Origin of the sequence: Nocardia suismassiliense (genome assembly GCF_900269665.1) — a bacterium.
GTDB lineage: Bacteria > Actinomycetota > Actinomycetes > Mycobacteriales > Mycobacteriaceae > Nocardia > Nocardia suismassiliense.
The window spans coordinates 687,872-783,349 of sequence record NZ_LT985361.1; the positions used below are offsets into that span (position 1 = coordinate 687,872).

The 95,478-nt window shown below is 67.9% G+C and carries 79 protein-coding genes, 1 tRNA gene, 1 other RNA gene and 1 pseudogene; 38 read left to right on the plus strand and 44 right to left on the minus strand.

Annotation, left to right across the window (positions count from 1 at the left end):
* The first annotated feature begins 260 nt into the window (after positions 1 to 260).
* Complete coding sequence (locus DBO33_RS03095; RefSeq protein WP_234390672.1) at positions 261 to 1,529, plus strand: cytochrome P450; 1,269 nt, start codon at positions 261 to 263, stop codon at positions 1,527 to 1,529.
* Positions 1,530 to 1,542: 13 nt separating this feature from the next.
* Positions 1,543 to 2,763, plus strand: coding sequence for a cytochrome P450 family protein (locus tag DBO33_RS03100; protein ID WP_107653686.1), 1,221 nt, complete (start codon positions 1,543 to 1,545; stop codon positions 2,761 to 2,763).
* 53 nt (positions 2,764 to 2,816) lie between these two features.
* Here the strand turns inward: DBO33_RS03100 and DBO33_RS03105 are convergent, their stop codons facing one another.
* The gene (locus DBO33_RS03105) at positions 2,817 to 3,659 is read right to left on the minus strand and encodes an ADP-ribosylglycohydrolase family protein (protein ID WP_107659929.1); all 843 of its coding nucleotides are present in this window, start codon (positions 3,657 to 3,659) and stop codon (positions 2,817 to 2,819) included.
* Between the two features lie 363 nt (positions 3,660 to 4,022).
* Between DBO33_RS03105 and DBO33_RS44540 the strand changes: the two genes are divergently transcribed.
* The 5 genes from DBO33_RS44540 to DBO33_RS03135 all read left to right on the plus strand — a co-directional run bounded on the left by DBO33_RS44540 (position 4,023) and on the right by DBO33_RS03135 (position 9,826).
* Positions 4,023 to 6,179 (plus strand): bifunctional serine/threonine-protein kinase/ABC transporter substrate-binding protein, encoded by a 2,157-nt coding sequence (locus DBO33_RS44540; protein ID WP_325050689.1) that lies wholly within the window; start codon positions 4,023 to 4,025, stop codon positions 6,177 to 6,179.
* 37 nt (positions 6,180 to 6,216) lie between these two features.
* The gene (locus DBO33_RS03120; RefSeq protein ID WP_107653687.1) at positions 6,217 to 6,834 is read left to right on the plus strand and encodes a hypothetical protein; all 618 of its coding nucleotides are present in this window, start codon (positions 6,217 to 6,219) and stop codon (positions 6,832 to 6,834) included.
* Between the two features lie 37 nt (positions 6,835 to 6,871).
* Positions 6,872 to 7,855: an adenosine deaminase gene (locus DBO33_RS03125; RefSeq protein ID WP_107653688.1), complete on the plus strand. Its 984-nt coding sequence runs from the start codon at positions 6,872 to 6,874 to the stop codon at positions 7,853 to 7,855.
* Between the two features lie 410 nt (positions 7,856 to 8,265).
* Positions 8,266 to 8,778, plus strand: a complete 513-nt coding sequence (locus DBO33_RS03130) for a hypothetical protein (protein WP_107653689.1) — start codon at positions 8,266 to 8,268, stop codon at positions 8,776 to 8,778.
* Between the two features lie 301 nt (positions 8,779 to 9,079).
* The gene (locus DBO33_RS03135; protein WP_107653690.1) at positions 9,080 to 9,826 is read left to right on the plus strand and encodes a hypothetical protein; all 747 of its coding nucleotides are present in this window, start codon (positions 9,080 to 9,082) and stop codon (positions 9,824 to 9,826) included.
* Positions 9,827 to 9,914: 88 nt separating this feature from the next.
* Here DBO33_RS03135 and DBO33_RS03140 read toward each other — a convergent pair.
* Positions 9,915 to 10,002, minus strand: a tRNA-Ser gene (locus DBO33_RS03140).
* Between the two features lie 139 nt (positions 10,003 to 10,141).
* Here DBO33_RS03140 and ffs point away from each other — a divergent pair.
* Positions 10,142 to 10,236, plus strand: an RNA gene (ffs, locus tag DBO33_RS03145) — signal recognition particle sRNA small type.
* A gap of 183 nt (positions 10,237 to 10,419) precedes the next feature.
* On the plus strand, positions 10,420 to 11,709 hold the full coding sequence (locus DBO33_RS03150; RefSeq protein ID WP_107653691.1) for an aminotransferase class I/II-fold pyridoxal phosphate-dependent enzyme: 1,290 nt from the start codon (positions 10,420 to 10,422) through the stop codon (positions 11,707 to 11,709).
* Positions 11,710 to 11,764: 55 nt separating this feature from the next.
* Here the strand turns inward: DBO33_RS03150 and DBO33_RS03155 are convergent, their stop codons facing one another.
* The 4 genes from DBO33_RS03155 to DBO33_RS03170 all read right to left on the minus strand — a co-directional run bounded on the left by DBO33_RS03155 (position 11,765) and on the right by DBO33_RS03170 (position 14,927).
* A complete protein-coding gene (locus tag DBO33_RS03155; RefSeq protein WP_107653692.1) occupies positions 11,765 to 12,571 on the minus strand; it encodes a methyltransferase domain-containing protein in 807 nt (268 codons plus the stop codon).
* Between the two features lie 144 nt (positions 12,572 to 12,715).
* Positions 12,716 to 13,303 carry a phosphatase PAP2 family protein gene (locus DBO33_RS03160; RefSeq protein ID WP_234390673.1) on the minus strand — a complete coding sequence of 196 codons (588 nt, stop codon included), beginning with the start codon at positions 13,301 to 13,303 and terminating at the stop codon, positions 12,716 to 12,718.
* Entirely contained in the window at positions 13,300 to 14,379 is a 1,080-nt protein-coding gene (locus DBO33_RS03165; RefSeq protein ID WP_107653693.1) for a hypothetical protein, read from the minus strand. Before DBO33_RS03165 ends, DBO33_RS03160 begins: the two co-directional genes overlap by 4 nt.
* Positions 14,376 to 14,927: an ImmA/IrrE family metallo-endopeptidase gene (locus DBO33_RS03170; RefSeq protein ID WP_234390674.1), complete on the minus strand. Its 552-nt coding sequence runs from the start codon at positions 14,925 to 14,927 to the stop codon at positions 14,376 to 14,378. The genes DBO33_RS03165 and DBO33_RS03170 overlap by 4 nt, the downstream gene beginning before the upstream one ends.
* Before the next feature lie 115 nt (positions 14,928 to 15,042).
* Here DBO33_RS03170 and DBO33_RS03175 point away from each other — a divergent pair, with 115 nt between their 5' ends.
* Together DBO33_RS03175 and DBO33_RS03180 are read left to right on the plus strand one after the other, a co-directional pair.
* Positions 15,043 to 15,618, plus strand: a complete 576-nt coding sequence (locus DBO33_RS03175) for an HhH-GPD-type base excision DNA repair protein (RefSeq protein ID WP_107659933.1) — start codon at positions 15,043 to 15,045, stop codon at positions 15,616 to 15,618.
* 94 nt (positions 15,619 to 15,712) lie between these two features.
* Entirely contained in the window at positions 15,713 to 16,045 is a 333-nt protein-coding gene (locus DBO33_RS03180; RefSeq protein ID WP_107653694.1) for a hypothetical protein, read from the plus strand.
* Between the two features lie 148 nt (positions 16,046 to 16,193).
* Here the strand turns inward: DBO33_RS03180 and DBO33_RS03185 are convergent, their stop codons facing one another.
* Positions 16,194 to 17,555 carry a neutral zinc metallopeptidase gene (locus tag DBO33_RS03185; RefSeq protein ID WP_234390675.1) on the minus strand — a complete coding sequence of 454 codons (1,362 nt, stop codon included), beginning with the start codon at positions 17,553 to 17,555 and terminating at the stop codon, positions 16,194 to 16,196.
* 280 nt (positions 17,556 to 17,835) lie between these two features.
* On the opposite strand from DBO33_RS03185, the gene DBO33_RS03190 reads away from it, so the two are divergent.
* Positions 17,836 to 19,467 carry a DUF2207 family protein gene (locus DBO33_RS03190; protein WP_107653696.1) on the plus strand — a complete coding sequence of 544 codons (1,632 nt, stop codon included), beginning with the start codon at positions 17,836 to 17,838 and terminating at the stop codon, positions 19,465 to 19,467.
* A 97-nt stretch (positions 19,468 to 19,564) separates the two neighbouring features.
* On the opposite strand, the gene DBO33_RS03195 is transcribed toward DBO33_RS03190, so the two are convergent.
* The 6 genes from DBO33_RS03195 to DBO33_RS03220 form a co-directional block, all read right to left on the minus strand.
* Positions 19,565 to 20,854 carry an ROK family transcriptional regulator gene (locus DBO33_RS03195; RefSeq protein WP_107653697.1) on the minus strand — a complete coding sequence of 430 codons (1,290 nt, stop codon included), beginning with the start codon at positions 20,852 to 20,854 and terminating at the stop codon, positions 19,565 to 19,567.
* 461 nt (positions 20,855 to 21,315) lie between these two features.
* The gene (locus tag DBO33_RS03200; protein ID WP_107653698.1) at positions 21,316 to 22,020 is read right to left on the minus strand and encodes a hypothetical protein; all 705 of its coding nucleotides are present in this window, start codon (positions 22,018 to 22,020) and stop codon (positions 21,316 to 21,318) included.
* Positions 22,021 to 22,129: 109 nt separating this feature from the next.
* Entirely contained in the window at positions 22,130 to 22,807 is a 678-nt protein-coding gene (locus DBO33_RS03205) for a TetR/AcrR family transcriptional regulator (protein WP_107653699.1), read from the minus strand.
* On the minus strand, positions 22,804 to 25,086 hold the full coding sequence (locus tag DBO33_RS03210; protein ID WP_107653700.1) for an MMPL family transporter: 2,283 nt from the start codon (positions 25,084 to 25,086) through the stop codon (positions 22,804 to 22,806). Before DBO33_RS03210 ends, DBO33_RS03205 begins: the two co-directional genes overlap by 4 nt.
* Positions 25,087 to 25,172: 86 nt before the next feature.
* Positions 25,173 to 26,474: an ammonium transporter gene (locus tag DBO33_RS03215; protein ID WP_107659934.1), complete on the minus strand. Its 1,302-nt coding sequence runs from the start codon at positions 26,472 to 26,474 to the stop codon at positions 25,173 to 25,175.
* 134 nt (positions 26,475 to 26,608) lie between these two features.
* Entirely contained in the window at positions 26,609 to 27,433 is an 825-nt protein-coding gene (locus DBO33_RS03220; protein ID WP_107653701.1) for a hypothetical protein, read from the minus strand.
* Positions 27,434 to 27,902: 469 nt separating this feature from the next.
* Between DBO33_RS03220 and DBO33_RS03225 the strand changes: the two genes are divergently transcribed.
* From DBO33_RS03225 to DBO33_RS03245, 5 genes are all read left to right on the plus strand, one after another.
* Positions 27,903 to 30,809 carry a DNA polymerase III subunit gamma and tau gene (locus DBO33_RS03225; protein WP_107653702.1) on the plus strand — a complete coding sequence of 969 codons (2,907 nt, stop codon included), beginning with the start codon at positions 27,903 to 27,905 and terminating at the stop codon, positions 30,807 to 30,809.
* 291 nt (positions 30,810 to 31,100) lie between these two features.
* Positions 31,101 to 32,315, plus strand: coding sequence for an acetyl-CoA C-acetyltransferase (locus DBO33_RS03230; protein WP_107653703.1), 1,215 nt, complete (start codon positions 31,101 to 31,103; stop codon positions 32,313 to 32,315).
* A gap of 39 nt (positions 32,316 to 32,354) precedes the next feature.
* Complete coding sequence (locus tag DBO33_RS03235) at positions 32,355 to 34,505, plus strand: 3-hydroxyacyl-CoA dehydrogenase NAD-binding domain-containing protein (protein WP_107653704.1); 2,151 nt, start codon at positions 32,355 to 32,357, stop codon at positions 34,503 to 34,505.
* Between the two features lie 117 nt (positions 34,506 to 34,622).
* Positions 34,623 to 35,729 (plus strand): esterase-like activity of phytase family protein, encoded by a 1,107-nt coding sequence (locus DBO33_RS03240; RefSeq protein WP_234390676.1) that lies wholly within the window; start codon positions 34,623 to 34,625, stop codon positions 35,727 to 35,729.
* A 458-nt stretch (positions 35,730 to 36,187) separates the two neighbouring features.
* A complete protein-coding gene (locus DBO33_RS03245) occupies positions 36,188 to 39,766 on the plus strand; it encodes a serine/threonine-protein kinase (RefSeq protein WP_107653705.1) in 3,579 nt (1,192 codons plus the stop codon).
* 7 nt (positions 39,767 to 39,773) lie between these two features.
* Here the strand turns inward: DBO33_RS03245 and DBO33_RS03250 are convergent, their stop codons facing one another.
* A complete protein-coding gene (locus DBO33_RS03250; RefSeq protein WP_107653706.1) occupies positions 39,774 to 41,090 on the minus strand; it encodes a class I SAM-dependent methyltransferase in 1,317 nt (438 codons plus the stop codon).
* A complete protein-coding gene (locus DBO33_RS03255) occupies positions 41,087 to 42,526 on the minus strand; it encodes an FAD-binding oxidoreductase (protein WP_107653707.1) in 1,440 nt (479 codons plus the stop codon). The genes DBO33_RS03250 and DBO33_RS03255 overlap by 4 nt, the downstream gene beginning before the upstream one ends.
* Before the next feature lie 207 nt (positions 42,527 to 42,733).
* Between DBO33_RS03255 and DBO33_RS03260 the strand changes: the two genes are divergently transcribed.
* On the plus strand, positions 42,734 to 43,168 hold the full coding sequence (locus DBO33_RS03260; protein WP_107653708.1) for an SRPBCC family protein: 435 nt from the start codon (positions 42,734 to 42,736) through the stop codon (positions 43,166 to 43,168).
* Between the two features lie 57 nt (positions 43,169 to 43,225).
* Here DBO33_RS03260 and DBO33_RS03265 read toward each other — a convergent pair whose 3' ends face one another.
* The 3 genes from DBO33_RS03265 to DBO33_RS03275 are packed head-to-tail and all read right to left on the minus strand — an operon-like array spanning position 43,226 to position 45,044.
* Positions 43,226 to 43,576 (minus strand): VOC family protein, encoded by a 351-nt coding sequence (locus DBO33_RS03265; protein WP_107653709.1) that lies wholly within the window; start codon positions 43,574 to 43,576, stop codon positions 43,226 to 43,228.
* A 16-nt stretch (positions 43,577 to 43,592) separates the two neighbouring features.
* Positions 43,593 to 44,408: a MerR family transcriptional regulator gene (locus DBO33_RS03270; protein WP_107653710.1), complete on the minus strand. Its 816-nt coding sequence runs from the start codon at positions 44,406 to 44,408 to the stop codon at positions 43,593 to 43,595.
* Between the two features lie 54 nt (positions 44,409 to 44,462).
* Complete coding sequence (locus DBO33_RS03275; RefSeq protein WP_107659936.1) at positions 44,463 to 45,044, minus strand: hypothetical protein; 582 nt, start codon at positions 45,042 to 45,044, stop codon at positions 44,463 to 44,465.
* A gap of 166 nt (positions 45,045 to 45,210) precedes the next feature.
* On the opposite strand from DBO33_RS03275, the gene DBO33_RS03280 reads away from it, so the two are divergent.
* Genes DBO33_RS03280 through DBO33_RS03290 form a run of 3 tightly spaced genes read left to right on the plus strand, consistent with a single transcriptional unit; the run spans position 45,211 to position 46,857 of the window.
* A complete protein-coding gene (locus DBO33_RS03280; protein WP_107653711.1) occupies positions 45,211 to 45,552 on the plus strand; it encodes a YbaB/EbfC family nucleoid-associated protein in 342 nt (113 codons plus the stop codon).
* Between the two features lie 20 nt (positions 45,553 to 45,572).
* Positions 45,573 to 46,181 (plus strand): recombination mediator RecR, encoded by a 609-nt coding sequence (recR, locus tag DBO33_RS03285; protein WP_107653712.1) that lies wholly within the window; start codon positions 45,573 to 45,575, stop codon positions 46,179 to 46,181.
* Positions 46,182 to 46,239: 58 nt separating this feature from the next.
* On the plus strand, positions 46,240 to 46,857 hold the full coding sequence (locus DBO33_RS03290) for a LysE family translocator (protein WP_107653713.1): 618 nt from the start codon (positions 46,240 to 46,242) through the stop codon (positions 46,855 to 46,857).
* 13 nt (positions 46,858 to 46,870) lie between these two features.
* Here DBO33_RS03290 and DBO33_RS03295 read toward each other — a convergent pair whose 3' ends face one another.
* Both DBO33_RS03295 and DBO33_RS03300 read right to left on the minus strand, forming a co-directional pair.
* Entirely contained in the window at positions 46,871 to 47,515 is a 645-nt protein-coding gene (locus DBO33_RS03295; RefSeq protein ID WP_107659937.1) for a hypothetical protein, read from the minus strand.
* A 25-nt stretch (positions 47,516 to 47,540) separates the two neighbouring features.
* Positions 47,541 to 47,747 (minus strand): hypothetical protein, encoded by a 207-nt coding sequence (locus DBO33_RS03300; protein WP_107653714.1) that lies wholly within the window; start codon positions 47,745 to 47,747, stop codon positions 47,541 to 47,543.
* A gap of 409 nt (positions 47,748 to 48,156) precedes the next feature.
* Between DBO33_RS03300 and DBO33_RS03310 the strand changes: the two genes are divergently transcribed.
* Positions 48,157 to 51,135: a circularly permuted type 2 ATP-grasp protein gene (locus tag DBO33_RS03310; RefSeq protein WP_107659938.1), complete on the plus strand. Its 2,979-nt coding sequence runs from the start codon at positions 48,157 to 48,159 to the stop codon at positions 51,133 to 51,135.
* The gene (locus DBO33_RS03315; protein ID WP_107653716.1) at positions 51,132 to 52,046 is read left to right on the plus strand and encodes a transglutaminase family protein; all 915 of its coding nucleotides are present in this window, start codon (positions 51,132 to 51,134) and stop codon (positions 52,044 to 52,046) included. The genes DBO33_RS03310 and DBO33_RS03315 overlap by 4 nt, the downstream gene beginning before the upstream one ends.
* Before the next feature lie 16 nt (positions 52,047 to 52,062).
* On the opposite strand, the gene DBO33_RS03320 is transcribed toward DBO33_RS03315, so the two are convergent.
* The 10 genes and pseudogenes from DBO33_RS03320 to DBO33_RS03365 form a co-directional block, all read right to left on the minus strand.
* Positions 52,063 to 52,821 carry an ABC transporter ATP-binding protein gene (locus DBO33_RS03320; protein ID WP_107653717.1) on the minus strand — a complete coding sequence of 253 codons (759 nt, stop codon included), beginning with the start codon at positions 52,819 to 52,821 and terminating at the stop codon, positions 52,063 to 52,065.
* Positions 52,818 to 53,864, minus strand: a complete 1,047-nt coding sequence (locus tag DBO33_RS03325; protein WP_234390677.1) for a taurine ABC transporter substrate-binding protein — start codon at positions 53,862 to 53,864, stop codon at positions 52,818 to 52,820. Before DBO33_RS03325 ends, DBO33_RS03320 begins: the two co-directional genes overlap by 4 nt.
* 17 nt (positions 53,865 to 53,881) lie before the next feature.
* A complete protein-coding gene (locus DBO33_RS03330) occupies positions 53,882 to 54,769 on the minus strand; it encodes an ABC transporter permease (RefSeq protein WP_107653719.1) in 888 nt (295 codons plus the stop codon).
* Between the two features lie 160 nt (positions 54,770 to 54,929).
* Positions 54,930 to 55,382: a hypothetical protein gene (locus DBO33_RS03335; protein WP_107653720.1), complete on the minus strand. Its 453-nt coding sequence runs from the start codon at positions 55,380 to 55,382 to the stop codon at positions 54,930 to 54,932.
* A 61-nt stretch (positions 55,383 to 55,443) separates the two neighbouring features.
* The gene (locus tag DBO33_RS03340; protein ID WP_159080104.1) at positions 55,444 to 56,082 is read right to left on the minus strand and encodes a DUF2637 domain-containing protein; all 639 of its coding nucleotides are present in this window, start codon (positions 56,080 to 56,082) and stop codon (positions 55,444 to 55,446) included.
* A 221-nt stretch (positions 56,083 to 56,303) separates the two neighbouring features.
* Positions 56,304 to 57,014: a type 1 glutamine amidotransferase gene (locus DBO33_RS03345; protein WP_107653722.1), complete on the minus strand. Its 711-nt coding sequence runs from the start codon at positions 57,012 to 57,014 to the stop codon at positions 56,304 to 56,306.
* On the minus strand, positions 57,011 to 58,246 hold the full coding sequence (locus tag DBO33_RS03350) for a Mur ligase family protein (protein ID WP_107653723.1): 1,236 nt from the start codon (positions 58,244 to 58,246) through the stop codon (positions 57,011 to 57,013). The genes DBO33_RS03345 and DBO33_RS03350 overlap by 4 nt, the downstream gene beginning before the upstream one ends.
* Before the next feature lie 69 nt (positions 58,247 to 58,315).
* Entirely contained in the window at positions 58,316 to 58,939 is a 624-nt protein-coding gene (locus DBO33_RS03355; protein WP_107659939.1) for a pyridoxamine 5'-phosphate oxidase family protein, read from the minus strand.
* 57 nt (positions 58,940 to 58,996) lie between these two features.
* Positions 58,997 to 60,772, minus strand: a complete 1,776-nt coding sequence (locus tag DBO33_RS03360) for a hydroxysqualene dehydroxylase (RefSeq protein ID WP_107653724.1) — start codon at positions 60,770 to 60,772, stop codon at positions 58,997 to 58,999.
* A 264-nt stretch (positions 60,773 to 61,036) separates the two neighbouring features.
* Positions 61,037 to 62,045: pseudogene (locus DBO33_RS03365) on the minus strand (EamA family transporter).
* A gap of 115 nt (positions 62,046 to 62,160) precedes the next feature.
* Here DBO33_RS03365 and DBO33_RS03370 point away from each other — a divergent pair.
* A complete protein-coding gene (locus DBO33_RS03370; protein WP_107659940.1) occupies positions 62,161 to 63,075 on the plus strand; it encodes a LysR family transcriptional regulator in 915 nt (304 codons plus the stop codon).
* Positions 63,076 to 63,317: 242 nt separating this feature from the next.
* Positions 63,318 to 64,577, plus strand: a complete 1,260-nt coding sequence (locus DBO33_RS03375) for a KasA/KasB family beta-ketoacyl-ACP synthase (protein WP_107653725.1) — start codon at positions 63,318 to 63,320, stop codon at positions 64,575 to 64,577.
* A 53-nt stretch (positions 64,578 to 64,630) separates the two neighbouring features.
* Here the strand turns inward: DBO33_RS03375 and DBO33_RS03380 are convergent, their stop codons facing one another.
* Both DBO33_RS03380 and leuA read right to left on the minus strand, forming a co-directional pair.
* Positions 64,631 to 66,259, minus strand: a complete 1,629-nt coding sequence (locus DBO33_RS03380; protein WP_107653726.1) for a MinD/ParA family ATP-binding protein — start codon at positions 66,257 to 66,259, stop codon at positions 64,631 to 64,633.
* Between the two features lie 354 nt (positions 66,260 to 66,613).
* Positions 66,614 to 68,410, minus strand: coding sequence for a 2-isopropylmalate synthase (leuA, locus tag DBO33_RS03385; protein WP_107653727.1), 1,797 nt, complete (start codon positions 68,408 to 68,410; stop codon positions 66,614 to 66,616).
* Between the two features lie 269 nt (positions 68,411 to 68,679).
* On the opposite strand from leuA, the gene DBO33_RS03390 reads away from it, so the two are divergent.
* The 4 genes from DBO33_RS03390 (at position 68,680) to DBO33_RS03405 (ending at position 73,950) form a co-directional block, all read left to right on the plus strand.
* Positions 68,680 to 69,447: a sulfite exporter TauE/SafE family protein gene (locus DBO33_RS03390; RefSeq protein ID WP_107653728.1), complete on the plus strand. Its 768-nt coding sequence runs from the start codon at positions 68,680 to 68,682 to the stop codon at positions 69,445 to 69,447.
* A 147-nt stretch (positions 69,448 to 69,594) separates the two neighbouring features.
* Positions 69,595 to 71,214: an alpha/beta hydrolase gene (locus DBO33_RS03395; RefSeq protein ID WP_107653729.1), complete on the plus strand. Its 1,620-nt coding sequence runs from the start codon at positions 69,595 to 69,597 to the stop codon at positions 71,212 to 71,214.
* Positions 71,215 to 71,392: 178 nt separating this feature from the next.
* Positions 71,393 to 73,039, plus strand: a complete 1,647-nt coding sequence (locus tag DBO33_RS03400; RefSeq protein WP_234390678.1) for a GMC oxidoreductase — start codon at positions 71,393 to 71,395, stop codon at positions 73,037 to 73,039.
* 71 nt (positions 73,040 to 73,110) lie between these two features.
* Complete coding sequence (locus DBO33_RS03405) at positions 73,111 to 73,950, plus strand: hypothetical protein (RefSeq protein WP_107653730.1); 840 nt, start codon at positions 73,111 to 73,113, stop codon at positions 73,948 to 73,950.
* On the opposite strand, the gene DBO33_RS03410 is transcribed toward DBO33_RS03405, so the two are convergent.
* The 4 genes from DBO33_RS03410 to DBO33_RS03430 all read right to left on the minus strand — a co-directional run bounded on the left by DBO33_RS03410 (position 73,928) and on the right by DBO33_RS03430 (position 76,855).
* The gene (locus tag DBO33_RS03410; protein ID WP_107659942.1) at positions 73,928 to 75,139 is read right to left on the minus strand and encodes a low temperature requirement protein A; all 1,212 of its coding nucleotides are present in this window, start codon (positions 75,137 to 75,139) and stop codon (positions 73,928 to 73,930) included. The genes DBO33_RS03405 and DBO33_RS03410 overlap by 23 nt on opposite strands.
* Before the next feature lie 90 nt (positions 75,140 to 75,229).
* Positions 75,230 to 75,700 carry an SRPBCC family protein gene (locus DBO33_RS03415; RefSeq protein ID WP_107653731.1) on the minus strand — a complete coding sequence of 157 codons (471 nt, stop codon included), beginning with the start codon at positions 75,698 to 75,700 and terminating at the stop codon, positions 75,230 to 75,232.
* 333 nt (positions 75,701 to 76,033) lie between these two features.
* Complete coding sequence (locus DBO33_RS03425) at positions 76,034 to 76,219, minus strand: DUF1918 domain-containing protein (protein ID WP_107653733.1); 186 nt, start codon at positions 76,217 to 76,219, stop codon at positions 76,034 to 76,036.
* 30 nt (positions 76,220 to 76,249) lie between these two features.
* Positions 76,250 to 76,855, minus strand: a complete 606-nt coding sequence (locus DBO33_RS03430; RefSeq protein WP_407670460.1) for a TetR/AcrR family transcriptional regulator — start codon at positions 76,853 to 76,855, stop codon at positions 76,250 to 76,252.
* 73 nt (positions 76,856 to 76,928) lie between these two features.
* Between DBO33_RS03430 and DBO33_RS03435 the strand changes: the two genes are divergently transcribed.
* On the plus strand, positions 76,929 to 77,492 hold the full coding sequence (locus DBO33_RS03435) for a dihydrofolate reductase family protein (RefSeq protein ID WP_107653735.1): 564 nt from the start codon (positions 76,929 to 76,931) through the stop codon (positions 77,490 to 77,492).
* Positions 77,493 to 77,520: 28 nt separating this feature from the next.
* On the plus strand, positions 77,521 to 78,096 hold the full coding sequence (locus DBO33_RS03440; RefSeq protein ID WP_107653736.1) for a dihydrofolate reductase family protein: 576 nt from the start codon (positions 77,521 to 77,523) through the stop codon (positions 78,094 to 78,096).
* Positions 78,097 to 78,146: 50 nt separating this feature from the next.
* Here DBO33_RS03440 and DBO33_RS03445 read toward each other — a convergent pair whose 3' ends face one another.
* Positions 78,147 to 78,755 (minus strand): dihydrofolate reductase family protein, encoded by a 609-nt coding sequence (locus tag DBO33_RS03445; RefSeq protein ID WP_107659943.1) that lies wholly within the window; start codon positions 78,753 to 78,755, stop codon positions 78,147 to 78,149.
* Between the two features lie 163 nt (positions 78,756 to 78,918).
* On the opposite strand from DBO33_RS03445, the gene DBO33_RS44545 reads away from it, so the two are divergent.
* Entirely contained in the window at positions 78,919 to 81,582 is a 2,664-nt protein-coding gene (locus tag DBO33_RS44545; protein ID WP_159080105.1) for a helix-turn-helix transcriptional regulator, read from the plus strand.
* A gap of 1 nt (position 81,583) precedes the next feature.
* Here the strand turns inward: DBO33_RS44545 and DBO33_RS03455 are convergent, their stop codons facing one another.
* Together DBO33_RS03455 and DBO33_RS03460 are read right to left on the minus strand one after the other, a co-directional pair.
* Complete coding sequence (locus tag DBO33_RS03455) at positions 81,584 to 82,000, minus strand: secondary thiamine-phosphate synthase enzyme YjbQ (protein ID WP_107659944.1); 417 nt, start codon at positions 81,998 to 82,000, stop codon at positions 81,584 to 81,586.
* A gap of 18 nt (positions 82,001 to 82,018) precedes the next feature.
* Positions 82,019 to 82,501 carry a MarR family winged helix-turn-helix transcriptional regulator gene (locus DBO33_RS03460; RefSeq protein WP_199856521.1) on the minus strand — a complete coding sequence of 161 codons (483 nt, stop codon included), beginning with the start codon at positions 82,499 to 82,501 and terminating at the stop codon, positions 82,019 to 82,021.
* A gap of 96 nt (positions 82,502 to 82,597) precedes the next feature.
* Between DBO33_RS03460 and DBO33_RS03465 the strand changes: the two genes are divergently transcribed.
* The 3 genes from DBO33_RS03465 to DBO33_RS03475 all read left to right on the plus strand — a co-directional run bounded on the left by DBO33_RS03465 (position 82,598) and on the right by DBO33_RS03475 (position 85,446).
* Positions 82,598 to 83,020, plus strand: coding sequence for an SgcJ/EcaC family oxidoreductase (locus DBO33_RS03465; protein WP_107653738.1), 423 nt, complete (start codon positions 82,598 to 82,600; stop codon positions 83,018 to 83,020).
* Positions 83,021 to 83,142: 122 nt separating this feature from the next.
* Positions 83,143 to 84,408, plus strand: a complete 1,266-nt coding sequence (locus tag DBO33_RS03470; protein ID WP_107653739.1) for an aspartate kinase — start codon at positions 83,143 to 83,145, stop codon at positions 84,406 to 84,408.
* Positions 84,409 to 84,411: 3 nt separating this feature from the next.
* Positions 84,412 to 85,446, plus strand: coding sequence for an aspartate-semialdehyde dehydrogenase (locus DBO33_RS03475; RefSeq protein WP_107653740.1), 1,035 nt, complete (start codon positions 84,412 to 84,414; stop codon positions 85,444 to 85,446).
* A gap of 51 nt (positions 85,447 to 85,497) precedes the next feature.
* Here DBO33_RS03475 and DBO33_RS03480 read toward each other — a convergent pair whose 3' ends face one another.
* The 3 genes from DBO33_RS03480 to DBO33_RS42545 all read right to left on the minus strand — a co-directional run bounded on the left by DBO33_RS03480 (position 85,498) and on the right by DBO33_RS42545 (position 89,356).
* Entirely contained in the window at positions 85,498 to 87,936 is a 2,439-nt protein-coding gene (locus tag DBO33_RS03480) for a glycoside hydrolase family 3 protein (protein ID WP_107653741.1), read from the minus strand.
* Positions 87,937 to 88,060: 124 nt separating this feature from the next.
* Positions 88,061 to 88,663 carry a TetR/AcrR family transcriptional regulator gene (locus tag DBO33_RS03485; RefSeq protein WP_107653742.1) on the minus strand — a complete coding sequence of 201 codons (603 nt, stop codon included), beginning with the start codon at positions 88,661 to 88,663 and terminating at the stop codon, positions 88,061 to 88,063.
* Positions 88,664 to 88,726: 63 nt separating this feature from the next.
* Positions 88,727 to 89,356: a TetR/AcrR family transcriptional regulator gene (locus DBO33_RS42545; RefSeq protein WP_159080106.1), complete on the minus strand. Its 630-nt coding sequence runs from the start codon at positions 89,354 to 89,356 to the stop codon at positions 88,727 to 88,729.
* Between the two features lie 76 nt (positions 89,357 to 89,432).
* On the opposite strand from DBO33_RS42545, the gene DBO33_RS03495 reads away from it, so the two are divergent.
* Positions 89,433 to 89,933 carry a PaaI family thioesterase gene (locus DBO33_RS03495; RefSeq protein ID WP_107653743.1) on the plus strand — a complete coding sequence of 167 codons (501 nt, stop codon included), beginning with the start codon at positions 89,433 to 89,435 and terminating at the stop codon, positions 89,931 to 89,933.
* A gap of 1 nt (position 89,934) precedes the next feature.
* On the opposite strand, the gene DBO33_RS03500 is transcribed toward DBO33_RS03495, so the two are convergent.
* Positions 89,935 to 91,275: a serine hydrolase domain-containing protein gene (locus DBO33_RS03500; protein WP_107653744.1), complete on the minus strand. Its 1,341-nt coding sequence runs from the start codon at positions 91,273 to 91,275 to the stop codon at positions 89,935 to 89,937.
* Between the two features lie 65 nt (positions 91,276 to 91,340).
* Positions 91,341 to 92,693 carry a serine hydrolase domain-containing protein gene (locus tag DBO33_RS03505; RefSeq protein WP_107653745.1) on the minus strand — a complete coding sequence of 451 codons (1,353 nt, stop codon included), beginning with the start codon at positions 92,691 to 92,693 and terminating at the stop codon, positions 91,341 to 91,343.
* A gap of 335 nt (positions 92,694 to 93,028) precedes the next feature.
* Here DBO33_RS03505 and DBO33_RS03510 point away from each other — a divergent pair, with 335 nt between their 5' ends.
* Together DBO33_RS03510 and DBO33_RS03515 are read left to right on the plus strand one after the other, a co-directional pair.
* The gene (locus DBO33_RS03510; protein ID WP_107653746.1) at positions 93,029 to 93,454 is read left to right on the plus strand and encodes a Fur family transcriptional regulator; all 426 of its coding nucleotides are present in this window, start codon (positions 93,029 to 93,031) and stop codon (positions 93,452 to 93,454) included.
* A gap of 71 nt (positions 93,455 to 93,525) precedes the next feature.
* Positions 93,526 to 95,013, plus strand: a complete 1,488-nt coding sequence (locus DBO33_RS03515) for a catalase (protein WP_107653747.1) — start codon at positions 93,526 to 93,528, stop codon at positions 95,011 to 95,013.
* Positions 95,014 to 95,478 lie beyond the last annotated feature (465 nt).

The following is a 95,478-nucleotide window of genomic DNA, read 5'->3' on the forward strand; positions in this document are numbered from 1 at the left end:
CAATGCTGCTACCGTGAGTGCGCCGTCATTTTCCGGACGGCTGCCAGGACAGCCCGGATCAGCTCGCCGAAATCCCGCGTCCTGCAGGGACTGTGAGGGGGCACGGTGAATCCACGGTTGCCGCACAGCGTTCCGATCCTCGACGTGCATCCCGTCACCGTGGTCACCTATGGTCGGTTGGCACCCGATACACCTCCGACCATTCCTGATGCACGTGACCGAGGCACGTGCCCGCGCTCACACCGTCTGGAGTCCCGTCTTTGACCACGCCACCCTTCACCGTGTCCGATACCGCCACACCGGGGGTCTGCCCGGTCCAGCACGGCGCGCCGATTGATACCGATGGCCCGCGCGTACGGCTGCACACCGCGGAGTTCGCCGCCGACCCGCACCGCGCCTACGCCGACATGCGCAGAAAGTACGGCTCGCTGGTGCCGATCGAGTTGGCCCCCGGCGTGCCCGCCACCCTGGTGGTCGGCTACCAGACGGCACTGCGAATCCTCAACGATCCCGAGCACTTTCCGGCCGATCCGCGGACCTGGCAGCAGCACATCCCCGACGACTCACCCGTCAAGCCGATGATGGAGTGGTACCCGAACGCGTTGCGCAACAGCGGTTCCGCACACGCGCGTTATCGACAGGCCTACACCGCCGCCATCGACGGAATCGACCTGCACGCCCTGCATTCCACCGTCGAGAAGATCGCCGTCCCGCTGATCAACAGTTTCTGCGAAGAAGGCTCCGCCGACCTGGTGACCCAGTACGCGTTCCCGCTGGTGTTCGAGGTGCTGAACCAAATGGTCGGCTGCTCGGCCGAACTGGGTCAGCGGGTCGCCACCGGCATGGCCGCGCTGTTCGACACGGTCAACGCCGCCCAGGGCATGCAGATGCTCAGCGAGGCCCTGCTGGAGCTGATCGGCCTGCGGCGCGCGGACCCCGGCGACGACGTCACCTCCCGACTAGCGCACCACCCGGCCGGCCTGGACGACACCGAGATGCTGTGCCAGCTGATCAGCTTCTACGGCGCGGGCATCGAACCGCAGCAGAACCTGATCATCAACACCCTGCTGCTGATGGTCACCGACGACCGCTTCGGCGGCGACGTGCTCGGCGGCAGCATGTCCACCCGCGACGCGCTCGACGAGGTCCTGTTCAACGACCCGCCGATGGCGAACTTCTGCACGTCTTACCCGCGCCAGCCGATCCTGATCGACAACAACTGGCTGCCCGCGCACCAGCCGGTGCTCATCAGCCTCGCGGGCTGCAACAACGATCCCGAGATCCGCGGCGGGGATCGCACCGGAAACCGATCGCACCTGGCGTGGGCCGCCGGGCCGCATGCCTGCCCGGCCAAGTCCGTCGCCTACATGGTCGTGCAGGACGCGATCGATCAGCTGCTCGACGCACTCCCCGAAATGGAGCTGGCCGTCGAGGTGGACGAATTGGTCTGGCGGCCAGGGCCGTTCCACCGCGCGGTCGCGGCATTGCCGGTTGTCTTCCCCAAGTCCCCTCCGTTGAACATGGTGTAAGAAGGAGCGTCCGATGGAGCATGAACCGATAGTGCTGGACACGACCGGTGCCGACATCCAAGGTGAGTCCGCGCGCATCCGGGCGCGCGGGCCCGTCGCCTTGGTGGAGTTACCGGGCGGCGTGCCGGCATGGTCGGCCACCGATGCCACCGTGCTCAAGAGCCTCCTTGCCGACCCGCGCGTGTCCAAAGACCCACGCCAGCACTGGTCTGCGTTCATCAACGGTGAGATCACCGAAGCCTGGCCGTTGCTGCCCTGGGTCGCGGTGGACAACATGTTCACCGCCTACGGTGCCGACCATCGACGCCTCCGCAAGCTGGTCTCGCCCGCGTTCACGCACCGCCGCACCACGGCGCTGCGGCCGCGGATCGAGGCGATCACCGAGAATCTGCTGAACGCGCTGGCGGCTACCCTGCCCGGCGAAACCGTGGACCTGCGTGCGGGTTTCGCGTACCCGGTACCGATCCAGGTGATCACCGAGATGATGGGTGTGCCGGAACATCTGGGCGCCGCCATCCACAAATGTGTCGACGGATTCTTCGACACCTCGTTCACGCCCGAGCAGGCGCAAGCCAACTATCTCGAGATGTACCGGCTGATCAGCGAACTCGTCGCCTTCCGCACCGCAACGCCCGGTGACGACGTCGCGAGCGTGCTGATCGCGACCCGGGACGAGGACGGCGCACAGCTGGCCGAGAAGGAACTCGTCGACACCTTGATGCTGGTCATCAACGCGGGCCACGAGACCACCGTCAACCTGCTCGACCAGGCGATCTTCGCGCTGTTGACCCACCCGGAGCAGCGCGCCGATGTGGTCGAGGGCCGGGTGCCCTGGTCGGACGTGGTGGAGGAGACGCTGCGCTACGAGGCGCCGGTCGCGCACCTGCCGTTGCGCTACGCCGTCGACGACATCGAGATCGGCGATATTCGAATTCCCAAGGGGGAGGCCATTCTTGCCTCCTATGCCGGTGCCGGGCGGGATCCGAACCTGCACGGTCCGACCGCCGACCAGTTCGACGTGCACCGCACCAACAAGGACCATCTCTCCTTCGGCCACGGCGCGCACCACTGCATCGGCGCCCCGCTGGCCCGCCTCGAAGCGGCGATCGCGCTGCCCGCCTTGTTCGAGCGTTTCCCGGACCTCAGGTTGGCAGTGGATCCGGCAGAGTTGCAGCCGGTCGGCAGCTTCGTCTCCAACGGGCACCGCAGGCTGCCGGTGTATTTGACGAAGTAGGTCGCTGTGGGTGGGGTGTCGTCCGCCGGCACCCCACGTTCGCGCAGGTTGGTTCAGGAGAAGGTAGCGAGCAACTGCGCGTCCAGCGTGCGCAGATAGTCGCGGCCGAAGGGGCCGTTCTCCAGGCCGATCACCAGTTCGTCCGGTAGATCCTGCTCGATCTGCGGCGAACGGGATCCGGCGGCCAGGGCGATGGTCGCGACGGTGTCCACGTCGCCGGTGAAAGCCACTGCGGTGCGCAGGATTTGGCTGAGGCTGCGACTCGAGGTGAGTGCGGTGAGCGCGGCGCGCACACTCATCCAGCCCTTGGATCCGACTTTGCCGTGCCACGGTTGCGTCCAGCTCGGATCGAGCCGTTCGCCGATCCAGCGGGGGAGATCGGCCACCGGCCCGAGTTGCCGGTGGCAGTAGTGCACGGCGAGCGCGGCCGCCTGGGCCGCCGCTATTCCGGCGGGAGTGTCGTGGGTGACGCGCGCCTGCACGTCCGCGTACTGCATCACCTCGCGCACGGTCGGCAGCAGTCCGATCGGCCCGGCCCGCATCGCGGAACCGTTCTTGTCGCTGGCCGGGTCGATGCGGCGCAGCAGGTCGGCGCCGGTGTGCACGGTGTCGAGGAACTGCTGGAACCGGGTGGCGTACCCGTCGCGCGGATCGCGGTGATACGCCTGCACGAAATGTTCGGCCAGCCGGGCCGGTTCCCACGGCTCGTCCGACACCAGCAGTTCCGCTACCGCCAAGGTCTTTTGGGGGTCATCGGTGTAAGCGCCGGGGCGGACGCCGAGATGCGTCGGATGCTGGATGTACCCGGCCAACGGGTTGTATTCGGTGACGAGCCCCGGATCCGCGTACTCGAACCCGGCGCCGTACGCGTCCCCCACGGCCAACTCGACCAGCATGCGATCCCCTCCCGTGGATCCGCCAGCCCTGCGGTCAGGGCTGCCCGGAAGTCCCGGATCACCTGCGATGATCGAGGCCTTGTCGATGGTGGAAGACCCCGACCCGAACATGTGGCCGAACGCCGCTGTCGGCGAGTTCGCTTGCACTTCAGGCTGTTTCGGAACTTTGTCGGGTGCATACCTTACACCAGAGCCACAGTCGATTCCCCAGTCCGGCAGATGATCTCGCAGCTAGTATTGGTGCGACGGGCGACGACGCATTCGTACCGATACGGCGGTCGGCTGCCCGCCCGTCGGTGCGACCCGCGGTCGGCATCGAACTCGGTCGGGCGGTACGGCGGACTCGAGGCCTGAGGGGGCTGGATGCTGCGCGCTGGTGAGGTCTTCGCCGGGTATGTGATCAAGCGTCGGCTGGGTCGCGGCGGTATGGGCGCGGTATACCTGGCGCAGCACCCGCGATTGCCGCGACTGACCGCGTTGAAACTGCTCGACCCGGAGTTGTATGCCGACAACGAGATTCGGGCCCGATTCGAGCGCGAGGCTGCGCTGGTGGCGCGGTTGGACCACCCGAACATCGTGCAGGTCTACGACCGCGGCTTCGACGAGGGCCTGCTGTGGATCTCCATGCAATACGTCGACGGCGTCGACGCCGCAGGCATCGACCCGCGCACGGTGCCGCCGGAGCGAGCGGCGGAGATCATCGTCGAGACGGCGAAGGCGCTCGACTACGCCCACGCCATCGGAGTGCTGCACCGCGACGTGAAACCTGCCAACATCCTGCTGGCACGTACCACCGCCGGACAGGGTGCGCGGGTACTGCTGACCGACTTCGGTATTGCCCGGCTGCGTGACGAGTCCCGGCAGCTGACCGAATCCGGAGCGCTCGCCGCGACGCTGGCGTACGCGTCGCCGGAGCAACTGTCGTTCACCCCGGTCGATCACCGCTCCGATCAATATTCGTTGGCGTGCAGCCTGTTCTGGCTGTTGACGGGCTCGTCGCCGTTCGCGGCGGGCAGCCCCGCCGCGATCATCGCCGGTCATCTGCAGCACGCGCCGCCGTCGGTGCGCAGCCTGCGGGAGACGTTGCCGTCCGAGGTGGACGCCGTGCTGGCGAAGGCGCTCGCGAAGCAGCCCGACGAAAGATTCGCGTCCTGTACGGAATTCGCGGTCGCGGCGCAGCAAGCTTTGACGGCGTCGCAGATATCGGCTCTGCCACAGGTGGTTTCGCAGGAGCAGGACGCGCGGGCTGCCACGAAGCGGTCACTTCGTATCGGTGGGTTGGTGCTCGGGGTGGTGATCGCGCTGGTGGCCGGGTTCCTGTGGGTGAAGGCCGATCGTGCCACGACGAAGACCGCCGTCCGCACCGGACCTATTGCGCAGCAGCCGATCGACTGGTCCGGTGCCGTCGCGCCAGGGACGACCACCGGACCCGCACCTTTCCGGGCGCTGACGCAGATCGATGCCGAAGGCAAGGAGGTGGTTCGGGCGAGTACCGCGGCCAGCCCGGCCGGCGACGGCAAGGCCACTTGCGAACCGGTGACCATCGCGTCCACCGCGCCGCTCACCGGTAACAACGCCGGAACCGCACGCGGTCTGATCGGTGGGGTGAAGCTGGCTGTCGACCAGTTCACCAGGGCGAACCCCGACTGCCGGGTCAGCGTGCGTGAGTTCGACACCGGAGGGTTCCCGCAGACCGCGGCCGATGTCGCGCGGCAGATCGTGGGCGATCCGTCGATCGTCGCCTTGGTCGGTCCGCTGTCGTCCGAAATCCGTGCCACCGGAGGCTTTTTCAGCGATGCTGGATTGCCGTTCCTCTTTCCGGGAACCACGCCCGTTGATCCGACCAGCACCGCCTGGCGCAGCTTCTTCCGCGGCGTTGCCACCGACGACGTCTATCGCCGTGCCGTGGCGAAGTACCTGCTCGACACCGCCCGCTTCCGCAAGATCTGCGTTGTCCGCGATGACAGCGGGTTCGGCAAGGGCATGGCGCACGACGTCATCGCCATCCTCGGTGCCGCGGCCGACCCCGGTTGCCGGGTCGAGGTCAAGCAGGGTGAGCGGGACTTCGCCGCGGTGGTGGGCAAAGTCGCCGCCGCCGCACCGGACGCGGTGCTCTACTCCGGGTACAGCGCCGAAGCGGCCGCCTTCGCTCAACAATTGAAACAAGGCGGCGTCACCGCAGCTTTCGTCGCTACCGAAGGCGCGCTCAGCGTGGATTTCGTTGCCCAGGCGCGAGATTCGGCACAAGGCGCGATGCTGACCTGCTCGTGCGGCCCGGTCGCCGGAAAGTTCTACTTCGACTTCCGCGCCTTGAACGGCCAAGGGGCGGGCTGGAACGCGGTCGAAGCCTACGATCTGACCACCATCGCGTTGAACGGCATCGCCGCAGGTCACCGCACCCGGGCCGACCTGCTGACCTACTTGCGCGGCTACCAGGGCACCGGCTTGGCCCGCACCTACGACTGGTCGGACAACGGCCAACTGACGACTCCCGGAATCTGGATCTACACCATCAGCTGACCTCACCGAAATATCAACTCCTGGATCGGATTTAGCCATGAACCGAGTTATCACCACCGGGTGCATGCTGATCACCGTCGCCGCGCTGGCTGCCACCGGATGCGCGGGCGACGACGGCTCGGCGGCCCATACCGGCGACCATCATGATCATCACCACGACGCCGCAGGCGGATACCAGCCGCCCGCCGCCTTCGAAGGTCTCGACCCCTGTTCGATCACTACCCCCGCCGAAGCCGCCGCCCTGTCCGGCAAACCCGACCCGCGCCCCACCCGCAACGGAGGAATGCACCCGGACATGTCGGCCGCCGCGACCATCGACACCTGCAGCTGGCTGGTCGACGGCTTCGATCCGCTGGCCGTGTCGTTCCAGCTCCGGGACCAACTGGGCGGCGTCGAGCAGGGGCAGGACGCCACCTCGAAGTGGATGTCCGAACAACTCGGTCACCCAGCCCACCTGAGCTTCGGCAAGAATCCCGCCGAAGCGGGCGTGGAAGACTGCGCCGCCTTCGTCGGCTACAGCGGCAACCGGGCCGTCACCGTGCTGCTGCGGCTGCGCGCCACCGCGGCCACCCCTGCCCCCACCGACACCGACAACCTCTGCACCCGCAACCAGACCACGCTGCGGGACATCTTCGCCCGCACCCTCTGGCAGTGACGCAGGCCTCGAGCGCCCCGCGGCTAGGATCCGCGGAATGCCCGTACCGAAAGCCGAACTGCATCTGCATATCGAAGGCACGCTGGAACCCGAGCTCGCGTTCGCGCTGGCCGAACGCAACGGCGCCCAACTGCCGTTCGCCTCGGTGGACGAGCTGCACCACGCCTACCGATTCGAGGACCTGCAGTCGTTCCTCGACCTGTACTACCGGCTGACGGACGTGCTGCGGGTCGAGCAGGACTTCACCGACCTGGCCGAGGCCTACCTGGCCCGCGCCGCCGCGGCCGGCGTCCGGCACGCGGAGATCTTCTTCGACCCCCAAGCCCACACCGCCCGCGGCGTGCCCTTCGCCACCGTCATCGACGGCCTGTGGAAGGCGCTGCACGACAGCGAGCGGCGCTACGGCATCACCACCAAGCTCATCCTGTGCTTCCTGCGCGACCTCTCGGTCGAATCCGCCCTCGAAACCCTCACCGCCGCCGAGCCGTACCTGGACCGGATCGTCGCGGTCGGCCTCGATTCGGCAGAGGTCGGTCATCCGCCCGCCAAGTTCGCCGCCGTCTACCAGCGCGCTCGCGAGCTCGGGCTGCGCGCCGTGGCGCACGCCGGTGAAGAAGGACCCGCCGCGTATGTGGCCGAGGCCCTCGACGTGCTGCACGTCGAACGCATCGACCACGGCATCCGCGTGCTCGACGATCCAGCGCTGGTGCAACGCCTCGTACGAGAGCGAATCCCCCTGACCGTCTGCCCGTTCTCCAACGTGCGCCTGCGCGTAATCGACAAACTGACCGACCACCCCCTGCGCCAAATGCTCGAACTCGGCCTGGTCGCCACCGTGAACTCCGACGACCCAGCCTATTTCGGTGGCTACGTCCAAGAGAACTTCGACGGCATCCGAGAAGCCCTCAACCTCACCCCCGACCACCTCCGCACCCTGGCCCGCAACTCCTTCGAAGCCTCATTCATCGACGAGCACACCCGTACTCGCTACCTGAGTGAGGTCGACGCTTACACCTTCTGAACCCGGTTCTGCGACTCAGATCTTCGGAAGTCGAGTCACGCGTGCTCTGCGTTCCGGGTTGGACAACCAGACGATCCTGCGGGACATCCTCGTCCGCGTCCCGTGGAAGTGACCCACCCGTCGCTGCCCGGCGACCAACAATCGCCGAGTTCCGTAGATCACGTTCACACTGCTGATTAGATGATCGATGCAAGCGGATACGTTGCGCCGCAGTGTATCTCGTCGTATCGGGCATCGTCGGCTGCTCCTGTCCATTGTTGCGCGCCGAGCCACCACCCGGACAATCGGAAGTGATCGAAGAAGGTTGGGCAACGGCTGCCGGGGTACGGCCGTTGAATGCGGGCCGTCCGATTCGCCGGCGCCCGAACCCGATCGAGCAGTGGATTCCTCAGGGGAAAGGATCGAACGCGATGACAGATACCCTCGTCGACCTAACGGTCGACAGCAGGCAGGTTGCGCGCCCAGATGTCCGCCCGCAGAGGTGGAGTGGTGGACGCTCGGACAACGCGAAGGTCTGGCGGGACGCCAAAACGGTGCTGGTGACCAGGGTTACCGGTCCGCGCCAGTTGATGACGGTGCCGCGACTGGTGATCCCGATCGGCGAGACTCAGCTCGCCTTCCGCGTGTCGTCCCAGTCGGAGGAGGCCGAGCAGCTCGCGCGCGACGGGCGGGTGCTCGTTCAGCCGGGCGACCGGCGGGGCACCCCCGCGCTCGGCTCTCACCAGCGGCAAGGCCAAGCCCAGCTGGTGACTGCGGGCACGCTGCTGCCTTATGTGGAGTCGGAGATCGCCGCCAAGTACAGGTGGCGAATCCCGGTGGCGCGGTTCGCTCATCGCCTGGGCCACGGCGACGCACCCTACGCCGATGTCGTTGTTCTGGTCACTGTGGCCGAGCCGAGCCCGATCCCCATTCTGCCGCGGTGATACCGAACCCCCGCTGCCCAGGCGGGGGTCGCGACGTCGAGTCCTGATCCGAGTTTGCGCAGACCTCCACACGGTGGAGCGTCATTGCGAGCAGAACCGCCGAGTCGTCTCACCGGCAACTGCGGTTCGTTCAGCGGAACGAGCAGGTGCCAGGCCTGGCGTCGATCTGCCACGCTGATCGGCAACAGGGGATGAGATCGCGGTTCGCATCGGAAATGCAGGCGGCAAGGGTAATTCGCTGCCCCTGCGGTGCGGCCGGACAACAGATCGGCTCCGTTGTGCGACTTGGAGTGAGGTAATCGTGGCCGTTTACAGCGTCACCTTGGAGCAATTCCATATCGACACCACCCGCTCCCGCAACGACGACACCAACACGGTGGCCTTCGGACTCAGGGCTGGAAAACGGTCCTTCCCTACGCAGTCGCACTACGCGGGCGACGTCGACGACGGCGACCACGGAGTCAACCTGACCTTCCCCTCCGTGGTCGTCGCCGACGGCGCGACACCGCTCGTGTTCAACTACACGATCTACAACGGGAACACCGGAAAGCTGGCGGGCGGGCTGGCCAGAGCCAACGAGATCCTCGGCGAGAAGGCGCTGGACTTCGTCCAGCAGGCCGGACGGCCGAGCAGCGAAGTCAGCTACCCCGATTCCGGCGGCGTTGCCCTGAACGGTGCAGGCATCGAATGGAAAGACGGATCGTGGTTGCAGTACATCCCGCTGGTCATCCTCGGGTCGTTCCTGTTCCCCGACTGCGACGGGTTCGTCGCGATCGGCAGCATCGGTAAGACGAAGGCCGGCTGGGACAAGGCCATCGATACGGCAGGCGGAACCACCTATCGCCAGACGATCCGCTACCCGGGCTCCGACTCACCCGCAGGATGCGGCAGCAACTCCGACTACACCGTGACCTGGTCGGTCACCCGGCATCGCGCCGCAGGCCGCAGCCTCCGCCAATTCCTGCGCGCCCACAACCTCGCACTAGCACCGGGGCTTCGTTCATTGACCCCCGGCGAACGACTCAGCGTCCGGGAATTGCTGAACTAGTTGGCAGACTCGATGCCGAGGCGCACCGCTGCCGGCATCGAACGCATGACACAGAAAAGGCCCTGATCAAGAGATCAGGGCCTTTTCGTGGCGGAGGATAGGGGATTTGAACCCCTGAGGGCGTTAACCCAACCCGCGTTCCAGGCGAGCGCCATAGGCCACTAGGCGAATCCTCCGTGGAGCAGCATACCGGGTGGGGGAGGGTGGACGCCAAACGGGTCCGTTCGGGGCAGGAAAGTCCCTGTTGGGCCCAGTTTTGGGCCGGGTTGGGGTACCCGGAGGAGGGGGATCGGCGGGGGAGCGGCTACACTGGCCGACGGATCCCGCGCGGCGCGCATCCTGTGAACTCCCCCAGGGCCGGAAGGCAGCAAGGGTCAATGGGCTCTGCCGGGTGCGCGGGGTCCCCTTAATTTCGAGGGGCCCGCACGGACCGCAGTCCGGCTGTCGAATAACGCCTCCAAATCCGAGCAACACACGGGTAACGTGAACTATGGTCCGTCGACGCCCGATGCGCTCGGTGGGCTGAACGTCCGGCCGCCGCACATCGGTCTGGCCACAACCCACGTCCCCGCTGCTTCGAAAGGCTGCCCAGGATGCCCCGGCAAACGCAGATCGGTTTGATGAGCCACGAGGAACTCGTGTCCGAACACGAGACTCAGCACGCGAACTATGCGACGCTCAAGACCGAGAAGCTCACGCTGGACCTGACGCGGGGGAAACCCTCGCCGGAACAACTCGACCTGTCCCTGGGCCTGCTGTCGCTGCCCGGTGACGGCGACTACCGCGACGGCACCGGCACCGACTGCCGCAATTACGGTGGCCAGCACGGACTTCCGGAGCTGCGCGCGATCTTCGGCGAGCTGCTCGGCATCCCGGTGGACAACCTGATCGCGGGTAACAACGCCAGCCTCGAGCTGATGCACGACGTGCTCGCATTCGCGATGCTGTACGGCACCAACGACTCTCCGCGCCGATGGGCCGCCGAGGAGAAGTTGAAGTTCCTGTGTCCGAGCCCCGGCTACGACCGGCACTTCTCGATCACCGAGGTGCTCGGCTTCGAGATGATCCCGGTGCCGATGCACCACGACGGTCCGGACACCCACGCGATCGCCGAGCTGGTCGCGAACGACCCGCAGATCAAGGGCATGTGGGTGGTGCCGAACTACTCCAACCCGTCCGGTGTCACCTTCTCCGAAGAGGTTGTGCGCGAACTGGTTTCGATGCCGGCGGCCGCACCGGACTTCCGCCTCATCTGGGACAACGCCTACGCCGTGCACCCGCTGACCGACACCGCCGCTCCGGTGTACGACGTGCTGGGCATGGCGGCCGCGGCCGGAAACCCGAACCGCCCCTTGGTGTTCGCCTCCACCTCGAAGATCACCTTCGCCGGTTCGGGTGTCAGCTTCCTCGGCGGTTCCACCGAAAACCTGAACTGGTACCTGGGCCACGCGGGCAAGAAGAGCATCGGCCCGGACAAGATCAACCAGTTGCGCCATCTGCGCTTCTTCAAGGACGCCGACGGGGTGCGCGCACACATGCAGAAGCACCGCGCCATCCTGGAGCCGAAATTCGCGCTGGTGCTGCGGATCCTGGAGGACCGGCTGGGTGCGTCCAAGGTCGCGTCCTGGACGGAGCCGAAGGGCGGCTACTTCATCAGCCTGGACGTCCTGGAGGGCACCGCAGGCCGGGTGATCGCCCTGGCCAAGGACGCGGGCATCGCGCTCACCGCGGCCGGCTCGGCCTTCCCGTACCGGAATGATCCGGAGGACAAGAACATTCGGATCGCGCCGAGCTTCCCGAAGCTGCCCGAGCTGGAGAAGGCGATGGACGGCCTGGCCACTTGCGTGCTGCTGGCGGCCACCGAGAAGCTGCTCGGCTCCTGATAACGCGACAGCGGGCGCGTACCCGAAGGTACGCGCCCGCTGTGCCGCGCAAGGATCAGTCCGGCTTGTGCGCCAGCACGGCGAACATCGTCACCGAGAGGTGAATGTCGCCGCTGGCCGCGCCCGCCTCGAGGTCGTCGACCAGCTGCGCGCTCTCCTGCTCGGTGATCACCCCGCGCGCCACCGCCATCGCGGAGATGCGGGTGACCAGCGAGCCGACGCCGACGGTGCGGTCCTGCACCAGCGCGTGCGAGCCGATGTCGTCGATCACCAAGCCCGCCTTGGTCAGTTGGCCGGGCAGCTTGCGGCCGGAGAACGGGTTGGTGGTCGCGGAGATCAACGTGTCGACGACCTCGCGGACCACCCGCCGCTCGCCAGGATGCACGATCGCGGTGCCCCAGTCGCTGTCCACCACCACGACCCGGCCGCCGGGTCGCAGCACGCGCGCGATCTCGTTGGCGGCGCGGGCGGGCGCGGTCAGATGCTGAAAGACCCGCTCGCACAGCGCGGCATCGAAACTGCCCGCACCGAACGGCAGGCCGTAGGCGTCGCCGGAGTGGAACTTGGCCGTCGAACCGGACTGTGCGGCCCGGCGTTCCGCGGAGGCGAGCAGGTTCGGGTCGGGTTCGACCCCGACCGCCACTCCGTCGGGTCCGACCACGTCGGCGAAGGCCATGACCTCCGTGCCGGTGCCGGAGCCGATGTCGACCGCGCGTTCGCCGGGGCGCAGCGCGAGCGCGTCGTGCGCCCAGTCCCGCAACCTGCGGATACCGGGCAGCGCGGCCTGTAAGTCGCGCACGTCGACGAGTTGATCCTGACCTGCTCGATCGAACCGATCGGGGCGCAAAGTGTAGGTGTCCATGGGCCCGTGTCCATCCCTAGCCGTGGCCACCTCGTGGGGTGCCGATGTAGGTACTGCCGTCTGCTGAGGCATGCGCAGGAGCCTACGCGCGGCGTCATAGCCACGCACGTCAGGTCTGTGAGGCGGGTCACCGGGTGCGGCAGGTCAGGAGGCGAGCGAGTAAGCGGCGGCGGCCAGTGCCGCGCCGAGCAGCGCGCCGACGACCACCTGACCGCGGGTGTGATCGCCGAGCCAAACCCGCGACCAGCCGATCACCCCGGTCAGCGGCAGTGCGAGCAGAAACCACGGGGAACCGATGATCGCGAGCAGCACCGTGGTGCCCGCGCCGACGGCCGTGTGCACGCTGACCTTCCATCCGCCGAGCATGGTCACGATGCCGATCCCGATCAGCACGACCAGCGCGGCGACCGTCCAGGCGATCAGCTCGCGCGGCGCGCCCTGCACGATCTCGACGATCAGTCCGACGCACACGATCGCCAGAATCGCCGGAATCACCCAGTGCCGGTCACCGATCTCGGTCACGTGATGATCGCTGGCGATTCCGCGCCGCACCCCCAGCAGGATGACCATCATCGGAATCACTCCGGAGATCGTCGCGACGAACAGTCCCCACCCGGGCGCGTCCACCAGGAATCCGGCGAGCACCGACGTGACGATATTGATCATCCACGGTGCCCCGAGCTCGGTGATCACCCGCGCGGCCCGCGCCTGCACCACAGCTGTCTCCGTCACGCCACAACCTCTCGTTGCCTTCTCCGATATGCCTGCGCCAACGTGACGGCCCAGCGACGGTCCAGGCCCGCCGCCAGCGCCGCCGATCGCACGCTCTCCCCATTCAGTGCCGCCGAGCGCTGGCCACTGATCAACCAATCCGCCACCGCCGCAGCCACTTCCCGCTGTTCGGTGACCGTGTCGTCCGATCCGACGGCCTGCTCGATCTCCAGGCTCAGCGCGTCGAGCACCTCGGTCACCCGGTCGCTGGCCTTCTCGTCGGCGCTGCTGCCCCGGCGAGACGGGCGCCGCACACCCGGCCAGCGGCCGACCAACTCGTCGTATATCGGCCCGATCGCGCGCAGGACGCGCCGGGCCCGGACCCAGGACACCATGGGCGACAGCATCATTCCGACGAAGATGACCAGCACCCCGGCTGCGGAGACCGCACGGGTCACCTCGAACACCGCGGGCATCGGCGCGGCCCCGCCGTATCGAACGGCCACGAAGTACACCAGCCGGATCCACGCCCAGACGGTCGCCGCCGCCAGACCCGCCGACAGCAGCGCGAGACTCCAGCCCGTCACCGTCCGCAGATCCGCGGGGCGCGCGGCCATCACCATCAACGCCGGGCACAGCAGGGCTGGGAACAACGCGCCCGCGATCCCCGCCTCGGCATAGCCGGGCAGGTGACTGTAGGCCTGATCGAACTCGAATCCACCGACCGCCTGCGGCACCGGCGGTGTGCCGACGAAGATCGCCAACGCGACCACCGACCCGGCCACCGCGATCGCCGCGAGAATGCGCACGCCGCGGGCCAGTCGCGCCGGGGCGATCGTCACGGCCAGGGTGAGTGCGCCGGTCGAGGCCGCGATCAGGTTGAACAGCACCATGCGCAGCCCGGTCGAGAAGTTCGGCATCGGCGCGACGGCCTGCAGAAGACGTTCTGCCGCAGGGATATTCAAACTAAGATGCACCGCGACCACACCCAGCGCGACGGTGATACACCCCAGCACCCAGCCGCGCGACCACCACCAGCGCCACGCCCGGGTCAGCACCGCTACCCACATCAGCGGCGCCAGCACCATCGCGATCATCCGAGCGCCTCACCCCAGCGCGACCGCAGTCGCGGCTCCCGGCCGCCGATGCTGCGTAGCCGATTCAGCAGCAGGCTGGCGAATTGCTCCGCGGCCAGCTCCTCCGCGGCGGCGGCCGCGTCCGCGCAGTCCCGGCGCAGGATCAGCGCCGCCAAGTCGTGCATGTCGGTCGGCAGTACCGCCTGCGCCACCTCCAGCACGGGTCGGCCCTGATGGCCGAGCACGATATGGCCGAGCTCGTGCGCGATGGTCCGGTCCCTGGTCTGCGTCCAGGACGCGTAGGACACCTCGTCTCGGTCGGCGAAGCGAATCCAATGCCCGAACACCCCGGCCGGCATGTGCGGATCCTCGGTCACCGTCAACGGGCGGCCCCGATCTCGTGCCACCGCTTGCAGCAGTCCGTCGAGGGACAGCGACTCCTCGGCGGTCGCCATGGCGAAGACGCGATCGACCGCGGGACCGACCGCATACCCCCCTTGCATGCCGTCATCCAACCACGCGGCGTCGCGCCACGCCCAGCCGCCGCAGCGCCTGCTGGGACTGCTCACAGCGCGGGCACGATGCGGGGCGAACATGCGATGACCAGGACGCCATCATGGTGTGTTGACAAGTGAGATGATCGAATCCGTCCAAGCATGTTTGTCACGGTGGGAAGGAATGGCGATGAGTCGCAAGCTTTGCCTGGCGCAAGACGTCGAGGCGGACGAGCTATTGACCGAGGACCACTTCGCCACCCTGCTCGGCATGCTGCTCGACCAGCAGTATCCGATGGAGCACGCTTTTCGCGGCCCGAAAAAGATCGCCGACCGCATGGGCGGCTTCGATATCCACCGCATCGCCGAGGCGGACCCGCAAGAATTCGAAGACCTCTGCGCCACCCCACCGGCCATCCACCGTTACGGCCGCTCGATGGCCCGGCGCGCGCAGGAACTCGCCCGCTACATCATCGAGAATTACGACGGGAAAACCGAAAACCTGTGGAAGCGGGACAAACCCGATGGAAAAGAAGTCCTGCGCCGATTGAAAGCCCTGCCCGGTTTCGGCGAACAGAAGGCCAAGATCTTCCTGTCGCTGCTCGGTAAGCAGCGCGGCGTGCAGCCGGCGGGCTGGCGCGAGGTCGCGGGCGCCTACGGCGACGAAGGCTCGCGCCGCTCGGTCGCCGACGTGACCGACGCCGAATCGCTCGCGCAGGTACGGGAATTCAAGAAGCAGGCGAAGGCGGCGGCGAAACAGAGCTGACGGACGCCGCCGAAGTGGCGGGGGACTGGCAGCGGGTGGGCATTGTTGCGGACGGCTCGGTACCGGGATCGTTGTCTCGGAAGGGAGTGGTCTGATGAGGCGACGTCCAGCGGCGGTCGGGTATTTGCGTCGAGATGTTTCCGGGGCTCGGCAGCAGTGGGATGAGGTGCTGATCCGGAGTTTGGCCCAGCGGTTCGGGTACGACCTAGCCAAGACGGTGGTGTTCGGGGCGGAGACCGAGGACGTCATCGGCCGGCTGACCACGGTGGCCCGGCGGCTGGAGACGGACGCCGTGATCGTGCCCAGCACAGCGCATTTCGGCGGGGATGTGCCGGACGAGCTGGTGCAGGTGTGCGATGTGATCACCGTGTCGCCGGAGAACACCTACGCGCGCCGAGCGAGCTCCCCTTTTGCCGACGGGGCGTGAAGCCGCCCGCCCCGTTGAACCTCGCGGAATTGACTGGTGCGGCACACATTCGACGACTTGTGCGCCGATGTGTGCAGCGGACGCGCAGGCACCTGGGACCGTTCGCGAAGTCCTATCCGGCGCCTCCGGGCGGGCTGTGCGACAGGCCCTAACTCACGGCGCCGGATGAGGCCGTGAAGGTGTTGCATTGGGCGGCACGGTTTTTGTCCAACCCAACCTCGAACCACTGGCCGCCGTTCTCGGAGGTGCCGTGGTCGCGCATGTCCCCTGCTTGGTCGCCGCGGCCGTAGGCGTCTTTGCGCGCGAGGTTGAGCTGGGAGTCGGACAGCGAGCCGCCGCCGGAGGCGGAGTTGAGGTACATGCCGTCGAAACAGTTGGCCTGCAACTCGACTCGGCGGGACAGCTCGAGGCCGCGGGAGCTGCGCGGGCCCGCGTCGGCACGGTCGCTGTTGGCTTTACGCAGGATGCCGGACATGGCTTGGATGTGGTGGCCGTACTCGTGGGCGAAGACGGACAGGTAGACGACCCAGTTGTCTTTGAAGAAGTCGGTTTGCAACTGACTGATCGGCATGTAGATGGTTTTGTTGGCCGGGCAGTAGAAGGCGGCGAAGTTGCTGGTGGAGCCGGTGCACGGGGTGGTGATGCCGGTGGTGGTCGCGCTGATGTTGAGCGCGGGCTTCTGGAACGGCAGATTCGCCTTCTGCATCACCGGTTTCCAGGCCGCCTCGAGGCAGTCCGCGGCGCTCTCGAAGAACTTGCGGGCGGCGTCCACCTGGGTGCCCCACGGCGAGTACGCGCAGCGCGCGGGGATCAGCGTCGCGTTCGGGTCGGCGAGTAGCGGGTTGGCGCCGGTCTCGGCGGGACCCGTCTTACCGTCGGGGGCGAAGGTGAGGCTGGGCGCGGGGCCGGATGCGTCGGCGTCGCCCTTGCCGGTTGTTATCGCGTTGCGGACCAGGCCGCCGGCGACCAGGAATACGACGACGACCAGGAGGACGATCCAGCCGCCGCCACCGGACCTGCGGCGTGGCTGGTGTGGGGGGCGTCCGGGTGGGCCGTAGGGCATCGGCGGGGGTGCGCGATGACCGGGCGGGGGGCCGTAGCCGGGCGAATAGCCAGGTGGGGGACCGTATCCCGGCTGCTGGCCGTAGTTCGGCTGCTGGCCGTAGGCGGGGGGTTGGCCGTAAGCCGGTTGTTGACCGTAGCCGGGAGGCTGGCCATAACCTGGTTGTTGACCGTAGCCGGGGGGTTGGCCGTAACCCGGTTGCTGACCATAGCCAGGAGGCTGGCCATAACCCGGCTGTTGGCCGTAACCCGGCTGCTGACTCGGTTGTTGGCCGTAACCGGGTTGCTGATTCGGCGGCTGGCCGTAACTCGGCTGGCCTTGTCCTGGCTGATGGCCGTAACCGGGTTGCTGACCGTAACCAGGCTGCTGATTATGACTCTGCGCGCCGTGCGCCAGCGGTTGGCCTTGCGCCGGCTGCTGACCGTGGCCCTGCTCGCCGTGCGCCATCGGTTGGCCTTGCCCCGGCTGCTGACCGTGACTTTGCTCGCCGTGTGCCGGCGGTTGGCCTTGCCCCGGCTGCTGACCGTGACCCTGCTGGCCTTGACCCGGGAGTCCATACCCCGAGCCGACCGGCTGACCGTATCCGGGCGAAGGCGGAACAGCTCGCCCACCAGGCGGAACCGGTCCGTGTCCGTACGGTGGTTGTGTCACGCCCCCGTACCCCCTCGTCTCAATGATCACCGACAGCCGATGACGCAGAATAGCAAGCTGTCTAAAGTAGGCAGCCATGCTGACTTTTCGGTGGGGCGCCCTGGGCGCGCTGCTGCTCGCCACCGCGGGATTGCTCGCGACCGCCCCGATTGCCCACACCCAGCCCGCACCGACCGGTGTATCCATCATTGCCGATCTGAAGCTCAGCCGCGAGGGTGTGCTCGAGGTGGTCGAGCAGGTGACGGTGCCGCAGGACAGCACGTTCCGGATGTCGCTGCCGTTGCGGCTGAAGGTGAGCGACGACGTCGAGCGCCATTTCAAGGTCACCGATGTGGACACCAAGGGCGCGGGCACCGCGACGGTGGCGAACGATCAATTCACCATCGAGGCGAAACCGGGTGAGACGACCTTCACCTACTCGGTGCACAACCTCGTCAACGATGCGCCCGGCAGCCAGGTGTTCAACTGGCTCGGCGTGATGGGCACCGATATCGCCTCGATCAGCGCCACCTTGATCAGCCCGAGTTTCGAAATGGGCATCGTGGACTGCAAACTCGGCCAGCCCGGCAACACCAGGCCGTGCGCCGATGTGATGACCGAGGTCGACGGCGTACTCCATCTGGAGCAGACCGATCTGAAGAAGGGCGAGGCGATCGACCTCACCCTGCAACTGCCGCCCGGCAGTGTGCCGAGCAACGCCGATGTACGCGACACCAGCGACTCCGGCCCGTTCGCGATCACCACACCGGTGCTCATCGCGTTCGGCGTGCTGTTGCTGGCACTGGCCGGGATGGCCGCCTTCGTCCTCCGTGCGCGGCGCGAGAATGCCGCTGCCGGAACGGGATCGGAGACGCTGGACCCGCTGGTGCGCGACGGCGAACGGGTGCAGTTCACCTCGCCGGACGGGGTACTGCCCGGCGAGGCGGGGCTACTGCTCGACGAGCATGTCGACCCGGTCGATATCGCCGCCACCGTGGTAGATCTCGCTGTGCGCCGGTACATCTGGATCACGCCGCTCGGTGAGACGGATTGGCGGATCACCCGGGTCAACGCGCCCGACGACCAATTGCGTGCGTACGAGAAGGCTGTCTACGCGGCGCTGCTGCCCGATGGCACCGACGCCGTCACCATCACCGAACTGCGCGCACCCGGCCGGGTGCAGTCCGGACCAGTGCGCGCTGCGCTGGTCGCCGACGCGGTCACCCGCGGCACGTTCAGTAATCGCCGCGGCTTCGGTCCGGCGACCTGGCTGGGCGGTGCGTTGCTCGTCGGCGGTGTCGGCGCGACGATCGCGCTTGCGTTGACCTCGGGTCACGCGCTGGTCGGCGTCGCGATCGCGCTCGCCGGTGTCGCCACCCTGCTGCTGCCGAAGTACCTGCCGGTGCGCACCGCGCACGGACTCACCTTGACCAGACAGATCCGCGCACTCCAGCGCGGCCTGGAATCGACCCGGCGCGAACAGGTTCCGCCGCTCGACCAGGAGACGGTGTTCTCCCGTGCCCTGCCCTTCATGGTGATCGGCGGCCGCGCCGACAACTGGATCCGCGCCTTCCGCGACCTGAACCCCTCGGCCGACTCCCAGCCCGGCCTCTACTGGTTCGGCAGCTTCGACCGCGACCGCAACCTCCAGCGCTTCGCCGGCCACTTCCCGTTCTTCATCACGGCATTGGAAGGACTGTTCGCCACCGCAGGCGACCCGCACCGGTAGTGCGGCGGCCTACCCGCCCACTATCGGGGCCCGAGAACCGAATCCGGCCTGACGGACACGAAAAGTGTCCGCTCAGGCCGACTCCGGGGTCTATTGCTCAGTCGCCGAGGGTCGTCCGGCGGATGGCGGCGAGCGGGTCCGCGTAGAGCACGCTCAGTGAGGTCACCACTGCGGCGAATTCCTGGACCTTGCCGCCGAATCCGCTGATCCGGATGTCGGTGGGCGGGAGGGTGGAGCCCTGGTTGAAGGCGCGGGCCACGTGCGCGACGGCGGGGCGGTAGCCGGTGAAGGCTTGACCACCGAGGATCACCCGGTCGGGGTTGAGCATGTCCCGGACCATGGCCACGGTGTGGCCGAGGATGGTGGCGCGTTCGGCGAGCAGTTCCCTGGCCGGTTCCGAACCGGATTCGGCCGCCCGGTACAGGTCGACAATGGTCGAGCCCGCGCTGCCGTTGTACGCCGGGATGATGCCCCGGCCGACGGCCCGCGAGTGCAGCGAACGGTCGCCGACGGTCACCTCGAGGCAACCCCGTCTGCCGCAGGTGCATTCGACATCCGAGCCCGTCGGCAAGTGCGCGATCGAGCCGGGCCCGTTGCTCGGCGTATGCACGCGACCATCCAAAGTCACTGCGACACCGGCAGTTTCGCGGACGTAGAAGTACAGGCTGCTACCGCGTTCCGGACCGGCGACCCGGCCGTTGGCGGTGTCGCGCGCTTCGATGGTCGGCAGCAACAACTCCGAGGCCGCCATCGCCTCGACATGCGGGGCCACCGAGACAGGCAGCTCCAGCACCTCGCCGAGCACGGCGCCGATCTGCGCGCCCTGCCAGTCCAGCTTGGGATGGTCGACCACGCCGGTGAGCGGATCGACCCGCCCGCCGATGGCGACGCCCGCCCACAGTGGCTTGCGCCGATGCCAGCGCTGCAGGAACGCCTTGGCGCTGCGTGCGACGGTGGTGGTGGCGAATTCCTGGCCGGTTTGCGGGGTGGCGATGGCCAGGCCGCCGAGGATGCGGCCGCGCAGGTCGGCCGCCACGATCTTGGTGACCGCCGCGCCGATGTGGATACCGAGGGTCAGGTACGCCTCGTGGTCGATCTCGAAGGGCACCCGAGGTCGTCCGACCGCACCGGAGGCCGTCAGGTCGGGCCGTTCGCGCAGCAGGCCGGCGGCGAGCAGCGCGGATACCTGGCGGTTGACCGTCGCGATGCTCAAACCCGTTGCGCGCGCGGCATTGTCGCGCGAGACGGGGCCGCCGGTGGCGGAGCGGAGCACCGCGGCCGCCGGGTTGTCGGCGATGCGTAGTTCCGGGGCGACCACGGGACGCTGGACGCGAACGCGGCCGCCGCCAACCCTGGCGACGGATCGTTCGAGGGTAGGGAGGGACATAGTGCAGATTCCTTGCCGAGGTCCCGCGACTGGCGGGACGTGCCTACATGGGCGACTAGGCAGCAAACGAGCCGGAAAAGCAGCTCAGCTGCAGCAAGGGCGACAACACAGTTCGCGGGTCAATGGCAGCCGCAGACCCAGCGCGGCGGTCACATAGGTGACGCGCAGGGCGCTCGATCGGTTGGCAGACATGTAGATGAAATTAACACCGCTGCCCACGACTCACCAAGCCTCAATCCGCCGCTGTGTTGTCGCACACACCGTTTCCGCAGGTCGCCGCCGAGCCTCGGCAGCCGTGCCGACGGCTTCAGGTGCCGGTCGAGCGAGGAAAGCAGTCGAAAACGAAAGGTCCCGCCCAGCGAGCGGATGCTGGGCGGGACCCTAGGGTCTGTCGCAAAGTCCCATCCGGCGCCCCTGGGGACTTCGCGACAGGCCCTAGTCGCGGCAGTGGCGACCGCGAGCTACTTCGGCGGGTTGAACGGCTGGTTGATCGTGGTGAAGTACTGGATCGCCGCACCGATCGCGACCGGAGCGGTGATGAAGATCTGGCCTGCGACAGTGCCGAGGGCACCCACGGCGATGATGCCGCCGAGGCAACCGATGGCCGCGGCCGGCAGGAACGGTCCGAACAAGCCGATGATGGTGGCCGAAGCGGCGGTGGCGCCGAGAATGCCGCCGAGCACGCAACCGACGGCCGCGCCGCCGAGCCCACCGACGAGCGTGCCGATGGTCGCGCCCGCACTGATCGTGCTGGTCAGCCGACTCCACGCGGCCTGTTCACGGTCGTACTCGGACTTCCACGGCGCCTTGTCCTCGAAAGGCAGCGCGACCGGCTTGTAGGTGGCGTGCTGCTCGTCGATCTGCGGGGTGAGCGTGGCGGTGCGCTGGGAAATCTGGGCGGCGATCGGGAATTCGAAGTCGTCGATGCGCAGCCGCAACGGCGTCCCGGCGAGCACGGTGCCGTCGGCGGCCTTGATCTTCAAGGCGTCGTCCTCGACGACCAGCGACCCGGAATCGGTCGTGATGATCGATGACTTGTCGGTGGCGCGCGCGGTGAAGTTCACCGGGCCCTCGGTGGTCTGTGGTGCGGCGACAGAAGTGCCGGCGGCGACTCCGGTCGCCATGGTCACCAGTGCCGCGACCACGGCAAGCTTCCTCATCCTCATGTACTGCGATCCCTCGTTAGACGGTGCTGTCGAGGCAAAGCATCGAGGAGAAAGCCCAGGAGAACGAGGTAAAAACGCAAGGAGATTCCAATGCGCGACCGCGAAAAGTTCAGAGCTTGCGGCGCAGCTCGCCGAGCCAGTCCGCGGCCTCGTCCGGCGCCGCATCGGTACCGATCATGTCGACCACCACGTGGCCGACACACGCCGCGCGTAGCACCCGGCCCGCCGCCACCTCGGTATCGCCCCACGGGATGAACGGTTTGGCGATCAGCAGCGACGCGATGCCGTGCGCGGCCGCCCACAGGTCGAGCACGATCGGCATCGGGTCACCCGGGGTGAACACGCCCGCGTCCATACATTCCTGCACCGATTGCGAAAAGCGTTGGAACGCACCGCTACCGAGCACCTGATCCACCGCGCCACCGGCCGCGGCCGGCGTGGTCGCCAGCCGATATTGCTCGGGATGCGCCCTGGCGAACCGGACATAGGCCAGCCCCTGCTGATACAGCCGGGTGATCGGGGACACCGTCAGGTCGGTCTCGGCTGCTATCGCGGCGTCCAGATCCTCGAAGACCTGCACGACCACCGCCTCGATGAGCTCGTCCTTGTCGGCGAAGTGCCGATAGATCGAGGGCGCGCTCACGCCGACCCGTTTGCCGATCTCCCGGATCGACACGGCGTCGGCATGGCCGGTACGGGCCAGCAATTCCCTTGCCACATCAAGGATTTCGGTGCGCAGCTGGGCGCCACTGCCGCGCGCCGAGCGGGATCGACTGGTACGGATCATTCGCGACCGGCCGGCACGCGCTCGGCGGGAACGGCATCGCCGTGCTCGCGCAACCCGATCCGGGCATGCAGGCGGGCCAGCGGCGCGGGCGCCCACCAGTTCGCGGTGCCCATCAGCTTCATCAGGGCGGGCGCGAGCATGGTGCGGACGAGGGTGGCGTCGGCGAGCACGGTCAGCGTGAGGCCGAGGCCCATCAGCTGAATGAACGACACCTTGGAGGTCACCATCGCGCCGATCACGATAGCCATGAGAACAGCTGCGGCGGTGAAGATTCGGCCGGTTCTGGCGACGCCGACCGCTAGCGCGTGCTCGTTGTCCTTCGCGGTGCGCACCACGACGCCGTCCACCACCCGGCCGGAGGCGAGCCATTCTTCGCGCACCCGGGAGAGCAGGAACACCTCGTAGTCCATCGACATCCCGAACGCGAGGCAGAACATCAGGATCGGCATCGTCGGCGTCATATAACCCACCGCGGTGAAGCCGAGCAGTCCGGACAGGTGGCCGTCCTGGAATATCCACACCATCGCGCCGAACGCTGCTGTCAGCGAAAGGGTATTGAGCACAATGGCTTTGAGCGGCAACAGCAGACTACCGGTGAACAGGAACAGCACCACGAAGGTGGCGAGCGCGATCAGCGCGATGGCCAGCGGCATGCGCTTGCCGAGCGAGTCGAGGGCATCGGCATTGACCGCCGCGGCCCCGCCGAACAGCGCGGGCGAGGGTGCGGCCACCGACCGCAGCTCGTTCAGCTGCGCCTCGCCCGCAGGTGAGAACGGGTCGACGCGGGTGGCGACAGTGAGGTATTCGCCGGTGCCGTTGGCCATTCCGGGCGGACCGCCGGCCACTCGCGCACCCTTGACGAAGACACCGGCGCTGGACAGCACCGCCGACACCCCGTCGGTGCGGGACAGGCCCTTGGCATACTCGCCGACCGGCCCGGGTCCGCCTTGATAGCCGTCCAGGACGACGGTGGTGTTGTTGCCCGAGTTGGCTGCCGGGAACTCGGCCCGCAGCACGTCACCCACCTGGCGGCTGGCGGCACTCGTCGGCAGCACCCGGTCGTCGGGGTAGCCGAATTGCACCGAGAGGAACGGTGATCCGAGCGCGAGGAACACCGCGACGAGGATCAGCGCGACCGGTACGGAGTGCCCCATCACCCAGGTCACTATGCGATACCAGCGGCTCTGTTCCGGCACCAGCGGTGCCATCGGATCGGGAGCCGACCGGCCGAACATGCGGCGCAACGGAACTCGGATGTCGAGCGCGTTCACCCGGTGCCCGAGCAGCGCCAGCGCAGCGGGCAGGATCACGATCGCCGCCGCCGCGGCCGTGGCGACCACCGCGACGCCGGCGTAGGCGAACGAGCGCAGGAAGTAGATGTCGAAGATGCTCAGCACGGCCAGCGAAAGCGCCACGGTCAGTGCGGAATACAGCACCGTGCGCCCGGCGGTCTGCACCGCGCGAATGGTGGCGGGCACCGGATCGAGGCCGTTGGCGAGCTCCTCGCGGTACCGGCTGACGATGAACAGGCTGTAGTCGATCGCCAGCGCGAGACCCAGTGCGGTGGTCATGTTCAGCGCGTAGATGGATACGTCGGTGACCAGCGTGAACATCCGCAGAATGGCGAGCGTGACCAGGATGGCGAAGATGCCGACGGTCAGCGGCAGCGCGGCCGCGATCAGACTGCCGAACACCAGCACCAGCACGACCAGTGACACCGGGATCGCCACGCCCTCCGCGACGGCGAGGTCGTGGGTGATCTGTTCATTCACATCGTGATAGACGGCGGCGACGCCGCTCTGCCGCACGGTGACGCCGTCGGTGGTGCCGGTGAGCTGCTCGGTGAGCTCGCCCGCGGTCCGCTGTGCGTCGGTCTCGTCGCCGGTCAGGTACGCCAGCACCAGCGCGTCCTTGCCGCTGGTGCTGCGCAGGGCGGAGGCCACCGCGGGCGGGGCGGTCCAATACGACTGCACGCCCTTGACGTCGGCGCGGGCGCGCAGCGTGTCCACCAGATGGGTGCCCGCCGCGCGGGTGGCCGGCGCGTCGGCGCCCGACTCCGAGCTGACCAGCAGCACGTAGTTGGGCGCGGCCCCTTCGAAATTGTCCGTGAGGAGCCGCTCGACCTCGGACGACTCCGCATCGGGCGAGGTGAAGCCCGCCGACTTCAGATGCGACGCCGCCGTCGCGCCGAACACCCCGCACAGGATCGCCAGGGCGGCCGCGGCGAGCAGGATCGCCCGGGGGTATCGGGTGGCGATCTGAGCAATGCGAATCAGCACGCGCGGCTCCCTTGCTCGGCGCAGTAGGTTAACGGCGTTAGCGTAACGCCGTTAATCCGCTGCCGATAGAGCGAACTATCGCTCGTTCAGTGATCCCGCTCACCCGCGTTTCCCTGGCCGAAATGGCCTTCACCGAACCGGCGCGGCGAGTGGCCGTGCACACCCTCCGCGTAGGCGGTCTCGGCGTGCAGTGCGAAGTCGATGCCCGCCGTCTCGTCCTCCGGGCTCACCCGGAAGCCGATGGTGCGATCGATCAGCTTGCCCAGCGCGAAGCTCACCGCGAACGCGTACGCCGCGACGACGAGCACGCCGACCACCTGCTTGCCGAGCTGCGCCAGCCCGCCGCCGAAGAACAGCCCGTCGACGCCGCCGGTCATCACCTGGGTGGCGAGCAGGCCGATCAAGACCGTGCCGACGATGCCGCCGACGAAGTGCACGCCGACCACGTCGAGCGAATCGTCATAACCCGCTTTGAATTTCCAGCCCACCGCGAACGAGCACACCACGCCGGCGGCGAGCCCGACGATCAGCGCGCCGAGGGTATTCACCGACCCGCAGGACGGCGTGATCGCGACCAGACCGGCCACCACGCCGGACGCCGCACCGAAGGTGGTGGGCCTGCCGTCGCGGATCTGCTCGACCGCGAGCCAGCCGAGCATGCCGAGGCAGCCCGCCACCAGGGTGTTCAAAAAGACTGCCGCCGCAACACCATTCGCGGACAGTGCGGATCCGGCATTGAAGCCGAACCAGCCGAACCACAGCAGGCCGGCACCGAGCAGTACGAAGGGCAGATTGTGCGGGCGCATCGCGTCGATCTTGAATCCGATGCGGGGGCCGAGCACCAGGGCGAGCGCGAGGGCCGAAGCGCCGGAAGCGATCTCGACGACTAGACCGCCCGCGTAGTCCAGCGCGCCGAACGAGGCGAGCCAGCCGTCCGGCCCCCACACCCAGTGCGCGATCGGCGCGTAGACCGCCAGCGCCCACAGCGGCACGAAGATCATCCAGGCGGCGAATTTCGCGCGGTCCGCGATCGCACCGCTGACCAGGGCCGCGGTCAGGATCGCGAAGGTCAGCTGGAAGGTGGCGAACAGTAGCTCCGGTACCGCGCCGCGCAGCGTGGTGGGGTCGATGCCCGCCATGCCGACGTGGTCGAGGTTGCCGATCAGGCCGCCGCCCGCGTCGTCGCTGAACGCCAGGCTGTAGCCGAACAGCAGCCAGGCGACGGTCACCAGCGGGATCGCGATGAAGTTCATCATCAGCATGTTGAGCACGCCGGTCGAGCGCACCATCCCGCCGTAGAACAGCGCGAGCGCCGGGGTCATCAGCAGCACCAGGGCTGTGCTGATGAGCAGCCAGGCGGTGGCCGCGGGATCCAGGGGTGTGGACAAGGTAACTCCTTCCACGCGGGGTGCGTTGCAAGGAAATTACCGAATGCGCATTCCCGGATTTGCGCTGGTCTAGGAGTTGCGCGCCACTTCGGACATGGGATGTTTGCCCGCGGGCGCCGTGAAATCGGGTGCGATCAGACGCGGGATTTGCGGGCTATCGCGCGCTGACCGCGCTTGCCGGGCACCGGGAGTTCGTCCTGGATGGCGACCCATTCGGCGGTGGTCAGCCACCGTTCCTGGACGCGGGCGTCGGCGGTGTTGTGGAAGACCCGGCGGCCGCGATCGTCGCGCAGTTCCTGGGCAACGGTGGACCAGCGCGGGGCGCGGCCGTGCTCGGCCTGGTAGTCGGCGAGGTAGGCGGCCACCGCGGTGCCGATCGTGTTGACCGGACGCAGCGAGACGCGGTTGCCGTACTGGTCCGAGTAGAACCGCCGTCCGGCGCACAGCGATCCGGCGTTGGCGTTGGAGGCGATCCAGCCCGCGCGCTGGGCGCGTTCGATCAGCCAGAGGTGTTTCACCGCGGACGGGGCGATGTCGCCGATGCGGGTCCGGATCAGGGACATGACCTCGTCGGAGGACAGCACGTCGCGCCGGGTCGGGCCGATGGCGTGCGCGGTCCAGTGCGCGTCGGCCAGGGTGGCGAGCGCGCGGCCGAAGTCGTCGATGCTGCGCTGGGCGCGGCGGCCGAGGCGCTCGATGCGTTCGGCCTCGCGGCGCATCTCGTTCTGCGCGGTGAGGGTGCGGATCGCGGCCATGGTCGGCACCTGGCCGCGTTCGAGCAGCTCGAGGATGGCGGCGGAGGTGGCGGGGTCGGCCGCGGCGGCCACCGGGAGCGAGTCACGTTTGATCGCGAAGTCCTGGGGGCTGATCGCGCGGCTCAGCAGATCGACCGCGGAGCGGTCGCCGGCGAAGTCGGTGCTGGAAAGCAACGCGGCGGCGATGTCATCAGGCGACGGCACGGTGAGAAGTTCCTCCGATGGAAGTGGCACTCGGCTGCGCTGGAACTTTGGTTGTGCGGGAACTTTGGTTGTGCCCCGGTCGGGATGAGGGACCGGCCGGGGCAACCAACCTGATGAAGGTTTGGCTACCGAAGTTGCCGTTTGCCACGGTAGCCAGCGGATTGCGTCGGTGTCACGTGCGTTGACGCTTTCGTTATATCCATAAAACTTGGGTAAATCGGGGCCTGAGTACACATTTTTCGGTCTACAAGGGGGAATTGGGCGGTATTTTCCCGCGTTCGACCGGTGCTTCGTCAGCGATAGCTCGCGCGTTGCCGCTGTTGTTATCGGTCAGCGGGCGTTAAGAAGGCCCGCAGAATCCTGTGATTTGGATCACACAGTGGTGGCCGACTGAGGTGGGGTTTCGCCGCGCCTGGCCCGGCGGTCAGCGCGAGTGTTCTTTGTCGGTGCGCGCCGGTAACCTCTGGCCGTGGCTCTGTACCGGAAGTACCGACCGGCAACGTTCGCTGAGGTAGTGGGGCAGGAGCACGTCACCGACCCACTGAGCATCGCCCTCGACACCGGCCGGATCAGTCATGCCTACCTGTTCTCCGGTCCGCGTGGCTGCGGCAAGACCTCCTCGGCGCGCATCCTCGCGCGGTCGTTGAACTGCGTGCAGGGGCCTACCTCGACGCCGTGTGGGGTGTGCCCCTCGTGTATCGCGCTCGGCCCGGGTGGGCCGGGCAATCTCGACGTGATCGAGCTCGACGCCGCGAGTCACGGCGGCGTCGACGACACTCGCGAACTGCGCGACCGCGCCTTCTACGCCCCCGCCGAATCCCGCTACCGGGTGTTCATCGTCGACGAGGCGCACATGGTCACCACGGCGGGCTTCAACGCGCTGCTGAAGATCGTCGAAGAGCCGCCCGCGCACCTGATCTTCATCTTCGCCACCACCGAGCCGGACAAGGTGCTGCCGACCATCCGTTCGCGCACCCACCACTACCCGTTCCGGCTGCTGCCGCCCGCCACCATGCGCGGACTGCTCGGCAAGATCTGCGACCAGGAGCAGGTGACCGTCGAAGAGGCGGTGTACCCCTTGGTGATTCGCGCGGGCGGTGGTTCGCCGCGCGACAGCCTCAGCGTGCTCGACCAGCTGCTGGCCGGTGCCGGTCCGGAGGGCGTCACCTACTCCCGAGCTGTCTCGCTGCTCGGTGTCACCGATGTCGCGTTGATCGACGACGCGGTCCTCGCGCTGGCCGACAACGACGGTGCCGCTCTGTTCGGCACCGTCGACCGGGTGATGGAGGCGGGTCACGATCCGCGCCGCTTCGCCGTCGACCTGCTCGAGCGTTTGCGCGACCTCATCCTGATGCGCGCGGTCCCCGACGCCATCGACCGCGGTCTGGTCTCCGGCCCCGGCGACGTCCTCGACCGCATGCGCGAACAAGCCGAGCGCATCGGCCCGGCCACGCTGGCTCGCTACGCCGAACTGCTGCACGCGGCACTCGGCGAGATGCGCGGCGCCACGTCGCCACGCCTGCTGCTGGAAGTCGTCTGCGCGCGCATGCTGCTGCCGTCGGTCTCCGATGCGGAGTCCGCCACGCTGCAGCGATTGGAACGCCTCGAACGCGGATTCGCCGGTGGCGCGGTTCCCGCCGCGCCTGCCGCAGCACCGAGTTCGGCGACCGCTGCCCCCGCTGCGCGGCCCGCACCCGTCAGCGCTCCCCCCGCCGAATCGAACCGCCGACGCGGTGCCGAGGCGCTCGCCGCCATTCGTCGCGAAACCGCGGGTGCGTCGGCCGCGGACAGCGCGAGTGTCGCGCCGGGAACGCACACAAACGTGCCCGCTGGCTCGGGTGCAGATGCCGCGAGCGTCGCGTCGGACTCCGTCGGGGTGGCGGCAAGTCCCGCCGCTCATGGCCAGCAGGTCGGTGGGAACAGGCCTGCGGGCAATGCGGCTGCCGCAGGCGGTGCGGTTGCCCACGGCGGTGGTGCGCCGGTGCACGCTGCGACCGGCATGGACTCGGACAGCTCTATCGGTCGGTCGGCTCAGGTAGCTGCCGAGGCCGGGCCGGTGGCCGAGTCGGCCCCGGCTGCCGACCGAGCTCCGGTGGATTCGGACGGACAGCTCTCGCCCGCAGCGCAACACCAAGGCGCACAGGCGGTCTCGCCGACGGACGCCGGTGGCGGACAGGGTGCCGAGCAGGTGCCCGCCGCAGGGCAACCCGTGCCGTCGCAGTCTGCACCGATGACCGCCGAAGCCGCACCAACTGCCGCGACCGCGTCAATCGCTGACACAGCAGCGAACGCCGCGCCGAACGCCGCGACCGCGCCGGATGCTGGCGCAGCGCCGAACGCCGCGACCGCGCCAGATGCTGGCGCAGCGCCGAACGCAGCAACCGCGCCAGCCGCAGAGGCAGCGCCGACTGCCGCGAACGCGCCGACTGCCGCGACGGCGTCAGCTGCGGACACCGCGCCGAACGCCGCGACCGCGCCAGCCGCGGACACCGCGCCGAGTGCTGCGACCGCGCCGGTTCTCGCGACTGCGCCGGACGCCGGGACCACGCCAGCTGCGGAGTCCACGCCGCCTGCCGCGACCGCGCCGAACGCCGCGTCCGCCGAATCAGCGCAACCAGAACCTGCTCAGACCGGGTCGAACGCGGACTTGCTGCGTGAGGTCGAGGGCGCCTGGGCGGATATCCGCGCCAAGGTGCGGGAGTTCGGTGCCGCCGTGCAGGCGATGCTGGCCGGTGCCTCGGTCTCGCGTATCGACGGCGACACGATCGTGTTCGCCCATCAGCACGCGCCGTTGGCGCAGCGGCTCTCCGACCCGCGCAACCTGGACGCGGTGCGTTCGGCGGTTCGTGCCGTGCTCGGGCGCGAGCATGACGTGCGCTGGGAGGCGGGCGGTGCGGCGCAGCGACCTGCGGCGGCGCGGGCCGGTGCGCAGGCGAAGCCGCAGCGCGGTGCCGGGCAGCCTGCGGGGCGTGAATCCGGCAACGCGCCCGGGGGTGGCACGGATGCACCCGCGCCGCCGCGTTTCTCGCGACCGAGCCAAGCCAAGAACGCCGCGGCGGATAAGCCCGCCGCGAACAAAGCTCGCGCGTGGGGCGACGATGACATTCCGCCGCCCGATTTCCCGGATCTACCGGATGATCCCGGCCCTTTTGATTCAGCGCCGCCCGAGTCGGCGCAGCCCCAGGTCGGTAGCGAGGTCAATGGCAGCGGTGGCCTGCCCGCCGACGGGGTGGTGCCCGCCTCCACCGCGGAGGACGAGGAGGAGATGATCCGCGCCGCGGCCGTCCCGGTGGCGCCGGAGGATCGGCGCGACCCCGACGAGGTCGCCCTCGAATTGCTGAAGAGTGAGCTGGGGGCCACACGGCTGAGTGGTTGACAACCACCGCCGTCACGACGTTAAGTTAACCGGAGTTCGCACACCACGGTAGTATGAACGGGTGGCCGTGAGCTCCGGTACGACGAGGTTCTATGGTATGCCCAGGCGTACGGGCGATCGGAACCTGCGTCCGCCGTCGCATGCCGCGTTTTGTACAGCGTCAGGACGGTCGGTCGCAGGACCGGTCGGCGAGGTTACCCGCAGCTGTTCCGCATCGCGTGGAGTAGCCGCACAGAGCGCTCGGGCGGACGACGTCCGGCCGCCGCACCTTTAAGGAAGGAACACTCCGATATGACCACAGAGGCCTACATTTACGAGGCCATCCGCACTCCGCGCGGCCGCGGCAAGAAGAACGGCTCGCTGCATTCGGTCAAGCCGATCGACTTGACTGTTGGTCTGATCCAGGAGCTGCGCGGCCGCTTCCCGAACCTCGACGAAGACCGGATCTCGGATCTGATCCTCGGTGTGGTCAGCCCCGTCGGTGACCAGGGCATGGACATCGCCCGCACCGCGGTGACCGTGGCGGGCCTGCCCGACACCGTCGGCGGCTTCCAGCTCAACCGGTTCTGTGCCTCCGGCCTCGAGGCCGTCAACCTGGCCGCGCAGAAGGTGCGCTCGGGCTTCGACGACCTGGTCATCGCGGGTGGCGTCGAGTCCATGTCGCGCGTGGCGATGGGCTCCGACGGCGGCGCCTGGGCGCTCGACCCGGCGACCAACTACGACACCTACTTTGTGCCGCAGGGTGTTTCGGCCGACCTGATCGCCACCATCGAGGGCTTCAGCCGCGATGACGTCGACGCCTACGCGGTGCGCTCGCAGGAGCTGGCCGCCAAGGCCACCACCGGCGGCTACTTCGCCAAGTCGGTCGTCCCGGTCAAGGACCAGAACGGCATCGTCGTGCTGGACAAGGACGAGCACATGCGTCCCGGCACCACCGCCGAGGACCTGGCCAAGCTCAACCCGTCCTTCGCCGTGATCGGTGAGATGGGCGGCTTCGACGCCGTGGCGCTGCAGAAGTACTACTTCGTCGAGAAGATCAACCACGTGCACCACGGTGGCAACAGCTCGGGCATCGTCGACGGCGCCGCGCTGGTGCTCGTCGGCACCGAAGAGGCGGGCAAGGCGTCCGGCCTGACCCCGCGTGCGCGCGTCGTCGCGACCGCCACCAGCGGCGCCGACTCGACCATCATGCTGACCGGTCCCACCCCGGCCGCCAAGAAGGCGCTGGCCAAGGCGGGCCTGTCCATCGAGGACATGGACCTCGTCGAGATCAACGAGGCGTTCGCCTCGGTGGTGCTCAAGTTCCAGAAGGACCTGAACATCCCGGACGAGAAGCTGAACGTCAACGGTGGCGCGATCGCCATGGGCCACCCGCTGGGTGCCACCGGCGCGATGATCACCGGCACCATGGTCGACGAGCTGGAGCGCCGCAACGGCCGCTACGCGCTGATCACCCTGTGCATCGGCGGCGGCATGGGCGTGGCGACCATCATCGAGCGCGTCTAACCCCAACCGGCAGCTGAGAATTCAAGGAGACACAGAGCTGTGAGCGAAACCAACATGATCGGTTGGGAGCAGGATTCGGACGGCATCGTCACGCTGACGATGGACGACCCGAACCAGGGCGCCAACACGATGAACGAGCTGTACAAGTCGTCGATGACCGCGACGGTCGAGCGGCTCGAGGCCGAGAAGGACAGCATCACCGGCGTGGTGCTGACCTCCGCGAAGAAGACCTTCTTCGCCGGTGGCGACCTGAAGAACATGATGAAGGTCGGCCCGGAAGACGGCCAGGGCCTGATGGATGAGCTCTTCGCCATCAAGGACGCGCTGCGTCGCCTGGAGACCCTGGGCAAGCCGGTCGTCTCCGCCATCAACGGCGCCGCGCTCGGCGGTGGCCTGGAGATCACCCTGGCGACCCACTACCGGATCGCCGCCGACGTACCGGGCGTGCAGCTCGGTCTGCCCGAGGTGAGCCTGGGCCTGCTGCCCGCCGGTGGCGGTGTCACCCGCACCGTGCGCATGCTCGGTCTGCAGAACGCGCTCATGCAGGTGCTGCTGCAGGGCAACAAGTACCGCCCGGCCAAGGCCAAGGAGATCGGCCTGATCAACGAGGTCGTCGGCTCGGTCGAGGAACTGGTGCCCGCCGCCAAGGCGTGGATCAAGGCCAACCCCGAGGGTGGCGTGCAGCCGTGGGACAAGAAGGGCTACAAGATCCCCGGTGGCACCCCGTCCACCCCGGCCTTCGCGGCGAACCTGCCCGCGTTCCCGGCCAACCTGCGTAAGCAGCTCAAGGGCACCAACATGCCTGCCCCGCGGGCCATCATGGCCGCCGCGGTCGAGGGCTCGCAGGTCGACATCGACAACGCGTCGCTGATCGAGTCGCGCTACTTCGTGCACCTGCTCACCGGGCCGGTCGCGAAGAACATGATCCAGGCGTTCTTCTTCGACCTGCAGGCCATCAACAACGGTGGCTCGCGGCCGAAGGACGTGCCGAAGAAGGACATCAAGAAGATCGGCGTGCTGGGCGCGGGCATGATGGGCGCGGGTATCGCGTACGTCTCCGCCAAGGCGGGCTACCAGGTCGTGCTCAAGGACGTCACCATCGAGGCGGCCGAGCGCGGCAAGAACTACTCCGAGAAGATCGAGGCCAAGGCCCTGTCCCGGGGCAAGACCACCGAGGAGAAGTCCAAGGCGCTGCTGGACCGGATCACTCCGTCCGCCGACGCCAAGGATTTCGACGGCGTGGACTTCGTGATCGAGGCGGTCTTCGAGAACACCGAGCTCAAGCACAAGGTGTTCCAGGAGATCGAGGACATCGTCACCCCGGACGCGCTGCTGGGCTCCAACACCTCCACCCTGCCGATCACCGGCCTCGCCGCCGGCGTGAAGCGCCAGGAAGACTTCATCGGCATCCACTTCTTCTCGCCGGTCGACAAGATGCCGCTGGTGGAGATCATCAAGGGTGAGAAGACCTCGCCCGAGGCGCTGGCCCGGGTGTTCGACTACACCCTCGCGATCAAGAAGACCCCGATCGTCGTCAACGACAGCCGTGGTTTCTTCACCTCGCGCGTGATCGGCACCTTCGTCAACGAGGCGATCGCCATGCTCACCGAGGGCATCGAGCCCGCGACCATCGAGCAGGCCGGTCTGCAGGCGGGCTACCCGGCCGCGCCGCTGCAGCTGTCGGATGAGCTGAACTTGAAGCTCATGCAGAAGATCGCCAAGGAGACCATCGAGGCCGCGCAGGCGGGCGACACCACGATGGGCAAGAAGCGCCACCCGGCACAGGACGTCATCGACTACATGGTCGGTGAGGGTCGTCCGGGTCGCCTCGAGAAGGCGGGCTTCTACGAGTACGACGAGAACGGCAAGCGCACCGGTCTGTGGCCGGGCCTGCGTGAGCACTTCAAGACCACGGCGGATTTCACTGTGCCGCTGCAGGATCTGATCGACCGCATGCTGTTCGCGGAGGCGATCGAGACCCAGAAGTGTTTCGACGAGGGTGTGCTGGAGACCACCGCCGACGCCAACATCGGCTCGATCTTCGGCATCGGCTTCCCGGCCTGGACCGGTGGTGTGCACCAGTTCATCGTCGGTTACCCGGGTGGGCAGGCGGCGTTCGTCGAGCGCGCCGACTACCTCGCCAAGACCTACGGCGATCGTTTCGAGGTTCCCGCCTCGCTGCGTAAGTAGTCACCAACGGTAAAGCCCGCCACCGCGATTCGCGGTGGCGGGCTTTCGCCGTTTCCAGCGCGTGTGATTCGGGTGATGTTCACCCGCCGGTACCGCATTGTGGATAACGTGGTTCCGGTGAGACGTGGATACCCGCGCGGTGGACAAGCTCTGTTGGTCGCGACCATCGCGGTGGCGCTGGGTGTCGCGCCCGCCGCCGCGGCGCCGGAGTCCGGTCCTGCGGTCCGGCTGGTCGGCGAACAGGTCGTGCCGCACGCGCAGGAGTTCCAGGGCACCACGGTCGGCGGTCTGTCCGGGATCGACTTCGATTCCCGCACCGGCGATTACGTGCTCATCAGCGACGACCGGTCGGAACGCAACCCGGCGCGGTTCTACACCGCGCGCTTCCCGGTCGGCGAAAGTGGCGCAGGCCCGGTGACTTTCACCGGAACCCGGCCATTGCTGACCGCCGCGGGCGCTGCCTACGGCCCGAAGTCGGTGGACCCGGAGGAGATTCGGGTCGACCCGTGGTCCGGCAACTACTTCTGGACGCAGGAGGGTGAGCGCACCGAGACCGTGCTCGCCGACCCCTCGGTCCGCGTCGCCCGCCCGGACGGCACGTTCGTGAGCGAGCTGCCGATTCCGAACAACGAACGGATGCGGCCGGATTCGGGTCCGCGGCAGAACGCGGCCCTGGAGGGCGCGACGTTCGCCGCCGGTGGCTCGTTGTTCATGACGTCGGTGGAAGATCCACTGCTGCAGGATGGCCCGGTCGCGACGACAACGGCCGGTGCGACCGCGCGCATCACCGTGCAGGCCCGGTTCGGCCCGGTGTTCGCCCAGTACGCGTACCCGTTGGAGCCGGTGTTCGCCGAGTCGCGCCCGCAGCCCGGTCTCGGCGGGAACGGTATCGCCTCGATCCTGGCCGCCGACCCGGTCGACCCGACGAAAGTTCTTGTCCTGGAACGCTCTTTCGTCGTCGGCGTCGGTAACAAGATCAGGATCTACCAGGCGGACCTGAGCGGCGCCACCAACGTGCTGGACGCGCCCCTCGGCAACGCGCGCCCCGCCACCAAGCGCCTGCTGGTCGATCTGGATGACCTCGGCCTCGCGAAGATCGACAATGTCGAAGGCATGACCTGGGGCCCACGCCTGCCTTCCGGCGAACGCACGCTGATCTTGGTGAGCGACAACAACTTCGCCGCCAACCAGATCACCCAGTTCATCGCCCTCGCCGTGCGCTAGCCACTACCGGCCTGACCGCGCCGCTAGACCCGGCCCGCATCCCCGGCGGTCTACCCATCGCCGGAGAACACCGGCGGCTGTCACACAACATCCGCATCCCCGAATGTGGACTGCCGCCTGTTCGACCCGCCGCCCGCTGGACAAGATCTGAAACTTCCGGTCGCTGGGAAATTGCGTCCTTCCGCCCCGGCACGCGTCAGAATGGAATAGAGCGAATCTCGTTCCTGGTCACACCGGCGACCAGGCCGGCGGCGAGGCGCTGAGCAGGGACAATAAGGGGAAGATCGACGTGGAAAACATCCTGTTTCGAAACTTCTCCCACCAGGTGCCGTGCCCGCGCTACGTTGGAGTATGCGCAGACATATCGGACATCGCGCGGGGATTTCGATGATGTCCGCGTGTCAGCGTGCTTGTTGGTTGCCGGTGACGCCGATTCGATGTGAGTTCGAGGTGGTCACGTGAATCCACGGACGCGTTCGGGCAAGGTCGGTCCCGACTCGACCCCGGCCGATTCGGACACCCAGCGCCACCCGCTCATCGGGATCGCCGATGAGCTGGACGCGATGGGGCTGTCCGAGGCGAAGGAGATCGGCCGGGGTGGCTTCGGCGTGGTCTATCGCTGCATCCAGCGCACGCTGGACCGGGTGGTGGCGGTGAAGGTGCTCTCCTCGGAGATCGAGGTGGAGAGCCGGGAACGTTTCCTGCGCGAGGAACAGGCCATGGGCAGGCTGTCCGGCCATCCGAACATCGTGGACATCCTGCAGGTCGACGTGACGATGAGCGGTCTGCCGTTCATCGTGATGCCCTACTGCACCCGCGGTTCGCTGGAACAGGTGATCCGTGATCAGGGCCCGCTCACCTGGAGCGACTCGTTGCGCGCCGGGGTGAAGCTGGCGGGTGCGATCGAGAGCGCGCACCGCGCCCAGATTCTGCACCGCGACGTGAAACCGGCGAACGTCTTGCTCAGCGGCTACGGCGAGCCGCAGCTGACCGACTTCGGCATCGCCAGAATCCCCGGCGGCTTTCAGACCTCGAGCAGCATGATCACCGGGTCACCCGCCTTCACCGCGCCCGAGGTGCTCAAGGGCGACGACCCGACCGTCCTTTCCGATGTGTACGGCCTCGGCGCGACGCTGTTCGCGCTGCTCACCGGGCACGCCGCGTTCGAGCGGCAGGCGGGGGAGAAGGTGGTCGCGCAGTTCCTGCGGATCACCACCCAGCCGGTGCCGGATCTGCGCGAGCACGATATTCCGCCGGATGTGGCCGACGTGATCCAGCAGGCCATGGCCACCGACCCCGACGACCGCCCGCAGTCGGCCTACGACTTCGGTCAGCTGCTGCGCGGCGTGCAACGCGACCATGACCAGATGCCGGACGAGATGGCGCTGCTGGAGACCATCGCCGCGCCCGAGCCGATGGAACATTCCAGCGACTCCACGACGCCGACCCAGTCCCGGCCCGCGGTGACGGCCCGGCGCAGCTGGCCGCTGACGCTGCGCCCCGCGGTCTCTCAGCACACCGGTGCAGGCGGCTCCGCGACGACGCTGCCGCCGACCGCGGCCACCAAGTTCCGGCCGCCGACCCCGGCCAGGGACCCGGTCCCGCGCCCCCGCCTGCTGGATATTCTGCGGTCGGGCGGGCGGCGCAGGCTCGCCGTCATCCACGGCCCCGCCGGTTTCGGCAAGAGCACCCTGGCCGCCCAGTGGCGGACCGACCTGACAGAGCGCGGCATCCCTGTCGCCTGGATCGGCGTCGACCACGACGACGACAACGAGATCTGGTTCCTCGCCCATCTGATCCAGGCGATCCGCCGGGTCCGCCCGGATGTGGGCACCGGGTTGGATCAGGCGCTCGAGGAACGCCCCGCCGACGCGGCGGCCTTCGTGATCTCCACGCTCATCGATGAGATCCACGCGAGCGGCTCCACGATCGTGGTGGTCGTGGACGACTGGCATCGGGTCACCGACCCCGGCGCGCACCACGCGATGGAATCGTTGCTGGACAACGGATGTCATCACTTGCGTTTCGTGGTGACGAGCCGGGAGCAATCCGGTTTGCCGACCAGCCGGATGCGGGTGCACGACGAACTGGTCGAGATCGGCTCGTCGGCGCTGCGCCTGACCACCGAGGAGACCACAGAGATCCTGGTGCGCCACCACGGATTTCCGCTCACCGACATGCAAGTGGAGCAGATCCATACGGCGACCGACGGCTGGCCTGCCGCCATCCAGCTGGTCAGCCTGTCGTTGCGCGGCAATGCCGACCCCGCCCAGCTGATCGCGAATCTGTCCGAGGGTAACCACGGCATCCGCGAGTATCTCGCCGAAAACGTCTTGGACACACTGGAACCCAGGATGCTCGATTTCCTGATGTCGATCTCGGTGACCGAGCGGGTGTGCGGTTCGCTGGCCGCGGCGCTGTCCGAGGACGCGGACGCCGAGCGACTGCTGGAGCAGGCCGAGCAGCGCGAGCTGTTCGTGCGCAGGATCGTGCACGACCCGGAGTGGTTCCGGATGCAGCCGCTGTTCGCCGAGCACCTGCGGGCCCGGCTCGAACGTGCCCAGCCGGGCCGGTTGAAGTCGCTGCACCGCAAGGCTGCCCGCTGGTACGCCGAACATCAGCTGCTGCGCAAATCGGTCGACCACGCGCTGGCGGCCACCGACTTCAAGATGGCGCTGGATCTGCTCGAGACCGGCGGCATGGACCTGATCGACCGGTCTCGGCTGGCGACGCTGCTCGGCACGGTGTCGAAACTGCCGATGCAGCAGGTGGCTTCGCGGTCCAAGCTGCTGATGGCGGTGGCCAGGGCCAACGTGAACCTGCAGCAGTCCGGCGCGGCGCGCACGGCGCTCGGCAGGCTCTCCAACATCCTGGCCCGCGGCTCGTCCACCGACGAGGACGTCGACCAGCAACGCTGCCAGGCCGCCGTGCTCGGCGCCGCCGACCAGATCGCCCGCGATCACACCGAGGGTGTGCTGGATCGGATTGCGGACTGCCTGCAGAAGCCGGATGAGCTGCCCGCCTGGACCGTGTCCACCGCGGCGAACCTGACCTCGTTCGTGCGGCTGTGCGAGTTCGACTTCGACGGCGCCCGCGAGATCCAGGACTGGGCGACGGAATACCACGCCAGGTCCAAGGATCCGCTCGGCGAGGTCTTCGGGCTGTGCGGGCGCGGTGCCGCCGCCTACGAGCAGCTCGACATCCCTACCGCGACAGCGTGTTTCCAGCAGGCATGGGAGGTCGCCAAGTCCCGATCGGGTCCGCGCTCGCATGCCGTCCGGGTGGCCTCGGCGATGCTCGGCGAATTGAACTATCGCCGCGGCGATCTCGACACCGCCGACCGGCTGCTCGACGAGAGCCATCAGCTGGCCGCCCGGGTCGGCCCGGTGGACTTCCTGATCTCGACGTTCGTCATCGGCGCGCGGGTCAAAGCGGTGCGCGGCGACTTGTTCACGGCCGCAACCAGACTCGACGAGGGCGCGCGCATCGCGAACGACAACCGGCTGTTCCGGCTGGCCGCGCACATCCGCGCCGAACGGCTGCGGCTCGGCTTGCCGTTGGACGAGTCGGACGATCAGTTCTCGGGCCCCGAATCGCCGTCCGCGCCGCTGCACGCGGGGCATCGCATGACCGGCGCCGCCGTGCTGGCCGCGGAGGCCGAGGAGGTCGCCGCGATCCGGGAACTGCTGGCCCATGGCAGGCTCGGCTCCGACGACCGAGCGGTCCGCCGGTCCCGCGCCCTGCACGGCCGAATGCTCGAAAAGCGCCGCCCCCGAGCCCAATTGGACGCCTCGCTGCTGCTCGCCGAATGCCTGGCCGCCTCGGGCTGGGTCGGCGAGGCCACCGGCCTGCTGCTGCCGTCGGCCGCGACCTGCGCCCGGCTGGGCTGGACCAGACCACTGCTCGACGCGGGCCCCGGCGTCGTCTCCATCCTGCGCGTGCTGCGCGCCGAAATGCCCTCGGCCGCAGCGCATACCGGAGACATAGAACTGCCCGCCCGGTTCCTGGAGGAGCTCCTGGATCAGGACGGGCAGTAAACGAAAGCTACGGCTGCCACCACGGGCGCAGCGGCACCGTCCAGTCCCCGTCCGCCGGGAGCTTCACGCCGAGCACCTGGTGCAGCTGAACCACGTTGCGCTGGAAGCCGAGCCGGCAACCCGCCATGTACAGGCCCCACACCTTCGCGGTGCCCTCGCCGACCTCGGCGACGCACTCGTCCCAGTTCTGCACCAGGTTCTTGCACCATTCGTGCAGCGTCAGCGCGTAGTGCTCGCGCAGGTTCTCCTCGTGCAGCACCTCGAGTCCGACGTTCTGGATCTCGGAGATGATCCGGCCGGACCCGATCAGCTCGCCGTCGGGGAACACGTAGCGGTCGATGAAGTCACCGGCCTTGGTGGTCCTGGTGTTGTCCGGGCGGGTGATGGAGTGGTTCAGGAACAGGCCGCCGTCGCGCAGCTTGTCCTTCATGAACTCGAAGTAGTAGGGGTAGTTGTGCACGCCGATGTGCTCGGTCAGCCCGATCGAGGACACCGCGTCGAAGTTGCCCTCGGGGATGTCGCGGTAGTCGGAGTGGCGCACCTCGGCCAGCTCGGACAGGCCCTGCTCGGCGATCTTCTGCTGGGCCCACTCGGCCTGCTCGGCGGACAGCGTCGCGCCGATCACCTTGACGCCGCGTTTGGCCGCGTAGCGGACCATGCCGCCCCAGCCGCAGCCGATGTCGAGCAGCCGGTCGCCTTCCTTCAGCCGCAGCTTCTCGAAGACGAGGCGGTACTTGTTCTCCTGTGCCTGCTCCAGCGTCCAGTTCTCGTCGCCGTAACACGCACAGGTGTAGGTCATCGACGGGCCGAGCACGTACTCGTAGAACTTGTTCGAGACGTCGTAGTGATGATGGATCGCCTCGGCGTCACGAGTCTTGGAGTGCCGCAAGCCTTCCAGCGCGATCCGGCGCCAGCGCGGCAGCGTCTCCTGCGGCGGCGGTGCGACCGGCTTGAGCCGCTCCCAGCCCAGCGAGCGGGCGATGGTGACCAGTGCGAGCGCGGACGGGCGATGGAACTTCAACCCCTCCATCGCCTTCAAGATGTCGTAGGGGTCGCCGGGGTGGACGCCGCTGGCGGTCATGTCGCCCGCGATGTAGGCGCGCGCCATGCCGAGATCGCCGGGGGCGGTCGCCAGGTAGTTGATGCCGCGGGGCGTCTTGATCTCCAGCCCGTACTTCGAGTCCTCGGGACCGGCCGTGCTGCCGTCGTAGGCGGTCAGCCGGATCGGTACCTCGCCGTCGATCAGCGTCTCGAAGATCTCGGCAATGCTGAGTTTGGTTCCGAGGTCAGCTAAGACGTCGGAACGGTCCTTGAATGTCGTCATTTGCGTTGCACCGCCTTCGAATACAAATCCAGCAGCCGCTGGTCTGGGTCGTAGCGTCTCTTCAATTCGGTGTAGGTATTGCCGCCGTACAGCGCCGCGAACTCATCTTTGTCGTAATAGGAATCCGAGTACAGCGACTTATGTCCGTCGAAGTCGGTCACGGTGCGCTCGATCGCCCGGTTGGCCGCTCCTTCCTGCTGTCCTGGCACAGTAGGGACGGCTGACCAGAAGCCGACATTGACGTAGGTCCGGTTGGGCTCGAGGGGGTACAGCGGCCAGGTGCGCTCGGTCGTCGCGGGCGCGCCGGTCTCGCGCAACCGCAGCGGGCACAGCCAGATCGGCTCGATCGGGATCTCGCGCAGGAACCATTCGACGAAGTCGGCGGTGCGTTCCACCGGCACCTCGATGTCCTGCACCACCCGCTCGCGCGGCGGGTTGCCCTGCCTGGCCTCGAGCTTGTCGGCGATGCTGTATTTGTGGTCCAGCGCGATGAGTTTCCAGTAGAAGCTGCTGCGCCGGTACCGCTTCGGCCAGAACCGGCGGATCTTCGGGTTCTGCGTGCCGAACGCGCGCGAGCACCAGAACCAGTCGGTGTCCCAGCGCCAGAGGTAGTCGTGAATGGTGAGCCGGTCGCGTTTGGGTCGGTCGTCGTCGTGCTGGATGGACCGGTAGAAGATGTCCATGTCGGTGTAGTCGCTGACCGGGCCGGGCTCGTCGGTCTGCCTGCCGAGGGTCAGATAGCTCTCGTCGGCGGTGAAGACGACGCCGTCGAGATAGTCCACTCGCTCACCGTCGTAGGTCTTCGCGTCGACGATGGTGGCGAGGGTCCGCTCCAGCTCGCGCAGGTCGTGAAAGCGCAGGTGGCGCATGGCCACGTAGGGCTGCACGGTCTCCAGCTCGATCTTCAGCCGGACCGAATAGCCGAGGGTGCCGTAGGAGTTCGGGAAGCCGCGGAACAGGTCGGCGTGCTCGTTGTCCGGGGTGGCGGTGATGATCTCGCCCGCGCCGGTCAGGATGTCCATCTCCAGCACCGACTCGTGCGGCAGGCCGTTGCGGAACGAGGTCGACTCGATACCGAGGCCGGTCACCGCGCCGCCCAGGGTGATCGTCTTGAGCTGCGGCACCACCAGCGGCGCGAGGCCATAGGGCAGGGTCGCGGCGACCAGGTTCTCGTAGGTGGTCATGCCGGCCACGTCGGCGGTCTTGGCCACCGGATCCACCGCGATCACCCGGGTCAGCCCGGAGACGTCGAGGCCGGGCGCGGGGTTTTTCGCCCTGGCCCGGAACAAGTTCGAGGTCTTCTTCGCCAGCCGCACGTTGGCGTTTCCGGGAATAGCGCGATAACTCGCCAGCAGTCGGTCCACACCGGCCCGATGCGCGGCAAATCCGGATTCCTGTGCGGCCGGTGCGCGTCCGGCCTTCCCCAACAGACTCACTGCCACCCCTCGACGCTAGTACGCACCGCATTCGGAGACCACCACGAGGGCGGGGTCTCGGGAGAAATGTCACGCAGATGTTGCGAACCGGAATATCGGCCGACTCGGAGAAGTTCGCCACACGACTCGGCCGGTATGCGGTAAGGCGCCCGCCGCAGGGCAGGATGGACACCGGTCGACATACCGTACCCGGACAAGGAGCTCATTGTGGGACAGGTCAGCGCCAGCAGTTCGATCGCCGTGGCGGCGGATCCGCAGCGCACCCTCGACGCCATCGCGGACTACCAGACGGTGCGGCCGCGCATTCTCTCCGCGCACTACCGCGACTACAAGGTGGTCGAGGGCGGCAAGGGCGCGGGCACCGTGGCGGAGTGGACGCTGCAGGCCACCGAGAAGCGCACGCGCAACGTGCACGCCGTCGTCGCCGTGTCGGATTCGATTGTCACCGAGCGTGATTCGAACTCCACCATGGTGAACACCTGGACCGTGACGCCGGACGGCGCGGGCTCGCAGGTCACCCTGCGCACCACCTGGCAGGGCGCGGGCGGTGTCGCGGGCATCTTCGAGGGCATCTTCGCGCCGCTCGGCCTGAAGAAGATCCAGGCCGAGGTGCTGGGCAACCTGCAGCGCGAACTCGCCTGACCCGCAGGTCATGACGGAGCGTGGCGCCCTGCCTGCGAGGCCGGGCGCCACGGTCGGCTACTTCGGGCCGATGTCGAAGAGGTTGCCTTCCGGGTCGGCCAGCGTGGTCCACTGCCCGCCGTACTCGCTGAAGTCGCCGATCCGCTTGGCGCCCAAGCTGATCGCGCGCTCGACGTACTGATGCCACTCCTCGGCGTGGAAGTCGAGGTGGATCACGTTCTTCCCCGGATTCTTGTCGGGCACCTGGATGAACATCAGCACCGGCGAGCCCCCGGCCGCGCGGCCGACGGTGGCGAAGTGTTCGGAGGCGCCCTCGTCTACCGCCAGATCCAGGAATTCGGACCAGAATCCGGCGAGGGCGGCGGCGTCGTGGCAGTCGACGGTGACGTGCGCGAGCGACAGTGGCATAGGGGTTTTCCCTTTCTCAGAGCAGGCCGACCGGCCAGCAGACTTCGGTGCGGTAAGTGTTCGGGTCGTCGGTGTCGCCGGGGCTGAGCAGATAGCGCTCGCGGACCGGTTCGGCGAGCGCGCCGCCGTGCTCGGCGACGTGGCTGCCGAGCGCGCCGTAGGTGCGATCGAAATCCTCGAAATCCCCTTCGTGCAGCGCGATGGCGAAGCGGCGTGCGGGCAGCTCGATGACCGAGGTCCTGCCGACGGGTTCGATCCGAGCGGCCGGTGGGATCGGCACGTAGGCGACCACTTCGCCGATGTCGTTCTCGAAGAACTCCATGGCATAGGTGGCGCCGTCGACGCCCGCGGATTCGAGGCCCGCGGCGCCCAGCGTCTGGTGCAGCAGCGGAAACGCCGCCGCGCACCACGGTCCGATCTCGGCCCTGCTGACCACTTCGGTCAGCGCCAGCGCGGGAAAGGCGGGGATCGCGCGGTATTCGACGGCGATCGGCGCGGCGGGGGTGAGCAGCGACCGCAGCGACGCCACCACCGCGCGCGTTCTGGCCAGCTCCGCCTCCATCCGCTCCAGATGGGCGCGCATGGCGGCGTTGCGGATGTCGTCGTCGGGCGCGGCGAGCACGGCCTTGATCTCTGGCAGCGGCATGTCGAGTCGACGCAGGCGCCGAATCAGATGTGCCTGCGCCACTTGATCGGTCGAGTACCGGCGGTAGCCGGAGTTGGTGTCGACCTCAACCGGTTCGAGCAGCTCGATGTCGTGGTAGTACCGGAGCGTTTTCACGGTCAGGTAGGTCAGCCTGGCGAACTCCCCGATGGAGACAGTCGCGGTCATGCCTTCCAGCGAACACCCTCCAGCCAGGGGAGAGTCAACTTTCGGCGAAGTCGATCAGGCGAGCACGAAGGTCAGCAGCATGGTGTGTTGGAACGCGCCGCGCCACCACGAGTAGCCGAACCAGACACCGGGGGTGATCTCCCTGATCTCGTCGTAGACCGGCGGTGTCGGGGACGGGTCGTAGTTCAGGGCCCAGGTCGGCCTGCCGTCCAGCAGCGCGGGCGCGGTGTAGACGTTCGCGGGCCAGGCCTCGTATCCGGCGCCGGTGACCCGGTTCATCAGATAGCCGCCGTCGGGCCCGGTGTAGAAGGTCTTGCCGATCCAGAAGGCGGGCGCGACGCCCTGCATCGTCGGCGGCCTGGTCACCCAGCCGTTCTTCACACCCATCGGGACCGCGCCGCGCTCGGCGTCGCGGAAGATCGCGTCCTGCTGCTCGGGACCGCATCGGAACCGCAGCGAGTCGATCGTGACCGCTCGGTTGTCCGGGTCGAGGACGCAGCCACCGCCGTAATCGGCGGCCGCGTCGGTGACACCGGCATCGGCGGTTGCCGTCGGGGCGGCCACGCCGGGAAAAACGGCCGGAACCCCCAGGGTAAGCACCATGGTGCTCAGGAAACGTGCCCTCATCGTGCTCATATCGGTACTCCAGAACTGCCGCACGGTCTCCCGACCTATCTACTGATGTTAGGTCGATCTTGATGTTCTGAAGCTGGACTTACCCAACCTGTTACCGGCCATGCGTATCGCCCCCGGCTCGAGGACTAGGCTGATCGGTGACACTTTCCCCAGAGAGGAATATGCCGTGCAGCCCGGTGGTCAGTTCGACATGCAGCAGTTACTCGCCCAAGCGCAGCAGATGCAACAGGCGGTGATGGAGGCCCAGGCCGAGATCGCCGCGGCCGAGGTGGAGGGTCAGGCCGGCGGCGGGCTGGTCAAGGTCACCATCAAGGCGTCCGGCGAGGTTGTTTCGCTGACCATCGATCCGAAGGCGGTCGACCCGGAGGACGTGGAGACGCTGCAGGACCTGGTGATCGGCGCGGTCAACGACGCCATGGCCAACGCACAGCAGGTGGCGGCCGAGCGGCTCGGCCCGCTCTCGGGTGGGCTCGGTGGCGGTTCGCTGCCCGGGCTGCCGGGCTTCTGAGAGCCACGGGGACATAGCCGTTGTACGAGGGTCCGGTTCAGGATCTCATCGACGAGCTGGGCAAGCTGCCCGGCGTCGGTCCGAAGAGCGCGCAGCGCATCGCTTTTCATCTGCTCCAGGTGGAGCCGCCGGAGATCGACCGGTTGCAGGCCGCGCTGCAGAAGGTGCGCGACGGCGTGCAGTTCTGCGTGGTCTGCGGCACCGTCTCCGACGGTGAGATGTGCCGCATCTGCGCCGACGCGCGCCGCGACCGCACCATGATCTGTGTGGTCGAGGAGCCCAAGGATGTGCAGGCGATCGAGCGCACCAGGGAGTTCCGTGGTCGCTACCACGTGCTCGGCGGCGCGCTCGACCCGCTCAGCGGCATCGGGCCGGATCAGCTGCGGATCCGGGAATTGCTGGCGCGCATCGGAAATCAATCCGACGGCATCGATGTCACCGAGGTGATCATCGCGACCGACCCGAACACCGAGGGCGAGGCCACGGCCACCTACCTGGTGCGGATGCTGCGCGATTTCCCCGGCCTCAGCGTGACCCGGCTGGCCTCGGGGCTGCCCATGGGCGGCGATCTGGAATTCGCGGACGAATTGACGTTGGGCCGGGCGCTGTCCGGCCGTCGCGCGCTCTGACTCCTGCCCCTGATCTCGGGGGGTTGCGGGGCCTCCCGCGCTGGTTACTGTGTCGGGGATGAGCATCGAATTCATGCTGACCACGCTCGTCATCGTCGCCACCCCCGGCACCGGCGCGCTGTTCACCCTGGCGGCCGGCCTCTCCAGGGGGACGAAGGCCAGCGTGATCGCGGCGTTCGGCTGCACATTGGGCACCGTCCCGCACATGCTCGCGGCGATCACCGGTCTGGCCGCGCTGCTGCACACCAGCGCGGTCGCCTTCCAGACGCTCAAGTACCTCGGTGTCGCCTACCTGATCTACATGGCGTGGAGCACCTTCCGGGACAAGGGCGCGCTGACCGTGCCGGAGGGCAGCGAACAGAGCGCCTACTCGGCCCGCAAGGTGATCACCTCGGCGGTGCTGCTCAATATCCTCAACCCGAAGCTGACCATTTTCTTCTTCGCGTTCCTGCCGCAGTTCGTGCCCACCGGTTCACCGAACGCGTTGGCGCGCATGCTCGAACTGAGCGCGATCTTCATGCTCGCCACCTTCGTGGTGTTCGCGATCTACGGCGTGTGCGCGGCGGCCGTGCGCAGCCACGTCATCTCGCGGCCCACGGTGGTGACCTGGATGCGCCGGGTGTTCGGCGTCTCCTTCATCGCGCTGGCCGGGCGCCTCGCACTGCAAAACCAGTAGGCGGCAATCCGACTCAGAGTTCGACGCGCGACCACGGCAGGGTCTGCATGCGGCTGCGGTCGTCGGTGGCCCAGTCCCAGATCACCGCGGACACCGTCGGCGCGTCCAGCACCGTGGTGCCGAAGTGCTTGTCCGGGGAGCCATCTCGGTACTCGAGGGTGAACGCGCCGGTCTTCTCCCGGTAGGTCTGCATGTAGACCTGATCGTCGCGTTCCACCACCAGATAGGGATTCGGCGGGGCCAGCTCGGCAACCCATTGATCGGCAAGGGGTTTGGTCAGGTAGGGGAACTCGCCCGCGCCGCCGTGGGTGACCGTGGCGGGCACGTGCCCGGCCGGATCGATCAGCCAGGCCAGCTGCGGATCGTAGACCGCGTAGTTCAGCGGCGTCGCGATTGCGAACAGTAGCTGGCGGACGAAGCCGATCGCGTCGTACGGGCACGGCACCTGTAGCGCCGCGCCGGTCGCGACGCCGCCGACCGGGTGCACGCTGAGGAAGCTGTCGTCCTCGGGAACCTCGGCGTTGGCCTTGTTCAGCTCGGCCGCGATCTGCGCGACCATGCCCGCCTCCGGGAGTCCCTGCTGGGTGCTGAGGTAAGCGTCCACCTCGGCGATAGATGACGCGACACCTGATGGCAGCAAGACGTGGTCATAGCTCACCCGCACAGGGTACGTACGGCGCGGTTCAGGCCAGGCGACGGGCCGTGCCGGGCTCGGCACAGGCGCAGCCGCCCGCTACGTCGGCGCAGTCCACCACGAAGGTGTGCCTGACGTAATCCAGGTCGACACAATCGTTTTCAGTGCATTCGGTGAGCCTGGCCGCATGGACGATAAGGGTGCCGTGGCAATGGTCGACGGCGGATTCGCAGGACGAACAATCCGGCGCACGCATGTGACCTCCAGACGTGATCGGTTCGTTATCTTTGTCTACCACTTCCGGGTCGCACGCTGGGGGAAGTCGGCGATGTGTGTCGCGGGCCGGGCGTGGCGCGGCCGGGGCTGCACGCCTGTGTCGAGACCACCGGTCTATGCGGCGATCGCGACTATCGCGTGGCGCAACCGGGTGCGGCCAGCCCGTTCGGTGCGGTTTTCGCGCAATCACCGCGCAACCGGCGCTCCGAGGCGACCGGGCGCATCGCGATACGGCTGGATCGTGGTGAGCTACGTGCGAAAATGGCAACACAATCGTTGGAAGTCGGCGCGCAAGGCATGCTCGAACTGCGCGGGCGCGGACTGTCCAGGGATCGGTCAGCGAACCGTTAGGCACGTCTGGCAGCGGAAGTGAGGTCGGCGCGGTGACGATGCGCGAGGACGCTCTGCGGGAGACAGACGCGGCGACCGGTCTGCGCGAGCAAGTGGCCGAGCAGTTCGCGCGGTACCGCACCGGCGGCGTCGAGACCGCGCCGTACGACGAATGCGGCAGACCTACTGCGGGCTACTACGACGAGCTGGTCGACGCGGACGGCAAAGTGCGCCGGATGTGGTCGGAGCTGTCCGCCGACTTCGTCGAGCTCGGCACCACCGGCCTCGGCAGGCTCGACAACCGGGTGCGCAGGTTGATCGAGGACGACGGCATCACCTACACCGAGGTGCTCGGTCCGGGCGAGCAGGCGGTGGCGACGCCGTGGCGGCTCGATCCGATCCCGCTGCTGATCTCCGCGGATGACTGGACCCGGTTGGAGGCGGGCCTGGTGCAGCGCTCGCGGGTGCTCGACGAGGTGCTCACCGATGTCTACGGACCGCGCCGCACGCTCACCAGCGGACTGCTGCCACCCGAGGTGATCTTCGGTTACCGCGGTTATGTCCGTGCCGCCCATGGCATTACGGTGCCGGGCCGGCACCAGCTGTTCCTGCACGCCTGCGATATCAGCCGCTGGAGCGACGGGCAGTTCCGGGTAAGTGCCGACTGGGCGCAGGCTCCGTCCGGCGCCGGGTACGCGCTGGCCGACCGGCGGGTGGTGTCCACCGCGATCCCGGAGGCGTTCGAGCATTCCAATCCGCGCCCGCTGACGCCGTTCGCCCGGGCGATGCGGTTGATGCTGATCGAATCGGCGCAGGGGGAGGCCGACGATCCGTTCGTGGTGGTGCTCAGTCCCGGCGTGCACTCCGCGACCGCGTTCGATCAGGCCAATCTCGCCTCGATGCTCGGCTTCGCCCTGGTGGAAAGCGCGGACCTGGTGGTGCGCGACGGTGCGCTGTGGATGCGCTCGCTCGGCACGCTGCGCCGGGTCGATGTGGTGCTGCGCCGGGTGGACGCGGAGTTCGCCGATCCGCTTGATTTGCGGCCGGATTCGCGGCTCGGTGTGGTCGGGCTGGTCGAGGTGTTGCGCCGGGGAGCGGTCACCGTGGTGAACACGCTGGGCAGTGGACTGCTGGAGAATCCGGCGCTCACCGGGTTTCTGCCGCGCCTGTCCCGGGCGCTGCTGGGGGAAGACCTGCAATTGGAGAGCGCACCGACCTATTGGGGCGGTGACGATAAAGAACGCGCGCAGCTGATCAAGAATCTGCACCGGCTGATCATTCGGTCTGCGGTCGATGGTGCCACGCTTTTCGGGCCGGAATTGTCGATCCGGCAACGCGCCGATCTGCGGGACCGGATCGAGGAAACCGGTTGGCAGTGGGTCGGGCAGGAACCCGCGCAGTTCTCGGTGGCGCCCGCGGTCGAGGGTTACGGCGGCTTGGCGCCGGCGCCGGTCGGCATGCGGCTGTTCTCGATGGCGCGCCGCAGTGGGTACACCGCGATGGCGGGCGGCTTGGGGCGGCTGCATCAGCGCACGCTGCCCGACCGTGCGGTGATCAGGATTGCCGCCAAGGACATTTGGGTGCGGGCGGCGCCGAGTCCGGTGCCCGCGGTCGGTACCGAGGCGCCGCACGAGGAACGCGAGCGGCGTGCTGCCCCGGTGGTGGCGGCGGTCAGTTCCCCGCGTGTGCTCAACGATCTGTTCTGGATGGGGCGGTACGGGGAGCGGGCCGAGTCCGCTGCCCGGCTGCTCATGGCCACGCACGACCGGTATCAGGACTTCCGTTACCGGCCGTGGCTGGAGGGTGCCGAGGCGATGCCGGTGTTGATGGCGGCGCTGGCTCGCGCCACCTCGACCGTTGCTCCGGCGGCGCTGCTGGGCGACGAGGACGCTGATAGTGCTGCGGCAGAGCAGGGTTCGCCAGATTCCGCGGTCGCGGCGCACTCGGCTACGAATGAACAGGCGGCGAGCGCTACTCAAGTGCAGTCGAGCTCTGCTGGCGGGCAACCGCAAGAGCAGTCCGGCGACGACGAAGCTGCACCGACTTCGGCTGGCCGCGAATCCGATTCGGCGGAGCCAGACACGGCGGACGACGCGGGCGCGGATATCGCCGACGAAACGCAGGTGCCGATCCGGCCGGGAGTGTTGCAGCGGGCGATCGTTGCCGCGGCGAATGCGGCGCAGGAGCAAGGCATTCCGGTGCCAGGGTCGCTGGGTCCGCCGCCGACGGCCGGAGCATCCCGGGACGGTTACGAATACCTGGCGGCGTTGACGATCGACCGCGAGCTGCCCGGTTCGCTGGCCTTCGCCATCGATCGGTACGAGAACGCCGCGCGGGCCGTGCGCGACCAGCTGTCCGCGGACACGTGGATGATTCTGAGTGCCGTGGATCGAGCACTCACGGAGTACCGGAGCACCCAGGGCGATCGCGAAGCCGCGTTGTCGGCGGTGCATTCACTCACCCTGGCCGCGCTGCTGTCGCTGTCCGGCATCGGCGCCGAATCGCTGGTGCGCGACTCCGGTTGGTACGTCATGGATATCGGCAAGCGGATCGAGCGCGGGCTCGCCCTCACCGCGCTGATGTCGGCCGCGCTGACGCAGGAGTTCCCGGACGAGGCTGAACGGGTGGTCACCACTTCGGTGCTGCGGGCCGCCGAATCGCAGGTGAGTTACCGTCGGCGCCACGGTGATTCGGTGCGGATCTCCGCGGTCGCCGGACTGCTGCTCTTCGATACCGGCAATCCACGCTCGCTGGCCTACCAGCTCGATCGGCTCGAGGCCGACCTGCAAACCCTGCCCGGTGCCTCGGGATCGTCTCGGCCGCAACGCCTGCTGGCCGACGCGCAACGCATGCTGCGCCGGGTCGACCCGGACGACCTCGACATCACCGACGACGACGGCATACGCACCGAACTGCTCGAGCTGCTGGAGGGCGTGCACCTGCGGCTGCGCAAGCTGTCCGACTCGTTCGAGACCTCGACCCTGTCGCTGCCCGCGGGCTTCCAGCCGCTGTGGGGTAGCACGCGGGTGGTCGGATGATCGACCGCGACGGTTCGGTCCGGCGCTACCGGGTCGCGCACCGCACCACGTACTGCTACTCCGACGAGGTCGCCAGCTCCTACGGGCGGGCCTACCTGACGCCGCGCGAATTCCCAGGACAGCAGCTGCTTTCGCACGAAATCTCGATCGACCCGGTGCCCTCGGACCAGTCGATCGGCCCGGATGTGTACGGCAACACCACCTCTTACTTCCACGTGACCGCCCCCCATCGCACCCTGGTGGTCACCGGCGACTCGCTGGTCGAGGTCGATCACCGCGACCACGCCGCGCACGGTCCGGCGGACCGCCCGTGGGAACTGGCCCGCCCGACCGGCGCAACCGGCCCGCTCGCCGTGGAGTTCACCCTCGATCTGCATCCACCCGAAATCACCAGCGAGGTAAGGGCTTACGCGGCCGAATCACTGATCCCCGGCCGCCCGCTGCTCGACGCGGTGGCCGAACTCACCAGCCGCATCCACGCCGACTTCACCTATCAATCCGGCTCGACCACCGTCTCCACCAAGGTCGCCGACGTCTTCGCGGCCCGCGCCGGCGTCTGCCAGGACTTCGCCCGAACAGCCCTGGCCTGCTTGCGTTCGCACGGCTTGGCCGGCCGCTACGTCTCCGGCTACCTCGCCACCGACCCACCCCCCGGCCGCGACCGCATGATCGGCGCCGACGCCACCCACGCCTGGGCCGCAGTCTGGGTCCCCGGCACCGACGACCACGACCGAACCGGCCACTGGATCGACTTCGACCCCACCAACAACCAATTCGGCGACGAACGCTACGTCACCGTCGCCTGGGGCCGCGACTACGCCGACGTCCCCCCACTACGCGGCATCATCTACACCGACGCCAAACAAAGCACCATCACCGTCTCGGTAGACGTCTCCCGGGTGCAGAGTTGACCCGCGTAGTGCCCTGCTATGCGTGGGCGGCGTAGATGTGGGCGGAGACTTCGTTGCGCATGTGGGTGAAGGCGGGGTGGGTGCGGGATTGGGTGGGGGTGGGGTTGTCGTAGATGATGCGGCCGGGGCGGGTGCCCATGACGAGGACTCGGGTGCCGAGGAGGAGGGCCTCGTCGATGCTGTGGGTGACGAAGAGGACGGTTTTTCGGCGGTCGCGCCAGAGGGTGCGGAGTTCGTCCTGGAGGTTTTCTCGGGTCAGGGCATCCAGGGCGCCGAAAGGTTCGTCCATCAGGATGATTTGGGGATCGTTGACTAGTACGCGGGCGATTTGGGCGCGTTGCTGCTGGCCGCCGGAGAGTTCGTACGGGCGGCGGTTGCCGAGGTGGTCGAGGCCGACCAGGGTGAGCATGCGTTCGGCTTCGGCGCGGCGCTCATCGCGGGGAACGCCACGGACTTTGGGGCCGAATTCGACGTTCTGGCGGACCGACAGCCAGGGGTAGAGGTTGGGTTGCTGGAAGACGACGCCGCGGTCGGGCGAGGGCCCGGTGACGGGGCGGCCGCCGACTCGGACCGTGCCTTCGGTCGGCTCCAGGAAACCGGCGAGGATGTTCAACAGGGTCGACTTGCCGCAGCCGGAAGGTCCTACAACACAGACGAATTCGCCGCTCTCGATGGTCAGATCGGTCGGTGCGAGCACCTGCGTCGGGCCGCCGTCGCCGCGGTAGCTCTTGCTCACGCCGGAGAGGACGACCCGGTGCTCATCCGGCGCGGTCACGAGGACGCGCCCTTGGCCGCATCGGCGTAAATCCCGCTGCGGTAGGCGTTTTCGTCACCGACCGAGTCGATACCGCCCTGGCTCAACAGGAATTCGGCCGTCTTGCGCAGATCGGCGGCGAATCCGCCGCCCAGGTACTTCGCGTCGGCCTGCTCGGCCGCGCCGAGGTAGGTATATCCGGCCAGCTGCGGCCCGACCAGCGTGGGTGCGATGCCGAGCTGCGCACCGATCGACACGGTCGCATCCGCCGGCTTGCTTCGCAGCTGCGTCACTGCGTAGTCCTGCAGTTTCGCCCACACCACCGCGAATCGCGCGTTCTGGTCGAGGAACTTCGTGCTCGCGACCGCGAGATCGAAGGTCGGCGCCCCCGCGGCCGCGGTGTCAGCGCTGGAGGTGACCAGCTGACCGCCGGCCTCGATGAGCTTCGACAGCGTCGGATCCCACACCCAGGCGGCGTCGATTTGACCGCCGTTCCAGGCACCGGGAATCGCGTCGGGCGCCATGTTGATCACCTGCACGTCAGCGGCCAGTCCGGCCTTGTCGAGCGCGGCCAGCAGACTGTAGTGCGCGGTGCTGCCGAACGGTGTCGCGATGCGCTTGCCGCGCAGCCCGGCCAGCGTGCTGACCGACTTGTCCTTGGCGACCAGCGATTCCGACTTGCCGATCACATCGTGGATCCACAGCACCCGCACCGGCAGCCGCAACGGCGCGGACAGCGCCTTGGTCGCCGGACTCGACCCCATGGTGCCGATATCGAGGCTGCCCGCACCGAACGCCTGGACCACATCGGCCCCGGAGGAGAACTGGCTCCAGGTGACTTTCGCGTTCGGCAGGCAGGCGGCCAGCAGGCCGCGATCCTTGACGAACAGATCGGCGTTGGGGATGGCTTGGAAACCGATCCGCGCCTGCGTGGTGACGCTGGGATCCGCGGCGAACGGACAACTCGCCTGCGCCCCATCGACTCCGGTGTCGCCGCGGCCGGACTCGACGCACCCGGCGGTCGTCGCAACGACGGCGGCCACGGCGAGGCCGGTCGTGACCATGCGACGAACTGCGGCATTCATGCTTTGCCTTTCCACGGAACTGCTTTGGTGCCAACAAATTTGATGACGGAGTCGAGGACGAGTGCCGCGCAGCCGATCACGATGATGCACGCGATGGTCAGCGGCGTATCGAGCTGCGTGCCCGCGATATACGCGAGCCCACCGATGCCGGGAATGCCGTTGTTGAGCTCCGCGGCGACCACGGTGGTCCAAGCGAACGCGGTGGCGATCCGGATGCCGCCGATCACCTCGGGCAGCGTCGCGGGCAGCACCACGCGCGAGATGACCTGGGCGCGACCGGCGCCCAGCGCGCGGGCGGCATTGAGGTAGTCCTGCTTGACGCCCGTGACACCGCTCAGCGTCGCGATGGCGATCGGCGGGAACGCGGCGAGGAACAGCAGCCAGACCTTCGACAGATCACCGATGCCGAACCAGACGATCAACAGCCCGATGTAGCCGAGCGGCGGCAGCGACCGCAGGAAGTTCAGGATCGGCTCGGTGACCAGGCGCACCGGGGTGAGCATCCCCATCACGAAGCCGACCGGCGGCCCGAGCACGATCGCGATACCGACGCCGGCGGCGATGCGCTGCAGGCTGGCGAGCAGATGCTCCCAGAGGTAGTAGTTCTGCTCACCGATCACCGTGCGGTCCACGCCCGGCGCGATCGCATGCCGGGAGTTGGCCCGTACGAACGCCTCCCAGACCGCCTGCGGCGATGGCAGATACAACGGATCGACCAACCCGGCGGCGGTGACCGCTGCCCACAGCCCGAGCACGAGCGCCAGCGCCGCGACCCGCGTCAGCGCCGGAGCCAGCAGACGGCGATAGTCGCGCGGTCGCCGCGCTGCGACGGCAGGCTTGTCCGCCTGGACCGGCTGGGCGTCCGGGGTGCTTATCGCGGTCATGCGGCACTCGGTGACAGTCCACGCCGGCGCAGGCCCACCTCGGACACGGCACTCTCCTCAACACTCGGCAAACCTCGACGCTATCGGTGGCGAGGGTGCCGAGGGGAGAGTTAGAAACGCCGTGAACTTAATCGGCCGCGGCGGGTCCGCGCGGTGCCGATCACCCTATTCCGTTGACACTTCCATTCATGCCGTTCATACCGTTCATACCGACGTGCTCGCCGATGTTGCCCGCCAGCCACTGGTTCTGCGCCAATGTCTCGAAAACACAGATGAGCAACAGTTTTCGACTGCGCCTGCTCACCGAGTACTCGAGATCGGGCGCGGCTTCCGGGCCGCGCAGCGCACTGCTGATGCCTTTGCGCAGGTTCGGTTCCGACAGCAGCCAGAACAATTCCGGCCCGATCAACACCGATTGCCCGCCGGTCTCGTGGAACCAGCGACCGGCGAATTCGATCAACAGGTCGGTGAACGCGTCGCCGCTCTCCACCGACTCGGTGAGCTGGCTCAGCGCACCCGACCGATCGACACTGCTCTGGATCACCGAGGCGAGCCTGCTTGCTACTTCACGGAACTGATCGACGTCCTGGTCCTGCCAGACTGTTAGAGACATTGTTTTTCTCCATCGAAGTAGTCGAGCGTGGGTGAGTAATTACCGGGACGTCGCGGCGGAATTATCGGTGGTTGACCAGCTTTCGGCCGTCGGCGTCGAAGGTGTTGAAACGCATCGGGGTGTTCGGCCCGGTGGCGAAGGGCACCGCGGGACCGGTCTGCGGGTGGTCGTTGCCGTTGTTCTGTGCCTGTCCGTTGCTCTGCGCGTGCCCGTTGGTCACTGACTGCCCGTTGGCCAGGGCATGGCCGTTGAGCTGCGGCGACGTCACCAGCTCCGGCGCTTCCTCGACCGCGAACCGCTCAGCCTCCGCAGCGAGGGCGTCGCGCCGTGACGCGCTGCTGCGCGCCAACAGAATCAAGGTCAGGTGCACCGCGAACAACAGGGTCAGCGGCATTCCGGCATAGATGATCAACGACACCGGACCGCCGCCGATTTCCCGCGCGTATTCGATATTTCCGGCGACCGAAACCAGGGTCGAGACCACGAAAAGCCCCGTCGCATACCACCATCCCGCACTGCGTTTCGGAAATGACGCGGTGGCGACGATGGAACCGACAACGAGCCCGTCGATGGCGATCGGCACATTCGCCGCCAGGTCGGCTTCCACCAGATTGCGCACGGCCAGGTGGTGCAGTGCGGCAAAAGACATCTCGAACGCCTTGAGCGCCACCACCGCGGAAACAATCAGCGACAGGTACAACGGTCGCGGTCGTAGCAGGCTGCGACAGCGGGCCCAAATCGGTGGACGGCGTGGCATTACCGGCTGCGTCATTGATTCGGCAGGTGACCCCGGCGTGATCGTCGTCATAGCGGGGAGCGTAGCGTGCAAATAGCCGCACACCCCGGAGCCTATCGGTCGAGTCGCGTTTATCGATCAATCACGACGCGACCTGGCATTGTGCTGCCCGCAGGCGGAGTAACCTACGCGCGCAAGCGTTCGCGGCGCAATTGCTCGACCTCCGGCATCGGCAGCGGCGCCAATTCCGCGACGCCGAGCGCCCGCGCCAAAAGCAGGTCGGCGAGTTCGGGATTGCGGGCCAATGCGGGACCGTGCATGTAGGTGCCGATCACCGAACCCTGCACCACGCCTTCCAGCCCGTCCCCGACGCCGTTGCCGACCCCACGGGTCACCCGGGCCAGCCCGGTCGCGTCGCCGCCGAGTTTCGTGCCGCCCCGGTGGTTTTCGAAGCCGGTCAGCGCCGCGCTGAGCCCGGTGAGCAGGGGAGCGGTGGTCACCTCGCCGATCGCGCGCTTGACCTGCGGCGCGGTGGTGACGTCGATCATGCCGACGCCGTCGACCCGCTCGCCGGTGGACGTCTCGTACCACTGGCCGAGCACCTGGATGGCGGCGCAGATGGCCAGCACCGGAGTGCCTTTCGCGGCCGCCTGCTGCAGGCCCGGGTAGCGCTGCAGGTGCCGGGTCGCCAGCCGCTGCGCCGAATCCTCCGCACCGCCAAGGGTGTAGATGTCCAGCGAGTCGGGAACCGGGTCGGCCAGCGTGATTTCGACGACCTCGGCGTCGTAGCCGCGCAGCCGCAACCGCTGCCGCAGCACCAGCGCGTTCCCGCCGTCGCCGTAGGTGCCCATCACATCGGGCAGGACGAGGCCGATGCGGACGGTCGATTCACTCATTGCTTCGCCTCGAGGTCGCGGTTGAGATCCCGGAATGCGGTGTAGTTTGCCAGCACCTCGACGTGGCCCGCCGGGCAGGAGGCGATGGCGCGCAACGGGTTCGGCACCGTGGTGTGTTCGACGCCGGCGTAGGTGAGGCGCACCGCGAGATCGGTGGCCCGCTCGCCGGAGGCGACCACCTGCACGCCTTCGAAGTGCTCGAACCGCACGTCCCACAGCCAGGACAGGTCCTCGCCGTCGGGCACCTGCCCGTTCACCGCGATCACCAGTCCGGCCGAGGCGGGCTCGATCATCGACAGCGCTTCCTGCCAGCCCGCCGGGTTCTTCGCCAGCAGCAGCCGCGCGGCGTGGTCGCCGACCTGCACCGTGCGGTAGCGGCCCGCGATCTCGCGCACCGTGCCGGTCGCGGTGACCGCCGCCGCCGGATCGGCGCCGAGGGCGATCGCCGCGGCCACCGCCTGCGCGGCATTGCCTCGGTTGGCCCGGCCGGGCAGCGCCAGCTTCAGCGGGAACCGCAGTCCATCGGGGCCGACCAGGTCGTCCCCGTCCAGCCACCAATCAGGTTCGGGCCGTTCGAAATCCGCGCCGGTGCTGCGCCAGTGGCTGCCCTCCCACAGGATCGGCTCACCACTGCGCGGGCAGCTGGTCGCGTCCATCGACCAGCCGCTGCCCGCGGCCACCCACACCACGTTCGGGTGGTCGTAGGCGATCGAGGTCACCAGCACGTCGTCGCAGTTGGCGATCACCACGGTGTTCGGATGGCGGGCCAGGCCCGCGCGCAGCTTGCGCTCGATCATGTTGATCTCGCCGACCCGGTCCAGCTGGTCGCGGCTGAGGTTCAGCAGCACGACGGCGGCCGGGTCGAGCGCGTCGGTGACGTGCGGCAGGTGCAGCTCGTCCACCTCGATCGCGGCGAGCGGCGCGTCCCGGTGCACGCTGAGCGCGGCTACGATGCCCGCGTCCATGTTGGCGCCGTCGGCCTGGGTGGCGACCGCGCCGAGCGTGCTCAGCGCCGCGGTGGTCATCCTGGTCGTGGTCGACTTGCCGTTGGTGCCGGTGATCAGCACCGTGCGCTTGCCACGGCCGAGCTGGCCCATGATCGTCTTGTCGATCTGCAGGGCGATGAGCCCGCCGATCATCGATCCCTTGCCGCGCCCCGCCTTCTGCGAGGCCCACGACGCTGCCGCCGCCGCCCGCAGTGCAATACGCCCACGCACCGAAATGTCTGCCACGCCGCGAGTCTATGTTCGGTGCCGGTTCCCGGCGCGGCCCGGTCCAGTGGCGTAGCCCACCCGGAGCGCTCAGCCCTGGTAGAGCTTGGTGTTGTAGTTGGCGGGCGCGTAGTGGTGCTCGAGCTCCTCGATGCTCTCGGTGGTGTCGGTCTGGACTTCCTTGACCAGGTGCGCCCACGAGGGCAGGCCGTCCTCGGGCCACTGTTCCGGTTCCCAGAGGTGGCTGCGCAGGAAGGCCTTCGCGCAATGGAAGAAGATCTGCTCGATCTCGACCTGCACGGCGAGAATCGGGCGGTGGCCGCGCACCACCATGTCGTCGAAGTAGGGGGCGTCGCCGACGAGCTCGGCACGACCGTTGATCCGCAGGGTCTGGCTGCGGCCCAAAATGACGAACATCAGGCCGACGTGCGGATTGCTGAGGATGTTGAGGTAACCGTCGGCGCGCCGGTTGCCCGGGCGCTCGGGAATCGCGAGGGTGCGGTCGTCGAGCACCCGCACGAAGCCCGCCGGATCGCCCTTCGGCGACGCGTCGCAGTTGCCTGCGGCGTCGCTGGTGCTCATCACCAGGAACGGGCTGGCGGCGATCCAGTCGCGGTCCCTGGGGTGCAGCGCGACCCGCTCCTTGTTCGCGGCGCGGGGTGGCACCTCGCCGAGCAGTTGTCGCAGTTCGGCCGGGTCGGTGATCGCACGCATACCCGATTCAAGCATCGTCGTGCCGAATCCGGTGCTGCGGTAGGGCGATCGGTCGCCTCAGAGCTGGAGGTCGAACATGTTGGGCTGGCCCGCGGCGTAACGATCGGCGTCGATGCGGCGCAGTGGTTCGAGTTCGGTGGCCCGGTACAGCGTGAACATCCGGCAACGCTCCGCGTTCGAGCCCGCCACGTCCAGCAGCGCGTTCACCGCCGCGCGGGCGGATTCATTGGCACCTTCCATGGTGGCCAGGTCCACATTTGTGCGCACGTAATCACCGGCGAGGAACAGGTTTTCGAGCGCGCCGTGCGGTTCCGGCCGGAATTCCCACGAGCCCGCGGTATTGATCAGCAGCGGGTCCGCGTTGGTATTGCGCCGCTGGTCCGGCTGCCAGGTGATGCCCGGGTCGAGGAACCACGAGTGCAGGTCGGCCTCGCGCAGCAGGTCGCCGCGGTCGTCCAGATGCGCGGTCAGCTGCGCCCAGACCTCGCGGGCGATCTCCTCGTGCGTGCACTCCTTGGCGGGCTTGCCGAAAAGGATGCCCGGGGTGTTCCAGTCGGAGATGTCGACCGACAGGCAGTCCTGCACCGTGCCGTCGCCGAACTCGCTGAATTTGCGGGCCCACACCTGGTTCTGGTTGATCGAGGTGAGCGCCCACGGTGCGTCGATGTAGGCGGTGTGGCCGCGGGAGATGTCGGAGGGGGTGCGCAGATAGAACTGGATGCCGTTCATCCAGTCGCTGAAAAGCCGGTCCATCGCGGCCAATTCGGGCCGCACCGCCAGCACGTCGGGCGACCAGAGGGCGCGGGCCTGCTCGGCGGGTACGGCGACCACGAAATAGTCGGCGTCGATGGTGCGCTGGGTGCCGTTGCGGTCCACGATGCGCGCCGCGGCGATCCGGCGGTCGCGCACCTCGAGCCCGCGCACCTCGGCGCCGAGCTCGAACTGCACGCCGAGCTCGCGCATCCGCTGCAACCACGGGTCGATCCAGACGGCGTTGGTCGGCCCGTTCAGCACGCGGTCGAGACCGCCGTCGTTGCCGATCTCAGCCGGATTGCCCAGGAACTGTTCGCCCATGTTGCCGATGGTGCGGACGCTGGCGACGTCCTCCTTCGCCGCGACCATGATGCTGGTCAGGGTGCGCGAGAGCAGCGCGCGGAATTCGTGGGAGCGCTCGTGGCCGCCGACATAGTCGCGCCAGGAGGTGTGCTCCCACTGGCCGAGGCGGCGGGCATCGCAGCTGCTGTTGAACACCAGCAGGCGATTGGCGAAGTAGACACCTTCGCTGCCAGGCATTTTGAGGGTGGTGGCGAGGGCGGCGCCGAGGGTTTCCCGGAAACTGTCCGGGTTGAACGCCATTCGGGCTCGCGGGCCGAGCGGCAGCCGGAAGTCGTCGCCGTCGCGCCGGGCGAAGCGCGCTTCCGGCACCGCGACCAGGTTGTTCCACACGCCATTGGGGTTGTCCGCGAATGGGATCCGGCGCATGGTGTCCGGCACGTGTTGATAGAAGCCGGGGAAGAACCGGAAACCGTGCTCGCCGGGTAACTCCGGTCTGCCGCCGGAAGCGGTGCCCGGCACCGGCACGCTGCGCGCCTTGCCGCCCCAGGCGCGGCGCTCGAAAATCGTTACCTGGAAGCCGCGTTCGCTCAGTTCGTGCGCCGCGGTCAAGCCCGCTACGCCACCGCCGAGTACCGCGACCCGCTTGCCGCTCGGACTACCGGCGGCAGGCCCCGCTCTCAGCGCACCCGTCAGTAGTGCCCCCGCTGTCGCTACCCCCGCCGCAGCCGTTCCACGGAGCACTGTCCTCCGCGATACGGTCCACCGATCATCTGCCATGCGCCGCACTGTGCCTAGCCTCGGGACCTTTGTTACACGTTGTCACTACTGTAAAGCGGCAGGTCCGCACCGGCGTACCCGCCCCGCGCCTGGCCCGAGGTGAAGGCTGATTCGGACGGCGGATGTGAGCATAGCGATATTCGGGTTCGGATAGGCGAACCTGTGACGACGGTTTCTCGAACCCGTTGGCACACATAAATATCCGCGCTCTTTTGGGATCGGGCACAGGGGCCGTCGCGGCGCGCGACGTTGTCAACGGGAGTCTCAGGTCTGCACGAGTTGTGGTGTGCCAGGGCGTCGCCCAGCCGCGGCATCGAGCTCCACCGCTTGATCGGCGGCCACCGCCGGGCGCTTGCCCGAGGTCGCGGCGAACGCGCCCGCGATGACGATGACGCCACCGACCAGGGCCAGCGGCGTCGGTGTCTCGTCGAGGAACATCCACGCGGCCGCGATGCCGACGACCGGAACCAGCAGCGTCAACGGCGCGACGACGCCCGCGGGGTAGCGGCTCATCAGGTAGGTCCACAGGCTGCTGCCCACCACGGTCGCGAGCACCGCGATGTAGGCCAGCGCCACCAGGGCAGGCCAGCCTGCGGCGGAGAACGAGTCCGCCACGGCGTGCAGCCCGACCATCGGCCCCTCGGCGGCGGCGGACAGCGCGAACAACGGCAGCGGCGGGATGACGGCAATCCACAGCGTCAGGTGTAGAGTGTTCAGCCCCGGCGATTCGAGGGTGGCCCGCCGCGCACCGATATTGCCGAAGGCCCACCCCAGCCCGCCCGNCATGACCTACCCCCCGCCCTCCGCCGGCGGCGTCGGTGGGTAATAGGCGACGAGTCAGCAGCACCGGCAGCAGGCTGGCGTGTTCGAGGCGGTCCCAGCCGATCACCGCCATGCCCGCCATCGCGACCACGATGCCGGCGACCTGCACCGGCCGGATCCGCTCGCGCAGGAACAGCGTGCCGAGCAGCACGGTGAACGGGGCGGACGATTGCAGCACCAGGGAGGCGAGCCCCGTCGGCATGCCGATACGCATGGCGGTGAACAGGAAGGCGAACTGCAGGATGCCGAAGCCGGTGCCGTACAGCAGGATCCAGCGCATCCGCACCTTCGGGCGCGGGATGAAGAGCAGGACGGGCACCGCGATGACCGCGAAGCGCAGCGCGGCGAAGAAGAACGGCGGGAAGTGATCGAGCCCCACTCGGATGGCGAGGAAGTTCAGTCCCCAGAGCAGGACGACGGTCAGCCCGAGCAGGCGGTCACGAGTGTTCACGCGGTCCATCGTTAGCGTCACGAACGTTCAGGACAATCGAATTGAAGTGGAGTATTGCGGTAGTTTTGCTTCATGATCGCCCTGCGTGACGTCCGGCACTGACGTGGAACCGTCGATGTCGGTTGATCGGCTGCGCGTGTTGCGCGAATTCGCCGATCGCGGCACCATCGCCGCGGTGGCCGCCGCGCTGTCGATGACGCCCTCGGCCGTCTCCCAGCAGCTCAAGGTGCTGGCCATGGAGGCGGGCGTGGCACTGCTGGAACGCGACGGCCGCCGGGTCCGCCTGACCGACGCGGGCCGCGCGCTGGTGGTGCGCGCGGACGAGGTGCTCGCCGCGCTGGATCGCGCGGTGGCCGAGATGGCGCACTACCGCGGTTCGCCGCGCGGCCGCGTGCGCGTCGCGGTGTTCCCCTCCGGTGGTGCGCTGCTGCTGCCCGCGGTGCTGTCCGCCATGGCGGACAGCGGTGTCGATCTCGTCGCGAGTGATGTGGACCTACCGCCGAGCGAGGTGTCGCGGCTGCTTGCCGACTACGACGTGGTGCTGACCCATCGTGACGAGCGCGCCGAGCCCATCGCCGACCCCCGGGTCACCGTGCACCTGCTCATGCGTGAACCCATCGATGTGGTTGTCGCGCCTACTCATCGGCTGGCCGGTCGCACCGCGGTGACCCCCGAGGAGCTGGCCGACGAGACCTGGCTGAGCGTTCGTGGTGGCTTCCCGATCGACGACGTGCAGCGCTCGATTGCCACCCTGACCGGTGTGCAACCACGAATAGCGCAGCGACTCAACGACTTCCGCGTCATCGAAAACTTGGTCGCCAGTGGGTACGGCGTCGCGTTGATGCCCCGCTATTCGGTGGCCCACCCCGAACTCTCGGTGCTGCTGCTCACCGGCGTGCGCGCCGCCCGCCTGTTCGAGCTGGCGATCCGCCCCCGTGCCGAGGGCAGCCCCGCCATCGCCGCGGTGATCGCTGCGTTTCGTGCCGCCGCGGCCGGCGTCACTGCCGAATCCGGGACGAACGGGCAATGATCCGCTGGCGAGGTCATTGTCGAGTATCTACAGTCGGACTTGCGACGCCCGTCGGACCGGCTCGCGAAAGCACTGGTACAGCCGTCGGTCGTAGAGCTTAGGGTCTGAATCCCGTTGCGTCGTTGGCGCATTCTCACAACATCCGAGCCTGCTCTGTGAGAGTTCCGCACATGCCCCGACCGCACGGCGGCCAAATAGATTGCAGGACAGTCCAGCCGAACCGATGAAGGATTTTCGACACGATGCGTGATATCTCCGAGTTCTCCACCCGCAACGGCGGTTTCCGAAGCGTGGTGGTGACCGCGGTCGAGGTGTGCTCCGCCCTTGGCGCCGACGCGGAGTCCACTTGGAAAGGGTTGGTGGCGGGCGAGAGTGGGGTCCGGGCGCTCGACGACGCGGAGATCGAGAGCAGGCAGCTGCCGATCAATATCGGTGCGCAGTTCAAGAGCGATCCGACCGCCGAGCTCGATCGAATCAAGAAGCGGCGCATGTCCTATGTGCAGCAGGTCGCGTACGTGATGGGCAAGCGCGTCTGGGAAACCCTCGGCGCGCCCGAGGTGGACCAGGACCGGCTCGGCATCTCGATCGGCACCGGCATCGGCGGGGCCGAAGTCATCGTCGACTCCAACGACCTCCTGCGGGACCAGAGTTATCGCAAGGTCTCGCCGTTCGCCATCCCGATGGCCATGCCGAACGGTCCCGCCGCGGTGGTCGGGCTGGAACTCGGCGCGCGGGCGAGTGTGGTCACGCCGGTGTCGGCCTGCTCGTCGGGGTGCGAGGCGCTGGTGCACGCGTGGCGATCGATCATCCTCGGTGAGGCCGACATCATTGTCGCGGGTGGCGTCGAGGGGCGGATCAATGCCCTTGCGCTGGCGGGCTTTACGAACATGCGCGCCCTGAGCTCGCGGGTGGCGGAGCCGGAACGCGCGTCGCGCCCGTTCGACCGCGACCGGGACGGTTTCGTCTTCGGTGAATCCGCGGCGCTGCTCGTGCTGGAGTCCGAGGAGCACGCCCTGGCGCGCGGTGCCCGGCCGCTGGCCAGGTTGCTCGGGGCGGGCTTGACCGCCGACGGATACCACCTGGTCGCACCGGATCCCGAGGGCCGCGGCAATGCCCGTGCGATGCGCCGCGCGCTGCAGACCGCGGGCGTCGACGGTGCCGAGGTCGACCACGTCAACGCGCACGCCACCGGCACGCCGTTCGGAGATCTGGCCGAGGCCAAGGGAATTGCCGCCGCGATCGGCAAGCATCCCGCCGTCTACGCGCCCAAATCGGCGCTCGGTCACTCGGCGGGCGCGGTCGGCGCGCTGGAGGCGGCGATCTCGGTGCTCACCCTGCGCGACGGGGTGATACCGCCGACCCTGAACCTGGAAAACCAGGACACCGACATCGATCTGGACATCGTGAGCGGCGCAGCGCGCTACGCGGACATCCGGTACGTCATGAACAACTCGTACGGATTCGGCGGGCACAACGCCGCGGTGCTGTTCGGGAAGTACTGAAAAGAGCGCGGCCCCGATGTGAATACATCGGGGCCGCGCCATCTTTCGGTCGTTCAGTGACCCATCGGGCCGGGGTGGTGGTACTGCTGCGCGCCGACGTAACCGAAGTCGTCGGCGACCATCGCGGCCAGTTCCAGCAGGGCGCGGCGGGTCGGCTTGCTCACCAGTTCCAGATCGATCTCCGCGCCTTCGGCGAGGTGGTCGTCGAAGGGCACCACCTGGACCGCGCGGGTGCGGTCGAGGAAGAGCTTGCGGAGCTGGTCCAGGTCGACGGTGGAGGCGCCGCGGCGGGAGGCGTTGACCACGACGACGGTGCGCTCGACGAGCTTGCCGTAGCCGTGGTGGTCCAGCCAGTCCAGCGTGGCCGAGGCACTGCGCGCGCCGTCGATGGCGGGCGAGGTGACCAGCACCAGGGAGCTGGCCATGTCCAGCACGCCTGCCATGGCCGAGTGCATCAGGCCGGTGCCGCAGTCGGTCAGGATGATGTTGTAGAACGACTGCAGGATGCCGATGGCCTTGCGGTAATCGGCCTCGCTGAACGCCTCGGAGACCGCCGGATCCTGTTCGCTGGCAAGCACTTCCAAGCGACTGGGCGCCTGCGAGGTGTGGGCGCGCACGTCCGAGTACCTGCTGATGTGCTGGTCCTCGAGCAGGTTGCGCACGGTGGACCGGGTCTGCCGGGGCACCCGGTGCGCCAGCGTGCCGAGGTCGGGGTTGGCGTCGATCGCGATGACGCGGTCACCGCGCAGCGATGCGAACGTGGAGCCGAGGCCGACGGTGGTGGTGGTCTTGCCGACACCGCCCTTGAGCGACAGGATCGCGATGCGATAGTCGCCGCGCACCGGCTGGTTCACCCGGTCGACGAGGTCGCGGTAGACGACGTCGGCCGCGGACTCACCCGGGTTGAGCACACCACCAGTGGCCTTGTGCACCGCCCGCCGCCAACCGCTGCGCGGCGCCCGGCGGGCCCGCTTGAGCAGGTTCAGGTCGTTGACCGAGTGGCCGGGCTGCCCCGGCGCGGGCACATGCTGCGGCTGGAACGGCTGCGCGGGCTGGTGCGGGTTCGGTCCACCCTGCCAGCTCGGCGGGGGCACCTGCCCCATCGCCGGCGGCTGCTGCTGTCCCATCGGCGCGGGCGGCTGATAGGTGGGTTGCGGCGGCGGCTGGTGGGTCACCGGCGGTGGCGGCGGCGCCCAGCTGTAGATGGGCGCGGCCTGCTGTTGGGCTTGCGGCGCAGCGGCTTCGGAGTGTTCCTGCGGCACCCGCCGGACCAGCCCGTCGGGGCCGATCTCCTGGCGGTACTCGCCGTAGCCCGGGTTCTGCGGTTCGGGTGCGATCTGGTGGCTACCGCTGTGCGCGGTGGCCGGCTGGTACTGGCCGGTCTGGTACGGCTCATATGCGCCGGGTGGCGCGAACGGCCCGGCGTTCGGTGGCGGGTAGCCGCCGTACTGCTGCTCGGCCTGGGCAGGCGGCGCGAATCCCTCGGGCGAGCCGTAGGACTGCTGCGACATCGCGTGCGGGTAGGACACGGTCTGGTCGGTCGAGCCGCTGAACTCGGGCTCGGCCGGCTCCTGTTCCGGCTGCGCCTCGGCCGTCTCGGACTCGGCCACTTCCACGTCGCCGGACTGCTCCGCCGACGGATCGGCGGCGGGCTCCGACTCTTTCGCGTCGGCCGTATCCACCGATTGACTCTGCAGCCAGGGCGGTGAGGTCGGGTTGTGGTCGTTTGTTGTCACAGTTCCCCCATCTGCTCGGGACTACGAGCAGAGAGCTCGGCGCTTGAGTGCGAAACCAACGCTAGCACGGGGTTCGCGGGCTCGCGTCGCGGTATGGACGGCAGGTGCAGGAGCGCTCGCGAGCGCGAATGCGCGAGGCCGCCCCGGATGACACACCGCCGATATCTGGTCTCCGACAGCAAGATCGAGAGCCGGATGCCGGGCCGATCAACGACCTCCGCATCCGGCTCTACCGTACTCGACCTGCGCTATCGGTGTGCGCGGTTGACCGAGGAGGCCCACCGCGCACCGATGCGGTTGCTACCGGTGTGCGCGGTTCACCGCGGAGACCACCGCGCGCAACGACGCCGTGGTGATGGAGGTGGCGATGCCGACGCCCCACACCACCTTGTCGCCGATCGCGCACTCCACGTAGGCGGCCGCTTGCGCATCGTCACCGGCGGACATGGCGTGCTCGGAGTAGTCCAGCACGCGCACGTCGAAGCCGACGGTGGCGATCGCGTCCACGAACGCGGCGAGCGGGCCGTTACCGGTGCCGGTGATCTCCTGCTCGGCGCCGTCGACCTTCACCACCGCCGCGATGGTGTCGGTGCCGCCGTCGGTTTCGGACGCGGTGACCTTCTGCCGGATCCGCTCCAGCGGCCGGATCGGGCTCAGGTACTCGTCGGCGAAGACGTCCCACATCTCCTTCGGGGTGACCTCGCCACCCTCGCCGTCGGTGATCCGCTGCACCGCCTGGGAGAACTCGATCTGCAACCGGCGCGGCAGCGCCAGGCCGTGATCGGTCTTCATGATGTAGGCGACGCCACCCTTGCCGGACTGCGAGTTGACCCGGATGACGGCCTCGTAGGTGCGGCCGACGTCCTTCGGGTCGATCGGCAGGTACGGCACCGCCCAGGTGATGTCGTCCACGTCGGCGTCCGCGTCGTCGGCGGCGACCTTCATCGCGTCCAGGCCCTTGTTGATGGCGTCCTGGTGGCTGCCGGAGAACGCGGTGTAGACCAGGTCGCCGCCGTACGGGTGGCGCTCGGCGACCGGCAGCTGGTTGCAGTACTCGACGGTGCGGCGGATCTCGTCGATGTCGGAGAAGTTGATCTGCGGGTCGACACCGCGGGAGAACAGGTTCATGCCCAGGGTGACCAGGCAGACGTTGCCGGTGCGTTCACCGTTGCCGAACAGGCAGCCCTCGATCCGGTCCGCGCCGGCCTGGTAGCCCAGCTCGGCGGCGGCCACGGCGGTGCCGCGGTCGTTGTGCGGGTGCAGCGACAGCACGATCGAGTCGCGGCGGGCCAGATTGCGGCTCATCCACTCGATCGAGTCGGCGTAGACGTTCGGCGTTGCCATCTCGACGGTCGCGGGCAGGTTGATGATCAGCGGCTTGGCCGGGGTCGGCGCGATGATCTCGGAGACCGCGTCGCAGACCTCCTTGGCGTACGCCAGCTCGGTGCCGGTGTAGGACTCGGGGCTGTATTCATAACGCCAGTTGGTGTCGGGGTAGCGCTGCTCGATCTCCAGGCACAACGTCGCGGCGTCGGTGGCGATCTTCTTGACCGCGGCCCGGTCCGCGCGGAACACCACTTTCCGCTGCAGGATCGAGGTGGAGTTGTAGAAGTGCACGATCACGTTCTGGGCGCCCGCGCAGGCCTCGAAGGTGCGCTCGATCAGCTCGGCGCGACACTGGGTCAGCACCTGGATGGTGACGTCGTCGGGGATCGCGCCGTCCTCGATGATCTCGCGGACGAAGTCGAAGTCGGTCTGGCTGGCCGACGGGAAGCCGACCTCGATCTCCTTGTAGCCCATCCGCACCAGCAGGTCGAACATGCGGCGCTTGCGGGCCGGGCTCATCGGGTCGATCAGGGCCTGGTTGCCGTCGCGCAGGTCGACGGCGCACCAGCCGGGCGCGACGTCGATGATCTTGTCGGGCCAGCTGCGGTCGGGCACCGTGATCGGCTCGACCTCCTCGGCGAAGGGCCGGTACCGGAAGGTCGGCATCGAGGAGTTCTTCTGCGTGTTCCAGGCGGGCTGGTCGCCGGGGGCAGGCTTGGAGGGCGGCGTGATGGTGCGCGCGCCGGATACGAAAGCGTCAGCAGGGGACATGGCGATTTCTCCGAGGGTGTGGTGTTTCCCAAAGGGGGGGTCGACCGGCGCGGCAAAACCCCGCGGCGGGAGCCGGTCCGATCAGACCCCGTCGCGGCGGCTGAGAAGAAGTGCCCGCTGCATGATGTCGGCGAGTTTACCGTGTGGCAATACACCTCCGGAACCCCGGTCCCGTCGTCGGTTCATCCGACGTTGCGGCTAGCGTTCGCGCCAGAAGCAAACGCTTGTACGGATCTGGCGATCCGACGGGACGTCGAACGGACTCGGGCATGACTTGGTTAGAACAGCTGGCCGTCTTCGGTGCGGGCATCGCGGCCGGCGGCATCAATACGATCGTGGGTTCGGGCACCCTGATCACCTTCCCGGTACTGCTCGCCTTCGGGCTGCCGCCGGTGACCGCGAACGTGTCGAACACGATCGGCCTCGTGCCCGGCTCGATCAGCGGCGTGCACGGCTATCGCCGGGAACTCGCCGGGCAGCGGGAGCGGCTGCTCCGCTTCGGCACCGCGTCGCTGCTCGGCGGCATCACCGGCGCGATACTGCTGCTCACCCTGCCCGCCGACGCGTTCAAGGCGATCGTGCCGGTGCTGATCATCGCGGCGCTGGTGCTGGTGGTGGTGCAGCCGCGGCTCTCGCGCTGGGTGAAGTTGCGGCGGGAGAACGGCGACAGCCCGGCGCCCAAGCACGGCGGCCCGATCCTGTTCGTGGCGATCTTCGCCACCGGCATCTACGGCGGTTACTTCGGCGCGGCGCAGGGTGTGTTGCTGATGGGGCTGCTCGGGGTGTTCGTGCACGAGGACATGCAGCGCCTCAACGGCATCAAGAATGTGCTCGCGATGCTGGTCAACGGGGTGGCCGCGGTCATCTTCATCGTGATCGCCGACGTGGACTGGCGGGCGGTGCTGCTGATCGCGCTCGGCTCGATCATCGGTGGACAACTCGGTGCGAAGATGGGCAGGCGCATGCCGCCGACCGCGTTGCGCGCGGTCATCGTCGTGGTCGGCCTCATCGCGGTGGTCCGATTGTTGATGACGTAGGAGGTGGCGCGTGGTGTCGACGAACCGCGGCCCGGGCCTGGTTCCGGCGTAGTGGTGCGCTCAGGGTCTACCGCACCGGAATTCTCAGGGTGCAATTCATCCCTGCGACGGACGACGCCCGCGCCGTTGCGGCACAAGATGATCGGTATGCGTGGGTGGAGGATCGTCGTCGTTGCCGCACTGGCCGCGGCGCTGGCAGTGAGCGGTTGCGGCACGCCCGCCAAACACGAACAGGCGGTGGCCGACCTGGTCGCCCAGGCCGATGCCGCGCCGACCCCGCGGCTGGACTGGGTGCCGTGCCAGGAGAAGAGCCTGAGCAAGCTGCAATGCGCGACGGCGGCGGTGCCGGTCGACTACGCGCAGCCCGCGGGTCCGACGCTCGGGCTCGCGCTGGTCCGCCAGCCCGCCACCGATCAGTCGCGCCGCATCGGCACCCTGTTCACCGCGGCGGGCGGGCCCGGTGCCTCCGGCATCAACTGGGCGAGCAAAGGCGAGATGTTCCCCGGCGAGATCGCGCGCCGGTTCGACGTGGTGACCTTCGATCAGCGTGGTCTCGGGCGCAGCTCGCCGGTCCGCTGCTTCGCCGATACCGAAGCGGCGCAACGTTTCTGGTCCGGTGTGCGGCTGCCGCCGGTGGGCGCCGAGCAGGCGGCCGCGCAGGCACGCGCCAGCCGGGACCTGGCGGCCGGGTGCGCCGCGCACAGTCCCGCCCTGCTGCCGCATCTCACCACCGTGGATGCCGCGCGCGACCTGGATCTGCTGCGCCGTGCCGTCGGTGACAAGCGGCTGACCTACGAAGGTGGCTCGTACGCCAGCTATCTCGGCGAGGTGTACGGCGCCGTGTTCGGTGACCGGGTGCGCGCGCTGAGCCTCAGCTCGATGATCGACCCGGATGCGTACACCTCCGACACCCGCACCGAGATCGCCGACGCGGCGGCGGGCACCGAGGAGGTGCTGTCCGAATTCTTCCGGCTGTGCGCTCAGGCCGGCCAGCCGCGCTGTGCTTTCGCGGCGGGCGGCAAAATGCCCGCCGACCCGATCGAGCAGATTCGCAGCGACCAGAAGCCCAGGGGCGGTGAGGATTTGCGGGCCCGCGATACCGCTCTGTTGGAGCGGTTGCGTCAAGGGCCGGTAGTGGTCGGCGAAGGAGAGCGCGCCTGGCCCGTCAGCTACGCCGAGGTCATGCCCGCGCACGCGCTGCTGCTGTATGACGCGGCGGACGGCTGGCCCGCCTTGGCTCAGCTGCTGGCCGAACTAGAGCGGGGAGCCGCAGGCAACCCCGATGTGGTGCGCGCGATCCTCGCCGAGGGCACGCTGCCGCCCGCATTCCTCGACCCGTTCACCGCGATCTCGTGCGCGGACAACACCGTTCCCCGCGACCCGGAGCAGTGGCCCGCGCTGGCCGCGGAATTGAGCGCGGACGGACCCACTTTCGCCGCGTTCTGGCTGTACTTGCGGCAACCGTGCGCCGCGTGGCCGTCCCCGCAGGGTGGCTACCCGCAGCGCTACGCCGGGCCGTGGATCCTGCGCTCGGACGTACCCGCGCTGCTGTTCAACAACCGGTTCGATCCGGCGACGCCGCTGACCGCCGCGCGCAAGGCCCAGCAGGCCCTGGTCAACGCGCGCCTGGTGGTGGTCGACGGCGGCTACGGGCACGACACCACCTTCGACTGCACCCGGCGGCTGCAGGAGCGTTACCTCATCGACCAGCAACTTCCCGCCCCCGGCGCGACCTGCGAAGCCGATCGGCCGCCGTTCGCGAACTGAGCCGCCGACCCCCGGCGTCCACTTGCCGCGGCGTTTCGTGGCCTGCTCGTCACCCTGCCGTTCCTGCCGCCCGGCCGTCCCGCGGGCTCATCGGGCGGGACAACGGAAGGGGGACAACGGATGACGGGCGGGCGACGACTGTTCAGCCGCCAGGAATACCGGTAATCTGCGCTCGGCCATGCGTGATGAGGGAGGTGGCTGGGTGCGTAGACGCGCCTTCTTCAAAGCTGTTGGTGCAGCCGCGCTGTTCGGTGCTGCCGCGAGCACGTCGCTGCCCGCCCGACCGGCGTCCGCCGACCCGGCCTGGAATGTGCTGTTCCAGTCGTGGGTGCCGGAAATCTTTGCGCCACTACCCGATCCGCCCGAACACTCGCCCGCGATCGTGATCGGCTCCGGCTTCGGCGCCGCGGTCACCGCGTTGCGACTGGCCGAGGCCGGCATCGCCAACACGGTGCTGGAGCGCGGGTCGCGCTGGCCCAACGATCCGTGGCGGGAGATCTTCACCGGCGACGACCTGCCGGACGGCCGCGGCTTCTGGCATCGCACCAGCTTCACCGGTGTCAGCAAGGTGCCGATGCGGTTCGCCAGCTTCGGCGGCGTCCTGGACTGCACCGAATACCCCGGCATCGACGTGTGGCGCGCGGCCGCGGTCGGTGGCGGCTCGGTGATCTTCACCGGCGCGATGGTCGCCCCGGAACGGCGGTTCTTCGACCACCTCTTCGGCGGCACCGTCGAGTACGGCGAGCTGGACCGCGTCTACTACCCGCGGGTGCGGGAGATGCTGCGGCTCAGTTCGATGCCGGGCGACATCTACGCCGCCAAGCCGTTCACGCACTCCCGGGCCTGGGACGATCAGGTCCGCAAGGCCGGCTACCAGCCGATGCCCAACGACTCGATCTTCAACTGGGACATCCTGCGCGGCGAGCTGGCGGGCACCACCCGGGCCTCGGCCACCGCCGCCCGCAGCAACCTCGGCAACTCCAACGGCGCCAAGTTCGACCTGAACCAGAACTATCTGAAGTACGCGGAGGGCACCGGCCGGTCCGGGATCTTCCCCGGCCACCAGGTCGAGTCCATCGCCCAGGAGCCGGGCGGCCGGTACTCGGTCCGGGTGACGAAGCTGGCGCCGACCGGCGAGGTGCTCGGCACCCGCACCCTCACCTGCGATCGGCTCTTCCTCGGCGCGGGCTCGGTGGGCACCTCGGAGCTGCTGGTCCGAGCACAGGCGACCGGCGCGCTGCCGAACCTCAACGAGCACATCGGCGACGGCTGGGGCACCAACGGTGACGTGGTGCTCGGCCGCGGCGCGAGCGCGCTGGCCGGCCTCGGCCAGGGCGTGCCGAGCGCCAGCCGGATCTTCGACGAGTCCGGGCCGCCGCTCAGCCTGGAGAGCTGGTACATCCCCGGCATCCCGTTCGAGACGGGTGCGCTGGCCTCGCTCGGCATGGTGCTCGACTCGACCCGCACCCGGTTCGGCTACGACGCGGCGGCGAACCGGGTCGGGCTGTCCTGGCCGAGCCGGAACCGGGACGAGATGGTGGCCGCGGCCCGCGCGGTCGACCACCGGATCGCCGAACGCGCCGATGCCGTCCTCGAATACGGTGCCCTCGGCTACGACGCGAACGCCTTGTTCACCGCGCACCCGCTGGGCGGCGCGGTGCTCGGCAAGGCGACCGACGGCTACGGGCGGGTGCACGGGCATCCTGGGCTGTATGTGATGGACGGAGCCGCCATCCCGGGTAGCACCGGAACCGTGAACCCGTCGCTGACCATCGCCGCGCTCGCCGAGCGCAATATCGAGGCCATCATCCGCACCGGAAAGTAGACCTACCGCCGCTGGGCGGTGCTGCCGACTACCCTCGGCCTGACCGTTCGGCGTTGAAGGGAACCCAGGTGATGGCTGCGAGCACCACTGCGGTGAGCGAGGAACTCCCGGAGGGCGATTACCCGCGTAAGCCGCCCACCCTGTGGACCGACTTCGTGATGCTGGCGCTGGCCATCGTCTCGGTGGTGCTGGTCGGCTGGATCACCTTCTTCACGGTGTCCGACCAGACCTATCGCACGATCGTGATCGTCGACTGGGCGGTGTGCGGGGTGTTCGCCGTCGAGTTCCTGTGGCGCTGGCGCCGGGCCGGCTGGCCGTGGACGTTCCCGTTCGTCTACTGGTACGAGGTCCTCGGCATGATCCCGGTGACCAGCCCGTTCTTCCGCGGGTTCCGGCTGCTGCGGATCGTGGTGATCGTGGTCCGGCTCGGCCGCGTCGCCGACCGCGTGTTCGGCGATCGGGTGACCGCCGCGCTGGTCAACCGGTTCGTCTCGACGATCGTCGAGACGATCAAGCGGCCGATGACCATCGCGGTGATGGACGAGGTCGCCCAGGTGATGCGCACCGGCCACTACACCCGCAATATCGCGGCGGCGCTGCAGGAGAACCGGTCCGAGCTGGACGAGATGATCCTGGAGCTGATCAAGAAGGACCCGCAGGCGGGCCGGGTGCGCTACATCCCGTTCCACGACGACATCATCCGGCTGATCGCCGACACCACCTTCCGCATCCTGTTCCAGGTGCTGGAGGATCCGCGCACCGATGAACTGGTCTCGGATGTGTTGCGGGAGAACATCGATCAGATCCGGTTGGCGGTGCAGCACGATATCCGGGTGCCGCCGTCCGCGTACGGGCCGACGGCCGACGAACACGGCGTGCGGCATCATCTCAGCCGGATACCCCGTGCCTGATCTCGTCGCGCGGCTGCGCCAGTTTGATTGTCTCCCAGACGATCAGCGCGCCGAGCACGGCACACAGCAGGGCCAGTGAGGCCAGCGCGGGCAGCGCGGCCGCCAAGGGGATCAGGGCGAGCAGCAGCACGATCGTGACCACACGGGGCACGCTGATCATCCCTGTCGCATAGTGTTTCGCACCGACCAACGCGATCAGATACAGCACGACCCCGCCGTACAACGCGAACAACGGAATTCCGTACAGCGCGTCTTTCAATGTGTGGTGCGAAGAGTCGCCGACATAGTAGAGAACCTTTTTCAAACCCAGTGAGAGTCCGATGATTCCGACGATCATCGGGAAATGCCAAAAGGTGTAGGCGCCGCGCGCGATCTTGATCTGCTTCGCGCCGTTTGCGTGCTTGAGCTCGTGCTCGATCGACAGCGCGGCGACATCGAAATAGGTCCACCACAGCAGTCCGGACACCGCGAGCCCGAGCAGTGCGCCGACGGCGATCGGCCACGAAATCGGCAGTCCGGCCACGCCGATACCGATCGAGACGATCGACTCGCCCAGCGCCACAATGATGATCAGCCCGTAGCGTTCGGCGAAATGGGTCGCCGAATTCAGCCGCCAGTTGGTGCCCGCGAGCAGGGTCCACAGGTAGTCGCCTGCGATCGCGGCGATCCACAAGCCGATCTGTAGCGCGCCGGAGGTCATGGCGGCGATCACCAGCAGGGTGGTGCCGATGGTGATCGAGCCGAGGGCCCAGCGCAGCACCTGGTTCCGTAACTGGGCATCCTCCGCGCTGGCGAGCCAGAACATGAAGACGTGGACCAGCCGGACCACCAGATAGGCGATCGCGAAGACCAGCGGCCCGTACCAGCCGCCGGGCAGGTCGTGGAACGCTTCGGGAATGGTGAGCGCGGCCAGGAACGCGCCACCCATCGCGGTGAACATCGCGACCCTGGCGAAGCCCTCGTCGGCGCGAATCACATTGCCGAGCCAGGAGTAGGCGATCCACAGCCACCACATCAGGGCGAGCACGAGGACCGCCCGCAGCATGTTCTTGGCGCTGGTCTCTTCCGCGGCCAGGTCGGTGACCATGGTGAACGCGAAAACGAGGACGAGGTCGAAGAACAGCTCGAGCTGCGTCACCGACGCACCTTCGGCCACCGGCTGGAGCCGAACCCGCTTGGTACCGATCATGGTGCACATAGTCGCACTCCGATCGGGTCGGCGCGTGTCAGCCGCGCCCCGCATCGCCCGATTTCGCTCTGCGCGTAGGCCTACCGGTTGTTATTCGTTATAGCTATACGGCTTGATTGTTTCCGGGTCGGGAAATCCCTCGGCGAACTCGATGAAATTCTGCACCGCGATCTCGTTCTGCTTCCGCACGGTGCGCTTGAGTAGTAGGCCGGGCACCGGGATGGGTAGGTAGATCTCGGTATGGAACCAGACGTCGGTGCCTTCCCGGCCGTCGGAGACCTCGAACCAGCCGCCGCCCTTGACGCCCCTGGTGCTGTCGGTGACCTGCCACGACGATCTAACGTCGGTCCAATCATATTCCAGCACTTGCAGATCCGAGCCGTTCATCAGTTCGGCCTTGACGAAAACTCGAACCGGCCTTCCTCGGGCGTCGCGGGAGGCGACTCGGGCATCGGTATATCCGGGCGACCATTCCGGGAGCATTTCGACAGCTGCCAACGCATCCATCACCTGCGCGGAATCGGCGTCGACGACGAATCGAATATCGGTTCTCGTGCGCATGTAAAACCTTCCGACCCCCGATGGACAACTCAGCCCGATTCTCTCTATCGGTTATCTGATTCGTCAACCTCGACGTCCTGGTCAATGGTCCGTCGAGGGGTCGACATGGACGTATGTGTCCAGAACGTAGCTCGGGAGAACGGCCAACAACTTGCAGGTGGAATGGTTTGGGACAACATCGAGGGCGTGTTCGGGCACGTTGTCGTCGAAAAGCCAGGTGCGCGGCGTCGCCTGCTGAATCGCCGTGCGGACGCCGCCCCGCGGTGCCGCGGGTACTGGCACGTTGCCGTGGGGCGCTGTCATTGCGCGCACCGCAGGCCTGGTCGAACCGGCTCAGCCAGCCGGTTCGACGATCGCGTCCGGACCCGGGTACACCAGCGACTCGTGTCCGTCGGCGTAGCGCACGAGGTAGGGCGGCGATCCTTCCGGTCCGCGGACCTCGATGATCTCTGCTTGGCGATCACCTTGGCCGACAACGTGTCCGTGTACGAGCAGTCGATCTCCGACATTCGCGATCATCGACCCATTATCGGACGGGAGTGACAGGGGTCACAAGGTTTTCGTTGTGGAGACCTCCTGGTCTTCCCTGCCGATCACGCGATCGACCGCCGCCTCGATCAGCTCCTGGCTCTGCTGTTCGGTGAACACGTCCGGCAGCGTGAGCCGGTCGACGATCAGCCAGTTCAACGCCAGATAGAGCAGTAGGACCGATTTTTCGTCGCCGGGCAGGCCCGCGTCGAGATGGTTGCGCACGTTGAAATCGATGTCGGCGCGCACTCGATCGGTCAGCACCGCCCGCAGTTCCGGTCGCCGGGTTGCTTCCAGGCGTAGTTCCAGCAGTGCGAGGTAGCCGGTGCGGAACGCCTCGATGCGGCCGACGGTCTCCTTCATCAGTTCGAGGATGTGCGCTCTGGTCTGCGGCCCCTCGGAAACCTTGGCCATGGTCGCCTCGCTCGGCTGCAACCGTTCGTAGAAACGGCCGCCCGCCTGGGTCAGCAGGTCGTCCCGGTTCGCGAAGTAGTTCGACGCCGTCCCCGCGGGCACACCCGCCTCTTTGTCCACCGCGCGAAAGGTGAGTCCGCGGGCTCCGTCGCTGGCCAGGACCTCGATCGCGGCGTCGAGCAGCGCCTGTCGACGTTCAGGGTTGGTCCGCACTTGACACCACTCCATTCGTAGTACTACATTTCAACCACTTCGATCAGAGTACAACAGGTTGGGCGGTCCCGGAATGCGAAAGCTCGTCTACTACGTCGCCGTGTCACTCGACGGATACATCGCAGGTCCGGCGGGCGAGTTCGACTTCTACCCCTACGACGAAAAGATGCTTACTTGGCTGAACGCGCAGTACCCGGAGTTCGTCCCGACGGACTTCCGGCCGCAGGTGGGGATGGCCCTGGATACGCCGAACGAGCGCTGCGACACGGTGCTCATGGGCCGCGCGACCTACGCCGTCGGCGTGAGCAACCCGTACGCGCATATGCGGCAGTACGTGGTGTCCAGCACGCTCGGCAGCGTCGATGACCCGGCCGTCGAACTGGTGCAGTCCGACCCGGTCGGCCTGGTCCAGCGGCTGAAAAAGGAAGAGGGCCTCGACATCTGGTTGTGCGGCGGCGGCACACTGGCCGCCGCACTGCTCGGCGAGATCGACGAGATGATCATCAAGAGCTATCCGGTCGTCGCGGGCAGCGGCATCTCCGCCTTCGCCGGAGAGTTCCGGCCGACGATGTTCACCCCGGCCCGGCGCAAAGAATTCGACAACGGCGCCCAGGTCACCTGGTTCACCCGCGCCTGATCAATCCCCGTACGAAAGAGGCTCTGCTATGCGAAAACTCGTTTACTTCGTCGGTATGTCACTCGACGGCTACATCGCCGGACCCGACGGCGGGATCGATTTCTATCCGCTGCCCGAGGATTTCACCGGATGGATCGGACAGGATCACCCGGAAACCCTGCCTACTCATGCGCGTTCGTATTTCGGCGTCGCGGCGGACGCACCGAATCAGAAGTTCGACACCTTGGTAATGGGCCGGGGGACTTATGAACCCGGCCTAGCCATCGGGGTGACCAGCCCGTACGCGCATATGCGGCAGTACGTGGTGTCGACCACCCTCGGCCGGATCGATGACCCGGCCGTCGAGCTGGTCGAACAGGACCCGCTCGCCCTGGTGCAACGGCTGAAAAAGGAAGAGGGCCTGGATATCTGGTTGGCAGGCGGCGGCAAGCTGGCCGCCGCCCTGCTGAGCGAGATCGACGAGCTGATCATCAAGAGCTACCCGGTCGTCGCGGGCACCGGCATCCCCGCTTTCGCCGGGGAGTTCCGCCCGACCCTGTTCACCCCGACCGGGCGCCGGGAATTCAGCAACGGCAACCAGGTCACCTGGCTCACCCGCGCCTGAGACGAATCCACGGACGGCCCAGCGGCACTCACCGCTGGGCCGTCGTCGTCTCATTCGCCGCGCACCCGGTCGTAGACCAGGTACAGCGCACCGGTTTCGGTGCTGGCCAGATCGGTGAGCGACCAGCTCGACGCCGGCAGACCGTCCTCGAACAGCCGGGCGCCGCCGCCCGCCACCTCAGGGCACTGGGTGATGGTGATCCGGTCCACCTCGTCGGCCGCGAGCAGCGCCTTGATGATGCTGCTGCTGGCCAGCACGACGATGTCGCCGCCGGGCTGCTCGCGCAGCCGCTTGACGGTCGCGACCGGGTCGGCGTCGGCGATCCGCGAGTGCTGCCACGGCGCGTCGGTCATGGTGGTGGCGAAGACGACCTTGTCGACCGCGTCGAACCACTGCCCGAAGGCCCGGTCGCGCGGGTCGGCGTTCTCGTCCGTGGCGACCGTCGGCCAGTAGCTACCGAAGCCCTCATAGTTCTTGCGCCCGAGCAGTGCGGTGGTGGCGGCCTCGGCCATCTGCACCATGCGATCGCGGGACGTCTCGCTCACGGCGTGCGGCACGATCCAGCTCATGTCGTAGTCGCCGCCGGGGCCGTTGGTGCGGCCGTCCAGCGAGAGGGAGATGTTGGCGACGACCCGGCGGGTTCCTGCGTTGGCGGTCATGATCTTTCCTTCTGGTGAGTGAGGCCCGGTGACCTCGTTGACACCGATACTTCCGTCGCGCGGCCGCCGGAACATCTGCCACCTGGCCGATATAACGGGCGGCAGGTGGCTGAGCTCGAGACCGTCGCCGGAACCGGCCGGGCGTGCCAGAATGCTGTTCGCGATGCTGACCGACTCTCTACCCGCCGAGCTGTCCTCGTTCATCGGCCGGGCCGAGGAACTGGGCGCGATCAATGCCGCGGTCACCGCCGGTCAGGTGCTCACCCTGGTCGGCCCCGGCGGTGGCGGTAAGACGCGGCTGGCGCTGCGAGTGTGCCGCGATCTCCGTGCGGCGTGGCCGGACGGTGTGCGCTGGGTCGGGCTGGAGGACGAACACGACGACGCCGGCGTGGTCCACCGGGTAGCCGCCGCAGTCGAGGTGCTGCTGCCCGCCGGCGCCGATCCGGTGACGGCCTTGACGCATGGCATCGGCGATCGGGAAACCCTGCTGGCGTTGGACAACTGCGAGCAGGTCAGCGCCGGCGCGGCGGCACTGGTCACCGCGCTGTTGACGCACTGCCCCCGGCTCGCTGTCCTAGCCACCAGTCGTGCCCCGCTCGGTGTGCCCGGCGAGCGGATCCGCCGGATACCCGCGCTCGGCTTGGCCGACGCGCTGGCACTGTTCCTGGATCGCGCACAGCTGGGCACGCCGAACACCGAGGCGCGCAACGCGGCCCGGCGCATCTGCGACCGGCTCGACCGCTTACCGCTCGCCCTCGAACTGGCGGCGGGCTGGGCAGGCACGTTGTCGCTGGACCAGCTCGCGAACTCACTGTGCGACCCGTACGCGGTGCTCGACGGCGGTGCCCGCACCGCGCCGTTCCGGCAGCGAACCCTCGCGGAGTCGATGCGCTGGAGCCATGACCTGCTCGACGACGACGAACGGGTGCTGTTCCGCAGGCTCGGCGTGTTCGAGCCCGGGTTCACCGCGGCGGAGGTGACCGAGCTCGGCGGCACGCCCGCTGTGCTGCGTGCCCTGCGCGGGTTGATCGAGAAGTCGCTGCTCTCGGCGGACACCACCGGGGCGGTGGCGCGGTACCGAATGCTCGGTGTGGTCCGGGATTACGCGCTGCGTCAGCTCGCCGAGGCGGGGGAGACCGACCTGTTCCGCAGACGCCACGCGGCGGTGTACGTCGTGCTGGTCGAGCGGGCCGAGGCGCTGCTCGTCTCCGACCAAGATGCCTGGCGGGCGCGAATCACGCTGGAGTTGCCGAACATTCGCGCGGCCATCGACTGGGGACTGAGCCAGGACGATCCGTCCGGTGGCCGCGAACTCGCCGCCGCGATGGCGTGGTTATGGCACCTGGAGCCGCGTGGCCTCGAGGGGGTTCGTGTCCTGCGATCGGCTGTCGACCGCGGCAATGGGGCCCGCGACGCGCTACAGGCGCGGGTGCTGCTCGGGCTGGCGCTGGTGTGCGACACCGCCGTCTACGGCTTCGTCGGATACGAATCAGCGCGTGCGGCAGCGGAACTCGCCGACGAAGTCGGCGCGGCGGCAGTCGGTCGGCGAGCTCGGTCGTTGTGCGCGGTCGAGCAGCTTGGCATCGACCTGAACCAGGCACAGGCCCTCGCGTCGGCGGTGCACCGGGACGCGCTGCGAGCAGGCGATGACTCCGTGGCCGATTCGACGCAGGCGCTGATCGGACTGATCCACCTTTTCCGCGACGAATACCGCACTGCCATCGAACAACTCGACCAGGCGCTCGTCGGTATGCGCCGCCGCAACGACCGCGGTTTCGCCTGTCACGCGCTGACCTGGCTGGCCACCGCGACCGCACGAACTGGTGAACTGTCGCGCGCCGCCGAGCTCGCCGAGACCGCGGTCGACACCGCGACACCACTGCACGACTTCCATCACGTGGGATCGGCTCGCGCGACGCTCGCCGAAATACGGGTGTGGCAGGGGCGTCTCGACGAGGCGGCCAGCGCCCTCGCGCCGATCGATCGGGTGCTCGACGGGGCCGACTCGCCTTTCGTGCCCGGGTGGGAGCGTGTGCACGGCATGCTGTCGCTCGCGGCGGGAAACTCAGCGCAGGCCATCGTGTGGTGCCGTCGCGAGGGTCGGATAGCCGGCGAAGCCGATGGCCCGCTCACGCCGTGGACGCAGGTGGTACTCGCCGCAGCACTGCGCGAACTCGGTGAATTCGCCGAGGCCGCAGCACTTCTCGACGCATTGGTCGCTGGTCCGCTGGTCCGCGGGCTGCCGTCGGTGCACGCGGACGCGCTGGACCAGCAGGCATACCTGGTGCGCCCCAACGACATCGAGCAAGCCTTGCGGCTGCACCACGAAGCGCTCCGTCTCCGCGTCGAGCACGAGCTGGTACTCGGATGCGTGGCGAGCCTGGAGGCACTGGCCGCGGTACTCACCGTGCGCGGCACGGTGGAGACCGCGGGCGTCCTGCTCGGAGCCGCCGAACGCTCGCGAACCGAGATCGGATCGGCACCTGCGCGGTTCCTGGCCGAGGTGCACGCACAGCTGAGTTCCCGTGTGCGCGAACCGGACCTGACGGAATACCTCGACCGCGGCCGATCCATGGGCGTCGCGCAGGCCGTCGACTACGCGACCAAGGCGCGCGGCAAGCGCAACCGCCCGGACACCGGCTGGGCGAGCCTGACCCCCGCCGAGCGCTCCGTCGTCGACCTGGCCGTCTCGGGCATGTCGAATCCGGAGATCGCCACCCGCTTGTTCATCAGCCGTGGCACGGTCAAGACCCACCTCGCCCACGTCTACGCCAAGCTCGGCGTCGCCAACCGCACCGAGCTGGCCCGGCTCGACGGTCGCGGGTAACTCAGCTCTCGCGCAGAAACGACAACCGCACCTGGCGATCGGGGTTGTCGACATTGAGGTCGACGAAGGCGACGGACTGCCAAGTCCCGAGCGCCAGCTCGCCGCCGATCACCGGGATCGTCGCGTACGGCGCGATCATCGCGGGCATCACATGGGAGCGCCCGTGCCCGCGCGACCCGTGCGCGTGCCGCCAGCGATCGTCGGCGGGCAGCAGATCCCGCAGCGCCGCGAGCAGATCGTCGTCGCTGCGCGCGCCCAGCTCCATCACCGCCAGCCCGGCCGTCGCGTGCGGGACGAAGACATTCAGCAGCCCGTCACCGCCACCGGAGGCGTCGCGCACGAAGGACGCGCACTGCCCGGTGATGTCCTGCACGACCTCGGTCCGTCCGGTGGTCACCGTGATTACCGTGCTCTTCATGACCCCATGGTGCGCCATTCACTCGGTTTCGTCCGCGCGCAATGCCCGGGTCACCCGAAGTGAGGTCTCGTGCAGCCGGTTGAACAGTTCCAGGATCAGCTCCAGCTGATCCTCGGTGTAGTCGGCGGCCACCGTGCCGAACTCCTTGGCCAGCAGCTCATAGTGCGGCGCGATCTCGTCGATCCGCTCCTGCACCGGGGAGATGATCACCCGCCGCCGGTCCTGCCCGTCGTGTTCGCGGCGCACATAACCGGCCTTCAGTAGCCGGTCGATCATCCGGGTGATGGCACCGGTGGTCAGCCCGGCCGCCGCGGCCAATTCGCCTGCGGTGGCGGGCCCGCCGAGGCGCAGCATGTTCAAGCAGCGCAGATCCGTCACGTGCAGGTCCAAGCGATCCGCCACGGCCTGGTGCATCATCACCGCGTCGGTGGCGCTGCGCTGCGCGGCCAGCGTCAGCGCAGCACCCAACTCCACCCGCCGGGATTCGCCCTTCTTCGACATGGCTTGACACCTTAGCCTCACTCAGACAATATCTTACTAAATCAACTATTGAGCCATGCAGTTGATGAGCAGATCAGATTTAACCGAGGGGTATCCATGACCGCTGACCAGCACGCCGACGAAGCCGCCATCCGCGCCCTGTTCGAACGCCAAGCCGAGGCGTGGCACGACGGTGACGCCGCCGCCTTCGCCGCGCTGTTCACCGAGGACGCCGACTACGTCACCTGGTTCGGCACCCACACCAAGGGCAGGCGACAAATCCACGAGACCCACATCCCGGTCCTGGAGAAGTACCTGAAGAACACTCGCCTCGACGGCGAGATCACCGGCCTCCGCTTCCTCACCCCTGACGTGGCATTGATCCACGCCAGGGGCGCAGTCCTCAAAGGCAACCGCCGCCGCAACCGCCGCAACACCAAAGTCCAGACCACAGTGGTCGTCCGCACCAACGGCGACTGGCAGATCGCCGCCTTCCAGAACACCAAGTACCACTGGCTCTTCGCGAAGTTCGCCGGCTAGTCCGACCTGCGCGACAGCTCCTCCGCACCGGTCGGCTGAGGAGGCAGGGGGAATCGGCTGGGGCACGGCCGGTACGCTGGGTGGCTGTTAGCAGCTGGTAGTCGATCTTGGAGGACCCTGTCGTGGCTCTCGTTGTTCAGAAGTACGGAGGATCCTCGGTGGCTACCGCCGAGCGCATCCGGCGCGTCGCTGAACGGATCGTCGAGACCAAGAAGGCGGGCCACGACGTGGTGGTCGTCTGCTCGGCCATGGGCGACACCACCGACGAACTGCTCGACCTGGCCCAGCAGGTGGCGCCCGCGCCGCCGGCGCGGGAAATGGACATGCTGCTCACCTCGGGTGAGCGCATCTCCAACGCGCTGGTCGCCATGGCCATCCACTCGCTCGGTGCCGAGGCCCGCTCGTTCACCGGCTCGCAGGCGGGTGTGATCACCACCGGCGCGCACGGCAACGCCAAGATCATCGACGTCACCCCGGGCCGGCTGCGGCAGGCGCTCGACGACGGGCAGATCGTGCTGGTCGCCGGCTTCCAGGGCGTCAGCCAGGACAGCAAGGACGTCACCACGCTCGGTCGCGGCGGCTCCGACACCACGGCGGTCGCGCTGGCCGCGGCGCTGGAGGCCGACGTCTGCGAGATCTACACCGACGTGGACGGCGTCTTCACCGCCGACCCGCGGATCGTGCCGGACGCGCAGCGGCTCGAGCAGGTCTCCTACGAGGAGATGCTGGAACTCGCGGCCTGCGGCGCGAAGGTGCTGATGCTGCGCTGCGTCGAATACGCGCGCCGGTACAACGTGCCTGTGCATGTGCGCTCGTCCTATACCGACAAGCCGGGCACCTACGTTTACGGATCGATGGAGGACATCCCCTTGGAGCAAGCAATCCTCACGGGCGTCGCGCACGACCGCAGCGAGGCCAAGGTGACCGTGGTCGGGCTGCCCGATGTGCCCGGCTACGCCGCCAAGGTGTTCCGCGCGGTCGCCGATGCCGAGATCAATATCGACATGGTGCTGCAGAACATCTCCAAGATCGATACCGGCAAGACCGACATCACCTTCACCCTGCCCAAGACCGACGGCGCGCGCGCCGTCGAGATGCTGACCAAGCAGCAGGACGAGATCGGCTTCTCGCAGGTGCTCTACGACGACCACATCGGCAAGGTGTCGCTGGTGGGCGCGGGCATGAAGAGCCACCCCGGCGTGACCGCCAAGTTCTGTGAGGCGCTGGCCGAGGCGGGCGTCAACATCGATCTCATCTCCACCTCCGAGATCCGGATCTCGGTGCTGGTCAAGGACACCGAACTGGACGAGGCCGTCAAGGTGCTGCACCGGGCCTTCGAGCTGGGCGGCGACGAGGTCGCCGTGGTGCACGCGGGAACGGGGCGTTAAACCATGGGCATTCGAGTAGGCGTCGTCGGCGCGACCGGACAGGTCGGCGCCGTCATGCGGAAACTGCTGGAGGAGCGCAACTTCCCGGCCGACGAGGTGCGTTTCTTCGCCTCGTCGCGCTCGGCGGGCACGAAGCTGCCGTGGCGCGGCGGCGAGATCGTCGTGGAGGACACCGAGCTCGCCGACCCGGCCGGCCTGGACATCGCGCTGTTCTCGGCCGGTGCCACCATGTCCCGGGTGCAGGCCCCGCGCTTCGCCGCGGCGGGCGTCACGGTGATCGACAACTCCTCGGCCTGGCGCAAGGACCCCGATGTCCCGCTCGTGGTCAGCGAGGTCAATCCCGAGCAGACCCGAAACCTGGTCAAGGGCATCATCGCCAACCCGAACTGCACCACCATGGCCGCCATGCCGGTGCTGAAGCCGCTGCACGACCTCGCCGGGCTGCGCCGTCTCATCGTGTCCAGCTACCAGGCGGTGTCCGGTAGCGGCCTGGCCGGTGTGGAAGAGCTTGCGACACAGGCGCGTGCGGTGATCGACGAGGTCGAGCGGCTCACCCACGACGGCAGCGCCGTCGACTTCCCCGCGCCGAACAAGTACGTCACGCCGATCGCGTTCAATGTGCTGCCGCTGGCCGGTTCGCTGGTCGACGACGGTTCCGGCGAGACCGACGAGGATCAGAAGCTGCGCAACGAGAGCCGCAAGATTCTCGGGTTGCCCGAACTGCTGGTCAGCGGCACCTGCGTGCGCGTTCCGGTGTTCACCGGTCACTCGCTGTCGGTGAACGCCGAGTTCGACGAGCCGCTGTCGGTCGAGCAGGCCAAGGAGATCCTGGCCAAGGCGCCCGGCGTCAAGCTGGTCGACGTGCCGACGCCGCTGCAGGCCGCCGGTGCCGACGATTCGCTGGTCGGCCGGATCCGCCAGGATCCGGGCGTGCCGGACGGCCGCGGGCTCGCACTGTTCATCTCCGGCGACAACCTGCGAAAAGGTGCCGCCCTCAACACCATTCAAATCGCCGAGGTGCTGCTCAGCAATCGCTGAGGCGTTGTCGACACGGCCGTGGATCCCCAGGGGATCCACGGCCGTTGTCGTTTACTGCGCTTCGTACCCGATGGCCAATGGCCGGTCGGCGTAGGAAGATCCTGCCTGGATCTCGTAGGGGCCAGGCACCGAACGCCAGGCGTTGTCGTCCCAGATCTCGAAGGCGCGCTGCGGGATTCGGATCTCAGCGGTGACCAGTTCACTCGGATCGGCCGCGACGCGGGCGAAGCCGGCCAGCCAGCGGGCCGGGCGCAGTACCGAATCCCCAACGGGGGCAAGGTAGACCTGCACGACTTCGGCGCCCCGGCGTGAACCGGTGTTGCGTAGGCGAACGGTCACCGTTGTCCCGTTGCGGTCGATCGACTCGTAATCCCATGTGGTGTAACCGAATCCGTGACCGAACGGGAAGGCCGGCGTGGTGCCTGCCCGCTCCCAGGCGCGGTAGCCGAGGAAAAGGTCTTCCCGATAGACGAGTTCGCCGTCGGTCGGGGTCACCTCCGAGACCGGGCAGTCGGCCAGCGCGACCGGCCAGGTGGTCGGCAACCGCCCGCCCGGCTCCGCGTCGCCGAGCAGTACCTCGGCCAGCGCTGCGCCACCCTGCTGGCCGGGGAACCAGCTCAACAGGATCGCGGCGACCTCGTCCCGCCACGGCATCTCCACCGGCGACCCGGCATTCACGACCACGACGGTGTTCGGGTTGGCCGCGGCCACCCGGCTGACCAGTTCGTCCTGGCGGCCGGGCAGTTTCAGGCTCGTGCGATCGAAGCCCTCGGACTCGACCTGTTCGGTGGTGGCGACGACCACCACCGCCACATCGGCGGCGCGGGCCGCTTCGACGGCCTCGTCGATCAACTCGTCCGGATCACGACGGGGGTCGCCGTGCGCGAGGGTGAACAGGATCGCCTGGATCGGCATGTCCGCGAACTTCATCGGGGTGTGCGTCATCGCCACCTCGACCGTCGTGCCCGCGGTCAGCTCGACCGTGCCGCGTTCTTTCGGCGTACCGAAGAACGCCTCGAACGGGTCTGCGCCGGTGAGGGTTTCGGCACCCTCGTACAGCACGGTGCCGTCGACCACGAGCCGGAAATCACCGACGCCCTTGGTACCGAACGCGTGCGCGCCGGTTTCCTCCGGCGTGAAGGTGCCGCGGACCTCGACGGTGTGCAGCGCGTCGTAGTCGATACCGTCGGGCAGTTCGCCGAGCCAGTTGACCATGCCGTTGGGCAACGAGCTCTCGCCGAGCAGGGTGCCGTCGGCGTCGAAAACGCGGGCGTGCAGGTCGAATCCGCGGTCTGCGGCACCGAGGACGTCGCTCGGGGCGGCACCGACGGCGTAACTCAGTGCGCCCTCCGGCAATGCGGCGGTGAGGCCGTCGAGCGGCGACACCACGGATTCCGGGAAGACGGTGGCCGAGCCGCCGCCGAGGATGCGGGCATCCCGGGCGGCCAGACCGCTGAGCGCCACCTTCGTTCGTTTCCCGTCGAGGGGGAGGGCGGGGCGTTCGCCGATCGTCTCATTGCGTACCAGAACGAAAGCCCGAGCAGCGATTTCGCGCGCCAACGCGACTCCGTCGATCTGCTCCGGCAGCGTGGTCACCGCAGGCTCGGCACCTTCCAGCAGGCCGACGCGCGCCGCGAGCCGCAACACGTTGCGCACCGCCGCGTCCACCACGGACTCGTCGACCTCGCCGTTGCGCACCGCCGCGACGAGGGCGTCACCGTAGACGCCGCGTGGTCCCGGCATCGCGACATCCAGCCCGGCGGTGATCGCGGCGACCGTCGACCGCGCGGCCATCCAGTCGGAGACGACGATGCCGTCGAAACCCCATTGCCCGCGCAGTATTCCGTTCAACAGCGCACCGTGCTCGGTCATCGTGGTGCCGTTGACCTGGTTGTAGGCGGCCATCACGCCCCACGGTCCGGCGTCGCGCACCATTGCCTCGAAGGGCGCGAGATACAGCTCGCGCAGCGCGCGTGCGGAGACCACATTGTTCACGGTGAAGCGTTCGGTCTCGGCATCGTTGGCGACGAAATGTTTGACGGTGGTGCCGATTCCGCCGTCCTGCACGCCGCTCACATAACCGGTACCGATGCGCCCGGTCAGGTACGGATCCTCGGAGTAGCTCTCGAAATGCCGTCCACCCAGCGGTGATCTATGCAGATTGACGGTGGGCGCGAGCAGTACGTGCACCCCTTTGCGCCGCGCTTCCTGGGCGAGCAGCCGACCGGCCCGCCTGGCCAGTTCCGGGTCCCAGGTCGCGGCCAGCGCGGTCGGCGAGGGCAGCGCGATGGACGGGTCGTCGGCGGTCCACCGCACGCCGCGCACCCCGATCGGACCGTCGGACATCACCAGTGACCGCAAACCGATCTCGGGCAGTGCGGGCAGCGACCACATGTCCTGGCCCATCAGCAGCCGGGCCTTGGCAGTCAGGTCGAGCTGGCCGAGGGCCGCCGTCACCGCTGCTTCCCGGGTTACGTCGCCTGGACTCATGAGAACTCCTTGTCGGCCGATGTCGTTGCGGACCTGGTTGACGCGTGCCGTGAGTCCGCGCGGGCGTCCGCAGGTTCCGCCGCACTCACCTAATCAATGGTAGGTGTCGTTACCGGCTCGTTATCTATTTGGCGTCGGCACCCGGTTCGAGCAAAGCAACGAAGTTCCGGAACGCCGCACCCATATCGACCGATTCCGGGTCCAGCAACCACTGCGTCTGCAAACCATCCAGCACCGCGATCAGCAACGGTGCCACCTGCTCCGGCGTCCGCCCACCGGCCAACCGCTCCCCGAACTCCGCCCGCAGCAGCTCGGCCAGCCGCGCCCTGGCCTGCGCATACCGCTCGATGAAATACTCCCGAGCCGGATGCCCACCGGTCACGCTTTCACCCGCCAACGCGGTGAACGTCTGCACCACACCCGGTCGCATCGCGTTGTACTCGACCAGCTGCTCGAGATGCGACAACCGCCAACTCTCCGACGGCCCCGCCAGAAATGCCGCGGTATCCCACCGATCCCGCTCCTCGAGCACCGCGACCAGCAGATGCTCCTTGCTCGGAAAATAGTGCAACAACCCAGGCTGCGTCAGCCCCACTCGCTCGGCCACCGCCCCCAGCGACGCCCCGCGATACCCCCGCTCCGCGATCACCTCCCGCGCGGCATCGAGGATCTCCGCCCGGCGCCGATCCGCCTGCCCCGCACGCCCACCTCGTTGTTCCTGCGTCACGGGTCGAGCGTAGTTGCGTGTGATCCCGGACCGGCTCAGGTCATCGCCGACGAGGTGCTCGGCCTACAGCCGTTCGAGGGCGGCGATGGCCGCGAGGAAAAGCTCGACATTGTCGTGCACGAATTCGTCCCGCGGGTAGGGCAACGACTGCTGGATCCAGGCTGTGCTGGTTTCGCCGAAGCCGCCGACCAGGAATCGTGCGGTGAGATCGATGGCAGGATCGTCGGCCGGGCGGTCGGGCAGCAGTCCGTGCAGTAGCGCTCCGTACGTCCGCGACACGTCCTCGGACCGTGCGAGCCGCCGAGCCGCCACGGCCGGATGCCCATAAGCCTTGGTGGACAGCAGCTTTCCCTTGGCGGGCGCGCTCAGGAAGAAGTCGGCCAGCGCCTCGACCAGCGCCGTGACCTGAGCACGGCGGTCCGGTCCCGCGGCCGCGACCGCCGCATCGACCGCCGCCGCCATCTGCCGGAAGGCCAGCTCGAACGCCGACACCACCAGTTCGTCGAGATCGGTGAAACTCTCGTAGACGAATCGGGTGGATAGCCCCGCCTGCTTTGCGACGGCCCGGATGGTCAGCCCGCCGGGCCCGGCCGGCGCCAGTACCTCGAACGCCGCCTCCAGTAGCTGCTCACGCCGGGTGGCGCGGCGCTGATCGGCGGAAACGCCGCCGTAGGTCCGTGCTTGCTTCGCCACCCCGCCATCTTGACACGGATGTTTCCTAAATCTAGCTTCAATCAGGAGACAGTTGATTCCCGATTGAGGAGTGCGGATGACCGGACTTGCCGAAGCGTCCGATCGCGGCCTGCGCGATGCAGGCGATGCATTGGCCCCGCACGGCGACCACTGCTTCGGCTGCGGTCCGCAGAATCGAGCCGGTGTCGCGATGGTGTCCACGCTGGTGGACGGCCGCCTCACCGGTAGCTGCACCTTCGACCGAAAGCACCAGGGCGCACCAGGTCTGGCGCACGGCGGGGTAGTCGCCGCAGTGCTGGACGAGGCCTGCGGCAGTGTCCCGACCGGCGCCGGGATCCCGGCGGTGACCGCGAAAATCACGGTGAACTACGTCAAACCCGCTCCGCTGCACCGCCCGATGACGGTGTCCGCGCACCTGGACCGCCGCGAGGGCGCCCGCAAGCTGCACATCTACGCGCGGCTCGAACTCGGCGGCGAGCTCATCGCCGAGGCGGACGCGCTGTTCGTCGTGGTCTCGCCGGATCATTTCCGCGCCCACGGTGCCGAAGACGGCGAATTGCCTTTCCTCGGTGTGTGATTCAGCGGATGCCGGGCGCGCCGGGGCCTAGGCAGATCACGATCGTGCACCCTGGCGCGGTATCCGCGAACGGCGGCGCCAGGGGATAGTGCAAGCAGGACAGCACATCACAGCCCGGGTAGGCGTACGGTCCGGCGCCGAATACCGCGAGCACGAAGTTCAGGTCGACGAACTGGCTCGGGTTCAGCCGCACCGGTGGTTCGACGTACGGACCGGGGTCGGGAATGGGCTGCTCATGGAACGCCGCGAACAGCTTGCGGAAGAACTCGTACGGCAGCTCCGCGATGTTCTGGATGGTGCCGGTCAGCCCGTACCGGCTGACATTGCCGTAGAACCCGGTCCACACCACCGTCAGACCCAGGCTCGGCATGACGAAGACGTTCTGCAAGCCGAGCCCGGCCATCATGTAGGTATCGGGCGGCAGGTTGGTCGCGGATTCCGCACAGCCCGGCCCGAGCCAGAACAGATAGCCGTAGCAGCGGTTGGCCGGCGAGGGTTGACGGGCGTGCCGCAGATAATCGGCCGACACGATTTGCTGTGTGCCCCAACGTCCTTCGTTGCTGACCAACAGGCCCAGTTTGGCGAAATCATTCGGCGGTATCAGCAGATGCGCGTAGCCGTAGGTGTGCCCGGCCCGATCGCGCGCCCAATAGTAGTCGCCGCGTTCGATGCCGAGCGGGTCGAACAGTTCCCGTTGCGCGAATTGCTGAAGGGGTTCGCCGACCGCCAATTCGAGCACATAGCTGAGCAGGTCGACATTGCGCTGGCTGTAGCTGAATACCGTGCCCGGCGCATTGTCCAGCGGCACACCGAGCGCCTGCACCGCGCTGTTCGGATCGATCGGCACGACCGCGGTCGCGCCCTCGGTCAAGACACCGACCTTCATGCCCGAGGTTTCGGTGAGCAGATTCCGCACGGTGATCGACCGATGCGCGGCGTCACCGAGTCCGGGCGGGAGATACCGATCGATCGGTGCGTCGATATCGAGTGTGCCTTGATCCCAGGCCATCCCGGCGAGCAGCGAGACGATACTCTTGGTGGCACTCCAGATATTCCACGCCACATTGCCGGTCTGTGCGTTCGTCGAGCCCTCGCCGATCAGGCAGTTGTGCCGAAATACCTGCACATTGATCCGGTTTCGGGTGGCGGCGAAAGCCAAGGCGTCCGCGAGCCCCGCGCTGTCGATACCGACCTGCTCGGGTAGCGCGCGGGCGAATTCGCGGTCGGAGCGCACTTCGCAGGACACCGGGTCGGCGGCGGCCTGCGCACTCCCGGTGCATACGTTGCCCGCCACCAGCGATAACGCGGCGAACCCGACCAGGAACCCACTGAATCGCCCCATGTGCACGAGGTTATCGTGCGAGGTCGCCGTGGACGGGGGAATGGCGTGTTGTGGTGCGCCGGGGGTCAGTCGATGCCCGGGGCGCCGGGACCGAGGCACACCAGGATCGCGCAACCCGGTGCGGTGTCCCAAAAGGGCGGAGCGAGCGGATAGTCCAGGCAGGAGAAGACATTGCAGCCGGGATAGGTGTCCGGCCCGATACCGAATACGGCGAGCAGGATATTCGGGTCGACGAACTGTCTCGGGTCCAATTCCACCTGCGGTTCGACGAACGGACCTGGATCGGGCAGCGGCCGCTGATGGAATGCGGCGAACAATTTGCGGAAGAACTCATACGGCAGCTCGGCCTGGTTCTGCAGGGTGCCGGTGAGGCCCTTGCTGCTGCGATTGCCGAAGAATCCGGTCCACACCACCGTCAGGTCCAGGCTCGGAATGCCGAAGACGTTCTGCATGCCGAGGCCGTCCATCATGAACAGGTCGGGCGGCACGTTGTACAGGCTCGCCGCGCACTCGGGTCCGACCCAGAACAGATACCCGTAGCAGTCGTTGGCGGACGAGGGCGTCAATGCTCGCCGCAGATACTGCTCCGAGATGACTTGCACTGCGCCCCAGCGTCCGTCATTGCTGACGAGGAGCCCGAGTTTGGCGAAATCGTTCGGCGGGATCATCAGATGGGCGTAGCCGTAGGTGTGCCCGGCCCGATCGCGCGCCCAGTAGTAGTCGTCGCGCTGGATACCGAGTGGATCGAACAGCTCGCGCTGCGCGAATTGTTGCAGCGGTTCGCCGACGGCCAGTTCGAGCACGTACGTGAGCAGGTCGACATTGCGCTGGCTGTAGCTGAACTCCGTGCCCGGCGGATTCTCCAGCGGCATGCCCAGCGCTTGCACCGCGCTGTTCGGATCGATCGGGACCACCCCGGTGATGCCCTCGGTGAGGGCGCCGATCTTCAGTCCCGAGGATTCGGTGAGCAGATTTTGCACGGTGATCGAGCGATGCTCGGTGTCGCCGAGCTCGGCGGGCAGGTAGCGGTCGATCGGTGCGGCGAGATCGAGCTTGCCCTGGTCCCAGGCGATCCCGGCGACCAGCGAGACGACACTCTTGGTGGAACTCCAGATGTTCCAGGCGACGTTGCCGGTCTGGTCGTTCGTCGGGCCCTCGCCGATCAGGCAGTTGTGCCGGAACACCTGCACATTCAGCCGGTTGCGGGAGCTGGCGAAGGTCAACGCCGCCGCGAGGCGTTCGCTGTCCAGGCCGACCTGCTCCGGCTTCGCCCGCGCGAACTCGCGCCCGGACTGCGGCGTGCAGCGCACCTCGTCGGCCGCGCGATGGGGTACCGCCTGCGCTCTACTGGTGGACATATTGCCCGCCACCAGCGATAACGCAGCGAGCACGACGAGAAACCCACCGAATCGCCCCATGCGCACGAGGCTATCGCGGTCACTCGGCCAACCCCGGCCACCGAGCGGCGAGCCGGGCCGGAAATCACAAACGCCGCCAGGTCGCAAAACCTGGCGGCGCTGAGTCGCCGGACGCCACGCCAGCGTCACGACTCGAGGTCGACGTCCCACAAGCGCCTCTCGGCGGGTGGTCGCTCGTAGCGACAAAGGGGTGAGGCCCGGGGCTGTCCGGACGCCGACAGTGAGCTTCAACGACCGGCCACCCGGATGTATTCCACGCAGGCGAAGGTGATCTGCGCCACGCTGGACACGATCCTTTTCTTGACTAATTCCAGAAAAGGAGGAGTATCGAGTACATGCACACCAACCACACCGACGCCACGGCGCAACTGCGCGCGGCCGGTCTGCGGGTCACCGCCCCGCGGGTCGCGGTGCTGGAGGCGGTCGCCGCCACCCCGCATGCCGATGCGGATCGGGTGGCCGCCACCGTGCGCGAAGCGCTGGGTTCGGTGTCCACCCAGGCCGTCTACGACGTGTTGCGCGCCTGCGTGCACGCCGGCCTGCTGCGGCGCATCGAGCCCGCCGGCTCGGCCGCGCGGTACGAGGCCAGGACCGGAGACAACCACCACCACCTGGTGTGCCGGAACTGCGGCACGGTCGTCGACGTCGACTGTGTCGTGGGCAGCGCCCCCTGCTTGGCACCCGATGACGCGCACGGGTTCTCGGTCGACGAGGCCGAGGTCGTCTTCTGGGGACTGTGCCCGACCTGCCGCTCCGCGTAGCGGCAGCCATTTTTGACCAGCCCGGGTCAGCCCGCCCGGGACGTTGTTCACCAGCCGAGGAGGCTTCGACGATGACCAAGCCGACAACCACCAACACCGGAACGCCGGTGGAGAGCGACAACGAATCGCTCACCGCGGGTACTCAGGGCCCGATCCTGCTGCACGACCACTACCTCATCGAGAAGCTCGCGCAGTTCAACCGGGAGCGGGTGCCGGAGCGGATCGTGCACGCCAAGGGCGCGGGCGCCTACGGCGAGCTGGTGGTGACCAACGATGTCAGCCGTTACACCAAGGCCAAGCTGTTCCAGCCGGGTGCGCGGACCGAGTCGCTGGTTCGGTTCTCCACCGTCGCCGGTGAGCAGGGCAGCCCCGACACCTGGCGCGACCCACGGGGTTTCGCGGTGAAGTTCTACACCGAGGACGGCAACTACGACCTCGTCGGCAACAACACCCCGGTCTTCTTCATCAAGGACCCGATCAAGTTCCCCGACTTCATCCGGTCGCAGAAACGCCTGCCCGGCAACGGACTTCGCGACCACAACATGCAGTGGGATTTCTGGACCCTGCGCCCGGAGACGGCGCACCAGGTGACCTGGCTGATGGGTGATCGTGGCATCCCGAAGACCTACCGGCACATGAACGGCTACGGTTCGCACACCTACCAGTGGATCAACGCGGCGGGTGAGCGCTTCTGGGTGAAGTACCACTTCAAGACCGATCAGGGCGTCGACTACCTCACCCAGGCCGACGCGGACCGCATCGCGGGCGAGAACGCCGACTACCACCGCAAGGATCTGTGGGACGCGATCGAGCGCGGCGAGTTCCCGAGCTGGACAGTGCACGTGCAGGTGATGCCGGTCGCCGAGGCCGAGGGCTACCGGTTCAACCCGTTCGACCTGACCAAGGTGTGGTCGCACAAGGACTACCCGCTGATCGAGGTCGGCAAGTGGACGCTGAACCGCAACCCCGCCAACTACTTCGTCGACATCGAGCAGGCCGCCTTCGAGCCATCGAATGTGGTTCCCGGCATCGGCTTCTCGCCGGACAAGATGCTGCTCGGACGCGTCTTCGCCTACGCCGACGCGCACCGCTACCGGATCGGCACCAACTACGCACAGCTGCCGCCGAACCTGCCGCGGGCCGCGGCGGTGAACTCCTACTCCAAGGAGGGCGCCATGCGGTACTTCTACAACGACGCGAGCGTGCCGGTGTACGCGCCCAACTCCTTCGGTGGCCCGCACGCCGATCCGGCGCTGGCGCCCGACGGCGGACTCTGGGAGTTCGACCCGACGATGGTGCGGGCCGGCTACGTCGAGCACGTCGAGGACGGCGACTTCACCCAGGCGGGCACGCTGGTCCGCGAGGTGCTCAACGATGATCAGCGCGACCGGCTGGTGAGCAACATCGTCGGGCACGTGCTCGGCGGTGTGCAGGAGCCGGTGCTGAGCCGCGTCTTCGAGTACTGGACCAACGTGGATCCCGACCTGGGCAAGCGCGTCGAGGAAGGTGTGCGCGCCGGGCTCGACGGTGCGTCGACGCCGGCGCCTTCGCAGGGCTGAACGACGCTATATAGATAACCAGCAGGTGCGCACCCGTTCGGGTGCGCACCTGCTGTGCGTTTTGTCCGTGAATCGTTCAGCGCGCCCCGTGAACAAGGCGGTAGCCCAACGAAATCGGGTGAATGCGGGACCGACGCCGAGACCCGGCGCGGCTGCGTAGATATGACTACAGCAGGCCCCACCAATAAAGCAGGCAGGCCAGTACCCAGACCACTGCGGTTTCCATCGTCGCTCCCAATCTCCTCGGCCACTCACCTCTATCATCCGCCATCGGGGGCCGGGTGCTACAGGCTCGGCGCATCCGCCGCCCAGATGGCCGCATCTCCAGCGACTTTCCGCCTGCAAGGTGTTCTTAAGTGCGTGCTAAGCCCGTCCGTGCATTGTTTGTGTCAACACCGCCACTCGGGGGTGGGAAACCCGGATGGGGGGCCGCTGGCTCTTATACACATCCGACGCTGCCGACGA

Bases quoted from the DNA above. Each gene is read 5' to 3' on its own strand.
- DBO33_RS03155 (WP_107653692.1), bottom strand. From the start codon at position 12,571: ATGGACACCTACACTTTGCGCCCCGATCGGTTCGATCGAGCAGGTCAG.
- DBO33_RS03355 (WP_107659939.1), bottom strand. From the start codon at position 58,939: ATGCGTGCGATCACCGACCCGGCCGAACTGCGACAACTGCTCGGCGAG.
- DBO33_RS03515 (WP_107653747.1), top strand. From the start codon at position 93,526: ATGACCAAGCCGACAACCACCAACACCGGAACGCCGGTGGAGAGCGAC.
- DBO33_RS03175 (WP_107659933.1), top strand. From the start codon at position 15,043: ATGAGTCGCAAGCTTTGCCTGGCGCAAGACGTCGAGGCGGACGAGCTA.
- DBO33_RS03495 (WP_107653743.1), top strand. From the start codon at position 89,433: ATGACCGGACTTGCCGAAGCGTCCGATCGCGGCCTGCGCGATGCAGGC.
- DBO33_RS03465 (WP_107653738.1), top strand. From the start codon at position 82,598: ATGACCGCTGACCAGCACGCCGACGAAGCCGCCATCCGCGCCCTGTTC.
- DBO33_RS03310 (WP_107659938.1), top strand. From the start codon at position 48,157: ATGCGCGAGGACGCTCTGCGGGAGACAGACGCGGCGACCGGTCTGCGC.
- DBO33_RS03335 (WP_107653720.1), bottom strand. From the start codon at position 55,382: ATGTCTCTAACAGTCTGGCAGGACCAGGACGTCGATCAGTTCCGTGAA.
- DBO33_RS44540 (WP_325050689.1), top strand. From the start codon at position 4,023: ATGCTGCGCGCTGGTGAGGTCTTCGCCGGGTATGTGATCAAGCGTCGG.
- DBO33_RS03230 (WP_107653703.1), top strand. From the start codon at position 31,101: ATGACCACAGAGGCCTACATTTACGAGGCCATCCGCACTCCGCGCGGC.
- DBO33_RS03360 (WP_107653724.1), bottom strand. From the start codon at position 60,772: ATGGCAGATGATCGGTGGACCGTATCGCGGAGGACAGTGCTCCGTGGA.
- DBO33_RS03315 (WP_107653716.1), top strand. From the start codon at position 51,132: ATGATCGACCGCGACGGTTCGGTCCGGCGCTACCGGGTCGCGCACCGC.
- DBO33_RS03405 (WP_107653730.1), top strand. From the start codon at position 73,111: ATGGCTGCGAGCACCACTGCGGTGAGCGAGGAACTCCCGGAGGGCGAT.
- DBO33_RS03150 (WP_107653691.1), top strand. From the start codon at position 10,420: ATGCCCCGGCAAACGCAGATCGGTTTGATGAGCCACGAGGAACTCGTG.
- DBO33_RS03120 (WP_107653687.1), top strand. From the start codon at position 6,217: ATGAACCGAGTTATCACCACCGGGTGCATGCTGATCACCGTCGCCGCG.
- DBO33_RS03480 (WP_107653741.1), bottom strand. From the start codon at position 87,936: ATGAGTCCAGGCGACGTAACCCGGGAAGCAGCGGTGACGGCGGCCCTC.
- DBO33_RS03275 (WP_107659936.1), bottom strand. From the start codon at position 45,044: ATGAGCACGATGAGGGCACGTTTCCTGAGCACCATGGTGCTTACCCTG.
- DBO33_RS03250 (WP_107653706.1), bottom strand. From the start codon at position 41,090: ATGACGACATTCAAGGACCGTTCCGACGTCTTAGCTGACCTCGGAACC.
- DBO33_RS03475 (WP_107653740.1), top strand. From the start codon at position 84,412: ATGGGCATTCGAGTAGGCGTCGTCGGCGCGACCGGACAGGTCGGCGCC.
- DBO33_RS03410 (WP_107659942.1), bottom strand. From the start codon at position 75,139: ATGATCGGTACCAAGCGGGTTCGGCTCCAGCCGGTGGCCGAAGGTGCG.
- DBO33_RS03455 (WP_107659944.1), bottom strand. From the start codon at position 82,000: ATGAAGAGCACGGTAATCACGGTGACCACCGGACGGACCGAGGTCGTG.
- DBO33_RS03300 (WP_107653714.1), bottom strand. From the start codon at position 47,747: ATGCGTGCGCCGGATTGTTCGTCCTGCGAATCCGCCGTCGACCATTGC.
- DBO33_RS03270 (WP_107653710.1), bottom strand. From the start codon at position 44,408: ATGACCGCGACTGTCTCCATCGGGGAGTTCGCCAGGCTGACCTACCTG.
- DBO33_RS03180 (WP_107653694.1), top strand. From the start codon at position 15,713: ATGAGGCGACGTCCAGCGGCGGTCGGGTATTTGCGTCGAGATGTTTCC.
- DBO33_RS03505 (WP_107653745.1), bottom strand. From the start codon at position 92,693: ATGGGGCGATTCGGTGGGTTTCTCGTCGTGCTCGCTGCGTTATCGCTG.
- DBO33_RS03425 (WP_107653733.1), bottom strand. From the start codon at position 76,219: ATGATCGCGAATGTCGGAGATCGACTGCTCGTACACGGACACGTTGTC.
- DBO33_RS03510 (WP_107653746.1), top strand. From the start codon at position 93,029: ATGCACACCAACCACACCGACGCCACGGCGCAACTGCGCGCGGCCGGT.
- DBO33_RS03325 (WP_234390677.1), bottom strand. From the start codon at position 53,864: ATGGTCACGACCGGCCTCGCCGTGGCCGCCGTCGTTGCGACGACCGCC.
- DBO33_RS03105 (WP_107659929.1), bottom strand. From the start codon at position 3,659: ATGCTGGTCGAGTTGGCCGTGGGGGACGCGTACGGCGCCGGGTTCGAG.
- DBO33_RS03375 (WP_107653725.1), top strand. From the start codon at position 63,318: ATGCGTGATATCTCCGAGTTCTCCACCCGCAACGGCGGTTTCCGAAGC.
- DBO33_RS03190 (WP_107653696.1), top strand. From the start codon at position 17,836: ATGCTGACTTTTCGGTGGGGCGCCCTGGGCGCGCTGCTGCTCGCCACC.
- DBO33_RS03445 (WP_107659943.1), bottom strand. From the start codon at position 78,755: ATGACCGCCAACGCAGGAACCCGCCGGGTCGTCGCCAACATCTCCCTC.
- DBO33_RS03195 (WP_107653697.1), bottom strand. From the start codon at position 20,854: ATGTCCCTCCCTACCCTCGAACGATCCGTCGCCAGGGTTGGCGGCGGC.
- DBO33_RS03345 (WP_107653722.1), bottom strand. From the start codon at position 57,014: ATGAGTGAATCGACCGTCCGCATCGGCCTCGTCCTGCCCGATGTGATG.
- DBO33_RS03390 (WP_107653728.1), top strand. From the start codon at position 68,680: ATGACTTGGTTAGAACAGCTGGCCGTCTTCGGTGCGGGCATCGCGGCC.
- DBO33_RS03165 (WP_107653693.1), bottom strand. From the start codon at position 14,379: ATGATCGCGATGGTGCTGGCGCCGCTGATGTGGGTAGCGGTGCTGACC.
- DBO33_RS03265 (WP_107653709.1), bottom strand. From the start codon at position 43,576: ATGCCACTGTCGCTCGCGCACGTCACCGTCGACTGCCACGACGCCGCC.
- DBO33_RS03415 (WP_107653731.1), bottom strand. From the start codon at position 75,700: ATGCGCACGAGAACCGATATTCGATTCGTCGTCGACGCCGATTCCGCG.
- DBO33_RS03200 (WP_107653698.1), bottom strand. From the start codon at position 22,020: ATGAGGATGAGGAAGCTTGCCGTGGTCGCGGCACTGGTGACCATGGCG.
- DBO33_RS03185 (WP_234390675.1), bottom strand. From the start codon at position 17,555: ATGGCGCACGGCGAGCAGGGCCACGGTCAGCAGCCGGCGCAAGGCCAA.
- DBO33_RS03395 (WP_107653729.1), top strand. From the start codon at position 69,595: ATGCGTGGGTGGAGGATCGTCGTCGTTGCCGCACTGGCCGCGGCGCTG.
- DBO33_RS03460 (WP_199856521.1), bottom strand. From the start codon at position 82,501: ATGTCGAAGAAGGGCGAATCCCGGCGGGTGGAGTTGGGTGCTGCGCTG.
- DBO33_RS03290 (WP_107653713.1), top strand. From the start codon at position 46,240: ATGAGCATCGAATTCATGCTGACCACGCTCGTCATCGTCGCCACCCCC.
- DBO33_RS03435 (WP_107653735.1), top strand. From the start codon at position 76,929: ATGCGAAAGCTCGTCTACTACGTCGCCGTGTCACTCGACGGATACATC.
- DBO33_RS03370 (WP_107659940.1), top strand. From the start codon at position 62,161: ATGTCGGTTGATCGGCTGCGCGTGTTGCGCGAATTCGCCGATCGCGGC.
- DBO33_RS03130 (WP_107653689.1), top strand. From the start codon at position 8,266: ATGACAGATACCCTCGTCGACCTAACGGTCGACAGCAGGCAGGTTGCG.
- DBO33_RS03400 (WP_234390678.1), top strand. From the start codon at position 71,393: ATGCGTGATGAGGGAGGTGGCTGGGTGCGTAGACGCGCCTTCTTCAAA.
- DBO33_RS03500 (WP_107653744.1), bottom strand. From the start codon at position 91,275: ATGGGGCGATTCAGTGGGTTCCTGGTCGGGTTCGCCGCGTTATCGCTG.
- DBO33_RS03330 (WP_107653719.1), bottom strand. From the start codon at position 54,769: ATGACCGCGATAAGCACCCCGGACGCCCAGCCGGTCCAGGCGGACAAG.
- leuA (WP_107653727.1), bottom strand. From the start codon at position 68,410: ATGTCCCCTGCTGACGCTTTCGTATCCGGCGCGCGCACCATCACGCCG.
- DBO33_RS44545 (WP_159080105.1), top strand. From the start codon at position 78,919: ATGCTGACCGACTCTCTACCCGCCGAGCTGTCCTCGTTCATCGGCCGG.
- DBO33_RS03125 (WP_107653688.1), top strand. From the start codon at position 6,872: ATGCCCGTACCGAAAGCCGAACTGCATCTGCATATCGAAGGCACGCTG.
- DBO33_RS03100 (WP_107653686.1), top strand. From the start codon at position 1,543: ATGGAGCATGAACCGATAGTGCTGGACACGACCGGTGCCGACATCCAA.
- DBO33_RS03205 (WP_107653699.1), bottom strand. From the start codon at position 22,807: ATGATCCGTACCAGTCGATCCCGCTCGGCGCGCGGCAGTGGCGCCCAG.
- DBO33_RS03440 (WP_107653736.1), top strand. From the start codon at position 77,521: ATGCGAAAACTCGTTTACTTCGTCGGTATGTCACTCGACGGCTACATC.